The 111868-nt window shown below is 61.6% G+C and carries 120 protein-coding genes, 2 pseudogenes and 1 riboswitch (2 of these 123 running past the window's edge); of the genes and pseudogenes, 46 read left to right on the forward strand and 76 right to left on the reverse strand.

Going from position 1 to position 111868, the window contains the following annotated elements; all coding sequences use genetic code 11:
- Positions 1–1172 (forward strand): annotated as a pseudogene (locus INT29_RS02920) (helicase HerA-like domain-containing protein); it begins 413 nt to the left of the window's first position.
- Here INT29_RS02920 and INT29_RS02925 read toward each other — a convergent pair.
- The 6 genes from INT29_RS02925 to INT29_RS02950 all read right to left on the reverse strand — a co-directional run bounded on the left by INT29_RS02925 (position 1169) and on the right by INT29_RS02950 (position 6226).
- A complete protein-coding gene (locus tag INT29_RS02925) occupies positions 1169–2152 on the reverse strand; it encodes a diacylglycerol/lipid kinase family protein (protein WP_193070678.1) in 984 nt (327 codons plus the stop codon). The pseudogene INT29_RS02920 and the gene INT29_RS02925 overlap by 4 nt on opposite strands.
- 7 nt (positions 2153–2159) lie before the next feature.
- A complete protein-coding gene (locus tag INT29_RS02930) occupies positions 2160–3242 on the reverse strand; it encodes a winged helix DNA-binding domain-containing protein (RefSeq protein ID WP_193070679.1) in 1083 nt (360 codons plus the stop codon).
- Positions 3243–3296: 54 nt separating this feature from the next.
- Positions 3297–4604, reverse strand: a complete 1308-nt coding sequence (locus INT29_RS02935) for a carboxylesterase family protein (RefSeq protein ID WP_226841568.1) — start codon at positions 4602–4604, stop codon at positions 3297–3299.
- A gap of 10 nt (positions 4605–4614) precedes the next feature.
- Complete coding sequence (locus INT29_RS02940) at positions 4615–5124, reverse strand: phosphoribosyltransferase (protein ID WP_101572585.1); 510 nt, start codon at positions 5122–5124, stop codon at positions 4615–4617.
- Between the two features lie 59 nt (positions 5125–5183).
- Complete coding sequence (locus INT29_RS02945) at positions 5184–5657, reverse strand: DUF2087 domain-containing protein (protein ID WP_193070680.1); 474 nt, start codon at positions 5655–5657, stop codon at positions 5184–5186.
- A gap of 188 nt (positions 5658–5845) precedes the next feature.
- Positions 5846–6226, reverse strand: coding sequence for a YchJ family protein (locus INT29_RS02950; protein WP_193070681.1), 381 nt, complete (start codon positions 6224–6226; stop codon positions 5846–5848).
- Between the two features lie 55 nt (positions 6227–6281).
- Between INT29_RS02950 and INT29_RS02955 the strand changes: the two genes are divergently transcribed.
- From INT29_RS02955 to INT29_RS02965, 3 genes are all read left to right on the forward strand, one after another.
- The gene (locus INT29_RS02955) at positions 6282–6860 is read left to right on the forward strand and encodes an HhH-GPD-type base excision DNA repair protein (RefSeq protein ID WP_193070682.1); all 579 of its coding nucleotides are present in this window, start codon (positions 6282–6284) and stop codon (positions 6858–6860) included.
- A gap of 134 nt (positions 6861–6994) precedes the next feature.
- A complete protein-coding gene (locus INT29_RS02960) occupies positions 6995–7639 on the forward strand; it encodes a hypothetical protein (RefSeq protein ID WP_193070683.1) in 645 nt (214 codons plus the stop codon).
- Positions 7640–7884: 245 nt separating this feature from the next.
- A complete protein-coding gene (locus INT29_RS02965; protein WP_193070684.1) occupies positions 7885–8469 on the forward strand; it encodes a hypothetical protein in 585 nt (194 codons plus the stop codon).
- Positions 8470–8509: 40 nt separating this feature from the next.
- Here INT29_RS02965 and INT29_RS02970 read toward each other — a convergent pair whose 3' ends face one another.
- Positions 8510–10009: a DHA2 family efflux MFS transporter permease subunit gene (locus INT29_RS02970; RefSeq protein WP_319020824.1), complete on the reverse strand. Its 1500-nt coding sequence runs from the start codon at positions 10007–10009 to the stop codon at positions 8510–8512.
- A gap of 78 nt (positions 10010–10087) precedes the next feature.
- Here INT29_RS02970 and INT29_RS02975 point away from each other — a divergent pair, with 78 nt between their 5' ends.
- A complete protein-coding gene (locus INT29_RS02975; protein WP_193070686.1) occupies positions 10088–11326 on the forward strand; it encodes an NAD(P)-binding domain-containing protein in 1239 nt (412 codons plus the stop codon).
- On the opposite strand, the gene INT29_RS02980 is transcribed toward INT29_RS02975, so the two are convergent.
- Positions 11296–11787 (reverse strand): hypothetical protein, encoded by a 492-nt coding sequence (locus INT29_RS02980; RefSeq protein WP_226831073.1) that lies wholly within the window; start codon positions 11785–11787, stop codon positions 11296–11298. The genes INT29_RS02975 and INT29_RS02980 overlap by 31 nt on opposite strands.
- Positions 11788–12078: 291 nt before the next feature.
- Here INT29_RS02980 and INT29_RS02985 point away from each other — a divergent pair, with 291 nt between their 5' ends.
- Complete coding sequence (locus INT29_RS02985) at positions 12079–12795, forward strand: PIG-L deacetylase family protein (RefSeq protein ID WP_193070687.1); 717 nt, start codon at positions 12079–12081, stop codon at positions 12793–12795.
- A gap of 38 nt (positions 12796–12833) precedes the next feature.
- On the opposite strand, the gene tpx is transcribed toward INT29_RS02985, so the two are convergent.
- From tpx to INT29_RS03020, 7 genes are all read right to left on the reverse strand, one after another.
- A complete protein-coding gene (gene tpx, locus INT29_RS02990) occupies positions 12834–13334 on the reverse strand; it encodes a thiol peroxidase (RefSeq protein ID WP_193070688.1) in 501 nt (166 codons plus the stop codon).
- Positions 13335–13413: 79 nt separating this feature from the next.
- Entirely contained in the window at positions 13414–15567 is a 2154-nt protein-coding gene (locus tag INT29_RS02995) for a 5'-nucleotidase C-terminal domain-containing protein (protein WP_193070689.1), read from the reverse strand.
- A 100-nt stretch (positions 15568–15667) separates the two neighbouring features.
- On the reverse strand, positions 15668–16639 hold the full coding sequence (locus tag INT29_RS03000) for a DUF368 domain-containing protein (RefSeq protein ID WP_193070690.1): 972 nt from the start codon (positions 16637–16639) through the stop codon (positions 15668–15670).
- A gap of 70 nt (positions 16640–16709) precedes the next feature.
- Positions 16710–17246 (reverse strand): DinB family protein, encoded by a 537-nt coding sequence (locus INT29_RS03005; protein ID WP_193070691.1) that lies wholly within the window; start codon positions 17244–17246, stop codon positions 16710–16712.
- A complete protein-coding gene (locus tag INT29_RS03010) occupies positions 17243–17635 on the reverse strand; it encodes a VOC family protein (protein WP_101569878.1) in 393 nt (130 codons plus the stop codon). The genes INT29_RS03005 and INT29_RS03010 overlap by 4 nt, the downstream gene beginning before the upstream one ends.
- Positions 17636–17727: 92 nt before the next feature.
- The gene (locus INT29_RS03015; RefSeq protein ID WP_101569877.1) at positions 17728–18561 is read right to left on the reverse strand and encodes a thioesterase family protein; all 834 of its coding nucleotides are present in this window, start codon (positions 18559–18561) and stop codon (positions 17728–17730) included.
- Positions 18562–18597: 36 nt separating this feature from the next.
- Complete coding sequence (locus tag INT29_RS03020) at positions 18598–18825, reverse strand: hypothetical protein (protein WP_226830781.1); 228 nt, start codon at positions 18823–18825, stop codon at positions 18598–18600.
- A 36-nt stretch (positions 18826–18861) separates the two neighbouring features.
- Between INT29_RS03020 and INT29_RS20535 the strand changes: the two genes are divergently transcribed.
- Positions 18862–19842, forward strand: a complete 981-nt coding sequence (locus INT29_RS20535) for a GNAT family N-acetyltransferase (protein ID WP_319020825.1) — start codon at positions 18862–18864, stop codon at positions 19840–19842.
- Between the two features lie 100 nt (positions 19843–19942).
- On the opposite strand, the gene INT29_RS03035 is transcribed toward INT29_RS20535, so the two are convergent.
- Positions 19943–22210, reverse strand: coding sequence for an LPXTG cell wall anchor domain-containing protein (locus INT29_RS03035; protein ID WP_193070692.1), 2268 nt, complete (start codon positions 22208–22210; stop codon positions 19943–19945).
- 269 nt (positions 22211–22479) lie between these two features.
- Positions 22480–24393, reverse strand: coding sequence for an LPXTG cell wall anchor domain-containing protein (locus INT29_RS03040; RefSeq protein ID WP_193070693.1), 1914 nt, complete (start codon positions 24391–24393; stop codon positions 22480–22482).
- Positions 24394–24637: 244 nt separating this feature from the next.
- Here INT29_RS03040 and INT29_RS03045 point away from each other — a divergent pair, with 244 nt between their 5' ends.
- Genes INT29_RS03045 through INT29_RS03055 form a run of 3 tightly spaced genes read left to right on the forward strand, consistent with a single transcriptional unit; the run spans position 24638 to position 26529 of the window.
- Complete coding sequence (locus tag INT29_RS03045) at positions 24638–25102, forward strand: META domain-containing protein (protein WP_101569873.1); 465 nt, start codon at positions 24638–24640, stop codon at positions 25100–25102.
- Positions 25099–25419 (forward strand): META domain-containing protein, encoded by a 321-nt coding sequence (locus INT29_RS03050; protein WP_101569872.1) that lies wholly within the window; start codon positions 25099–25101, stop codon positions 25417–25419. The genes INT29_RS03045 and INT29_RS03050 overlap by 4 nt, the downstream gene beginning before the upstream one ends.
- Positions 25420–26529 (forward strand): DUF808 domain-containing protein, encoded by a 1110-nt coding sequence (locus tag INT29_RS03055; protein ID WP_101569871.1) that lies wholly within the window; start codon positions 25420–25422, stop codon positions 26527–26529.
- A gap of 44 nt (positions 26530–26573) precedes the next feature.
- On the opposite strand, the gene INT29_RS03060 is transcribed toward INT29_RS03055, so the two are convergent.
- The 8 genes from INT29_RS03060 to INT29_RS20370 all read right to left on the reverse strand — a co-directional run bounded on the left by INT29_RS03060 (position 26574) and on the right by INT29_RS20370 (position 32321).
- A complete protein-coding gene (locus INT29_RS03060) occupies positions 26574–27398 on the reverse strand; it encodes an ABC transporter ATP-binding protein (protein WP_193070694.1) in 825 nt (274 codons plus the stop codon).
- Positions 27399–27430: 32 nt separating this feature from the next.
- On the reverse strand, positions 27431–28537 hold the full coding sequence (locus tag INT29_RS03065) for a FecCD family ABC transporter permease (RefSeq protein WP_193070695.1): 1107 nt from the start codon (positions 28535–28537) through the stop codon (positions 27431–27433).
- Positions 28534–29601, reverse strand: a complete 1068-nt coding sequence (locus INT29_RS03070; RefSeq protein WP_193070696.1) for a FecCD family ABC transporter permease — start codon at positions 29599–29601, stop codon at positions 28534–28536. Before INT29_RS03070 ends, INT29_RS03065 begins: the two co-directional genes overlap by 4 nt.
- A gap of 85 nt (positions 29602–29686) precedes the next feature.
- Positions 29687–30175 (reverse strand): SufE family protein, encoded by a 489-nt coding sequence (locus INT29_RS03075; RefSeq protein ID WP_101569869.1) that lies wholly within the window; start codon positions 30173–30175, stop codon positions 29687–29689.
- Positions 30175–31083, reverse strand: a complete 909-nt coding sequence (locus tag INT29_RS03080) for a sulfurtransferase (RefSeq protein ID WP_193070697.1) — start codon at positions 31081–31083, stop codon at positions 30175–30177. The genes INT29_RS03075 and INT29_RS03080 overlap by 1 nt, the downstream gene beginning before the upstream one ends.
- A gap of 168 nt (positions 31084–31251) precedes the next feature.
- Positions 31252–32040: an alpha/beta fold hydrolase gene (locus INT29_RS03085; RefSeq protein WP_193070698.1), complete on the reverse strand. Its 789-nt coding sequence runs from the start codon at positions 32038–32040 to the stop codon at positions 31252–31254.
- Positions 32041–32071: 31 nt separating this feature from the next.
- Positions 32072–32206, reverse strand: a complete 135-nt coding sequence (locus INT29_RS20365) for a hypothetical protein (protein ID WP_264298550.1) — start codon at positions 32204–32206, stop codon at positions 32072–32074.
- Complete coding sequence (locus INT29_RS20370; protein ID WP_264298389.1) at positions 32190–32321, reverse strand: hypothetical protein; 132 nt, start codon at positions 32319–32321, stop codon at positions 32190–32192. Before INT29_RS20370 ends, INT29_RS20365 begins: the two co-directional genes overlap by 17 nt.
- A 61-nt stretch (positions 32322–32382) precedes the next feature.
- Here INT29_RS20370 and INT29_RS03095 point away from each other — a divergent pair, with 61 nt between their 5' ends.
- Positions 32383–32841, forward strand: a complete 459-nt coding sequence (locus INT29_RS03095) for an NUDIX hydrolase (protein WP_101569866.1) — start codon at positions 32383–32385, stop codon at positions 32839–32841.
- Between the two features lie 8 nt (positions 32842–32849).
- Here INT29_RS03095 and INT29_RS03100 read toward each other — a convergent pair whose 3' ends face one another.
- The 3 genes from INT29_RS03100 to INT29_RS03110 form a co-directional block, all read right to left on the reverse strand.
- Positions 32850–33809, reverse strand: coding sequence for an iron-siderophore ABC transporter substrate-binding protein (locus INT29_RS03100; protein ID WP_101569865.1), 960 nt, complete (start codon positions 33807–33809; stop codon positions 32850–32852).
- A gap of 63 nt (positions 33810–33872) precedes the next feature.
- Entirely contained in the window at positions 33873–35372 is a 1500-nt protein-coding gene (locus INT29_RS03105) for an amino acid permease (protein WP_193070699.1), read from the reverse strand.
- Between the two features lie 61 nt (positions 35373–35433).
- Positions 35434–36699: an alpha-hydroxy acid oxidase gene (locus tag INT29_RS03110; protein WP_193070700.1), complete on the reverse strand. Its 1266-nt coding sequence runs from the start codon at positions 36697–36699 to the stop codon at positions 35434–35436.
- Positions 36700–36916: 217 nt separating this feature from the next.
- Here INT29_RS03110 and INT29_RS03115 point away from each other — a divergent pair, with 217 nt between their 5' ends.
- Complete coding sequence (locus tag INT29_RS03115; RefSeq protein WP_193070701.1) at positions 36917–38113, forward strand: Fic family protein; 1197 nt, start codon at positions 36917–36919, stop codon at positions 38111–38113.
- On the opposite strand, the gene INT29_RS03120 is transcribed toward INT29_RS03115, so the two are convergent.
- Both INT29_RS03120 and INT29_RS03125 read right to left on the reverse strand, forming a co-directional pair.
- A complete protein-coding gene (locus tag INT29_RS03120) occupies positions 38114–38761 on the reverse strand; it encodes a response regulator transcription factor (RefSeq protein WP_101569918.1) in 648 nt (215 codons plus the stop codon).
- A gap of 46 nt (positions 38762–38807) precedes the next feature.
- A complete protein-coding gene (locus INT29_RS03125; RefSeq protein ID WP_193070702.1) occupies positions 38808–39956 on the reverse strand; it encodes a sensor histidine kinase in 1149 nt (382 codons plus the stop codon).
- A gap of 153 nt (positions 39957–40109) precedes the next feature.
- Between INT29_RS03125 and INT29_RS03130 the strand changes: the two genes are divergently transcribed.
- Together INT29_RS03130 and INT29_RS03135 are read left to right on the forward strand one after the other, a co-directional pair.
- Complete coding sequence (locus INT29_RS03130; protein ID WP_101569860.1) at positions 40110–40778, forward strand: DedA family protein; 669 nt, start codon at positions 40110–40112, stop codon at positions 40776–40778.
- A 5-nt stretch (positions 40779–40783) separates the two neighbouring features.
- Positions 40784–41362: a histone deacetylase gene (locus tag INT29_RS03135; RefSeq protein ID WP_193070703.1), complete on the forward strand. Its 579-nt coding sequence runs from the start codon at positions 40784–40786 to the stop codon at positions 41360–41362.
- On the opposite strand, the gene INT29_RS03140 is transcribed toward INT29_RS03135, so the two are convergent.
- Together INT29_RS03140 and thiE are read right to left on the reverse strand one after the other, a co-directional pair.
- The gene (locus INT29_RS03140) at positions 41316–42254 is read right to left on the reverse strand and encodes a ketopantoate reductase family protein (protein WP_193070704.1); all 939 of its coding nucleotides are present in this window, start codon (positions 42252–42254) and stop codon (positions 41316–41318) included. The genes INT29_RS03135 and INT29_RS03140 overlap by 47 nt on opposite strands.
- Positions 42255–42334: 80 nt before the next feature.
- On the reverse strand, positions 42335–43015 hold the full coding sequence (gene thiE, locus INT29_RS03145; RefSeq protein WP_193070794.1) for a thiamine phosphate synthase: 681 nt from the start codon (positions 43013–43015) through the stop codon (positions 42335–42337).
- A gap of 23 nt (positions 43016–43038) precedes the next feature.
- Positions 43039–43141, forward strand: a riboswitch (TPP riboswitch).
- Here thiE and thiO point away from each other — a divergent pair.
- From thiO to INT29_RS03165, 4 genes are all read left to right on the forward strand, one after another.
- Positions 43132–44280: a glycine oxidase ThiO gene (thiO, locus tag INT29_RS03150; RefSeq protein WP_193070705.1), complete on the forward strand. Its 1149-nt coding sequence runs from the start codon at positions 43132–43134 to the stop codon at positions 44278–44280. (Overlaps the previous riboswitch by 10 nt.)
- Positions 44277–44525: a sulfur carrier protein ThiS gene (gene thiS, locus INT29_RS03155; RefSeq protein WP_193070706.1), complete on the forward strand. Its 249-nt coding sequence runs from the start codon at positions 44277–44279 to the stop codon at positions 44523–44525. The genes thiO and thiS overlap by 4 nt, the downstream gene beginning before the upstream one ends.
- A 1-nt stretch (position 44526) precedes the next feature.
- Positions 44527–45294, forward strand: a complete 768-nt coding sequence (locus INT29_RS03160) for a thiazole synthase (protein ID WP_193070707.1) — start codon at positions 44527–44529, stop codon at positions 45292–45294.
- Positions 45291–46511, forward strand: a complete 1221-nt coding sequence (locus INT29_RS03165; RefSeq protein ID WP_193070708.1) for a ThiF family adenylyltransferase — start codon at positions 45291–45293, stop codon at positions 46509–46511. The genes INT29_RS03160 and INT29_RS03165 overlap by 4 nt, the downstream gene beginning before the upstream one ends.
- On the opposite strand, the gene INT29_RS03170 is transcribed toward INT29_RS03165, so the two are convergent.
- Positions 46443–46952, reverse strand: coding sequence for an SRPBCC family protein (locus INT29_RS03170; RefSeq protein ID WP_101569854.1), 510 nt, complete (start codon positions 46950–46952; stop codon positions 46443–46445). The two genes, INT29_RS03165 and INT29_RS03170, sit on opposite strands and share 69 nt — an antisense overlap.
- Positions 46953–47022: 70 nt before the next feature.
- Between INT29_RS03170 and INT29_RS03175 the strand changes: the two genes are divergently transcribed.
- A complete protein-coding gene (locus INT29_RS03175) occupies positions 47023–47667 on the forward strand; it encodes a mismatch-specific DNA-glycosylase (RefSeq protein WP_219618824.1) in 645 nt (214 codons plus the stop codon).
- 34 nt (positions 47668–47701) lie between these two features.
- Here INT29_RS03175 and INT29_RS03180 read toward each other — a convergent pair whose 3' ends face one another.
- The 4 genes from INT29_RS03180 to INT29_RS03195 all read right to left on the reverse strand — a co-directional run bounded on the left by INT29_RS03180 (position 47702) and on the right by INT29_RS03195 (position 50353).
- Positions 47702–48310 (reverse strand): thymidine kinase, encoded by a 609-nt coding sequence (locus INT29_RS03180; RefSeq protein ID WP_101569853.1) that lies wholly within the window; start codon positions 48308–48310, stop codon positions 47702–47704.
- Positions 48311–48390: 80 nt separating this feature from the next.
- Positions 48391–48852: a VOC family protein gene (locus INT29_RS03185; protein ID WP_101569852.1), complete on the reverse strand. Its 462-nt coding sequence runs from the start codon at positions 48850–48852 to the stop codon at positions 48391–48393.
- Between the two features lie 53 nt (positions 48853–48905).
- A complete protein-coding gene (locus INT29_RS03190) occupies positions 48906–49469 on the reverse strand; it encodes a DUF664 domain-containing protein (RefSeq protein ID WP_193070709.1) in 564 nt (187 codons plus the stop codon).
- Between the two features lie 95 nt (positions 49470–49564).
- Positions 49565–50353 carry a hypothetical protein gene (locus tag INT29_RS03195; RefSeq protein ID WP_193070710.1) on the reverse strand — a complete coding sequence of 263 codons (789 nt, stop codon included), beginning with the start codon at positions 50351–50353 and terminating at the stop codon, positions 49565–49567.
- 152 nt (positions 50354–50505) lie between these two features.
- On the opposite strand from INT29_RS03195, the gene INT29_RS03200 reads away from it, so the two are divergent.
- Positions 50506–50796 carry a YrhK family protein gene (locus INT29_RS03200; RefSeq protein ID WP_101569850.1) on the forward strand — a complete coding sequence of 97 codons (291 nt, stop codon included), beginning with the start codon at positions 50506–50508 and terminating at the stop codon, positions 50794–50796.
- 67 nt (positions 50797–50863) lie between these two features.
- Here INT29_RS03200 and INT29_RS03205 read toward each other — a convergent pair whose 3' ends face one another.
- From INT29_RS03205 to INT29_RS03225, 5 genes are read right to left on the reverse strand one after another with little or no spacing between them, the layout of a single operon-like run.
- Complete coding sequence (locus INT29_RS03205; RefSeq protein ID WP_193070711.1) at positions 50864–52330, reverse strand: ATP-binding cassette domain-containing protein; 1467 nt, start codon at positions 52328–52330, stop codon at positions 50864–50866.
- A gap of 4 nt (positions 52331–52334) precedes the next feature.
- Positions 52335–53150: an energy-coupling factor transporter transmembrane component T family protein gene (locus INT29_RS03210; RefSeq protein WP_193070712.1), complete on the reverse strand. Its 816-nt coding sequence runs from the start codon at positions 53148–53150 to the stop codon at positions 52335–52337.
- A complete protein-coding gene (locus INT29_RS03215; RefSeq protein WP_101569847.1) occupies positions 53151–54005 on the reverse strand; it encodes a histidine kinase in 855 nt (284 codons plus the stop codon).
- A complete protein-coding gene (locus tag INT29_RS03220) occupies positions 53995–55191 on the reverse strand; it encodes a nucleoside hydrolase (RefSeq protein WP_193070713.1) in 1197 nt (398 codons plus the stop codon). Before INT29_RS03220 ends, INT29_RS03215 begins: the two co-directional genes overlap by 11 nt.
- A 34-nt stretch (positions 55192–55225) precedes the next feature.
- Positions 55226–55684 (reverse strand): DUF2695 domain-containing protein, encoded by a 459-nt coding sequence (locus INT29_RS03225; RefSeq protein WP_193070714.1) that lies wholly within the window; start codon positions 55682–55684, stop codon positions 55226–55228.
- Positions 55685–55804: 120 nt separating this feature from the next.
- Here INT29_RS03225 and INT29_RS03230 point away from each other — a divergent pair, with 120 nt between their 5' ends.
- A complete protein-coding gene (locus INT29_RS03230) occupies positions 55805–56692 on the forward strand; it encodes a carbohydrate kinase family protein (protein ID WP_193070715.1) in 888 nt (295 codons plus the stop codon).
- On the opposite strand, the gene INT29_RS03235 is transcribed toward INT29_RS03230, so the two are convergent.
- The 3 genes from INT29_RS03235 to INT29_RS03245 all read right to left on the reverse strand — a co-directional run bounded on the left by INT29_RS03235 (position 56621) and on the right by INT29_RS03245 (position 57942).
- Positions 56621–57106, reverse strand: a complete 486-nt coding sequence (locus INT29_RS03235; protein WP_180958877.1) for an SRPBCC domain-containing protein — start codon at positions 57104–57106, stop codon at positions 56621–56623. The two genes, INT29_RS03230 and INT29_RS03235, sit on opposite strands and share 72 nt — an antisense overlap.
- 19 nt (positions 57107–57125) lie before the next feature.
- The gene (locus tag INT29_RS03240) at positions 57126–57458 is read right to left on the reverse strand and encodes a VOC family protein (protein WP_193070716.1); all 333 of its coding nucleotides are present in this window, start codon (positions 57456–57458) and stop codon (positions 57126–57128) included.
- Positions 57459–57558: 100 nt separating this feature from the next.
- Positions 57559–57942: a DoxX family protein gene (locus INT29_RS03245; RefSeq protein WP_101569841.1), complete on the reverse strand. Its 384-nt coding sequence runs from the start codon at positions 57940–57942 to the stop codon at positions 57559–57561.
- 82 nt (positions 57943–58024) lie between these two features.
- Between INT29_RS03245 and INT29_RS03250 the strand changes: the two genes are divergently transcribed.
- On the forward strand, positions 58025–58903 hold the full coding sequence (locus INT29_RS03250; RefSeq protein ID WP_319020832.1) for a sigma-70 family RNA polymerase sigma factor: 879 nt from the start codon (positions 58025–58027) through the stop codon (positions 58901–58903).
- Positions 58904–58924: 21 nt separating this feature from the next.
- Here the strand turns inward: INT29_RS03250 and INT29_RS03255 are convergent, their stop codons facing one another.
- Positions 58925–59428, reverse strand: a complete 504-nt coding sequence (locus INT29_RS03255; protein ID WP_193070718.1) for a winged helix-turn-helix transcriptional regulator — start codon at positions 59426–59428, stop codon at positions 58925–58927.
- An 84-nt stretch (positions 59429–59512) separates the two neighbouring features.
- On the opposite strand from INT29_RS03255, the gene INT29_RS03260 reads away from it, so the two are divergent.
- Positions 59513–60166 carry a dihydrofolate reductase family protein gene (locus tag INT29_RS03260; RefSeq protein WP_101569838.1) on the forward strand — a complete coding sequence of 218 codons (654 nt, stop codon included), beginning with the start codon at positions 59513–59515 and terminating at the stop codon, positions 60164–60166.
- A 33-nt stretch (positions 60167–60199) separates the two neighbouring features.
- On the opposite strand, the gene INT29_RS03265 is transcribed toward INT29_RS03260, so the two are convergent.
- Positions 60200–60886 (reverse strand): SDR family oxidoreductase, encoded by a 687-nt coding sequence (locus INT29_RS03265; RefSeq protein WP_101569913.1) that lies wholly within the window; start codon positions 60884–60886, stop codon positions 60200–60202.
- Between the two features lie 113 nt (positions 60887–60999).
- Here INT29_RS03265 and INT29_RS03270 point away from each other — a divergent pair, with 113 nt between their 5' ends.
- The 6 genes from INT29_RS03270 (at position 61000) to INT29_RS03295 (ending at position 65223) form a co-directional block, all read left to right on the forward strand.
- Positions 61000–61632, forward strand: a complete 633-nt coding sequence (locus INT29_RS03270; RefSeq protein ID WP_101569837.1) for a GNAT family N-acetyltransferase — start codon at positions 61000–61002, stop codon at positions 61630–61632.
- Between the two features lie 2 nt (positions 61633–61634).
- Positions 61635–62255 carry a M23 family metallopeptidase gene (locus INT29_RS03275; RefSeq protein WP_308298049.1) on the forward strand — a complete coding sequence of 207 codons (621 nt, stop codon included), beginning with the start codon at positions 61635–61637 and terminating at the stop codon, positions 62253–62255.
- Between the two features lie 99 nt (positions 62256–62354).
- Positions 62355–62930 carry a 1-acyl-sn-glycerol-3-phosphate acyltransferase gene (locus tag INT29_RS03280; RefSeq protein WP_193070719.1) on the forward strand — a complete coding sequence of 192 codons (576 nt, stop codon included), beginning with the start codon at positions 62355–62357 and terminating at the stop codon, positions 62928–62930.
- Between the two features lie 4 nt (positions 62931–62934).
- Positions 62935–63375 carry an alternative ribosome rescue aminoacyl-tRNA hydrolase ArfB gene (gene arfB, locus INT29_RS03285; RefSeq protein WP_101569834.1) on the forward strand — a complete coding sequence of 147 codons (441 nt, stop codon included), beginning with the start codon at positions 62935–62937 and terminating at the stop codon, positions 63373–63375.
- A gap of 48 nt (positions 63376–63423) precedes the next feature.
- The gene (locus tag INT29_RS03290; protein WP_193070720.1) at positions 63424–63924 is read left to right on the forward strand and encodes a mycothiol transferase; all 501 of its coding nucleotides are present in this window, start codon (positions 63424–63426) and stop codon (positions 63922–63924) included.
- Between the two features lie 78 nt (positions 63925–64002).
- A complete protein-coding gene (locus INT29_RS03295; protein WP_193070721.1) occupies positions 64003–65223 on the forward strand; it encodes a N(5)-(carboxyethyl)ornithine synthase in 1221 nt (406 codons plus the stop codon).
- Between the two features lie 15 nt (positions 65224–65238).
- Here the strand turns inward: INT29_RS03295 and INT29_RS03300 are convergent, their stop codons facing one another.
- From INT29_RS03300 to ychF, 10 genes and pseudogenes are all read right to left on the reverse strand, one after another.
- On the reverse strand, positions 65239–65901 hold the full coding sequence (locus INT29_RS03300; protein WP_319020826.1) for an alpha/beta hydrolase fold domain-containing protein: 663 nt from the start codon (positions 65899–65901) through the stop codon (positions 65239–65241).
- Between the two features lie 268 nt (positions 65902–66169).
- The gene (locus INT29_RS03305; RefSeq protein ID WP_193070723.1) at positions 66170–67009 is read right to left on the reverse strand and encodes an alpha/beta fold hydrolase; all 840 of its coding nucleotides are present in this window, start codon (positions 67007–67009) and stop codon (positions 66170–66172) included.
- Between the two features lie 21 nt (positions 67010–67030).
- Positions 67031–67666 (reverse strand): annotated as a pseudogene (locus INT29_RS03310) (helix-turn-helix transcriptional regulator).
- Positions 67617–67739, reverse strand: coding sequence for an HTH domain-containing protein (locus INT29_RS20540; protein ID WP_226841569.1), 123 nt, complete (start codon positions 67737–67739; stop codon positions 67617–67619). The pseudogene INT29_RS03310 and the gene INT29_RS20540 overlap by 50 nt, the downstream one beginning before the upstream one ends.
- Before the next feature lie 214 nt (positions 67740–67953).
- Positions 67954–69183: an alpha/beta hydrolase gene (locus INT29_RS03315; RefSeq protein ID WP_193070724.1), complete on the reverse strand. Its 1230-nt coding sequence runs from the start codon at positions 69181–69183 to the stop codon at positions 67954–67956.
- A gap of 738 nt (positions 69184–69921) precedes the next feature.
- Positions 69922–70101, reverse strand: coding sequence for a helix-turn-helix transcriptional regulator (locus INT29_RS03320; protein WP_193070795.1), 180 nt, complete (start codon positions 70099–70101; stop codon positions 69922–69924).
- A gap of 341 nt (positions 70102–70442) precedes the next feature.
- On the reverse strand, positions 70443–70988 hold the full coding sequence (locus INT29_RS03325; RefSeq protein ID WP_193070725.1) for a kinase: 546 nt from the start codon (positions 70986–70988) through the stop codon (positions 70443–70445).
- Positions 70985–71305, reverse strand: a complete 321-nt coding sequence (locus tag INT29_RS03330; protein WP_193070726.1) for a HigA family addiction module antitoxin — start codon at positions 71303–71305, stop codon at positions 70985–70987. The genes INT29_RS03325 and INT29_RS03330 overlap by 4 nt, the downstream gene beginning before the upstream one ends.
- Positions 71280–71561: a type II toxin-antitoxin system RelE/ParE family toxin gene (locus INT29_RS03335; protein ID WP_193070727.1), complete on the reverse strand. Its 282-nt coding sequence runs from the start codon at positions 71559–71561 to the stop codon at positions 71280–71282. Before INT29_RS03335 ends, INT29_RS03330 begins: the two co-directional genes overlap by 26 nt.
- Positions 71562–71594: 33 nt before the next feature.
- Positions 71595–72680: a redox-regulated ATPase YchF gene (gene ychF / locus INT29_RS03340; RefSeq protein ID WP_101569829.1), complete on the reverse strand. Its 1086-nt coding sequence runs from the start codon at positions 72678–72680 to the stop codon at positions 71595–71597.
- Positions 72681–72753: 73 nt separating this feature from the next.
- Here ychF and INT29_RS03345 point away from each other — a divergent pair, with 73 nt between their 5' ends.
- Positions 72754–73938, forward strand: a complete 1185-nt coding sequence (locus INT29_RS03345; protein WP_193070728.1) for a DNA recombination protein RmuC — start codon at positions 72754–72756, stop codon at positions 73936–73938.
- Between the two features lie 17 nt (positions 73939–73955).
- Here INT29_RS03345 and INT29_RS03350 read toward each other — a convergent pair whose 3' ends face one another.
- A complete protein-coding gene (locus tag INT29_RS03350) occupies positions 73956–75014 on the reverse strand; it encodes a 4-hydroxy-3-methylbut-2-enyl diphosphate reductase (protein WP_193070796.1) in 1059 nt (352 codons plus the stop codon).
- Between the two features lie 187 nt (positions 75015–75201).
- Here INT29_RS03350 and xseA point away from each other — a divergent pair, with 187 nt between their 5' ends.
- Complete coding sequence (gene xseA / locus INT29_RS03355; protein WP_101569826.1) at positions 75202–76512, forward strand: exodeoxyribonuclease VII large subunit; 1311 nt, start codon at positions 75202–75204, stop codon at positions 76510–76512.
- Positions 76513–76578: 66 nt separating this feature from the next.
- Entirely contained in the window at positions 76579–76818 is a 240-nt protein-coding gene (locus INT29_RS03360; protein ID WP_101569825.1) for an exodeoxyribonuclease VII small subunit, read from the forward strand.
- A gap of 3 nt (positions 76819–76821) precedes the next feature.
- On the opposite strand, the gene INT29_RS03365 is transcribed toward INT29_RS03360, so the two are convergent.
- Positions 76822–77526, reverse strand: a complete 705-nt coding sequence (locus INT29_RS03365) for a DUF4245 domain-containing protein (protein ID WP_226830638.1) — start codon at positions 77524–77526, stop codon at positions 76822–76824.
- Positions 77527–77600: 74 nt separating this feature from the next.
- On the opposite strand from INT29_RS03365, the gene glpX reads away from it, so the two are divergent.
- From glpX to INT29_RS03380, 3 genes are all read left to right on the forward strand, one after another.
- Positions 77601–78725 carry a class II fructose-bisphosphatase gene (glpX, locus tag INT29_RS03370; protein ID WP_193070729.1) on the forward strand — a complete coding sequence of 375 codons (1125 nt, stop codon included), beginning with the start codon at positions 77601–77603 and terminating at the stop codon, positions 78723–78725.
- A 106-nt stretch (positions 78726–78831) separates the two neighbouring features.
- On the forward strand, positions 78832–79458 hold the full coding sequence (locus tag INT29_RS03375) for a carbonic anhydrase (protein WP_101569823.1): 627 nt from the start codon (positions 78832–78834) through the stop codon (positions 79456–79458).
- A 71-nt stretch (positions 79459–79529) separates the two neighbouring features.
- On the forward strand, positions 79530–80933 hold the full coding sequence (locus INT29_RS03380) for a class II fumarate hydratase (protein ID WP_226830641.1): 1404 nt from the start codon (positions 79530–79532) through the stop codon (positions 80931–80933).
- A gap of 90 nt (positions 80934–81023) precedes the next feature.
- On the opposite strand, the gene INT29_RS03385 is transcribed toward INT29_RS03380, so the two are convergent.
- Both INT29_RS03385 and INT29_RS03390 read right to left on the reverse strand, forming a co-directional pair.
- On the reverse strand, positions 81024–82331 hold the full coding sequence (locus INT29_RS03385) for a PhoH family protein (RefSeq protein ID WP_193070730.1): 1308 nt from the start codon (positions 82329–82331) through the stop codon (positions 81024–81026).
- A 177-nt stretch (positions 82332–82508) separates the two neighbouring features.
- A complete protein-coding gene (locus INT29_RS03390) occupies positions 82509–83270 on the reverse strand; it encodes an isoprenyl transferase (RefSeq protein ID WP_101569820.1) in 762 nt (253 codons plus the stop codon).
- A 136-nt stretch (positions 83271–83406) separates the two neighbouring features.
- Between INT29_RS03390 and trhA the strand changes: the two genes are divergently transcribed.
- Complete coding sequence (trhA, locus tag INT29_RS03395) at positions 83407–84192, forward strand: PAQR family membrane homeostasis protein TrhA (RefSeq protein WP_193070731.1); 786 nt, start codon at positions 83407–83409, stop codon at positions 84190–84192.
- A 32-nt stretch (positions 84193–84224) separates the two neighbouring features.
- On the opposite strand, the gene INT29_RS03400 is transcribed toward trhA, so the two are convergent.
- Positions 84225–84593, reverse strand: coding sequence for a hypothetical protein (locus tag INT29_RS03400; RefSeq protein WP_101569818.1), 369 nt, complete (start codon positions 84591–84593; stop codon positions 84225–84227).
- Positions 84590–85588, reverse strand: a complete 999-nt coding sequence (mca, locus tag INT29_RS03405; RefSeq protein ID WP_193070732.1) for a mycothiol conjugate amidase Mca — start codon at positions 85586–85588, stop codon at positions 84590–84592. The genes INT29_RS03400 and mca overlap by 4 nt, the downstream gene beginning before the upstream one ends.
- A gap of 124 nt (positions 85589–85712) precedes the next feature.
- Between mca and INT29_RS03410 the strand changes: the two genes are divergently transcribed.
- Together INT29_RS03410 and greA are read left to right on the forward strand one after the other, a co-directional pair.
- On the forward strand, positions 85713–86138 hold the full coding sequence (locus INT29_RS03410) for a DUF4307 domain-containing protein (RefSeq protein WP_226830644.1): 426 nt from the start codon (positions 85713–85715) through the stop codon (positions 86136–86138).
- A gap of 192 nt (positions 86139–86330) precedes the next feature.
- Positions 86331–86825, forward strand: a complete 495-nt coding sequence (gene greA, locus INT29_RS03415; protein WP_101569816.1) for a transcription elongation factor GreA — start codon at positions 86331–86333, stop codon at positions 86823–86825.
- Positions 86826–86935: 110 nt separating this feature from the next.
- On the opposite strand, the gene INT29_RS03420 is transcribed toward greA, so the two are convergent.
- Positions 86936–88294 (reverse strand): AI-2E family transporter, encoded by a 1359-nt coding sequence (locus INT29_RS03420; RefSeq protein ID WP_193070733.1) that lies wholly within the window; start codon positions 88292–88294, stop codon positions 86936–86938.
- Positions 88295–88359: 65 nt separating this feature from the next.
- On the opposite strand from INT29_RS03420, the gene INT29_RS03425 reads away from it, so the two are divergent.
- The 3 genes from INT29_RS03425 (at position 88360) to INT29_RS03435 (ending at position 91937) form a co-directional block, all read left to right on the forward strand.
- On the forward strand, positions 88360–89340 hold the full coding sequence (locus INT29_RS03425) for an SGNH/GDSL hydrolase family protein (RefSeq protein ID WP_319020827.1): 981 nt from the start codon (positions 88360–88362) through the stop codon (positions 89338–89340).
- Positions 89337–90005, forward strand: coding sequence for a Maf family protein (locus INT29_RS03430; RefSeq protein WP_193070734.1), 669 nt, complete (start codon positions 89337–89339; stop codon positions 90003–90005). The genes INT29_RS03425 and INT29_RS03430 overlap by 4 nt, the downstream gene beginning before the upstream one ends.
- 123 nt (positions 90006–90128) lie before the next feature.
- Entirely contained in the window at positions 90129–91937 is a 1809-nt protein-coding gene (locus tag INT29_RS03435; protein WP_193070735.1) for an acetyl/propionyl/methylcrotonyl-CoA carboxylase subunit alpha, read from the forward strand.
- Here the strand turns inward: INT29_RS03435 and INT29_RS03440 are convergent.
- From INT29_RS03440 to INT29_RS03455, 4 genes are all read right to left on the reverse strand, one after another.
- Positions 91918–93234: an RNA polymerase sigma factor gene (locus INT29_RS03440; protein ID WP_193070736.1), complete on the reverse strand. Its 1317-nt coding sequence runs from the start codon at positions 93232–93234 to the stop codon at positions 91918–91920. The two genes, INT29_RS03435 and INT29_RS03440, sit on opposite strands and share 20 nt — an antisense overlap.
- Positions 93234–93575 carry a YciI family protein gene (locus INT29_RS03445; RefSeq protein ID WP_101569811.1) on the reverse strand — a complete coding sequence of 114 codons (342 nt, stop codon included), beginning with the start codon at positions 93573–93575 and terminating at the stop codon, positions 93234–93236. The genes INT29_RS03440 and INT29_RS03445 overlap by 1 nt, the downstream gene beginning before the upstream one ends.
- 119 nt (positions 93576–93694) lie before the next feature.
- The gene (locus INT29_RS03450; RefSeq protein ID WP_101569810.1) at positions 93695–95113 is read right to left on the reverse strand and encodes an NAD(P)H-quinone dehydrogenase; all 1419 of its coding nucleotides are present in this window, start codon (positions 95111–95113) and stop codon (positions 93695–93697) included.
- A 145-nt stretch (positions 95114–95258) separates the two neighbouring features.
- The gene (locus INT29_RS03455; RefSeq protein WP_101569809.1) at positions 95259–95813 is read right to left on the reverse strand and encodes a gamma carbonic anhydrase family protein; all 555 of its coding nucleotides are present in this window, start codon (positions 95811–95813) and stop codon (positions 95259–95261) included.
- 370 nt (positions 95814–96183) lie between these two features.
- Here INT29_RS03455 and INT29_RS03460 point away from each other — a divergent pair, with 370 nt between their 5' ends.
- Complete coding sequence (locus INT29_RS03460) at positions 96184–96432, forward strand: WhiB family transcriptional regulator (RefSeq protein WP_009884680.1); 249 nt, start codon at positions 96184–96186, stop codon at positions 96430–96432.
- Between the two features lie 323 nt (positions 96433–96755).
- Here INT29_RS03460 and INT29_RS03465 read toward each other — a convergent pair whose 3' ends face one another.
- Together INT29_RS03465 and INT29_RS03470 are read right to left on the reverse strand one after the other, a co-directional pair.
- Positions 96756–98270 (reverse strand): sensor histidine kinase, encoded by a 1515-nt coding sequence (locus INT29_RS03465; RefSeq protein WP_193070737.1) that lies wholly within the window; start codon positions 98268–98270, stop codon positions 96756–96758.
- A gap of 142 nt (positions 98271–98412) precedes the next feature.
- Entirely contained in the window at positions 98413–103302 is a 4890-nt protein-coding gene (locus INT29_RS03470; RefSeq protein ID WP_193070738.1) for an NAD-glutamate dehydrogenase, read from the reverse strand.
- A gap of 139 nt (positions 103303–103441) precedes the next feature.
- On the opposite strand from INT29_RS03470, the gene INT29_RS03475 reads away from it, so the two are divergent.
- The gene (locus INT29_RS03475; protein ID WP_193070739.1) at positions 103442–103906 is read left to right on the forward strand and encodes a DUF2505 domain-containing protein; all 465 of its coding nucleotides are present in this window, start codon (positions 103442–103444) and stop codon (positions 103904–103906) included.
- A gap of 6 nt (positions 103907–103912) precedes the next feature.
- On the opposite strand, the gene INT29_RS03480 is transcribed toward INT29_RS03475, so the two are convergent.
- Genes INT29_RS03480 through INT29_RS03490 form a run of 3 tightly spaced genes read right to left on the reverse strand, consistent with a single transcriptional unit; the run spans position 103913 to position 106242 of the window.
- Positions 103913–104365 carry a DUF6912 family protein gene (locus INT29_RS03480; protein ID WP_193070740.1) on the reverse strand — a complete coding sequence of 151 codons (453 nt, stop codon included), beginning with the start codon at positions 104363–104365 and terminating at the stop codon, positions 103913–103915.
- A gap of 9 nt (positions 104366–104374) precedes the next feature.
- Positions 104375–105595, reverse strand: coding sequence for a DNA-binding response regulator (locus INT29_RS03485; protein ID WP_193070741.1), 1221 nt, complete (start codon positions 105593–105595; stop codon positions 104375–104377).
- Positions 105592–106242, reverse strand: a complete 651-nt coding sequence (locus INT29_RS03490) for an SAF domain-containing protein (RefSeq protein ID WP_193070742.1) — start codon at positions 106240–106242, stop codon at positions 105592–105594. Before INT29_RS03490 ends, INT29_RS03485 begins: the two co-directional genes overlap by 4 nt.
- Before the next feature lie 140 nt (positions 106243–106382).
- On the opposite strand from INT29_RS03490, the gene INT29_RS03495 reads away from it, so the two are divergent.
- Entirely contained in the window at positions 106383–106604 is a 222-nt protein-coding gene (locus INT29_RS03495; protein ID WP_101569802.1) for a helix-turn-helix domain-containing protein, read from the forward strand.
- Positions 106605–106671: 67 nt separating this feature from the next.
- Here INT29_RS03495 and INT29_RS03500 read toward each other — a convergent pair whose 3' ends face one another.
- The gene (locus INT29_RS03500; protein ID WP_193070743.1) at positions 106672–107187 is read right to left on the reverse strand and encodes a hypothetical protein; all 516 of its coding nucleotides are present in this window, start codon (positions 107185–107187) and stop codon (positions 106672–106674) included.
- A gap of 148 nt (positions 107188–107335) precedes the next feature.
- On the opposite strand from INT29_RS03500, the gene INT29_RS03505 reads away from it, so the two are divergent.
- Together INT29_RS03505 and INT29_RS03510 are read left to right on the forward strand one after the other, a co-directional pair.
- Positions 107336–108232: a LysM peptidoglycan-binding domain-containing protein gene (locus tag INT29_RS03505; protein ID WP_193070744.1), complete on the forward strand. Its 897-nt coding sequence runs from the start codon at positions 107336–107338 to the stop codon at positions 108230–108232.
- Complete coding sequence (locus INT29_RS03510) at positions 108229–108696, forward strand: Rv3235 family protein (protein ID WP_193070745.1); 468 nt, start codon at positions 108229–108231, stop codon at positions 108694–108696. Before INT29_RS03505 ends, INT29_RS03510 begins: the two co-directional genes overlap by 4 nt.
- 23 nt (positions 108697–108719) lie before the next feature.
- Here the strand turns inward: INT29_RS03510 and secA are convergent, their stop codons facing one another.
- Positions 108720–111428: a preprotein translocase subunit SecA gene (gene secA, locus INT29_RS03515; RefSeq protein WP_193070746.1), complete on the reverse strand. Its 2709-nt coding sequence runs from the start codon at positions 111426–111428 to the stop codon at positions 108720–108722.
- A gap of 54 nt (positions 111429–111482) precedes the next feature.
- On the reverse strand, positions 111483–111868 hold the 3' portion of the coding sequence (locus INT29_RS03520) for a winged helix-turn-helix domain-containing protein (protein ID WP_193070747.1). Its footprint extends 856 nt past the window's final position; the window shows 386 of its 1242 coding nt (coding positions 857–1242); its start codon lies beyond the right edge, outside the window; it ends in the stop codon at positions 111483–111485.

The raw sequence follows: 111868 nt of genomic DNA on the forward strand, positions 1-111868 counted from the left end.
GACCGATTCTGCTCTCGAAGGTTCTCGAACTCAACGACACGCAGGAGTCGGTGCTGTCGCTGGTCTTCCACTATGCCGACACTGCTGGTCTCGCACTCCTCGATCTCTCCGATCTGCGCGCGGTCCTGAACTTCCTCACCTCAGATGAGGGCAAGGCGGATCTCGAAGACATCGGTGGGGCGTCGAAGGCCACCGTCGGGGTCATTCTGCGAAAGATCTCCGAGCTCTCTGCGCAGGGCGGCGATGTGTTCTTCGGCGAACCCGAGTTCGACACCGCAGATCTTCTGCGCCTTGACGACAATGGCGCCGGCATCATCTCGGTCCTCGAGCTGCAGAAACTCAATCAGTCTCCCGCTCTGTTCTCCACCTTTCTGATGTGGCTTCTGGCCGACTTGTTCCAGGATCTGCCGGAGGTCGGTGATGCCGACAAACCCTCACTCGTGTTCTTCTTCGACGAGGCCCACCTGCTCTTCGCCGACGGGTCGAAGGCCTTCCTGCAGTCCGTGACGCAGACCGTGCGCCTCATCCGTTCCAAGGGTGTTGGCATCTTCTTTGTCACGCAGACTCCGAAGGACGTGCCCGAAGATGTGCTCGCCCAACTGGGTTCGCGCATTCAGCACCAGTTGCGTGCGCATACTCCCAATGATGCCAAGGCGCTGAAATCGACAGTGCAGACGTTCCCCAAGTCTGACTACGATCTTGAAGAGCTGCTTACTTCGCTGGGTATCGGCGAGGCTGTCGTGACGGTCATGGACCCCGAGGGTGCGCCCACTCCTGTAGCCCCAACGAGGATGCGTGCGCCCGAGTCGCAGATGGGGCCGATGTCCGAGGACGAGATCAAGTCGGCAGTGGCGGCATCCCCGCAACAGGAGAAGTACGGCACTGCCATCGACAACGAGTCTGCTCGCGAGATCCTCACGAAGCGTCTGGAGTCAGGCTCCGAGGCTCATGAGCAGGAGCAGGCGGCAGCGGACAAGGTTGCGTTCCCGGAAGATGCGACGCAGAGTTCGCGTTCTGGTTCGGGCTCGCGGTCAGGTTCCGGTGCGAAGCAGAAGGACGACGACAGCATGTTCTCCAAGGTCGTGAAGTCTTCGGCGTTCAAGCAGTTCTCTCGCACCGCGGTCCGAGAGATCACACGCGGAATCTTCGGCACCTCGCGTCGCCGGCGCTAGTTCGGCGTCAGGACCGTCAGAGAGGTCGTTCCCGCCCGCAAGTCCAGCCGACGGCAGTCACCGATGAGGTCGCCGTCGAGCTGGACCGGGGCCGGAGCGTCAAGGTTGATGCTGACTTGGTCTCCCCGCCAGTAGTGCATCGCGGGATGATGTGCCGGACGGCGGTTCACACAGTCCCAAGCGATCTGCGCCCATTCTCCGAGGCGGCCGCCGGGTTTCGTCGTGGTCAGCTCCACTGCGAGGAATTCTAATTCTTCTGCTCCCAGGTTTGCGTGCTCGAACACTGGGATCGGACCTGCGGGTCGTGCCGTCTTCGACGCCATCACCGACCACACTTCTGATCCCACCGTGCCGGCGTTCGGATTGCCGACGATCCGCGGATCAGCAATCTCCGGGGCGCCGATCTGAGTGTCGGTGATGCGCGCATTGATGAGTGGAGCGAACAGTGCTCGACTGGCGCCATAGGCATAGCCGAGGACTCCCAATCTCAGCGCTCTCGGCACATGTGGACGCCCGGACACTGCTCTTGCGTCTCCCCCGATTCCTGCCAACGACACAAAGTGCTCGCGTCGCAGACCAGCCGTGGTGGTGAAACAGTCTGCTTCGTTCACTGGTACTTCGCAGCGGGTCACTGTCTGGGAGTCAATATGCTCTTCGGCCAGCTGCATGGCATGTTGCGCCGATCGAATCCCAAGATGCTTTGACAAGACATTTGCGGTTCCGGTGGGAATGATGAGCACCGGCACTTTCGCTGCTGCCAACACCGGAGCACTCACGCGCAGAGTGCCATCGCCGCCGAGCACGACGATGAGATCGGCGCCCCAGTCCAGCAGTTGCGAAGCCTGCTTGTTGCCCGGCCACTGCCGCGTCGTTGTTGCACTGCAGTACGTGGTGCGAGCTCGAACTAGGAAATCGACGAGATAAGCATAGGCACGCATGGTGCGTGGGTGCTTCGGATTGGCGAGGATCCCCACTTTCATCGCTGCCTCAGTCGAAAGCGGGGTGGGTAGAAGCAACAGCCTCGGCGCGGTCAGTGTCGACAGCTCCATCGTCGAAGGGGTCGATGATCAGTCGTGGACCGGTCTTGCGTGGTGAACGCTTCCACGTTGCTTGGGCCTTGGTTTCGTCGATGAGGGTATTTTTGAACATGCCGTTGCCGCCGGGAACAACAATTCTCTCGTGTTCCGGGTCCAAGGTGGCGCTGCGATCTTTGTAGCCGAGGATGATCTCATCGAATCCGGGCAGCAACAGGAGTTTGTTCGCTCCCGACCTGCTCTCGTGCAGGCGGTCTTCCAGCTCGGGAGCTTGGTAGTGTTCACGGCCCTCGATGGTGTCTTCGACGATCTCGCCATCGGCGACGGCCGCGGCAATGGCAGTGCGCACCGGTGTCTTGGGCAGGCCCGTCCACCGTGCGGCGTCGTCGATCGTCACTGGTCCATGGCTGAGAACATAGCGTCGCATCCATTCATGCAGGGCCGCCTCGGTGTCGAGATCGACCGGGTTCGGGATCCAGTCGGCGCTCAGGACGTATTTCATATCGTCCTTGCCGTCGACCATCGGCCCCTGCGTGATGATATTGCGCAGCGCGAGGGTGGTGATGAGGTAGCGCTCGTGCCCATATTCTTTGCCTGCCTGCAGCGGTTCGAAGGCGTTGAGCAGTTCTTGGCGGGTCAGAGGCCCACGATCACGGATTGCCTCTTCGGCCAGTAGTGCCGCGGCGTCGACCATTGCATCATCGATGCCGAAGAACTCACGCCGCTTCGCCACGGATTTCAAGGTCCGCTGCCCGGTCAGCTTGAGAATCCATCCGAGGTCCTCGGCCGCAGTCAGATGGATCGTGCCTCGCTGCGTCCATGTCCGAACGATGGCGCCGGAGTCCATCGCCGCACGGACAGCAGCAATCGAGGTACCTGTGCGCAACGCGATCGAGACCAGTGCACCTCCGAGCGCCTGAGCCTGGACGCACCCGAGGTGACGGACCACAGAGAGTGCCGTGACGGTTTCCGATCGCGGAGAATCGATGAGCCCTTGGGCGATTAGACGGGCGGCGGAGACTTGATGTGAGTCCATGAGTTCACGATAGTCCAACGCACTGACGCAACATGCAGCCTGGCCGTAGGTGGATCAGCCGAGTATATCGATGAGTCCGGGGACTGGGACTCGAGGCAGGGCGCCGGAGGTGGCGAAGCGTCCCCAGATAGTGCGCAGTTCTGGGCCGGCGATCTGTGCCGTCTCCCCGTAGTCGAGGAAGCTGTCGTGCCAGACTTTGCCGGGGAACAGCAGGGGAAGGTCACCGGAATGCGCGGCGTCGAAGAAGCTGCCATCACCGCGGGAGACGATGAGGAGGCGTGTGCCTTGGCCGCCCGACATACGGTGTCGGTCGTAGAATTCTTTGGCTGCACGAGTGTAGACCGCTGAGGTGATGCCTGAGATCAGTGATTCAAGCATGGGGGAAGTCAGGTGACGGTCGTGCAGCCGCCGGAAGGCTGGGACGAAACCGGCGAAGAAGGCGATCTCGCGTTCCGTGCGGGTCATGAGCACATCGTATTTGCGTGCGGCTTCCGACCAGGCGGCAGCGGTGTCGTATTTCGCCGGCAGTGGGTAGTCGCCGTAGTGGACCCCGAAACACATACCAGCGTGCAGGCCGCCGACCAAGGCCGACTTGTGCACTTCGTCCTGTGCGGCAAGTATCTGGTCGATGCTGGCATCGGGGTCGATCTTCGCTGCGACCTTCGCCATGGCCCAGTTCATCGCTTCGGTGCCACCGGCGAGTCCCAGTGGTGCCGATGCCAGGATCACGCGGTGGAAGAGGCCATCGGTCGCCTCGGCGATCATAAGGTGTGCGCAGGCGTCGGCACCGGCGCTCTGCCCTGCGATCGTCACATTGGTGGGGTCTCCCCCGAAGGCCGCGATGTTGTGTTGGACCCACCGCAGCGCAGAGATCTGATCAAGGAGGCCGAGATTGGAATGTTCGGGCTTACCCGTGCCCAAAAATCCCAGGACGCCGAGGCGATAGGTGACCGAGACGACGACGATGTTCTGTTCTTCGACGAGGGTGTGCGGATCGTAGATCTCCGCGTCGCCGGCGCCGGCGACGTAGGCACCGCCATGAATCCACACGAGCACAGGAAGAGCTGATTCGCCTTCGCCCGTGGTCGCCGGAGATGTCACGCTCACCCGCAGGCAGTCTTCGCTGGTGGGCAGGCCGCCGAGCTGGTCGAAGGTCATTCCAGCGTTCGGGTCCCGACGGTACTGCGGACTTCCGGGGCCGGGTTGCCTGCCGTCGATGTCGGCGACGGGCGGCTCATCGACGGGGTGAGCGAAACGCTGCGCGCGGGCATAGCGAATGCCCCGCGCGCGGATCACATCACCGTCGACATAGGCTCTGACCCGACCACACGGGGCATCAACATCCCGCCAGGCGTTCATCATCGACTCGTGCCTATTTGGAGGCGACGACCGGAGGCTCGGCCGACCATGGGAACACGATCCACTGATCCGTGCGCTTCCATACGAAGTCCGGGTCGATGATCGACGCTGACTTTGCGTAGATGACTGCGGACTGTGCTTCGGCACCGTGCTTCTTGAGCAGTTCAAGGACAAGCGCGAGCGTGCGGCCCGAGTCTGCGACGTCGTCGACGACGAGCAGCTTTTTGCCTTTGATGGCTTCGATGTCGAGCATCGGGGCCAGGAGAATCGGGTCGGGCAGAGTCTCATGCACATCGGTGTAGAACTCGACGTTGATGGCGTCCGAGAGTTTAAGGCCGAGTGCGTAGGCCAGTGCACCGGCCGGCAGCAGGCCGCCACGGGCGATCGCGATGACGATTTCGGGGTCATAGTCGGAGTCGGCGATGGTCTGTGCCATCTCTCTGGCCGACGTGCCGAATGTATCCCACGTGAGGATCTCTTTATCGTTGAGATCGGTCGAATCGGCGTGGTATGCCTGGCCCATAGATGCTCCTTGTGTTTGCCCGGTGTTGACCCGAGCTTCAAGGATACGCGGTCGCCGACTCAGTGCAGAAACGTCTCAAAGGCTGCCGTTTCCTGACCGAGGTTCCCGCTGCGTTTCGGCACCGGCGAGTTCACCCAGTACTGGCCGGTGTGCGCGTAGCGATCCAGGTACTTGTAATCGATGAGTTCCCGTCGCAGTCGTGCGAAATCCGGATGGAAAGCGCTGAGGAGAGTGTTGACGTCCTTCTCACAGTAGATCCGATCGGTCTCAAAAGCTGTGAGGACCTCCAACAGGACCACGACGAGGGCCTTACGCTTCGTAGGGATCGAGACCAGGTGCCCCTCGCGCATGAATGTCCTCAGCGTCTTGGCTCTGAAGGCTTCCGCTTGGGGATCTGCCAGGGAGGTTGTGCGGTGGTTATGGTCCGCGCTGGATCGGTCGTCCAGCAGTGCTGCGCGTGCCGTGGTGAAATTCTCTCCCGTTGTGCTCATGCGAGTGCGGACGAGGTGTTTGAAGTCTTTGTGCTTGGTCATGGCGTGTGATCCTCAGCGACCAAGTCTCCCCCAGCACGAAACCTGGTCAGGAGATCACCGTGACAGGTTCGTCCGAGGATTCTCTCCCCTTCGCCGAATAGTCAGTGAGCTGGGATCACGACCGTGGCTGGGCGATGGATGCGCCGCTGCCAACAGTATAGACATAGTTCGTCGTTTGAGAAGGGCAGTCAATCAAGGGCATCCAGGTAAACCCAGCGGCCGGCACGACGGACGAATGCGGAGTTCTCCTCAAGGGTGTGCTCGCCGAGGTTGTCCCTGCATGTTGCCCGAAAATGTACCGTTCCCGTTTCATCAGTTTCAAGACCGTCTGTCGTGTCCATGATTTCCAAACCCAGCCAGACGGTATCCGAATCCAATCCGATGTCGCGCGGTCGGGTCTTGGCATGCCAGGTACGGAAGAGGTGATTTTCGTTGCCGCGGGCGAATGCGGTGTAGCGGGAGCGCATGAGAGCCTCAGCGGTCGTTGGCCAGGTCTCTGCGTCCAAGGCAGGACGGCAGCAGTTGTCATAGTCGGCGCCGGGTGGTTGTCCGGAACAAGGGCAGATCATGACTCGATGGTATCTCTGAGGTGCTTGCGACCTGGTTACATGCCACTATGGATCCATGAGTTCAGTATTCCTCTCCGGCGATGCCGAAGCCGATGCCCTCCTTGCCGATGACCCCTTTGCCCTGCTGATGGGCATGCTGCTTGACCAGCAGGTCCCGATGGAAGTCGCGTTCGCTGGGCCAGCGAAGCTTGCGCAGCGTCTGGGCAGACTCCATGTGGTCGAAATTGCTGAGATGAATCCCGATGAGTTTCTGGAGAAGTTCTCTATCAAGCCCGCAGTCCACCGTTTCCCGAAGTCCATGGCGACCCGAGTGCAGAAGCTGGCTGAAGCGATCGTCGACGAATATGACGGCGACACTGCCGCAATCTGGACCTCAGGTGATCCGACGGGCCCCGAAGTCCTCAAACGTCTGAAGAAGCTGCCAGGGTTCGGGGATCAGAAGGCGAAGATCTTCCTGGCCCTCCTCGGCAAACAGTTTGATTTCAAAGCTGATGGATGGCGTGAGGCCGCAGGTGACTACGGTGATGAGGACAGCCGTCGCTCGATCGCCGATGTGGTCAATGAGGACACCTTGTTAGAGGTCCGCGCATTCAAGAAGCAGCAGAAGGCCGCCGCGAAAGCAGCCAAGAAGTAGGTTCGCGCACTCACGAGCAAGTTATCCACAGATTCAACTGCGCCTGTTCTCAAAGTCACGGTTCTCGCATAATGTAGAGATTCCGGGCGCTCTCCATTCTTCTGCGTCGGAGTTCTCGACCACAGAGGCGTGGAATGAAAACTGGACTTGGCGAACGTATCTGTTTGCGCACGACGACAGCTATGACATTGGCCGCATTGCTCTCGCTGCCCCTGGCGCTGTCAGGATGCGAAGACCATTCCCCCGTTGCTGCACCAACTTCGACGTTGCCTGCCGAAGATTCGTCGAAAGCCTCCCCTGCCGCTGATCCGCAGCCGACAGTCCCTGCGTACGAGACGGACCTTGATCTGAGTTCCGAAGAGAGGAAAGCCGTCGAGGGGGCGTTGGTTGCGTTTGATGGGTACATCGCAACTATCAATCGCGTGTTTTCTTCTGGTGGGAAGAACGACGAAAATGCTGAGACATTTGCAAGTGAAAATTCACTTGAGGCGCTTAGAAACAGCGCCGAAGAGCTTCAAGATAACGGCCAGTATATGGCTGGTGAGTACGACTATTACGACGTCAGAGTTCGTGAGATTGCCTTAGGCCCACAAGCAGATCGCGCCGACTCTGTCATTGTTCTATATTGTTCGCACGATTCGAATCATGCTGTTGTAGATCTTGACGACCCGTTACCTTCACAGAAGCCACAGAGCTTAACGATGAAGCACACAATAACCAAAAATGGTGATTCTTGGAAAGTCTCGAACCAAGAGCTCTGGAGCAAGAAGTGCGAATAGTCGCTCTTTTGTCTTCACTCGTCTTGGCGGCCACGACAGGTCTGATACTCGATCCTCGTTCGGCGGCTGCGTTAAACGGCCCCGGATGCGATTCGCTGCAAGAACGTAACTGCAGCGTGGTGCAACCTCCTGCGCCTCCGCCTCCACCAAATCCACGACCCCCAGAAGGTGGCGGTGGCAGCGACAGTGGAGGCTCCGGCAGTGGCAAAGGCGGCAGTTCCGGCGGTGGAGGTGGCGGAAGTGGCATGCCTGATTGCGTCCTCGAAGAAGTTGGTCATATCTGTGCCAGCCTGCCAGGCCCCGGCCCTACCCCTGGTCCCGGCGGTGGCGGTGCTCCCGCGAGGCCCGAGCCGCCCACTAATATTCCCGAGTCGCAGTTCCAGACCTTTGACATTCCCGCCCCCACGATTCATGCCTGGCCCAAGGACTGGGCCGTGATCGGCAAACCTGCTGCTTTCTGGACAGACGCGGACACCAGCTATATCGATATGACCCTGTTGACGTACGCAGTCACGGTGAAGGTCACTCCGGAGAAGTACTACTGGAATTTCGGCGACGACACTGGCGGGACCACCTCAAAGCCTGGATCGAAGCCACGCCCAGGCGACGAGCCACAGATCGGACATGACTACCAGAAGACGGGCGCGAAGACTGTCGGCATGACTGCGACCTTCAGCGGGGAGTTTTCCGTGGACGGCGGGCCGTGGTTGCCCATCGACGGTTTCGCACACGTAGCAAGCAACGAGATCTCGATGGATGTTTACCGCTTCCACCGCTACTTAGTCGATGAGGACTGCTATATGAATCCGCAAGGACCCGACTGTACTTAGACCTCAGCCGGCATCAACTACGAGTCTTGGAGCAAGAAGGTCAGCCGAGCACCCGGGCTTTCGGTCTTTCGAAGAACAGCACTGCGACGAAACCGATCAGGATGAGTCCTGCTGGCAACCACAGCGACTGGCCCATCGCATGCGCAAACCCGGTGGCAATTGATTCCGGCATCCCTGATCCCCCGCCTTCCGGCGCCATAGCGGCCACAGCCTCCGCACCGGAGCCGCCCGACGTCCCGCTGGCATCGCCGATGTTGGCCGCCAGACGAGACTCCATAGCCACAGCGATCGCAGCGCTGCCGAACACTGCACCAACCTGTCGCACGGTGTTGTACACACCCGAACCTGCACCGGCGTGATGAAGAGCAAGGTTACGAGTCGCCGTCGAACTGATCGGGGCCCACATGAAGCCGTTGGCCACACCTAGAAGCAGGATCGGCGGCATCAGCACCCAGGGCGAAGTGTCCGAGCCCAGAATCGAGCCGATCCAGAACAGTGCGATGGAGAAGGACCCCAGACCGATGCCGGCGAATACACGCGGGCTTCCCCGATCGACCATCTTGCCCACGAACGGTGCCAGCGCCCCGGAGAGAATCGCCATCGGGGACACCAGCAACGCTGACTGAGTTGGCGAATACCCCAGCACAGTCTGAGCCCACAGCATCAGGGGGAACATCAAAGCGGTGATGCCGAAGCCCACCGTCAACATTGCGATGCTCGCCAAGGTGAAGTTGCGATCTTTGAATAACGATAGGGGAACGAGCACCTCGGCGTGTGTGTACTTCTGCCACAGCACGAATGCGATGAGGAAGAGCACTCCCCCGCCGATGACGAAGGGAACGGTGACAGGTCCGATCAGCGGGCCCCACTTGACGTCATGCGCCTGCTGAATGCCGTAGACCAAGAGGAACAGTCCACAGGCGGAAAGTACGACTCCCAGCCAGTCGAAGCTGTGGGCGTGCGTTTCCAAACGCGGCACAAGCCTCCACGCCAGGACGAAAGCAATGATTCCGACGGGAACGTTGACGAAGAAGATCCACTCCCACCCGAATCCATCAACGAGCAGTCCTCCGGCGATGGGTCCGACCAGTGTCGCGATACCGGCAACCGCACCCCACATTCCCATGGCGGGACCACGACGGTCTGAAGGGAACATCCGAGTGATCACGGCCATGGTCTGCGGCGTCATCGCTGCCGCGCCGAGCCCCTGCACAACGCGAGCCACGATCAGTGCACCCACGGTAGTTGTCAGTCCGCACCACAAGGAGCTGGCGGTGAAGATGATGAGCCCGACCATGTACACACGCTTCGGTCCGAATCTGTCGCCCAGTCGGCCCGTGATCAGCAAGGGCACGACGTATGCGAGCAGATACGCCGAGGTGACCCATACGACCGCGTTGATGTCCGCATTTAATGAGTCCATGATGTCCGGCATCGCCACAGTCACAATGGTCGAGTCGACGAGAATCATGAAAAAGCCGATGCATAACGCCCACAGGGCACGCCACGGATTGGTCGAAGGATCTGCCTGATTGCTCACCGACCAATCTTTATCCCGATCCCCGCCGTCGTCAACTCCTTTGGCCCAAAGGCGCCGCGAACCTGAAACAATGGCATCATGGTGTGCCGAATTTCGGAGTTGCTGGTCGACTCTCATTGGCCGATCGTCATTATCGGCGCAGGTCAGGCCGGGCTCTCAGCCGCCCATTACCTTTGGCGCGACGGCCTGGTTCCAGGCAAAGACTTCATCGTCCTCGACGCTGGGGCCGGACCCGGTGGCGCCTGGCGTGAACGGTGGGATTCTCTGACGCTGGGGTCCACGAACCATGTGGCGGACCTGCCCGGGTTCCCGCTGGGCACACCCGATCCCTCAACACCTGCCTCGGCGGTGGTGTCCGACTATTACCACCGGTTCGAACGCGAGCTAGAACTCTGCGTCGTCCGCCCCGCCGAGGTAGTCACGGTGAAGTCGCCCACTCCTGGTGCCGGCCCTCTGCAGATCACAGCAGACATCGACGGTGAACGTGTTCAACTCTCTAGTCGATACCTGATCAATGCGACCGGAACCTGGACTCACCCTTATGTTCCTTTCGTACCCGGCATTGCCGAGTTCGAGGGCCGCCAACTGCACACCGCGAATTTTCGAGACGTCGAGGATTTCCGTGGTCTGAGGACATTGGTCGTCGGCGGCGGCATCTCCGCGACACAGTTCCTACTGGAGCTGTCGGAAGTCACCGAGACGTTGTGGGCCACACGCCGGCCTCCAAATTTCACCTCCCGGGCCTTCGACGGCAATTGGGGCATCGAAGTCGAACGTGCCGTGCGCTCGCGGACCTTGGCCGGCCTTGCTCCCGCCAGTGTTGTGCGCACCACGGGCCTGCCTGTTCGTCAGGATTTTCGAGACGGCGTCGAATCCGGTGTTCTCGTCTCACGTGGAATGATCGATTCGATTCTGCCCCATGGGGTCCATTTCCCAGGCAGACAAACCCAAGCACAGACGACTTCGGAGGGCCTCGGGCCCTCGGCGAGCGACCACTTGGCGCTACCTGAGTCCTGGCGGCCCTTCGAACATGAGCGAGTCGAAGACGTCGATGTCATTTTCTGGAACACCGGGTTCCGGGCAGCTCTCAACCATTTGGCGCCCTTACGTCTGCGCACACCCGAGGGCGGAATCTCCATGGACACCGAAGTCTCGGTCAAGGATGATCGACGGATCTTCCTTGTCGGGTACGGTTCGGCGAGTTCAACAGTCGGTGCGACACGAGCGGGCCGGATCGCGGCCAGAGAGCTGCTCAAAAGGCGCAAGACAGAACACCCCACGCCCACCTATGAAGGGGCTGGTGGCTCCAGGACCTGATCGGCGAAACTGACACTCGGCAACATCTGTGCGAAGAGGTCGGCCACGGACTGGTTGTGTGCCACGGTGACCATCTCGACGCTGACCTTGTAGAGTCGGCCGTTATCGGAGATCCCGGCGATAGCTCCGTAGAGCACGGACTCAGTCTGATCGATGGCGCGGACTTCCTGGCGGGCAAGCAACCCGTGGACAGTCCAATAGCCGCCACCGGAGACTGTTCCGGATGTCTCCTCCAGAATGCTCGATCGCGATTCTCCGAAGGTCTGTTCCTGTGCCGTGTCGATGATGCTCTGTGCCGTCTCACCTTCGGCTCTATAGCAGTTGACGGTGATGATGGAACCATCGTCGCGAGTGTAGAGCTGGTAACTGTCGTAGGCGAGATCATCGTTCCACCGTCCATCCATCGCCATCTGCACCTTGATCGGGCATTCTGGCCCCAGATCGACCGTCACCTCAGTCATGCCAGATGGGATCACTGAAGTGTCAGGCTCTTGGTGTGGTTCTTCTTTCGAACCGTCATTGATGCCGACGCTGACCGGCCGCGAATCACCTTCAGCTGTGCTCACCCGCAGGGCTGAGCACCCGGAGAGGGACAGACCCAGCACCATCACACTTGCCAGGAGGAGACTCCGGTACATGGGCCTGCTTTCAAATGGTGAAGTGGCACTGCGTCGACAGAGCCACTCACATAGTACCGAGTGCATCCGACGACTGCTCTGGCACATGTGTCGTGTGAGCCTTAGCCTGGGACTATGACTGAGCTTCCGATCTTCGACGACGATGAGGTCAATCGACTCCTGTGCATCGTCGCCCATCCCGATGACATGGAATACGGTGCCTCCGCTGCTGTGGCCAAATGGACAGACCAGGGAAAGCCTGTGTCCTATCTGCTTCTGACTCGTGGTGAAGCAGGAATTCGGGAGATGGCCCCCGAGAAAGTCGCTCCCCTACGCGCAGAAGAACAACGTCAGGCGTGCACGATCGTCGGAGTGGATGACCTTGAGATCCTCGATTTCCCTGACGGACTTCTTGAGCCGAGTCTTGAACTGCGGCATGCGATCGCGAGGAAGCTCCGCCAATTCAAACCTGATGCCGTGATGGTGACGAACTGGGAGCTCAACATGCCATGGGGACTTAACCATGTCGACCATCGTGCCGCCGGCATCGCGACAGTCGATGCGATCAGAGATGCCGACAATCCATGGGTCTTCACCGACCTCAAGGATGAGGGTCTCAACGCATGGAAGGCCGACAAACTGTTGGTCAACGGTGCCGACGCCACACATGCCGTGCCCCTCGACGATGATCATGTCGATAGAGCCGTGCGCTCGTTGCAGGCTCATACCGTCTATCTTGAGGCGCTGCCCGACCATCCTGCACCTGCGGACATGATCCCGGGAATCACCTCGGAAGGCGGAACACGGGCAGGCGTGAAGTACGCGCTGCCCGTGCAGGTATTCGACATGTAGGACCCGGCACGACTGAGCGGTGACCGGCTCCGAGGCGCTCAGGCGCCGAGTGCCGCAACCGCCGAGTCGTAATCCGGTTCGGTCCCGATCTCGTCGACCAACTGCTTGTGGATGACGGTGCCCTTTTCGTCAAGGACGACGACGGAGCGGGCCAACAGTCCGGCCAGGGGGCCGTCGACCATCGTCATACCGAATTCCTTGCCGAAGGCGCTGCGGAAACCTGATGCGGCCACAACGTTCTCGATGCCTTCCGCGCCGCAGAAGCGGGCCTGAGCAAAGGGCAGGTCGTTGGACACACAGAGGACTGTGGTGTTGTCCAGGCTCGCGGCGAGTTCGTTGAACTTGCGCACCGAGGCGGCACAGACTCCGGTGTCCACGCTGGGGAAGATGTTGAGCACAACTCGCTTACCAGCTGTGTCGGCCGAGCTCACTTCACCGAGGTCGTTGCCCACAAGGCTGAATGCTGGTGCCTGTGCACCCTTTACCGGGAGGTCACCTACGGTCTTGACCGGTGTGCCCTGGAATGCTGTCTTCGCCATGTTTCACTCTCACTTTCTGTCGTGATCACTGCTGTCAGTTACCACCCTACGTGAGAGGACGGACACGGGAATCGGTCGTTCAGATCCGACGTCGGCGGGCGATGAAGACCAATCCTGAACCGAGTGCGATGATGACTGCCGCGATCCCGAGCGTCGTGGCAAGTTCTGCACCGGTGCGTGGCAGGTCACCGCCGGCGTTCGCGTCCCCGCTGCCGTTGGAGGAGCTGCTGGTGGAGGAGTCCGAACCCTTGGCCGCAGCCGATGCGTTCGCAGCAGCCTCGTCGTTGGCATCGGAGTCATCCTTGGCACCAGCCGCGCCATCGTCGCCGTTGCCCTTGTCAGTGCCATCCACGGCGCCCGCGTTGCCACCGTCGGCCGTCCCGTCAGCTTCAGCCTCTGCCTGGGCGTTCGACGAATTCTCGTCATCGTCGCCGGGTTCCTGCGTGGTCGTGACGACCTTCCAGTTCTCGTCGTAGAAGGCCGTGGGGTCGACGACCTTGTTGTCTTTGACCCAGTCGATGAGGCTCTGGCGGACCTCGACCTGTTCGTTGTAGACCTCCTTCAGGTCACCGACCGGGTAGTCACCACCCCCGGACTGACGGTAGTTGTTGATCGCGAGGATGAATGTGTCATCATCACTGACAGTCTTCCCCTCTTTGTCGGTGAGGTTCTCGATTCGCTTGCCGACTGGTTTGGATACGTTGATGTCGTAGTCGATGCCTGAGAGCGCGTCGTAGTTGTAGTCGGGAATCGGGCGATCCAGGCCTTCGTCGATGGCGTTGGTTCCATTGACCGGGTCGAAGTCTGCCCCTTCTTCCGTCTGCTTGAAGTAACGAGCGGAGAACTCGAGGTAGTCCTTCAGCTGTGAACCGTTGATCTCGACGCCGCCGAGGGTGTTGTCGAAGACGTAGAGTCCTGCGACGTCGCGGATGGTGATGTCACCGGCGGGGAATTCGGCCGTGCGACTGAATGGTGAAGCTTGCGAGATGACGGGAACGTCCTTGTACTTCGTGTCAGCCAATGCGGTTTCCACCGTCTCGGACTGCACCTTTGAAATGAAGTCGAGGATCGGGGTGTCCTCATAGTACGAGTTCGAAGCGCTCATGGTCTCGGTCACGGAGCCGATCTTCGTGTTGACGTAGTCCACGGTCTTCTTGTGCTGAGAGTCGATGATGTCTTTGATCTCGGGATCCTCGGCGACGTCGCCCTGAGTGGCCAGAGGTGTGGCTTCGGGGTCGACAGTCCCCCAGTCGATGCCCATGTCCTCGAGGTCGATAGGCAGATCCACATCGGAGACCGACCGCGCCCAGTAGTTGGGCTGAGTGATGAGGGCCTTCGTCCCGTCTTCGCGGGACACGACCTGGCTGGGCTCGTTCAGATGGGTGTGCCCGGCGACGAGCACGTCGACCCCGGGGACCTTCGCGACCGAGGTGCTGACGTTCTCCTGCAGCTTCGTTGGGTCCCAGGACTGGCCTTCGGGATCCTTGCCTGAGTGGGAGAGGACGACGACGATATCTGCACCGGCGTCTTTCATCTTCGGGACGTATTCTTTCGCAGTCTCCACCGGGTCATCGAAGTGGACCTTACCGGAGAGGTTGTTCTTGTCCCAGATGCGACTGCCGGGGGTCGTCACGCCCAGCACGCCGATGGTGATCTCCTGCCCGGAGACGTTCTTCTTCACCAGGGTGTAGGGATCAAGGTGGGTCTGACCGTCATCGTCATTGATGATGTTCGCGCCGAGGAGGGGGAAGTCGACCTGTTCCTTGTATTTGGCGAGCAGGTCGAGACCATAGTTGAATTCGTGGTTGCCCACGACCTGCGCGTCGTAGCCGACGTGGTTGTACGTCTTGGCCATCGGGTGCATCTCACCGGTCTCGGTGATGCGTTCCTGTTGCGCGTAGTAATAGGTCAGCGGGGTGCCCTGGATCGTGTCGCCATTGTCGACAAGGAGCACAGAATCCTCACCTTTGGCCTCTTTGACTTCGTTGATCAGAGTGGAGGCTCGCGACATACCCAGCTCTTCCCCGTCAGGGTAGGGCGCATTGGCGAAGTAGTCCCAGTTGAGGACGTGTCCGTGGACGTCGGTTGTCGCCAACAGGGTGAGTACACCCGTGCCTGCCGCCTTGTCATCCTCTGGTGGCCCGCTGCCCAGTCCCTTCGCCGAGGCGGCCGCTGGTCCTGCAACGATGAGCGTCAGAGCCAGTGTGGACGAGGCAAGGGTACGCAAGCGCATAAGTCTCCAGATATCGTTGTGATACAGATCTCCTACTCTAATCCGAAATACAACAATTCTGAGCAAATCCTGAGCAAAATATGCACAAACTATGTTGGCTCTATTGCTCGCCGAGGCTGTCCTTCACAGTCTTCGATGCGAACGCGGACTCGATGATGATGAGAACAACGACGATTGCTGCGCCGATGACGCTGAGGAGGATCGGCAGCCACACCGGGTCGAAAGGAGCGAGCAGACCACCGGCGTCGCCAGCCGATTGCCACGGCCACAGGGCACGCAGAGACCCGAGCATCAGCCCTGCCATCGCCACCAGTGTCCACCACCGGTAGTTGTGAAGTAGGTAGCGCAGGATATTGACGAACACTGCCAGGCCGAGGAGCGCGCCGAGCCCGAACACGCCGATGTAGACGAGGTCACGGTCATTAACCGCTCTCAGCGTGGTGGCGTAGAGGCCGACTGCGAGGAGAAAGAACGATCCAGAGACTCCAGGAACGACAAGGGCACAGATGGCGATGGAGGCGACGAAGAAAACTGCGATGAGGGGCGGGTTCGAGACGTCGGATCCGCCAGCCAGGCTCGTCATCCAGAAGGCGAGTGCGGCGGCAGCGAGGAAGACTACGGCGCCGAGCAGCACTGGTTGACCGGTGCGCGCGGGCAGCATGCGCAGCGGGACAGCGATGCTGGCTGCGACGAGGCCGAAGAACAGTCCCCGGGCGAGTTCCGGGTTGGCGGTGACGAAGGCTTCCATCACCCCGGCGATGCTGAAGACCGCTGTCGCCATTCCCAGAAGCACCGGGATGACGAGGAACCAGTCAGTGCGGCGCAGTTCGGCAACGGCACCCTTCCACCGGTCGGGGCCGGTGATCACAGTCTTAGCAGCCTTGACGACATGCGCGGCGGAGTCGATGAGCTGGTCGTAGACGCCGGTCACGAGTGCGATCGTTCCACCGGAGACACCGGGGACGAGCTCGGCAGACCCGATTAGGAAGCCGCGCAGCAGGTCAAGGGGAATCAGAGTTTTGGAGCGGGAGGCTGCGCCATCGGCGGTCGCCTCTGAGTTGGAATTCGTCATAGTGTCTTCACCTTACGAGACACAGGTGCGGACATGAGCAGAAGGGTACCGCTGTCTCGGGGGTGGCCTCCTAGTCGCCGGTTGCTCCGTCGATGCTTTCGCGGATGAGGTCGGCGTGGCCGACGTGTCGGGCGTACTCCTCGATCATGTGGATGAGGACCCATCGCACGTTGAATCGATCGCCTGAGGAGGGTTCACGTGCGACAAGGGTGTCCAGGTCGTCGATGTCGGCAAGAATCTGTCTTGAGCGCTCACATGCCTTGGCGTGAAGGGTGATGAGATACTCGGGCGAGTCGTTTGCCGCACTCTCGAAATCCCAATCGCGATCGGTCTCCCAGTCGATGGCTGCCCAAGGATCTGATAGCTCCTGGCCCAAGATGTCCTCGACGAACCAAGACTCTTCGACCAGGCTGAGGTGTTTGATGATTCCGCCCAGGGTCAGCGTCGATGCAGCGACGCTTCGGCTCAGTGCAGCTTGGTCGAGTCCGCTGACTTTTCTGCGCATCACCTCGCGGTAGTAGTCAAGGAACTCCTCCAATCCCTGACGTTCGCCCGGTGCTTCGGTTGGCTCGGCCAGTTCGGCTGACTCGTCTGGTGGGAGGCTCATGTCAAACGCTCGCTTTCCTCTGTGGGTGTTTTCCGGCCGATGTCGAAGACATTGCCTTCGGGGTCCCTCAACGTCGTCCATTCGATGCCGAACTCGGTAAAGGATGCGACCTTCTCGGCCCCCAACGCCACCGCACGGTCGACATCGGCCGGATAGTTCGGGTCATCGAGATCGATGTGCAGTGGGTTCTTGCCTTCCCCACGTTCGTCGACCTGCAGGAAGAGCATGCCTGGGGTTGTTGATTCCCCGTTGTGGACTCCGCCGATGCTCGCGACGAATTCGTCCGCCCCATCGTCGAGATCTGCATTGAGGAGTTCAGCCCAGAAGACCGATTGGGTTTCAACATCGAGGCAGTCGAATGTGATGCTCAGCGAGGACAGGGACGCCATGGTTGGTGGTCCTTTCGTGATGAGGTCTGTTTGACCTCACACTCTAGACGCAGGCTATGACGCGGTGTGGGTTCCCTGACACAATTCGGGCTTCAGCTGCGTGGCTGCCTGGCCAGTTGCCGGGACTGAGCGACCAGCCGCCCGGCGGAGTCCCAGAGTTCGCAGTCTTCTTCGAACATGCCACCGGCGATATTGCGCGTGTACAGCTTTGCCTTGATCCAGCCTGGGGCTGGCACCGAGCGCAGGTGAGCTGTCAGCTCCATGGTCGGGGCCCAGTTGAAGCGGCCCAGGTCGAACATGACAGGTGGGAATGCGTCTAGAAATGCCAAGAGCGACAATGCATCCGGCTCCGTCCCGTCGGCCAGACGGATCCACCCCTGCAGCAGACCGCGTCCGCTGGGTCGACCAACTGCGAAGCCAGCGGTCTCGGGATCGAGCCTCATATCGTAGCGTTTGACCAAGGGAGCGGATTCGACGAAGTCTCCGGGCGCCTCGGCGATGCTGATGCACTGTTCCGGGTCCGGCAGCTCTGGTGGGACCGCAGTCGTTTCTACATCGTCGGGCAGACTGCCCAGACTGCCCATTGTCGCTAATGCGGTGATCTTAGGTGCATTGTTCTGCGCCATATCCACGGCGAAGGTGGCACTGGATCGGCCTTCGTGGATCAGGCGTGTGGTGATGTCGGCTCGGCCTCCCCGGCTGGGGCCCAGATAGTAGGTGGAGAGCACCAAAGGGTCGGGAGAGTTCGGACTGTTGCTGCGCAGAGCCTGAGCGGCAATGCTGAGGAGATATCCCCCGTTGACTGCTCCGGCTACACTCCACTCCCCGTCGAGTTCAGCGCTGAAGCTGGTCTCGGACTGACGTTCGACAGCGATAGCGGAGGCGAATTCGCTGAGTCGCGTTTCGTTCACATTCGTTTGGCTCATGTGACTCACATTACCAAGAACTGAACAAACGTCCGGTCAGTGATGTCGGTTGACGTGCCGTTCGTTGCCGCGGCGGTAGTTGCCGGTGGCCCGAGCAAGCAGCTGCTGGTCGGAATCATTGCTGACGCCGAGCTTTGGAATCAAAGCAGACGCCTTCTTGCCACCGAGCTCCATCACAGTTCGACCGCTGCGGGTAATGACGAGCATTCCGGATTTCGTGATGCGGTAGTCGAACGGATCGTCTTCGAGGCCCACTGCCAACACTCCCCTGCCCTCATCTATCCGGTTAGCCTGGTGACCATGAGCATATCCCTGTCACGCCTCGATCCCAACGGTGCCGATCGTTCCAGCCTCATCGAATTCTTCACCAGCAACGACTTCCCGTTCCACGTTCACGCCGAGCCTTGGACTGTTGCTAAGGCAGTGGAAGTCATCGGTTCTGGCGTTCTTCGCAATCAAGAGAATGAAGCATTCTGGCTTCGCCATGACACCTTGGGCGTCATTGGCTATGTCCGCCTGGAAGATCTTACCGATGACACACCCATGTTCGATCTGCGTTTGGGCAAGGAGTTTCGCGGACGAGGTCTTGGCATCGCGTGTCTGCGCGCTGTCACGGATCATGTATTCACGACCCTGAACGTCGATCGGTTCGAAGGTCATACTCGCGATGACAACATTGCTATGCGGTCCACCTTCGTTCGGGCGGGCTGGTCGAAGGAAGCACACTATCGACGAGCCTGGCCCGTACGAGGTCAGGCTCCCAGAGACTCGGTCGCCTACGCCATTCTGCGCGAGGAATGGGAGTCTGGGTCATCGGTCGATGTCCATTGGCACGATCTCCCAATGTTCACTCCCCATGTCGAGGAAGACGTCGAATTCACGTCGAACTCTGTATCTGAGGCCACAGAACTTGTCGATCTATATCGTTCGGTGGGCTGGACGGCATACACACAGAACCCGGTCACCCTGCGCTCGAGCGTGCTGTCCTCGGCTCATGTCGTTTCCGCTCGGCTTAATGGCGAGCTAATCGGCTTGGCGCGCGTCGTCAGTGATTTCGCTTCGATCGTCTACCTACAGGATGTGCTCGTCCACCCTAACCACCATCGCCGAGGTGTCGGTCGGCAACTCGTCACCCGTGTCCTCGCTCCGTTTGGGGCAGTCCGGCAGAAGGTCCTGCTCACGGATACCGATCCCGGACAGACGGCGTTCTACGATTCCCTGGGATTCGCCGAAGCATCCGCGGCCGGCAGGTCAGACGTCCGCGGATTTGTGAAGTTGTAACCTGAAGCTGTGGCTATAAGAAGAACACCCCTGGTCCGAAGACCAGGGGTGTTCTTGTGTGAACCCTCAAACGATCATTGGCTGATCGGGTGAGCTATGTTCAGTTCTTCTTGTTCCGACGCATGGTCAGGACTACTGCGGCTCCACCGACAACAAGGAGTCCAGCACCGGCAGCAAGGCCGGTCAGTTCAGCACCGGTGCGAGGCAGATCGGATCCACCGTCTCCACCGTCACCGTCGTCGCTTCCGCCGCCGTTGCCATCTTCATCGGCAACTACGGTGAACGAGCCGGCAAGTGCCTTTTCATCATCCGTGTCGTTGGCTCCGGTCACCTGCACGTCATACTTGCCCAGATAGGCCGAAGGATCAGTTGCGTTGGTTCCGTAGATCGAGAAAGCGGCGACGCCGTTTTCGTTCGCGGTCTCGTCGAGGGTGATGCCCTCAACATTTTCCGGACCGGCGACTACCTCGAGAGAGACGTTTTCGCCCTCTTCGAAGCCCTCGACCGTGATCTGCACGCCCTTGTCCTTCTTCACGAAGTCAGAAGCCGCAACTTCCTTAGGCTCGATGGAGATCTTGCGCTCGGCCGGAGCCTCGCCGTCCTTCGATCCGTCGGAATCAGAGTTGGATTCTGCATTCTTAGCGTCTGCAGCTGCACCAGCGTCCGAGTCGGCGCCTGCATCAGATTCTGCACCCGAATCCGCATCAGCGGTTGCACCGTCAGTATCGGCGTCTGCTTCTTCAGCGGCAGCTTCCACGGTCACGGTGAACTCAGTTGGGTCCGAAGTACCGGCATCAGTGGTCGCGGTAGCAGTGTATGCGTACTCGCCAGCTTCTGAAGGAGCTTCAGCGGTGAAGTTTCCGTCGGCGTCAGCCGTGACAGTCACAGTGCCTTCTGCTGCAGCCTGAGCCTGGTTCGACGACTGTTCGCCGTTGGCGGCGACAGGCTTCCAACCTAGCTTCACCTTGGCGTTGGCTTCGGTCTTGCCGGTGATCTGGCCGCCTTCGTCAACCTTCTGGTCGTCGACGACTGGCGCTTCAGGTGCTTCCGGAGCATCGGAGTCGGCGTCTGCGTCCTTGCCGTCGGCCCCAGCGTCAGCCTCTGCGTCCTTGGCGTCTGCGTCAGCTGCAGCTGATGCGTCAGCGTCTTTGCCGTCGGCACCAGCATCTGAGTCAGCGTCCTTCGCGTCGGCACCAGCATCTGAGTCAGCGTCCTTCGCGTCGGCACCAGCGTCAGCATTTGCATCGTCGTCGCCTGGAGGCTCTTCGTTCGGATCAGTCAGCTGGAAGTCGATTCCGGACTGCTCCAGCGAGTAGTCAAGGTCAGCAACCCAGCCCCACATGAAGGTCTCGCCACCGACGGTAACGGGGTCAGGGACGCCACCCGAAATGACTCCCACAGCCGTATTGCCCTGGAACACTCCACCCCCGGAGTCACCAGGCATAGAGAAGTCGTTTCCGACTGCTGAGGTCACACCAAAGCCATGAACCCAGCGGTCACCAACGGTCTGATAATCAAAAGGCCATAGCTCGTCAGCGGCAACTTCACCACTCGTCAGACCAGTGGTGCGTCCCGACTTTTGGACTGCTCCGGAAGTGTGAGCACCGACCTCTGTGATTTGAGTCGTTGACCCTGAAAGGTCATTGGTCGAAGCGGACTGCCAATCAGTAATCTCAGGCTTGACATTGTATTTATCACCGACGTTGATGACAGCAAAGTCGATGTCGTCTTCGTTCGCCTCGTCAGGGTTATCCGGGTCAGTCGCGACGCTCCCGAATTTGTTGAAGCCCCATTCGCCCAACGGTCCGATGTTCTGAAGATCGTATCCGCCCTCCTCGTAGTCCCCGGTGACTGCGGGGGCTGTTGAAGGCAGTTCAGAGTCCAGTGGGGTGACAAGATTGCCTGGAGCGTCGTCCTCTGCACAGTGTCCCGCAGTAAGGACGAGCTTCTTGCCGTCTGCGTCCCAACCGGCAAATCCAGTCGAGCATGCGCCCAGGAAGCCTGGCTGGCTGGGAATTTCAGACAGGTAGCCCATGCCGCCAACTGCGTCATTCTTCGCGTAAGGCTCGGCGGCTTTCATTCCGGAGACTACTTCGACGCTTTCAGCGCCGTACTTCTTCTTGAGATCCTTGATCTCCTTCGAATTAACGTCAGCCTCTCCCTCAACACCGAGGTGGAGAGTCTTAGTCTTCTCATCGAAGCCAAAGGCGTTGACGACGTCAACGTTCTTGGCAGCCTTCACAGCCTGCTGCTCAGTCAGGACTTGCTGAGGGCCGGCTGCAGCTGGGCCTGCGACGAACGCGCCGCCCAATCCGAGTGCCGCAGCGGCGGTCAGTGCCAGCGAACTCTGCACGAGTTTCTTCTGCATAAATTTCCGTTTCTCTTATCAGGAGCTTGCAACATCACAAGTTGATGACCTTGGTCACGGTAAGGTTACGGGCTGCATACAGCGACTACCAAGAAAGTACCCCTCAAGCTGTGAACTAAATGAACGAAACAACAGGCGTTGCCAAAATGATTTCCTCTCGCTTTCGACACACCCGTTGTACCCACACAAACACAGAGTGCCCCTGGTCCGAAGACCAGGGGCACTCGCGTGAGCTCTCAGACGATCATCTGCTGATCGTGTGAGTCAATTCAGTTCTTCTTGTTCCGACGCATGGTCAGAGCAACTGCGGCTCCACCGACAACGAGGAGTCCAGCACCGGCAGCAAGGCCGGTCAGTTCAGCACCGGTGCGAGGCAGATCGGATCCGCCATCTCCACCGTCACCGTCGTCACCGTCGTCCTTGTTGCCATTGTCGCCGTCATCGCTTCCGCCGCCGCCGTTGCCGTCTTCGTCTGCAACAACGTTGAACGAACCGGCAAGAGCCTTCTCATCATCCGTGTCGTTGGCACCGGTGACATCTACGTCGTACTTGCCGAGGTAGACCGAAGGATCGGTCTCGCTCGTGCCGTAGATCGAGAAGGCAGCAGCACCGTTCTCGTTCGCGGTCTCGTCGAGGGTGATGCCTTCGACATTCTCAGGACCGGAGGCGACCTTAAGAGTCACCTTCTCGCCCTCGTCGAAGCCCTTGACCGTCACGGTCACGCCCTTGTCTTCCTTCACAAAGTCAGAAGCGACGATCTCTTTGGGGTCAACGTTGATCTCGCGCTCGACTGGTGCAGGAGTCTCGGACTCGTCTTCCTCTACAGTCACCTCGAACTCGGTGGTCTTAGATTCCTGACCATCGACAGTCGCGGTAGCTGAGAAAGCGTATGTACCTTCAGCCGTGGGCCCTTCGATCTCGAAGTTTCCATCCTTGTCGGCCTTGACCTTCTCGGATCCGTCTTCAGCTGCCTGGGTACCCTTGGCTGCTTCCCACTTGACCTCAACTTCGGCGCCAGCCTTAGCCTTACCTGTCACATCACCCTTGGGCTCAATGGTCTGGTCTTCGGCCTTGGGAGCGGCAGGTGCCCCAGGGGTCTCTTCGCTCGGCTTTTCGACATGGAAGTCGGTGTCGGACTCCTCCAGGGAGTGATCGAGGTCAGCAACCCAAGTGAACGAGGTGGTGGGGTCAAGGTCTCCGCCACCGGAGATGACACCGACTGCGGTGTCGCCCTGGAACACTCCGCCACCGGAGTCGCCCGGCTGCGAGAAGGGCTTGTCGATCGGTGCGGTGACACCGAATCCGTGAACCCAACGTCCGCCGACGTTCTGGTAATCGAAGTCGTAGTCCTTGCGGGGCAGAACTTCGCCTTCCGTCAGGCCGGTCGTGCGGCCGGACTTCTCGATGGAGCCGTCTTTGTGAGCTCCGACCTTGGCGATGTCGGATGTGGACTTCGACAGGTCCTCGGAGTCAGCGCTCTTCCAGTCGGTGACACCGCTCTTGGCCTGGTACTTGTCCTTGTCGACATTGATGACAGCGAAGTCGATGTCGGATTCGCTAGGCTCTGGCCACTTCTTCTCGTCGTCACCTTTGAGGAGGTCACCGCCGAAGTTGGTGAAGCCCCACTTGCCGATGACTCCGTTGCCGGACTGCTTGAAGCCTTCGCCGTCGTTCGCAGGAGCGCTCGAAGGCTGCTCGGTCTCATTGACCGTGGTCTTGCCGTCGAACTCGTTGGTCTCTTCGTTGATGATCTGGGCGCAGTGACCAGCGGTGAGGACGATTGGGTTGCCATCGCCGTCCCAACCGGAGAAACCGGTCGAGCATGCTCCGCCGGCCTCGCCGGCCTTGAGCAGGTAGCCGGCTCCGCCGACGAGATCGTTCTTTGCGTAGGGTTCGAGTTCCTGAACGCCGGTCGTGACCTTGACGTTGTCGAACTTCTTTTCGAGATCTTTGATCTCGTCGGTCTTCTTCTCAACACCGAGGTTGAGCTTTCCGTCCTCAGAACCGTAGGCGTTGACGCCTTCGATGTCGGATAGTGCCTTCTGCACCTGTGCGTCGCTCTGCACATCCAGCTTCTGCGGGGCGTCGGACGCCATGGCAGGGGATGCGACGAACGCACTGCCGAGACCGAGCGCCGCTGCGGCGGTCAGTGCCAGCGAACTCTGAACGAGTTTCTTCTGCATACTCTTGGGTTCCCTTGATCGGATTCATGTTGTGTCTGCCTGTGCTCTCTTCGTCCCGCACCTGAAGAATCGTGAGGACGTTTCTGAGAACAGTCTTTCAACCACGTGAAAGGTTACGGTTTGGCAACGATGCGAAGCAACCACAATGCGTGTTGCTGGTGAACACAACTTACAAAAGCTGAATCTGTACCCTGTCTGCGGAGTTCTCCATGGACCTGTCAAGGCAGGCCGTTATGATCGGTGCATGCTCAACCTCACTGCAATCAGACCTCCAGCTGCGTTCGGTCGTGTCATGGGAATCGCGGTGCTCGGCCTCGTACTGCCCCTCGCCGCGTGCGGGACTGGCTCCGAACCCAGCGAACCGACCAGCTCTGCGTCCACGGAATCCAATTCGCCCACTGACTCGGCCGATGCCGATGCGCTCGACCCCACCGGGAAGTGGACGTCTCCAGAGACCGGAGATCCGTTCCTCGAGTTCACCGAGGACGGACAGGTGAAGGGATCCGATGGCTGCAACGCGATCAAGACGACGTGGGAAGTCGACGGGGACAAGGTCCTCATCACCTCCTTCACTTCGACCCAGAAAGCCTGTGCAGGCGTGGATCCATGGCTGTCCAAGGCCGCATCGGCAACCATCGAAGGAAACGTCATGAAGGTCGCCGATGCCAGCGGCAAGGTCGTCGGCGGACTGGAGAAGGAGAAGAAATGACGCAGCAGATCAACGGTAAGTGGGTCAGCACCAAGGAAGGATCCTCCGCGTTCCTCCAGTTCGACGAGGATGGAACGTTGACCGGCAGCGATGGTGGAAACCGAATCGCAACCACATGGGGTGCGGAAGACCCAGGAGCGGTCATCAAGCCCTTCGCCACCACCCAGCGCGCCGTCATGGGCATGGAGGCCTGGGTGGGGCGCGTTCACCGCGTTGAGGCCGAAGGCGACCTGCTCACCGTCTTCGATCATGGCGGCAACCACCTCGGCGAACTGGTCAGGGACACCGGTTCGATCGAACCCGACGAAGGACATTAAATGGCCGGCGGTCTGTTTGCTCTCCTCGACGATGTGGCGGCACTCGTCAAGCTCTCGGCGGCCAGCCTCGATGATGTTGCCGCGGGCGCATCCCGTGCAGGAGTCAAGGCCGCAGGCGTCGTCGTCGACGACGCGGCAGTGACACCGAAGTTCGTCGAAGGGGTCGATCCCAAACGGGAGCTGCCGATCATCCAGCGCATCGCCATCGGCTCGCTGATCAACAAGGTCGTCATCATCCTGCCGGTCATCCTGCTGCTCAGCGAATTCCTGCCGTGGCTGCTGACTCCGCTTCTGATGGTGGGCGGTACCTACCTGTGCTTTGAAGGTGCGGAGAAGATCTTTGAGAAGTTCGGGTGGATCCAACACCACGAAGAGCCGAAGAAGGAATCCAAACACGGCAAAAAGGACGATGCCAACGCCGAGAAGAAGATCGTCCGCTCAGCCATCACCACTGACTTCGTGCTCAGTTGCGAGATCATGGTCATCGCCCTCAACGAGGTGACAAGCGAAGCTCTGCTCCCCCGAGCCATCATCCTCCTGCTTGTTGCTCTGGCGATCACCGTCGGCGTCTACGGTGCTGTCGGCCTCATCGTGAAGATGGACGACATCGGTCTGAACATGGCCCAGAAGGACAAACCGGGCACACAGAAGACGGGCCGGTTCCTCGTCAAGGCGATGCCCAAGCTGCTGGGCGGGCTCTCAGTCATCGGCACCTTCGCCATGCTGTGGGTCGGCGGACATATCATCCTCGTCGGCACAGACGAACTCGGCCTCCACGTCTTCTACGACTTCGTCCACCACCTCGAAGAGCCCGTGGCCATGATCCCGGTCGTTGGCGGATTCCTCGGCTGGTTGGTCAACACCTTCTTCTCGCTCATCCTCGGTGCCGTTTGGGGAGCCATCGTGGCAGGAATCGCCGTCGGCATCACTGCACTGATGAAGTCCGGGCACAACGACGGCAAGGAGCCCTCCGTCCGGGACACGAAGACGAACGATGCGAAGACAAACGAAGCGAAGTCTATTGCGGACCCGGTCTCACTTGCCAATCACGGGGCAGGACCTAAGCCGAACTACGCGCCCGGCCAGGCCAAAGACGCCTCGGACAGCTGAGTCCTATTTCTCCAGCACGTCTTCGATACTGCTGGCATTGAGAGTCAGCGGTCGGCGAAGGTCTTCTTCGGCTTGCCGGGAACGATCATGGGTGCACCGGTGACGGGATCGTCGATGACGGTGCAGTCGATGCCGAAGACCTGGTGCACCAGTTCTGTCGTGATGATCTCCGCCGGTGCTCCCTGGGCGACGATCGCGCCTTTCTTCATCGCGATGATCTCATCGGCGTACCTACACGCCTGGTTGAGGTCGTGGAGGACTGCGACGAGGGTGTGTCCGTGTTCGTTGTTGAGCTGCGAGAACAGGTCGAGCAACTCGATCTGGAAGGCCAGGTCGAGGAACGTCGTGGGCTCGTCGAGGAGCATCAGCGGCGTCTCCTGCGCCAGGACCATCGCCACCCATACCCGTTGCCGCTGGCCTCCCGAGAGCTCGTCGACCTGGCGTGCGGAGAGCTCCTCGGTGTTTGTTGCACGCAGAGCCGAGAGCACAGCGACTTCGTCTTGATCGGTCCACTGTTTGAGGAACGACTGGTGCGGGTGACGTCCGCGTGCCACGAGTTCTCCGACGGTGATGCCGTCGGGGGCGATCGAGGTCTGCGGGAGCAGACCTAAGCGCTTAGCGATGTGCTTCGTCTTCAGCTTGGCGATATTTCCCCCGTCGAGGAGCACCGTCCCCTTCGCCGGAGTCATCAACCTCGCCAGTGCCCGCAGCAGGGTCGACTTGCCGCAGGCGTTGGGTCCGACGATGACGGTGAATTTGCCGGGTGCGATCTCGACGTCGAGGTCGGCGATGACTTGGCGATGGTCATAGGCGAGGTCGAGATTCTGGGCTGCCAGCGGCGCCTGGGTCGAGGTCGCCTTATCAGTCATAACAGCCTTATCAGTCGTGTCGGATGAGATGCTCATTGTGCCTTCCGAGCTTCTTGGATGAGGAGCCAGATCAGGTAGATGCCGCCGATGCACACGGTGACGACTCCGACGGGAAGTTGGGTCTCACCCAGGCCATGCTGGGCGATGAGGTCCGCGGCGACGAGAAGGAGCGCCCCGACCGCCGCAGCTGACAGGAGGCTGGTGCCCTGGGACTTCGCTATCCTGCGCCCGATCTGCGGGGCTGCCAGCGCCACGAAGGCGATCGGGCCTGCGGCGGCGGTGACGACGGCGACGAGGGCCACGGCCACCAGGATGAGACCGGCACGAACGGGTTCATTGCGTACGCCGAGTGCCTTGGCGGTGTCATCGCCGAGTTCCAAGGTCCCTAGGCCCCGGGAGAAGAGACCACACCCCAGCCCCAACAGCGCCGTGCCGATGGCTGCCGTCAGCAGAGTCGACCAGCCCATGCCGTTGAGCGTGCCAGCACCCCAGGTGGCTGCGGCCATTGCGAGGTCGAGGTCTGCCCGCATGATCAGCCAGGTGTTGAAGGCGTTGAGCATGGCGGTCAGTGCGATGCCGACGATGATGAGTCGGAATCCTTGGACGCCGCCCTTCCACGTCAGGAGGTAGACCACGAGGGCGGTGAGGAGACCGCCGATGATCGCACCGAAGGCGGTGGAGATGAAGCTGGAGCCGAAGACGATGATGGTGACGATGCCGCCGGTATAGGCACCGGTGGAGAAGCCGATGATATCGGGGCTGCCCAAAGGGTTGCGGGTCAGTGACTGGAAGACCGCGCCCGAGACGCCCAAGCCGGCACCGAGGACGATTCCGGCGATGATGCGTGGCGCCCGCCATTCGGCGACGACGGTGTTGACGATGCGCCTGTCGGCCTGACCGAACAGCCCCCGGAAGACTTCGCCGGGGGTCAGTGAGAATTCGCCGAGCAGCAGTCCCAGGAACCCACAGGCCAGAGCCAGAAGAGTGACGATGCCGGCTGTGACGACGACGCGCAGATCGATGCGGAAGCCGAAGGCTCGCAGCATGGGGCGGCCGAAGTCCACCCGCTCCCCCGGCAGCACCCGCTGGCCGGGAACGAACTCGGTAGAATCACCGATCGGTGAGTTCGACGATTTCACAGTCCACTCGCCTTCTTTCTGCGAACGAGGGCGATGAGCACCGGTGCACCGACGAAGGCGGTCACGACGCCGACCTGGAGTTCTCCCGGTTTCATCACCACTCGACCGAGCACATCGGAGACGAGCAGAAGGATCGGCGAGAGGATGACGGAGTAGCTGAGGATCCATCGTTGATCGGGGCCGACGATCCAGCGGGCGATATGGGGAATCATCAGGCCGATGAATCCGATCGGCCCGGCGGCAGCGGTGGCCCCACCCGCTAATAGGGTGACCGCGAGGATCGTGATGATGCGGGTGCGATTGACCGAGGTGCCGAGGCTGGCAGCCAGATCGTCACCGAGTGCCACCGCGTTGAGCGAGTGGGCCAAGAACAGTGCGAGGACGATGCCGCCGATGATGAATGGGGCGACCGCGTAGACCGTGTCGAATCCGCGGCCGGCGATGGCGCCGACGTCCCAGGCGCGGAAGGCGTCGAAGGCGCGTTCGTTCGTGAGCAGGATGCCTTTGGTCAGTCCGGTCAGCACAGCGGCGACTGCGACTCCGGCCAAGGTCAGGCGGATCGGGTCCACACTGTGGTTTCGGCCGGAGGAACCGATGATGTACACGCCTGTCGTGGCCAGGAGCGCGCCGAGGAAGGCGAACCAGATGTAGCCGTTGATCGAAGTGACTCCGAAGAATCCGATGCCGATGGCCACCGCGAAGGAGGCTCCGGCATTAACGCCGAGGATGCCCGGATCGGCCAGGGGGTTGCGAGTCAGTGCCTGAATGAGCCCGCCTGCCACCCCCAGACCCATGCCGACGAGGACTCCGAGCACGGTCCGCGGGAAACGCAGTTCGAGGACGACGAGCTGGTCGTCGCTGCCGCTGGGCTTGAAGAACGCCCCAAGGACCTCCGAGACCGGCATATCGCGGGTGCCGATGGCCAGTGAAGCCAGCACCACGACCACCAAAGCCAGAATCGCCACGACGAGGCCGAGAGTCCTCTTGACCTTGAGCGCTCGGCTCGCCTTCTGACCGGTGACCTCAGAGTGCTTCGCCGAGGCGGTGGTGGCGAGACCGGTCATCGGAGGGTTCCTTAGTATCGACTAATTAAGGGCAGGCTAACCACAATCTAGTCGAAAATGTCGGCTCATCCAAACGATTTGCCGGTCACTGATCTGTGATCTTGCCGATCCTTTCCGATGTCTGCCGCTGGATCCGGGAGAGCATACCGCTCATCCCGCGCAGCCGCAGCGGGCTCACCAGATCCGTCATCGACAGACGCAAGGGCAGGTCGGACGGGATGGACAGGACAACCTCGGCGGTCTGGTCATTGAGCCCTTCGTGAAGAATCCCGGCGAAGCCACGCGTCGTCGGCGCCTCGGGAGGTGCCGAGAAATGCAGCTTCACGATTGCCGAGTCACCCTGCTCGGGGTTCTCGACCTCGGTGACGAGGAAGATCGGTGACTGGCATTCGGGCACCGGTTCGAGCAGTTCGGGGTGATCGGTGTAGCGCGGTGGCAGCTCGGGCAGCTCAGAAGCGAACTCGAGCAGCAGCTGCAGCCGGTCGCCGGATTCGGTGTCTGCGAAGTCAGTGACGATTTCGGCCAGGCTCTCCGGCAGGTCCGAGGTATCTGGGGTGTCTGTGTCGGCAGCCATCAGCGGGTCGGCACCTCGCCGGCTTCTGAGCCGGTGACGATGGGAACGCCGACGACGTTGCCCCACTCGGTCCAGGAACCGTCGTAGTTGCGGACGTTGGTGTAGCCGAGCAGATGCTGGAGAACGAACCAGGTGTGGCTGGAGCGTTCGCCGATGCGGCAGTAGGCGATGACTTCGTCGGCGGTGCCGAGTCCGGCTTCATCGGTGTAGATGGCCTTGAGCTCCTCGGCCGATCTGAAGGTGCCGTCTTCGTTTGCGGCCTTCGCCCAGGGCACCGATGCTGCGGTGGGGATGTGTCCTCCGCGCAGTGCGCCCTCTTCGGGGTAGGCGGGCATGTGAGTGCGCTCTCCGCTGTATTCTTCGGGGCTGCGGACATCGATGAGGGGACGTTTGCCCAGGCTGTCCCTGACCTCGGGCAGGAAGGCACGCAGGGTGGCATCATCACGGTCGACGACCGGGTATTCGGTTGGCTCCGGGCGCGGCTTCACCGTGGTCAGTTCGCGCTCTTCGGCTTGCCACTTGGAGCGGCCGCCGTCCATGAGGCGGACATCTTCGTGTCCGAACAGCGAGAAGACCCACAGGGCGTAGGCGGCCCACCAGTTGGATTTGTCGCCGTAGAAGACGATCGTGTCCTCTCGTGAGATGCCCTTGGCGGACATGAGGGCGGCGAAGCCTTCACCGTCAACATAGTCCCGGGTCACCCTGTCGTTGAGTTCGGTGTGCCAGTCGACCTTCACCGCTCCGGGGATGTGTCCGGTCTCATAGAGGAGGACGTCCTCATCGCTTTCGACGATGACCAGTCCGGGTTCACCGGCATGTTCGGCCACCCATTCGGTGCTGACCAGGCGTGAACCGTCTGCGTATTCGGCGAATTTGGCCGTGGAATCGGCCGGGATCGCTGTGCTCACTCGTTCCTCCTCGTGAAGATTGTGATCTTGTGGTTCATGGTGCGTCTGTGTGGCTCAACGCCACTGTCCACCAGCATATTCCTCTTCAGCAGTGACCGATCTCGGGGTGTCGCAGGTGAGATCAAAGCCTCACAAGTCAGACGGGAGGCTGCTGGCGGGTTTCGTGAGTCAGCTGCGTGCGAAGAATGTCTGCAGGGACGAGATGAACGTCTGTGGCTTTTCGGAGTGGACCCAGTGGCCCGAGCCTTTGACGGTGAGCAGGGTTGTGCGCGGGAAGAGGGAGCGCATAAGCGGCAGGTCGTCACGGGAGACGTAGTCCGATCTCTCGCCGGCGATCCACAGCACGGGACCGTCGAAGGTGGCCTCCCCCATTTCGGGGAAGTCACCGATCTCAGGCAGGCTCTCATGCAGCAGGGTCAGATTGGGCTGCCAGGCATATCCGGCCGAGGTGCTGCGCAGGTTCTGCAGCAGAAATCCTCGGATCGTGTCCTCGGGGATCTTCTCCTGCAGAGCGTCGTTGGCGGCCGAGCGGGACTCGATCTGGTGAAGGTCGAGTTCGGCCAGGCTTGAGAGCAGGTGTTCGAACACTCCGAGCGACCCGCCTGCGGTGGGTGCGATGTCCACGACGACGAGGCGGTCGATGAGCTGCGGGTGACGCAGCGCCAGGACCATGGCGACCTTGCCGCCCAGGGAATGACCGACCAGGCGCACGGGCAGGTCATCGGGATCGGTCACCTCGGCGATCTTTGCGGCGATGGAGTCGGCCATGTCCACGTAGCTGAAGTCCTCGGTCCAGTCCGAATCACCGTGGTTGGGCAGGTCGACGAGCAGGCTCGAGTAGTCGGGCTCGAGGGCCTTGGCGTTCGAGGTGAAGTTCTTGCCGCGGCCGAAGAGACCGTGGAGGAACACGATGCGGGCACCGGTGGTGCCGATGAGTCTGGTGGCGATGTCTCTCACGCCATCAGCCTACCCGGGACGTCTCACCGGGTCATTTGCTGCTGGTGACCGTGTCTTCCAGGGCCTGCAATGACCGGTCGAGGTAGTCGGGGCTGACGACGGGGAAGCCGCCGAACTCGTCTCGTATCTTTCGTGTTGTGCGTGACCAGTCATAGGTCAGTGACACCTTTGTCCCGGTGTCGGGTCGGATCACGCAGCACTGCGAAGATCGAGTGGGCGGGGGCCTCGATGGTGCGTGTGCGGATGATGTGTTCGTTGGGGTATTTCGCGGCTTCAGGCATGTGATCAGCCTATTCACCGGGTTTCGGCTTGGGAAGAGATACTCGAAGGTAGGCTGAACCCATGCACTTCTCCGATTACGACACACGACTTGCCGGGTACGCGGTGATCGTCAACGACGATAAGGAAATCCTGCTCAGCTGGTTCAACGGCGGCAGTGAACCGGCCCATGCACTGTGGACTCTGCCCGGCGGTGGGATCGAGTTCCACGAAAGCATCGACACCGGAACGATCCGTGAGATCAAAGAGGAGACGGGCTTCGATGCCGAGCTCGTCCGCCCTCTCACGACCCACACCTTCACGGAGAATCGCAGCAATGCCTCCCGTCGCAGGTCGACTCCGCGTCCGTTCAAGGGAGTGCGGGTCGTCTACGAGGCTCGCATCACGGGCGGTACCCTGGGCACGCTCGAGATCGATGGCACGACGGATCGGGCGGAATGGCTGGCCATCGATTCGCTGGCCGACGTGCGCCACGCCCGCATCATCGACATCGGTCTTGATGCGTGGCGTGGCGCAGTGTGAGTGTAGGGCTATTTGAGGGTGTCGGCTACGAGGTCGGGCATCTTCTCCGCGGCATAAGTCGCCGAGAGCACCGAGTTGAGTGAGAATGCTTGGCGGACGTCGTTGAGGTCCTCCGTCAGCACCAGACTGTGCCCGTCTTCGACGGCTGGAATGCGTTTGAAGGCAGCGTCCTTGGTGACCTCGGTGTCGGGAATGTAAATCGGGAAGGCCACAAGCAGATCCGCGTCGAGAACTTCCAGCTCCTCCTCGGAGACGTCAGCGGTGAAGTTCTCCGATTTGAGGGCGGCGACCTTCTCGGACTGCTTGAAGCCGAGCTGTTCCATGAACTGGACGCGTTCAGAGCCTTCGACGTAGGCTCCCCAGCCTTCCGAGGTCTTGGCCGCCACGCTCACAGACTTACCGTCGAACTCCGGATGGGCCTCACGCACGGATTCGAACTTCTCATCGAGTTTGCCGAGCACCTTTTTGCCCTCGTCTTCTTTGCCCAGGGCTTGGGCAATGAGATCGACCTGCTGGTCCATCGTCGTCAGGTAGTTGTCGCCGCCTTCGGGTGCTCCCACAGTTGGTGCGATCTCCGAGAGACGGTCGTAGCGCTTCTGTTCACCGGAACTCTTCGTGTCGAGGATGAGGTCGGGCTCGAGTGCCGCGATCTTCTCGAAGTCGGGTTCCATTGTGTCGATGATCTCCGGAGCCTGGTCGTAGAGATCTTCGGCCCAGGGACCAACACCCTTGCCGCCGAATTCCACCCAATCGGAGGCACCGACGGGCTGCACGCCGAGGGCCAGTGCGGTCTCTGCATCGCCCCAGCCCAGGGCCACGATCTTCTTCGGGTCCTTGGGAACCTCGACGGAACCGAATTTTGTGTCGATGCTGGTACCGGAGCCGGCCTCTTCTCCCCCACCGCCGCTGCCACCACAGGCAGTGAGCAGGAGTACTGAGGCGAGCATGGGGGCGAGAATTCTGCGCATGAGATCCTTCTTTTTGAGTTAGGCGAGCCTAGCTTAACCCATCCGAGAGGGTCTCGGCGACGCTCAGATGCGTTTGCTCCGGGCGTGCTCAGGTGTGATCTCGAGACCTTCGACATCCATCTCCTCGAGGCCCACAATGCGTGAGCGGTGACCCGTGACCAGTCGGTGGATGAGCCACAGCAGCAGGAACGCAGGCAGTCCGATGTAGGCGGAGGCAACTTCGAGGACGCGTCCTTCGACGATCGCCTGCACGTTCTGGCCGATGATGACGATCACCAGCATGACCAGGGCGATGATCGGACCGATCGGGAACAAGGGCGCTCGATACGGCAGGTCCGCAAGGTTGCGTCCCTGCCTGATGTAGGCGCGACGGAAGCGGAAATGGCACCAGGCGATGCCGACCCAGACGATGAATCCGGAGAGGCCGGAGACGTTGATCAGCCAGGTGTAGGCCCCGCCGTCGCCCATCACCTCCGAGAGGAAGCCGAAGAGGCCGATGACCGCGGTGGCCAGCAGCGCCATGACGGGTACGCCACGTTCATTGAGTCGGGCGAACAGCCTCGGCGCGGTTCCCTCCTTGGCCATTGCATAGAGCATCCGGGTCGAGGCGTAGAGACCGGAGTTGCCGGCGGAGAGGATCGCGGTGAGGATGACGGCGTTCATCACAGAGGCGGCCACGGCGATTCCGGCGCGTTCGAAGACGAGGGTGAAGGGCGAGGCCGTGACATCCTCGCTGTTGGCCGACGCCAGCAGCGAAGGGTCGGTGTAGGGCAGGAGGAAGCCGATGATGACGATCGCACCGATGTAGAAGAGCATGATGCGCCAGAACACGGTGCGGATGGCTCGTGGCATGTCGCGGCGAGGGTTGGCGGACTCGCCTGCGGTGACACCGACGAGCTCCGTGCCCTGGAAGGAGAATCCGGCGATCATGAACACACTGATGATCGAGACCCAGCCGCCCACGAAGGGAGCTTCCCCGGTCGTCCAGTTGCTGATGCCCGGCGACTGTCCACCGATGATGCCCGTAATCATGAGCACCCCGAGGACGAGGAATGCCAGGACCGCGGTGACCTTGATGGCAGCGAACCAGAATTCGCCTTCGCCGAAGGCCTTGGCCGAGAGGAAGTTGAGTCCCGAGAGCAGGACGAGAAAGACCGCGGCCCAGACCCAGGAGGGAACATCGGGCAGCCAAAAGGACATGATGACCCCGGCCGCGACGAGTTCGGCCGCGAGTGTGATGGCCCAGTTGAACCAGTAGTTCCACCCCATGGCGAAGCCGAATGAGGGGCTGACGTATTTCGAGCCGTAGGTGTGGAAGGAACCGGCCACGGGCAGATGCGTCGACATCTCCCCCAGGGACTGCATGACGAAGAGGACCATGATGCCGATCGCGGCGTAGGCCAGGAGTGCACCGCCGGGTCCGGCCTGTGAGATCGTGCCACCCGATCCGAGGAAGAGGCCGGTGCCGATGGCACCGCCGATGGCGATCATCTGCAGGTGACGTGACTTCAGCCCCCGTTTGAGTTCGCGGTTCTCCCTCGCCGAGGTGGGTGCTGCGTTCATCGTGTCCCTTGACTGTCGTGCCGGCGGGATCCCGTTCGGGCCCCGGCCATTCTTACCACATTCAGGAGTCGACGCCGCGCAATTCGTCCGGTCTGGCCGGATTCCCAGTGGCAGGTGTCGGCAGGCCCCTGGCAAGGTCCGGCCCGAGGTCGGAGATGTTCCGGGCACCCATCAGCCCCATGGCGGTTAAGATCTCAGCCTTGATCAGCTCGATGGCCCTCTCTACTCCGCGCTGCCCTCCGGCCATGAGGCCATAGAGGTACGCCCGGCCGATGAGCACGAAGTCCGCTCCGGCACACAGTGCGGCCACGACATCGGTGCCGGACATGATGCCGGAGTCGAGGATGAGTTCCATATCCTCACCGACTGCAGCCCGGACTTCCGACAGTGCGGTCAGAGAATCGGGTGCCCGATCGAGCTGGCGTCCTCCGTGGTTGGACACGACCAGACCGTCGGCACCGATGGACCGAGCCCTGACGGCATCATCGGCGGTGAGGACGCCCTTGACGAAGAGCTTGCCTTTCCAGTGTTCGCGGATCCATTTCAGGTCATCAAGGTCAAGAGTCGGGTCGAACATGGTCTGCGTCATCTCGGCCAGGGACTGTGAGGTGTTCGACAGCGAGGCGTATTTCGGCGGTTCGGTGGTGAGGAAGTTGAACCACCAGCCGGGCCGGTAGGAGGCATCGAGAATGGTCTTCAGCGTCAGCTTCGGTGGAATCGAAAGCCCATTGCGGTTATCGCGCAGCCGCTGTCCGGTGATCGGGGTGTCGACGGTGACAAGCAGGGTCTCATACCCGCTGGCTTGGGCTCGCTGCAGCAGGTCGAGGCTGCGCTCGCGGTCCTTCCACAGGTAGAGCTGGAACCAGCGTGTGGACCCGGGTGCCGCCTGCGCAACTTCCTCGATGGACCGTGTGCCCATTGTCGATAGGGAGAAGGGAATTCCTGCCTTCGTTGCGGCCCGGACTCCTCCGACCTCTCCCTCGGAATGCATCATGCGTGTGTAGCCGGTCGGTGCGATGCCGAAGGGCAGGGCTGCGTGCTGTCCGGCGATCGTCGTCGACGTGTTCGGAGCGTCGACTCCATGCAGGATGCGTGGCAGGAGTTCGACATCGGCGAAGACCTGCCGGTTCTTGCGCAGCGTGTGCTCATCGAGTGCTCCTCCGTCGACGTAATCGAAGGGAGCGGTGGGTGTCACTCGCTTGGCGATGCGACGCAGGTCCCAGATATCGGCAGCGGAGTCGAGCCGTGCGGCCACCCGGTCGAGTCTGGGCAGTCCGAACTGTAGGAGAGGGGCGAGTTCCTTCATATCGGGCAGCTGGCGTTTCATCGTTCTCCTCGTCGTGAACACGCAATCTCGTGGCAAACACGCAAACTCGTGGTCAATACTGAATGTCGTCGGGCTCGAGGTCCCTGGGACAGCCATGGGCAGTCGGCACCTCTGAGCTGCGAGTCTAACGAGGCATCTGTGTTCGCCGGAACTGGGATCACCATGAGAGATATTCCCAGTTTCCTTCATATGTGGAATTATCTCTTAGACGAATCCCATGTCCGATTTCATCGTGCCCGTCCCCACGGAGCAGTCCGAGACCAGACCGTGGCGCCAGGAGTTTCGCGGCGGCACTGTCGATGACAGGACATTCGCCGAGGTGGCAGTCTCCATTCCCGCTCGGATCAGCTCGGTCGACCTGCGTCTGCCTGCCGAACTCGCGTCTCTGTCAGAGACCGCGATCCGGGCGATTTCCCGACTCGATGCCGAGCACGGTCGCACCCTGATTCCGTTGTCGTATCTGCTGCTGCGCAGCGAATCGATCGCCTCGTCGAAGATCGAGGCCGAAGAGGCACCCATCGATGACTTCGTCAGGGCCTTGCACGGAGCCAAGTCGAACTCCTCGGCCACAGCGATGGCCGTTGCGACAGGGGCACTGGATCTGCTGACATCAGGAGCGATCAGTGCAGATTCGATCTCTCGTGCCCATCGGCTGCTGCTCAAAGACGATACTGGGGAAGATCATCTGGCGGGGCGGCATCGGCCGATGCAGAACTGGATCGGCGGGTCGGATCATTCGCCCCGTGGAGCCCTCTACGTCCCGCCTCCCCCTGAGCTTGTGCCTGGGCTCATGGACGATCTGCTCACGTTTGCTCTGCGCGATGACATTCCCACGATTGCGCAGGCGGCTATTGCCCATTCGCAGTTCGAGGCGATCCATCCCTTCACGGATGGAAATGGGCGCATCGGACGGGCCCTGGCAGCCGGGATTCTCCACTCGAGAGGTGTCACCACGGGGATCACGGTTCCGCTGGCCGCTGCTCTGGTCGAGGTTCGCGACCGCTACTTCGGCGCCTTGAATTCCTATCACCTGGGCAATGCCGGACCTGTCATATCCCTGTGGTCCCGTTCTTCGATCATCGCTGCAGAGGAATCGCAGCTGACCGCGCATCGGCTGGCCGCGCTGCCGGGTGAGTGGGCGGACCTCCTCGGCCATCCGCATGCGAACAGTGCCGCAGCTCGCGTCCTGAGCTACCTCGCATCGGACCCAGTGTTCACGATCGATGACCACGAGAACTCTTTGAACCTGCCCAGCTCCTCGGCGAACCGGGCCGTTTCCGCACTGATGGAAGCTGGCATTCTGCGCGGCCTGACCAGTCGCAAACGCAATCAGATCTGGGGCGCTGGCGACGTCCTGGCAGAGCTCGAGGACCTCAACCTGCGCATCGGCGCCCGGACCCGGGCAGAACTCTGATCAGGATTGGTCGAGGTAGTGCAGGACCGCAGCGACTCGGCGGCTCGTGGTCTCCCCCGCCTGCAGCCCGAGCTTGTCGAAGATCGAGCTGATGGCCTTCTCCACTGAGCTGATGGATACGTAGAGGCGTTCGGCGATACCTCGATTCGACAGACCTTCGGCCATGGCCCGCAGGACCTCGTTCTCCCGGGGAGTGAGCGCGGACAGAGAATTCTGCTGTTCGGAGGAGCTCAGCAGCTGCCGGACGACTTCGGGGTCGATGACTGTACCTCCCTCCGCAATCCTGTTGACGGATTCGAGGAAGCGGTCGATGTCGGTGACCCGGTTCTTCAGCAGGTAGCCGACTCCCACCGTCTCTGTGCTCAGCAGTTCGGTCGCGTATTCGCGCAGAACGTATTGGCTGAGCACGAGAACTCCGATGTCCGGGAACCGCCGTTTGATCTCCAGCGCGGCTTCCAGTCCTTCGGTGGTGTGTGTCGGTGGCATCCTGACGTCGACGATCGCCAGGTTCGGACGTTGGGCTGCTACCGCGGTGAGCAGCTGCTGCCCATCGTCGACAGAGGCCACAACCGCGATGCCCTCGTCCTCGAGCAGGCTGCGCACACCTTCTCGCAGCAGCACAGAATCATCGGCCAAAGCGACTCTCATAGTATCACCATCCCTCGATTCATCAGCGGATTCAGGCATTTCGGCTTCAGGCATAGGGGATCTCCGCTTTCACAGTGGTTCCGACATTCTCGAGGCTTTCAATCGTCATCGTCCCGTCCAAGGCTCCGACTCGACGTGACAGGCCCTTCAGCCCGCCACCGGCAGGATCTGCTCCCCCGCATCCGTCATCGACCACCTCGGCGATCAACATCTGCCCGTCAACGATCACGCTGATGCGAATGTGCGAGGCATTTGCGTGTTTGACGACATTGGTCACAGCCTCACGGACGACGAAATACGCGGCCGATTCGCAGGCCTGGGGCGCCCGTTGGGACGGGACAGCGGTGAGGGTGACCGGGATCGGGCAATGATCGGCGACCCGGTTGAGAACGGTGCCCAGGCCGTGTTCGTCCAAGGCCGTGGGATAGACACGCCAAGCGACCTCGCGCATCTCATCGATGAGGTCCTGGGACTGGACGAGGGCATCATCGAGGAGAGCGCTGACCTTGTCCTGGTCTTTGGCTCGTTGGGCCCGGGCGATGAGCACGGATAGGGAGACAACGTTCTGCTGCACCCCGTCGTGGAGGTCACGTTCGATGCGTCGACGCTCCTCGTCTATGGCCATGACCACACCGTGGCGGGTCATGAGGAGCTGGGTGATGCGAGTGTGTGGTGCGTTGGGGCGGCTGACCGCCGAATATCGGGAGTCGATTGTCCCATGCAGCCAATTCGCGAGCTCGGCGAGGACGATGACCCCGATGAGATTCGCGGCTCCGTAGAGCACCCCGACGAACAATGTCGGCTGACTGATGGTCCAGAAGTCGAAGCCGATGGTGATGCTGCCACCGATGAACAGTCCCTGGATGAGGGAGCCGATCGTGACGAGCAGGAAACCGGTCAGCAGATTGAACACGGGCATGGCGATGAGGCCAGCAACCACACCATTGAAGACGAAGAAACCGCGCTTGCTCGGAGCCTCGCCCATGACGATGCCGAAGCACCTATCCTGTCGGCTTCTTTCCCAGCCGAGGACCCTGCGACTCAAACGCGACGTCGGTGCTGGGACGGCGGCGAGCAGAAGCGGAAGACACAGAACCACGCCCCATAGGATGCCGAAGACCGAGGCGACCCAACGGGTGGCGAACATGCGGGACTCTCGGGGAATTCGCGCAGTCAGCGATGTCGGCCAGGGCATAGGTTGATCGTAGCAACGCCAGACGGCCACTCCCATGGGACCGACCGCAATCTCCGCTTCCGGTTTTCCGCATATCCTCGTCCGGACACCTGCACAAGAGACTGCTCCTTGCCACGTTCCGATCTCACCTCCCCGTCCATAGCGTAAGTGGGTATGGACCTTGCTCTCGACATCCTCACCGCTACGCTCCAATCCCCATGGGTCTATCTCCTCATCTTCGTCACCGCCGGCCTCGACTCCCTGGTCCCCATCGTCCCCTCCGAGACGGTCCTCATCACCGCTGCAGCCTATGCCGCGGCCGGCACGCCGACCCCCGTGGGACTTCTCCTGGCAGCGGCCATCGGTGCCCTCATCGGCGACTTCGCCGCCCATCTTGTGGGGCGCGGAGGCGGCTCGCTGGTGCATCGGTGGACCCGCTCGCCGCGGGCCTCGCGAATGGTTGAGCACACCGAAGACATCTTCGCCCGCCGAGGCGGTGCCGCCCTCATCGCGGGACGCTTCGTTCCCGGCGGGCGCACAGCGACAACCCTCACCTCCGGGATCCTGAAGTATCCGCGCACCCGGTTCCTCGCCTTCGACGCCGTAGGGTGCCTGGCCTGGGCCCTGTATTCCACGGGCATCGGTCTCCTCGGTGGTGTGCTCTTCGAAGACCAGCCGCTGCTCGGAGTGGGATTGGGCGTCGGCATCGCTCTGACAATCACCGGTGTAGCCGAACTCACGCGCAGACTCCTGGCCAGGAGGAAAGCCCGAGCAGACGACGTTCGGACGGCACACCGAGGCGCGACAGATTGGACAGTCCCAGCCGTCGACGTGGCATCATGAAAGGGATGTCTCAAGCACTCGTGTGGTATGTCAGTTATGGGTCGAACATGCATCGTGACAGGCTCGCCTGTTACCTGCAGGGCGGCCGTCCCCCAGGTGCCTTCGTCACCTATCCCGGCGCGAGGAACACCGATCCGCCGTTGGCGGAGATGGGCATCGAACTTCCCGGATCCATCTACTTCGCCGGCAGCTCCACCGTGTGGGGCGGTGGAGGAATGGCCTTCTACGACCACCACGCACCGGGACCCACCCCGGCCAAGGCCTATCTCATCACCGCCGAACAGTTCGCCGATGTCGCCGATCAGGAGATGAATCGGATACCCTCGGCGGCCAATCCGCTGGAGACGCTGGCCTCCGAACTTCCCGTCGGCTCCGCCCGCTCGGTGGGGCCGGGCAAGTACGAGACACTTCTGGTCCTCGACCGCAGAGATGCGATCCCGATGGTGACGTTCACCGCCCCGCACGGATCTGATGCGGTCCCCCACACCATCCCCAATGACCCGTACGTGACGATGCTGCGCCTCGGCGCCGAAGAGGTCAGTGCTGTCGCAGAGATGCCCCAGCTCGCAACTGCACAAGTGTGAGGTCGAGCAGGGGCGTCGGGACACCGAGGCCAGCCGCCGTGCTCGCGAGGTGTCCGAGGATGTGCTCGGTTTCACTGGGCAGACCCGAGGTCACGTCACGGTAGAGCGATGAGGTGAACGCCGACCCTTCGGCGGTGAGCATAGACAGTGTCATGTCCCTCGCCTTGGCCGAAACAGGGTGTCCGCCCGCGGCCGCCACGGCCTCGAGTTCATCAACGATCCTCACGATGTGGGCCTGGCCACCAGCGGCCATGATCGCTCCGACCGGGGCTCGGAACAGGCAGGTGACGACTCCCGCTGCTGCGATGAAGATCCATTTCTCCCATAGCGCGGATGTTATGTCGTCCAGGATCTGCAGTTTGTAGCCGGGAACGTCAAGCGCCTGGGCAATGGTCTCCGGAACGACTCCCCCGTCGAGGTCGCCGATAGTCATGACGGCCAGATCTGTCATCTGGTGGATGGCTCCGTCCTTGATCGTCCCGACGATCTTGACCAGACCGCCCAGCACCTGTCCGGGGAACTCCTCGACCAGCCGGTCGATCTGAGCCATGCCGTTGAGGAACGGAATGATCATCGTGTGCTCGCCGACGGCGGGCCTGATGTCGTTGAGGATCGGTTCCAGGCCGTTGGCCTTGACTGCGACGATCACCAGGTCGAAGGGGGCCTGGTCGGTGCCGTCTGCGGCGAGTTCTGCCGCAGTGAGGACGGGAATGTGATTCGTCCGGTCTTCTCCGGGGGCGACGAAGCGCAGCCCATCGGCGCGTATCGTCTCTGCCCGCGCGGCGCGGACCAGGAGTGTCACGTCGCGGTCTGCTTCGAACAGGCGGGTGCCGAATGCTCCACCGGTCGCGCCGGCTCCGGCGATGAGTATCTTCACTGCGTGTTCTCCCATGTCAGTTGGATTCCTTCGTTTTCATACTGCTGGCCTTCTCCCTGCTGGCCCTCACAGTGCTGGCCTCAACCGGCTGGGTTTCACAGTGCCTGCTTGAGTTCCGCGGCTGCGGCCGCAGGGTCGTCTGCCGCGGTCACCGCACGCACGACGACGGCGCGCCGCGCACCTGCAGCTTTAACCTCGTCGAGGCGCTGGCCTGCCGAGATCCCGCCGATCGCGAACCAGGGTTTGGTGGCGATGGAGGCGAGCGCACGCAGGGGGTCAGTGCCGATGGCGGGTCTGCCGGGTTTGGTTGGGGTCTCCCATACGGGGCCCAGACAGAAATAGTCGATCTCGGGGTCCGCCTCGGCGGCCTCGGCATGCGTGATCGAATGGGTCGATCGCCCCAGGATCACATCCGGGCCGAGGACCGCGCGGGCCTGTTCGCTGGTGAGGTCCCCTTGCCCGACGTGGAAGACATCGGCTCCCACGAGGAGAGCCACATCCGCACGGTCATTGACGGAGAACAGTTTCCCGTGACGGTGGGCTGCCTCCCTGAGCACTTCGAGTGCTGCGATCTCGGCGCGTGCCTCGAGGCCTTTGTCGCGCAGTTGGATGATGTCGACACCACCGGCATAGGCGGTGTCGAGGAATTCGGGGAGGTCCCCCTGGGCGCTGCGGGAATCGGTGCAGACATAGAGGCTGGCTTCGCGAAGTCGCTCCAGTCGTGCGGCTCTGTCTGCGATCTTGTCTGTGTCTCGGACTGCGGCGTCCATTGTCATATCTGCGACCATGCTCCTAGAGTAGAGGAGTTCGCGGGAGCCTCATAAAGAGGCTGAGAGGGCTTTGTGCCGACCGTTCAACCTGATGCGGGTCATGCCGCCGGAGGGAGAAGCACGTGCACGTCGTCATTGTGGGAGCCGGAATCATCGGCTTGTCCACTGCCTGGAAGCTGCGTTGTCGCGGCGTTGGCGTGACCATCGTCGATCCGGATCCCGCCATGGGTGCCTCCCATGCTGCGGCCGGAATGTTGGCCCCGGCCGCCGAGGTGGTGTGGGGTCAGTCTCCCCTATATCCGCTCATGCGTGCCTCAGCAGACCTCTACCCAGGTTTCGCCGCCGATCTCGCTGCAGCCTCGGGTCATGAGCTGGGGTATTCGAGCGCCGAGACGTTCGTCTGTGCCGGTGACCGCGCCGATCTCGCCTCCCTGCGTGAACTCGTCGATCTGCAGACCACCGCCGGATTCGACGTCTCCCTCATCACCGGATCCCGGGCCCGCGAGCTGGAACCGTCCCTGGCACCGGGGGTATGTGGTGCGGTGATGATCCCCGGAGATCATTCGATCGATCCCCGACGCGTTACCGGTGCACTGCTCGCGGTGCTGCGTGACGATATCGTTCGTGTCCGCGTCGACGCCCTGATCACCGAAGCCGGCCAGACACTCGGAGTGGAACTCGAGGATGGGACGAGGCTGCGCGCCGATCAGGTCGTCGTGGCCGCGGGCAGCGCTTGCAATGACATCTCGGGCGTTCCCCCACTGCCGCTGCGCCAGGTGTGGGGTGAGGTGATCAGGCTCCGTGCGCCTCAGGCCCTGGCCCCGCTGCTGACTCGCACGATCCGTGGTCTGGTCAAGGCCCGCCCCGTCTACATCGTGCCTCGTCTCGACGGTGAACTCGTCCTCGGGGCCACGAGCCGTGAGGACGGGCGGTCAGGGACCAACGCCGGTGGCGTCCACCAGCTGCTCCGAGATGCCGAACGCCTCGCCCCGGCCATCCTCGAGGCCGAGATCACCGATATCACCACCCGCGCCCGGCCGGGCTCACCCGATGATGTGCCGATCATCGGACGCATCGACCCCGGCTGTGTCATCTCCACCGGGTTCTTCCGCCACGGGATCCTCCTCGCCCCACTGGGTGCCGAACTCAGCGCCGACCTCGTGTGTGAGCGCGCACCCCAGTCTGGGCCTCCCGGGGTACTGACCGCAGTGGGACCAGAACGCTTTCACTCATCAACCACCATCCGGCAACCAGCAGGGAGTCATCCATGACCGACACGATCACTATCACGCTCAACGGCGAGCGCCATGCACTCGCCGGACCTACCACCGCTAGAGACCTCGTCTCCAGCATCGTCGACAAGGAACTCACCGCCGAGGGCATTCCCGTCGACGGCAGCCGCCTGGGCATCGCCGTCGCCGTCGACGGTGAAGTCATCCGGCGCGGACAGTGGTCGGACTTCACTCTGCGCGAGGGCCATGGAGTCGACATCGTCACCGCGGTACAGGGAGGCTGACATGACCTGGAGCGTTGACGACGTGACTCTGAACTCCCGACTCGTCATGGGCACCGGTGGCGCCAGTTCGCTGAGCATCCTCGAACAGGCCCTGGACGCGTCGGGCACCGAGCTGACGACCGTGGCTCTGCGCCGCTATGACGGACAAGCCCGCGACTCGGTGTTCGCCTTGCTGCAGAGCCTGGGTATTCGCATCCTGCCCAACACTGCCGGATGCTATACCGCCCGGGATGCTGTGCTGACGGCCCAGTTGGCTCGGGAGGCGCTCGAGACGAACTGGGTGAAGCTTGAGGTCATCGCCGATGAGGAGACTCTGCTGCCCGATCCGGTGGAACTGTTCCGTGCCGCGGAGGAACTAGTTCTCGATGGCTTCACGGTCTTTGCCTATACGAACGACGATCCAGCCTTGGCCAAGCGGCTCGAGGATGCTGGGGTGGCCGTGGTCATGCCTGCTGGGGCTCCGATCGGCAGCGGGCTGGGTATCCTCAACCCCCACAACATCGAGACGATCGTCAGCCGTGCCCAGGTGCCCGTGATCCTCGACGCTGGGATCGGCACCGCCTCCGATGCTGCTTTGGCGATGGAGCTCGGCTGCACCGCCGTCCTCCTGGCCTCAGCCGTCACCCGGGCCCACGATGCCACCGCCATGGCGCGAGCGATGTCCCTGGCTGTGGAGTCCGGGCTCCTCGCCGCTCATGCCGGTCGCATCCCGAAACGACCATTGGCCTTCGCCTCGTCGACATTCGACGGGATGGTGACCCCGGCATGAGCGTGGCGAGCAATCCGGGCCCACTCGTCGAACCGGTCGATTGTCTGAGCCCACGGGAACTCGACCGCTACGCCAGGCATCTGAGCCTGCCGGGAATCAGTGTGCTGGGACAGCGGAGGCTTCGGGCCGCTTCGGCGCTGGTCATCGGTGCGGGTGGACTGGGGGCACCTATCCTGCATTACCTGGCCGCGGCCGGGATCGGGTCGATCACGGTCATCGATGACGATGTGGTCGAAGCCTCGAATCTGCAGCGTCAGGTCCTTCACCGCGATGCCGATATCGGGCGAGCCAAGGTCGCTTCCGCCCGTGATGCCCTGCTGCGTCTTGATCCGGAACTTGTGGTCCACACGATGTGTGAGCGGCTGCGTCCTGAGAATGCTCTCGAGCTCTTCTCCTCCCACGACCTGGTCCTCGACGGTGCAGACAATTTTGCGACCCGATACCTGTCCAATGATGCCGCCGAGCTCACCGGCACACCGCTGATATGGGGCACGATCTTTCGCTTCTCGGGGCAGGTCAGCACCTTCGTCCCCGGGCAGGGGCCGATGCTGCGTGACCTGTTTCCAGACATCCCCGAGGCCGACTCCGTGCCCAACTGTGCCGAGGGCGGTGTGCTCGGGGTCCTGTGCGGCACCGTCGGTTCGGCCATGGCCACGGAGGCCGTGAAACTCATCTGCGGAATCGGCACACCGCTGATCGGGCGCCTTCTGCGCTATGACGCTCTGGAGTCCGATTACTCCACACTTCGGTTCTCACCGGATCCTGATCGTCCGCCGGTCACCGACCTAGCCGAGGTGGCCGTTGCCTGCGCTGCTGCCCGTCCGGGACCCGATGGTCGGGATCCGGACCGGGCGGAGGAGATCAGCGTCGACGAATACCGGGCTCACTCCTCGGGTGTTCTTCTCATCGATGTGCGTGCTGACTGGGAGCGGCAGATCGCGGCCATCCCCGGCTCCGTTCACCTGCCGCTGGGCATGCTGCAGATCGAGGGGTGGAGTGCGGTGGAGACAATCGCTGGCCACCGGCCAGTCGACATCGTCATCCATTGCAAGTCAGGGGCTCGCTCCGGCCAAGCCGTGCAGCTCCTCCATGATTCGGCACCGGGTTCCGTGCGCCTGCGGTCTCTGGCTGGCGGCATCGATGCCTGGTCAGCCTCGGGGCAGGAGACGGTTCAGTCGACGGACCAGACCATGGCGCCCGGCGCTCATCACATGTGAGTGCATCCTCTTTGCCACGGGACGCAGCAGGCGAATGGGCATGCGCCGAGTCGTGACACACCACACGGAGCTGATCGTTGTGATCGGGCCCATCTGCTCCAACGTCCACTCCCCGATCCCTCTCAGGTCACCGCTGGCGAAGAACTTCACGAAGTTCGGCGGGTCGGTGTCCTTAAGTTCGATGCCGAAGCTCAATGTCACACCGATCGGACTGTTGACCTGGATGTCGGCACGGCTTCCGGATGCGGTCCCCTCATCGACGGGCACCGCCACTGGCAGGCCCGGCCACCATTGCGGCCACGACTCAATATCGGAGAGCACGGACCACACATCGGCCACAGAGGCATTGACCCTCCACTGGTTCTCAAAGTGGAAGGGCGCTGACTCTCCGGCATACGATTGCACGTGCCGATGAGTATGTTGCTCGTGTGCATGGGTCATGGGTCTCCCGATTATTGTGAGTCGGCGGGCGCCGACTCAACCGTTCTGACTCGACGGTAGTGTGGAATGCGTGAATGAGGAAAGTTTCATCAGCTCCCGTCGGCCCTCGCCCTTAGGTGGACGAAAGCCGACGAAGGACGACCTCGCTGAGTTCGCCAATGACAGTCCCGACGCCATCGATGATGTTCTGCCCAAACATCCGGGTGAACTGTCGATGCTCATCGTCGGAATCAATCCTGGTCTGTGGACGGCCGCAGTCAATGCGCCCTTCGCTCGACCGGGCAACCGCTTCTGGCCGTCTCTGCATCAGGCAGGTCTGACTGATCACCTCGTCGATGCTTCCCTGGGACTCGCTGTAGAAGACGAGGCTCAGCTGCTGGCCCGCGGCATCGGCATCACCAACCTCGTCGGACGGGCCACTGCCCGGGCGGATGAGCTGGACAGGCAGGAACTGCGAGACGGTGCGGCCAGGCTTGTTCACCGCCTCGATGAAATCCGCCCCCGAGCCGTTGCGGTCGCTGGGATCACCTCATTCCGGATCGGATATTCACAGCCCACGGCCCACCTGGGGCCACAGGACACGTCCCTCATCGAGGGGTGGCCTGAAGACATCGCGCTGCATGTCGTGCCCCAGCCCAGCGGACTCAATGCCCACTACCAGGTTCCGGACTTGGCGCGGATCTGGCGTGGAGTGTGGGAGAGCATCGAGGACTGAGCTCCTGACCTGATGCGGCCGTGAGCGTGCGTTTCTAGCGCGGTGGCGCGAAATGTTCCCGACAGCGTGCGACATAGGATTCGAGACCGCCGATGTGGCTGGCGTCGATATCCGTGGCACGGGGTTCTGAATCTTCGGCGATGAAGCCAGGCGTACCCACACGTTGGTGGAACACGGCATCCCTGCCGCAGATCGTGCACACGGCCGTCAGTTTGAGAACATCCTCGGCCACCGCCATGAAAGTCGGCATCGGTTCAAAGGGTCCACCGTCGAATGTCACGCACAGGCCTTCGACGATGACTGTGGCACCACGTTCCACCAGTTCGAACACGGTCGGCACCAGGTCAGGGCCGAAGAACTGAGCCTCATCGATGGCCACCAGATCAAAGTCATCGGCACGGGCGACCTCGGCAAGGGACTCGACATCACCAACAGGCACGGCGGGAATATTGATCCCATCGTGTGAGGTGATCGCCGAGAGATCGGAACGGGTATCGAGAGAGTGGCTGAGGACAAGCACCTTGACCCCAGCGATCTTCGCCCGCCGGACCCGGCGCATGAGCTCCTCGGACTTGCCTGAGAACATGGGGCCGGCAATGACGTCGAGGCGTCCTGCCGACCGCGGCGAAGCAACGGGAATCATGGGCATGTCGACAGCCTACGCCGCGATGCTGTCGACCGAAATGGTTCACTGAACCGAAATGAGCCATAGGACCGATTTGGTCAGTCCAGGCAGAACTCGTTGCCCTCAGGATCGGCCATGACGATGAATCCAGACTCCATCGGCGGGCTGGGATCAACCCTCTCCAGACGCTGTGCCCCTAGGCTTTGCAGGCGCTGACTCTCCGATTCCAGCGCATCCATCCGCTCGGGGTTCTGCAGACCGGGAGCCGCACGCACATCGAGATGGACTCTGTTCTTGACGGTTTTGCCCTCGGGAACGATCTGGAAGAACACCCGTGGCCCGCGTCCCTGCGGGTCCTCGATCGCGGCGCGGTAGTCCTCCGGCTTCATCTCGATGCCGCGTTCCTCGATGAAGTTCTGCCATGCGGCAAAAGGATCGTCACCGGCATCAAGCCTGACTCCCGGCGGACCGGGTATGACATACCCGAGGACATCTGCCCAGAATGTGGCCTGCTTGACCGGGTCGCGACAATCGAATGTGATCTGAACTGCTCGGCTCATCGTGTCTCCTCATTGAGATAGTTCAACCAAGGCTACCTGCTCTTGCAGTGGTGTCACTGCCCGGTTCGACCGTCGATGCATTCACACAGCAGGTCCGCATGCCCGCAGTGTCTGGCGTACTCCTCGAATCGGTGGATCTGGAGCTCCCTCACCGCTATCTGCGACTGTCCGATGCGGGCGCCCAGATCCTTATGCTTGGCCATCTCAGCATCGGTGAATGCCTGTCCGGCTTCGAGATCTGCCGCCCAGTTCTTCGCCAGCATGTCGGCATCGGCCCTTGATGTTTCGAATGCCGCATCGAGTCCACCATAAAGTGAGGGCCTCTGGCCGTCGTCTGTGATCCAGTTGCACCAGTCTCGTTCAACCTCGGCCATGTGTCTGAGCAGGCCCAAAAGCAACATCGTCGAGGGTGGGACCGACCACGTGGCCAGCTGCTCAGCCTCGACTCCCTCGCATTTCATGCGCAGGGTGAAGCGGTAGTCGTGGATGAACTCGAGCTGAGTCTCGGCCTCGCCGTCGGGACTCGTGCCGTCTGTATTGCGTGGATCATCGTCGGGGTCAACCCACATATCGGGGTAGACGGTGGCCTGGGTCCGTCTGTTCGGGGTTGTGGACATATAGGCATTCTGCTCGCCCAGCGCCCCGGTGACCAGGGTTCTGCAGAAATTTGTCTCCGGGTTGCCGCGAAGAGTTCGTAACCGCACGACGTCGGCTATGACGAGTGCGACCACTGTTTTGTCAGCGGAAACAAACTTGGCACATCCTCGCGGACTGTCTGACCGAAATTCAGTGCACCACCGAAGAGCTTCTCAATGGCATTGACCACATGGAGAACGCGGTCTCTGGACAGTGGGGGCAGCAGTTCGCCGTGTTTGAGATAGCCCTTCAATGAGCCCGTTGCCGCCGTTTTCAGACCGAGTCGTCCGGCGATCAGCCAGGTGACGCATTCGGCTTCGAAGCGTGCCTGTCGTCCGTCGATATCGGTGTTGCTTGCTGTGATTCCCAGCTTGGGGAATGCTCCGCGGTGTCCGGCGTAGACCCGAGCCAGCTCATCGAGCACATGCGCCAACATCACGGTCGGGCTCTGAGTCTTCGGCAGACGCGCGAGAGCCAGGCCCTTTCGGTGAAGGACATCCATGACGAGACGGTGCCCGTCCCACGTCGGTGCCCCCACTGCTTTGAACGGGTTGACCGCGGAGTCAGGGACGGGAGGCCCGTGTGTGTCTTCGACGTCATAGACGAAGCGCACCGGCGCGAAAGGGTGAAGGACGATCAGCGCCACAGCTTCGTCTTTCAGCAGCCGGCCGTATTTCTGCTGCCAGGCGTGCTCTGTTTCGACGAAGATCGCTCCGGCATTCTGTTGTGCGATGAGGGCCGCATTGAACGCCGCGATATGCGGAAATCTGCGGACGAAACCCAGCAGCTCGTCCCATGGCATCACGGACCTGTGGCTGCCGACTTCGGCGTACAGTGCATCAAACGAATTCACGTTCTTATCCATGACCTCACGCTACGACGCGGCACTGACATGGCCGAGATAGTCGGCGTCAGATATGGTCGTTGAGCATTCTCGGGGCTAGCATCGAGTCGGGGACGAGCCGCGATCTCTCAGCAACACCGTGGTCCCACACACGTTCAACCCAGGAGGACTATATGACCGATGGCGACCGCAATCTGACGATTCACATCGGCCATGACGAACTCGTCATCCGCCAGCGGTATCAGGTGCTGAGCATCGTCAACGATGTCCTCATCGGCATTTGGTTCCTCATCGGCAGTTTCATGTTCTTCTCCGACAGATGGGTATTCACAGGAACCTGCCTCTTCGTCCTCGGCAGCCTTGAGATGCTCATCCGACCGGTCATCCGCCTGATCAGACATGTGCACCTGCAGAAGATCCGCGGACCTGAAACCCCGACTACGGACGCCACTTACGACTTCTGAGTCGCCCGGCCCACGCACCCCGGCCGTCGAGTGGGGCAGGTGCCAGGTGCGGACGGAACCGGTCCGCTCATCCTGCCGATGGGACTACCCCGCCACCTCGGCCCTCACAGAGACGACCATCGTCCAGAATCAGGACGCGATCCGCTGTCTCTGACGCCCATCGCCCATCGTGGGTCGTGGCCAGGACGGACCCGCCTCGGCGAAGGAAGTCCGTGATGAACATGTTCAGCCTGTCGATTCCCCTACGGTCTCTGCCCAAGGTCGGTTCGTCGAGGAGGAGGATCCGCGGGCTCATGATCAGTGCCGATGTCATCACCAGGTCCTTGCGGAGGTCGATGCTCAGATCATAGGGATGGATCTCGCTCACCGTGCCCAGCTGAGTCTTCACCATCGCTGAGGTGACCGCTTCCTGGCGTTGGGCGCGGATCGCAACCCGGTCGCGGCGTCGGTGCGCGGGCAAGGGGACAGCGTACATGAGCTCGGCGCACACGGTCGCGGCCGAGAGCTGACTGCCGGGGTCTTGCCCGACCCAAGCAAGATGCCGTGTCCGTTCGTGCGCCTGCGTTTCACCGAGGCTGACCGGAGATCCGTTGTCATCGACGGTGATGATGCCCGATGTTCGGGAGCCGGGCCCGAGTAGGCCCGCGAGACTGCGCAGGAGGGTGGACTTCCCTGCCCCGTTGGATCCCATGATTGTGACGTTCTCGCCGGCTGCGACGTCGAGGTCGATGTCGTTGACAACGGTGGCACCGTCGCGAATGACGCTCAGCCCGCGCGCGGAGAGTGTGAGTGGTGCCGAAGCCGGTGGTCGAGCACTTTCCGAGAGTCCCTGCCCATGTTGCTCAGGGCACCGGGTGTCCCAGATTCCGCAGCGTTCAAGTTCCTGGGCCGACAGACTGGTATCGGTAGTGATCAGCCGACCTGAATCCAGAATGCTCAGCCGATCGCAGGCTTCAGCCACCTCGTCGAACTGATGGGCTGTGATGAGAACCGTACCTCCGGCGGAGCAGAAGTCCTGCAGCACTGTGGCGAGGCGCTGCCGAGTATCCGGGTCCAGGGACAAGGAGGGCTGGTCGAGGACCAGCAGAGAGGGGTTGAGACTCAGCAGCCCGGCCAAGGCCACGAGCTGCCGTTGACCACCGGACAGAGTGTCGAGGCGTCGCCCCCACAGATCGCCGATGTCAAGCGAGTTCAAGGTGTTGCGTGCATGCCGTTCGACCGTTGTGACTTCGTCCCCATGCAAGCGCCCGGACAGTTGGACCTCATCGCCGACGAGGCTCGTCATTCCGCTCAGTTGGGCCTCGGGGTCATCGCCGAGCATGACGGCAGTCCCCTCGAGGTGGATGCGGCCGACGCTGGTTCCACAGTCGCCCAACAAGCCGGTGATCAGGCGCCCCAGGGTGGAGGTGCCCGAGCCCACCGCGCCTAGGATCGCATGCATCTGCCCTCGTGCCAGACGGAGGTCGATGTCTGTCAATGCCGCGAAGGCGTCGCGGCGGTAGGTGAAACCGGCTCCGATCAGTTCGAGCGGCATAGACTCAATCACCCCCGATCAGTTGGTCGGCTGTGGGCAGTGGCAGAACACCTGCCACGGAGCACACGACGAGGACACAGGTCAGGATAGGTGCACCACGGCGCAGGACCCGTTGTCCGGGCCCGTCGTGGTGGTCCTGCAGTGACCTCACCGACATTGATTCTCCAAGGCCGCGCTGTACGAGCACATCGTGGCGCTGCTCGACCCCGATGAGGACGGAGGTGAACAGGCCGGTGACGATGCTCGGGAGCAATCGTGTGCGGACCATCCAGCTGCTGACGTTCCACCCGCGACTGGCCCGAGCCTCAATGATCTGCTGAGTGCGCGTTCGGATGAGTGGAATGAGGCCGATCGCCGAGGCGCAGATATAGGCCACCGAGGAGGGCAGCCGCAGAAATCGCAGACCGTCGAACAGGCGGGCAGAGTCAGCGCCGAGGCCGAAGTATGCGCACAGGGACACGAGGGCGGTGACACGCAGCCAGATCTGAACGGCGATTGCCAGTCCTTCGACGGTGAGCCGAGCAGGACCGTACTCCCACAGCACGGTCACCTCGGCACCTGGATAGAACAGCCCTTGGACGACGCTGAGGACGAGCAGCGTCGGCAGGCTCAATACACAGACCCCGAGCGTCCATGAGTGCAGCCTCACAGCGGGTGAGGCTGCCGCGGCGATGAACGCGGCACCGATGATGGTGATGGGCACGACCGGGGATGGGATGCCGAAGACGAGCAGCAGAGAGCATGCGAGGACGATGATCTCAGTGGCTGGGTGCCAACGACGTGTGGTCTGCCGTTCACGGTCGGAAACAGTCGCTGTCACTCAGCCGACCCGCGCCGGCTCACGGAAACTGCGCGAAAGACTATGGTCAGTGAACGGGTATCGGTTGAGGATACGCCGCGGCAGGGTGCGCACGATGACGTAGGCCAGAGCGAAGATGAGTGCCTTGTCGATGATGTCGGAGAACAGGCTCTGGGCCATGGTCGCGTTGAGCATCTCCAGGCCTGCTGCCTGCAGGATGGCCACAACACCACCGGTGCCCGAGCCCAGGCCGCCCCCGAAGACGTAAGCGGCCACGGGTGCCCCGAGTAATCCGGCCGGGATTCCTGCCAGTGCCCCGGTGATGACGGCGAACCAGGGGGTGCGGAAGGCTCCGAGTCGTGCCGCCCATCCTGCGGCTGCGCCGATGAAGGCCGCTCCAGAGCTGAATGCGATGACGCTGGGGCTCAGGGTGACTCCCCAGATGAGGTTGGAGATGATGCCGGTGAATGCTCCGGCGGCAGGACCGGCGAGAACACCGATCATCACGGTCCCGATGGAGTCGAGGTAGAGCGGAATCGGGGTTACGTTGCCCACAACTTGCCCGATGACGATGTTGGCCGCGATGGCGACGGGGATGAGGGCGAGAATGCTGCGCGGGATGAGCGGCAGGGTGCCGGCTGCGAGGAGAACTCCCCCGGCCAGGTAGCCGAGCATGACCCACAATGTTGTGTGTCCCAGATCAGTGCCGAGGTTAGCCGGTTGGGTCAGGAGGACCGCGATATAGGTGCCGAGGATGATGAGGGTGCCGAGGAAGGTCAGTGTGAAGGGAATTGTGTGACCCTTGGTGCTTTGGTTTTGTGCGGGACCGACGGTGTGCGTCGGCCCCTGCCCAGACTGTCTGGATTCAGTGGTCATGATGGGGTCCTTTGCTCAGTGTCTCGCCGAGGTGGTCGAGGAAGGTCTGTGCGTCGATCGTGCGGATGATCTCAGCGTTGACGCCCTTCCCCCACCGTCCCAGCCAATCGGCGACGGTTTCGCCACGTGTGAGTTTACCGGTGAGTTCGACGTCGACGGGTGCACAGATCGTCGTGGCCCAGGGCAGTGTGCCTCGAGTTCCGTTCGCTAACGGTTCGCTGCTGCCCGCCGAGGTGGCTGTGGCCTCGGTGCTGCGTGCCCATTCGAGGGCGCAGGCGAGGACGAATGGGTCATGGATGTGAGCGATGTAGCCCAGGCCGTCCCATTCGTGGAATTCGAAGTAGAAGCGCAGAGCTTCGGCCATCTGAGCCAGCCAGTCCCTCCATTTCTCTCCTGTGACAAGCACCTCGCTGGTCTCGTCACGGGGCCCCAGCCTCTCGTCACGAGGCGGCGTTGCCTCATCATGGGCCGCCCGCGCTCCGTCGAGGATTGCCTGCAACCGCGCGGGAGTCATCTCAAGAGCCTCGGTGGCTTCGATGGGGGCGATCACCGGCAGTGCCTGCAGAGCACGCTGGCGGTGAGCCTGGTCGAAGGAGGCGATGACGGCCGCCGTCGCCTCGGGGTCGAAGGTGACGTTCCATTCGGTGGTCGGGAGCGTGTTTCCGCGATAGTTGAAGGCACCGCCCATGATGAAGAGTCGCCTCATCAGGCTGGGCAGTTCAGGCTCGAGAGCAAGGGCCAAGGCAAGGTTCGTGGCAGGTCCGATGATGACTCCGATGAGCTCTCCGGGATGGGACCGTGCCGTGTCGACCCAGGCCTGAGCAGCGTCGATGGGGCTCAGCGGTGTGCTCGGCAGTGGAAGCTGAGCGTATCCGGACCCGGTGGGTCCGTGGGTGAGGTCGGCGTACTCGGGTTCAGCACGAGGCGAAGCCGCAGACCGTCGGTCGGCATCGGCGGGTGGCCAGGCAGAGGGGAACCTGCTGCCCGGATGGATGGGGATGTCCCTCCGTCCGGCGAGTTCAAGCCAGCTCTGAACATTGGCACTCACCTGTGCGGTGGACACGTTGCCGCCTGAAGCTGCGATTCCGATGATGTCGACATCGACTTGGCACAGCAGATAGCCGAGGGCGATGGCGTCATCGATTCCGGGGTCACAGTCGAGGAACAGCGGCAGGCGTGCAGGCATGTGCCCTATTCTGCCGGAGACTCGCCTCTGTCTCTCACCAGCGACTCATTCGCACCCAGTTCGGGCACGGTTGTGTCGAGCCCCGTCGCACGAACTGGCAGCACAAGTAGAAGATCCTCGCGGGCGGCTCATTGATGCCGAACTCCTCACGTAGGTCGACGGGTTCTGCGGATTCGAACCCGGTGCCGATATCCGCACCGAACGCGGCACCGGTGATCCACGGGCGTGATGCGAACGTGTAGGCGTTGTTGAATACTTCGCAGTCACAGCAGCAGGCGCCCATACTTCCCAGGCGTTCCATCAGCGCGGTGGCCCTGGGTGCGGTGCGGTCCCGAAATGTCTGGGCGAAGCGATGTGTTCCGTCGCAACCGAATTCACCGAGCTGGCGGAAGACGTAGCAGACCAGGCACTCCCCCTCTCGCGGTGTGAGGATGCGAGCTGAGGCTGCATCGACGATGGTTCTGACTTCTGATTCCATGGTGTCTTTGTCCATGCGGCAACGATTCCAGACGGCACTGACACAAACTGACGCCAAAGCCTACTTCTGAACTAAATCTGTCCTATTCGTGCTGATGAGGCACGTGGTCGATGCGGTGCGCATAGAATCGAGGCCATGAACATTCTTGTCATCGGTGAGGCTCTCATCGACATCGTCAGCTCGGCGGGGGCACCGGATCGCTATGCCCCCGGCGGAGCGCCGGCGAATGTGGCCCTCGGCTTGGGGCGCCTGGGTGCCGATGTGGAGCTGCTCACTGATGTCGGAGATGACTTTCACGGCGGCTTCCTGCTTGCACATCTGCGGGAGTCGAACGTGCAGGTGCACACGCGCCCTACCGGTTCGACCTCGACGGCAAGGGCGCTGCTGTCACCGGATGGTTCTGCCGAATATGATTTCGCGCTGCGCTGGGCGCCGGATCCCTCTGTGGTCGACGACGGCAGGTGGTCGGCGATCCATGTCGGTTCGATTGCGGCTTTCCTCTCCCCCGGTGCCGCGGTCGTCGACGCTCTCCTGGAGCGGGGGCGCCAGTCCTCGGCGCTCCTGTGCTTCGATCCCAACATCCGACCCACCATCATCGGAGACCAGGAGCAGGCGCTGGCTCGGTTCGAGTCAATTGCCTCACGGGTGGATGTCGTCAAGCTCAGTGACGTCGACGCGGATTGGCTCTATCCCGAGCTGAGCCCCGATTCTCAGATTGAGCGGATTCTTCACCTCGGGGCTTCACTGGTGGCACTGACCTGCGGGTCGGAGGGATCCTTCATCACCACCGCCTCGGCGAGGGTGAGCGTTCCCGCGCGCACAGCCAAGGTGGCGGACACGATAGGTGCGGGAGATTGCTTCATGTCCTCGCTGGTGCACGACCTGCAGGACTCTGGTTCACGGCTTGATGCGATGAGCGAGAGCGAACTCAGACAACTCGGTGAGAATGCCTCACGGCGCGCCGCTGTCACCGTCTCTCGGCCCGGAGCCGATCTGCCCTGGGCCAGCGAGGAAGGCACCTAGCTGCTCGAGCACGATTCGGTGCCCATTTCGGCTGCCCTCGATCATGCCCTGACCGACGAACGACACGACCTGGTCGACGATCGAGACACACGTCCCCACCGGGACGTCGGAGAAGGTCCACGTGATCATGGCCGTGCCGAGAACCTCTTCGCCGGACCACACGGTATCCGTGTGGACCACATACGATTCCGCCTCAACACGGATATAGGACATCGCGGCGGAGAACTCCAGTCGCTCCGGGGATCCACACCTGTAGCGCGCACTTCCACCCGTTCTGAAATCATCGTGATCGTAGACGAGACCATCGCCTGCGGGAACTCCCCATTGCTGCCGTGTCTCGGTGTCGGCGAAGGCCGCCCAGACGTCCCTGCGGGGACGTACGATCTCAGTGCTCAGATACAGAGTCTCGGTCATCGGATGCATCGTGGGCACCTCATTCTCCGGAGAGGACGATGCGATTGCTGCCAGGGTCTCCCACCTGCAGGATCCGCTGACCTCCGCCTGACTGCGGGCCACCGTGATCGATGCCGGCTGCGCTGAGTCGATCGGCCAGAGCATCGAGGCTGGTCTCCTGGATGACGATGCTCGAGCGTCCGGCTCGATCGGGCTCGGCCCAGATCTGGACGCCGGCTCCGGGTGCCGGGTGCCATTCGAGCAACCCACTCATCGGTGCGGCGTCGAGTTCTCGGGCGAACAGCTTTGTGTACCAATCCTGTGCGCGCTTCGGATCCTTCACGGTGGCGTTGGCCATGACTCCGGTGAACATGATCGCTCCTTCGAGATCGCATAACGCAGGCAATTGCGTTTTGCAATCACTTCTACCATGCAAACACAGATGCCCGGTTTCTACAAGCATTTGAGGCCATTCAGCCGAACGGCGCCAACGAGAAGCGGCCCCAAGCGAGAAAGGCGAACGCCAGCAGATACGTAACGTCGCCGGCCATCAGCGCCCATTCGCTGCGACGGAAACGAGTCGTTGCCGCTCCCGTCATCACCAACATGAGACCGCAGGCAGCAAGTGGAGACAGAAGGGGAAGAAGCCCAATCAGAGGTGGAACCACCAGACCGATCACACCGATGATCTTGATCGTACCGATGGCTTTGACGTGAGCGGCACCGAAATCATCGACCCAGTGCTGGCTGTTCGCCAGGGACCGGTAGCGCTCCTTGGTGAGGATCAGCTGGGTGGCCCCACCGACCCCGAACGCGATGGCCAGCAGGCCGGTGAGAATCCACAGTACGATATTCATCAGCAAGTTCCCTCTCTCTGGTTTGGAGGTCCGTTCGGGCCTTCACCTTCATGACGAAGCGCGGCACGAAAAGGTAACAGCCATCAGAAAACTTCTTCCGAGCTCGGAATTCGAAGAGCAGCGACCCCACCTCACCGCAGTGGCGACGCAGATCCTCGGCACGCGCACCGACGCCGAGGATGTCGTACAGGAGGCATGGATCCGACTGGACAGGCGGGGCGCAGAAGACATCGAAAACCTCGGCGGTTGGCTGACTCGGGTGGTCGGGCGCATCTGCCTCGACGTTCTGCGCAGACGGACATCACGCGGAGAGACGGCGCTTGATATCTGGGAGGCTGATGTCGTCCTCACCGACGACCACCCTGGCCCAGAAGAGGCCGCCACCCAGTCGGATTCCCTTGGACTGGCCCTGCTGATCGTGCTCGATTCCCTGCGGCCCGAGGAACGATTCGCGTTCGTCCTCCACGACCTCTTCGCCGTGCCCTTTTCTGAGATCGCCACGATCATCGGCCGCTCGAGCGAGGCAGCGAAGATGGCTGCCAGTCGGGCCCGGCGCAAAGTACGCGACGTCCCGGTACCTACGGGCGATCTCACCGAGAGACGCGAGGTCGTCGACGCATTCCTCAGTGCCGCGCGGGATGGTGACTTTGATGCCTTGTTGCATGTGCTCGATCCGAACGTCACTTGGCACCGTTGCTCAATGCGCGGACACACCGTGGAACTCGGGGCAAACGAGGTTCTTGCTGCAGTCAGGCGCGGCGATCCTGGCAAGATCGAGGCCCGACGCATCAGTGTCAACGGCGAGCCGGGAATCTTCGTTTCAACGACGGGCGGTCAGCCTCTGGGCTTGATGTCGTGCACGGTTGCCGAGGGCAAAATGGTCGATATCGTCTCGATCATCGACCCCAGGCGACTGGGGCACATGGAGATACCCTTCCTGCGCGGCCCTTCGGACCGCTGAGGATCCGAGGCTCACGGCATGTCATGAACAGCTATGAGTCCTAGCAAGCGTCGCGTCGTACTCGGCCTGCAGCTGCTCCGAAGCCTTCGGTCGGTCTGGATTCGTTCGCGGCACTCCGAGGTGGATTTCCCTCAGTTCTCCCATGAGGTCGTCGACCAGCTCGGGTGAGTCCGCGAGAATGCGAGCCCGTACCGTCAATTCCGGTGTTGTGGCGCGATGATTCATTCCCCAGCTCCCGAGGGCGACCATCACTGGCACAACCTGGATGCCGGCCTCGGTGAGGGAATAGGCCACCCGCTGCCCCCTGGCGGCATCAGCACGGGTGAGCAGGCCTTCATCGACGAGCTTGCGCAGACGGTCGGCCAACATGTTCGAGGCGATGCCTTCATCGTTGAGAGTCAGCAGTTCACGGAAATACCGTCGACCGCCGAAGACGATGTCCCGGAGCACGATCAGACTCCACGAATCACCCAGGACCTCGACCGCAGCATTGATCGCACAGCCAGATCGCGGTTCGCTTCGCAATTCATTCTCCCAACTGGTTGCGTTCTACAATCACAGCATTCTACGCTGGGAGCAATTCTCGCTGACAATCACACCGGAGTGATCATGTTTCGTGCTCGAGTACACAGCCAATTCGTTTCACTCGACGGCTATTCCGCCGGTGACTACGTTACGTTCGACAAACCCATCGGGGATGCGCAAAGGCTCTTCGGCTGGTTCGACGGTCAAGGAATCGAGGGCATCGGCGACATCGATGCACCTGTGACCTTGGACCGCGCGCTCTTCGCGATGTGGGGGCAGGGCATCGGCGCCGAGATCATGGGACGCCAGAAGTTCGGGCCCCAGGAAGGGCCGTGGCCCTACGACGGATGGCGCGGCTGGTGGGGCGAGGAACCGCCGTTCAAGACTCCGTGCTTCGTGCTCACTCACCATCCCCATGAGGCAATGCACTTTCCCAATGGAACGAGCTTTCACTTCATCGATGCCACCGCGGAACAGGCTCTGAAACAGGCAAAGGAAGCAGCCAATGGTCTCGACGTGCGCATCGGCGGTGGTCCCTCGACCATCCGCCAGTTCCTCGCCGCAGACCTCGTGGACTTCATGAGTGTGGCAATCGTTCCGATCACACTGGGCCACGGAACCTCGCTGTGGGAAGGGCTGGGCGGAGTCGAAGACCGTTTCACCATCGAAACGATCGGTTCCTTAAGCGGCCTGACTCATCAGTTGTGGAACAGAAAAGACCGGGCGGGTTCGTCCTGAACCCGCCCGGTCTCTGCTCGATGAAGCCCGCTGCTACTTCACAGCCTCGGCGATCGGAGTGTCACCGTCATAGAAGTTCACGGTCTCACGGACCGCTGCTTTCTGGGAGATGACGTGCGTGATGACGTCGGCGACGAGCTCGCGTGAGGTGACCCGCGTGTCATCGCTGGGCGTCTGCCCCTCGACGTCTCCGGACGCGTCGGCCAACGTCAGGGCGCCCTTGGACGGTTCCAGGGTGAGTCCGCCGGGGCCGAGGACGGTGTAGTCAAGCGAACTTGCCCGCAGGTGTTCGTCCGCTCCGTGCTTCGCCTCCACGTAGGGGTAGAACGAGTTGTCCGGGTCAACGCGGTCGAGGTCGATTCCGGCGGTCGCATAGGACACGATGACGTAGCGGTCGACTCCAGCCTTCGCGCTTGCGTCAATCGATCTCTTGGCTGCTTCGAAGTCGACCGCTCGGGTCCGCTCGGGGTTACCACCACCGGCACCGGCGGAGAACACAACCGCCTTTGCCCCGGTGAAGAGTTCGGCGAGTTTGTCCGTATCTGCCGACTCGATGTCGAGGACGACGGCATTCGCGCCCGCGGCCTCCACATCGGCGGTCTGATCCGGGTTGCGGATGACGGAATCCACCGAGTATCCGGCTTCTTTGAGCTTCGGTGCGGCCATGAGGGCGATCTTGCCGTGTCCTCCGAGAATCACTACGCGGTCTGCATCAGACATGTATCTCTCCTTCGTCGGTGTGCTGGTGGTTCCTGCTCTCAGGACAGCCACAAATGCCAGCAGATTATTCCCACAGACGTCGCCGATCAGCGACATCCCTGTACCGTTGGGATATGAATTCGGTGGCGAATCGACTCATCAATGGCGAGGTTGAGGTTGTGCCGGCAACGCCCGATCTCTGGCCCCGGGTGGGCCGTGTCTACGGTCCTCGCGAAAAGAATCCCGACTCGTGCTGGTGCCAACGGTTCCAGCGGCACGCCGCTGTAGACAACCGGACTGCACTGCGGCGTGAGATCGAAGATTCGACTCTGCCGATCGGCCTGCTGGCCTTCATCGATGACGAGGCCGTGGGATGGACGCGGATCGTCCCCCGCTCATCTCTTCCCGGAATTATGGAGAATCGGGCACTTGCGCGGCTGTTGGACGATTCAGCTGATGCCTGGTGGGTCTCGTGTTTCGTCATCAGACGTGAACATCGGGGCAAAGGAATCGGCACGGCTCTTCTGCGCCGAGCTGCTGACTGGGCCTTTGACCACGGTGCAACGTGTGTCGACGGTCATCCGGTTGATATCTCAGCCCTCAGCGGCGCCCCCGCACCCTCAGCTGTATTCACCGGAACGGTGTCGATGTTCCAGGCGGCGGGATTCGCCGAGGTCGGTCGGACCTATCGAAGCCGTCCCGTCATGCGGCTACTCCGATCTGACGACGCGACGCGGTCGTGGACGACGCGGCGCAGGTGTGGATGATCATGGACCCGAAGGCACCTTCGATCGATCTCAGTTATCCGTTCACGGGCCGTTGGCTGGTACAGAACAGTCCCGCTGATCGGGTGCCCAGCCACGGGACGACGATGTTCGCCTCTGCATTCGCCATTGACTTCGTTCCCGTCGACGAGACCGGAAAGTCTGCACCCTACACTGTGGCGTCATTCTTCCGTTCGGAAGCTCCTGAGACTTTCCCCGGATTCGGAAGACCTGTTCTGGCACCGCTCGACGGAACGGTCGTGTCCACTGTTCACTCCGAAATCGATCATCTGGCACACCGGGGCCTGCCGTCCATCGGGTACGCGGCGAGTCAGCGTGGACGCGTCGCCGGCGGATGGATGTCAGCCGCGGGAAATCATGTGCTGCTCGAGTCCGGCGGGATCGTCGTGGCGGTGTGTCACCTGCAACAGGGCAGCATCAGCGTCCGGGCAGGGCAACGAGTCGGAGCAGGGGAGGTGCTGGGTCGGTGCGGGAATTCAGGCAACAGCACCGAACCCCATGTTCATCTGCAAGCCATGGACGGCAGGGACCCGCAGCGAGCTCACCCCGTCCCGATAGCCTTCGACGGAGTCCTGCCGCGTAACGGCACAGTCCTGAAGATGTGAATGACGAGCACTGCCACGCACGGTGCTCAGTTGCCCTGATGGCTACGGCAAAGCGAGTCCTGAGAGTCGAGAAGGAGCAGGTGCTCTAACCTGGTGACCATGCTTCGACGCCTTGCCGCCCGCGCGTTCTGGTTCCTAGGCCCTTGGAAACTGGTCACCGAGCCCGCCCCGAACCAACCCACCGTCCTCATCGGCGCCCCTCACACCTCCAACTGGGACTTCCCCGTCATGCTCGCCATCGCCTGGCGCCTGGGCATCGATGTGCACTGGATGGGCAAAACGAGCCTGTTCACAAGCTGGCGTGGACCGATCATGCGCGGACTTGGCGGCATTCCTGTCGATCGATCCGATCCCAAACGCGTCGTCGCCGAGGTGATCGACCGTGTCCATTCCGGAGAGGTCTTCGGGCTGGTCGTCACCCCCGACGGCACCCGCAAAGGGCACACCCACTGGAAATCAGGCTTCTATCGGATAGCCATGAAGACCGGGATGCCTGTGACGCTCGGCTTCGTCGACCGGACGACGATGACCACCGGGCTGGGGCCGACGATCGAACTGACCGGGGACGTGGCTGCAGACATGGACCGGATCCGTGAGTTCTACGCCGACAAGGCAGGCATTCGTCCCAAACATCGCGTCGAACCACGACTGCGCGAGGAATTCGAAACAGACTGAGCACATGGATGATCTGCGCGTGCCCGCCGGACCCGGGATACCTCACGGCCTCATGGTGCCCGGATCCGAGCTGAGCGAACAGTTTTCGCGGTCGTCCGGTCCTGGCGGACAACACGTGAACACTTCAGACACACGCGTGCAACTGAGCCTCGACCTCGGATCGACCACGGTGCTGACGGACGAGCAACGCGAGCGTGTCCTGCATATTCTCTCGCCCAAGCTCTCCGGAACAGTCCTCACCGTCAATTCCGAACACCAGCGCTCGCAGCTGCGCAATCGCACTGCAGCACGGGATCGACTGACCGAGCTCTTGAGAGAAGCGCTCGCTCCACCCGTTGAACGTCGGGCCACGAAACCGTCGCGGAACTCGCGCCGACGGCGGGCGCGAGCAGAGGGTCGACGCTCGGAGATCAAACGCAATCGCAGACGGCCCAGGCTCGACTGACCTTCCCACCGAATGACATGAGTGGCGACGAAGAGCACAATGGACCATATGAACAGCATCGAGATTCTCACCGACTTGGCCCAACGACCTGTCGATGCAGCCAAGCGTCTGCCGACGCTCACCGCCGAGCAGCTCAACGCCCACCCCGGCGAGCATCCCAATTCGATTGCCTGGCTGCTGTGGCACACCGGACGCGAAGTTGATGTCCAACTCTCCGACCTGACCGGTGACGAGCAGGTGTGGGAGAAGTTCCGGGATCGTTTCGCACTGGGAGAACTCGGTGACTCCGTCGGCCTCGGACACACCGCTGAGCAGGCCGCGGCGATTCGGGTCGAGGACCAGCAGCTGCTTGTCGACCATCTGGGGGCCACGCTGACAGCGCTGGGCCGCTACATCAGCGAACTGTCCGAAGCAGACCTGGACGACGTCATTGACGAGAGCTGGACTCCCCCGGTCACACGCGGAGTGCGCCTAGCTTCGATCATCGATGACGCCGCCGTGCATGTCGGCCAAGCCGCCTACGCCGCAGGTTCCCTGACCGCAAAGTAGCACGATGCTGGAGGTAGGTGAGCTCAGCGTATAGTCGAAGGTGGAGCTGACTCTGGTTCCCCGACGATGGGAGGCCGGATGACCGGCACCGCACAACCGACCACTGCCGCCACCACCGCCTCGGCGTCCGATGGGACACCTGGTACCGACCTACTCACCCTTGGCCTGCTCGCTGGCTCCTCGATGGAGAACGAACGGCGCCTCCCGCTCCACCCTCACCACCTCGACCGCATCGACCCCGATATCCGGGCACGGATGATCGTCGAACGAGGCTATGCCGAAGACTTCCAGCTCTCGCCTGGCTACATCGAGTCTCGTGTCGGACGCGTGGCCGAACGCTCCGAAGTGATCGAATCAGCCGATGTGCTGCTTCTGCCGAAGCCCCAGGCCGCAGACGTGGAGGCGATTCCCGAAAACCGCGTGCTGTGGGGCTGGCCGCACTGCGTGCAGGATGTGGCGATGGCGCAGACTGCGATAGATCGTCGGCTGACTCTCATCGCCTTCGAAGCGATGAACCATTGGACCCCGAAGGGAGATTTCAGCCTGCACGTGTTCCACCAGAACAACGAACTGGCCGGCTACTGCTCTGTCCAGCACGCGTTGAGCCTGACCGGCTCCACCGGTGACTATGGTCCGCGACTCAGTGCCGTCGTCATCGGGTTCGGAGCAACAGCGCGAGGTGCTGTGACCGCGCTGAAGGCCCAGGGGATCCACGACATCCAGGTACTCACGCAGCGAGGGGTCGCAGCCGTCGGGTCGCCGATCCACAGCGCACACATCACCCAGCTCAACACCGGCGATGGACCTGTCCACCTCAGCACGGTGGTCACCGACGCTGGCGATGTCCTGCTCCCGACATTCCTCGCATCGCACAACATCGTGCTCAACTGCACGCTCCAGGATGTCTCCTCGCCGATTACCTATCTGCGCACGGAAGATCTGAAGGAGTTCGCCCCGGGCAGTCTGATCATCGACGTTTCCTGCGATGAGGGAATGGGCTTCGAGTGGGCGAAGCCCACCGGCTTCGACAATCCGATGTTCACCGTCGGGCAAGGAGTCAACTACTACGCCGTCGACCACACTCCGTCGTACCTGTGGAACTCCGCGACGTGGGAGATCAGCGAAGCGATCATGCCCTATCTCCGCACAGTCATGGAAGGACCAGATGCGTGGTCACAGGTTCCCACGATCTCCCGAGCGATCGAAATCGACAATGGAGAGATCAAGAACCCGAGTATCTTGAGCTTTCAGGAGCGAGGACCTGAGTACCCGTACCCCAGAACCGTCGATATGAGCTGAGTTCGCAGCAGGACGTCACATGGTCGGTCGCAGGCTCTCCACGAGGATGCTCGCCCCCTGTTCCCCTGCCTTCGTCGGCAGGAGGGCATAGACGTGCAGTTGGCCTTCGCCTTCGTGCCACGTCACTGAGACTCCTGCTCCTCGTGCCTTAGTGCCGAACAGATTGGCGTCCGGGTTGAGCACGTCCCGAGTCCCGGTGAGGATGGTCAGCGGTCCAAGCCCGCTCATGTCACCGAATAGGGGGCTGACTATCGGATCCTCAATTTCATCGTCACCGCGCCATCTCTGGGCCAGGAGGCGACCTCCGGAACGGCCCAGCCACGGGTCGAAGGGCTGTACCGCGTCGATCTGCGGGTTCTTCCACGTCAGATCCAGCGCCGGCGACAGCAGAGTTGTGCCCGGCAGCTGTGTACCTTGGTCGCGCAGGTGCAGTGCTGCAGACAGAGCGATCTGACCGCCGGCGGAATCCCCGGCAAGACGTACCTGATGATCGGAGTCGAGCTCGGCGCGAATCAGGTCGACGACGCCATCGCGGGCTTCACGTGCCGTGCCGAAGGGCAGCAACGGATAGATCGGCACGATGACGCGCTGGTTCGTCTTTCGAGCGATGCGGGCAATGAGCCTCCAATGCTGAGGAACGATTTCGTTGACCCAGCCGCCACCGTGAACGTAGACCACGACAGCCTTAGGCCGAGCCCAGCTGGAAATAGGTGTCGATGGTTCAACGTCATAGACCGGCCATGCGCTCGGACCCGACAGTCGGCGGTTCACACTCACGCCTTCTAATCGTGAGGGCGGAGCGTAGGAGGCGGGTCGGACAAAACGCTCATCGATGCGTCGGTGCGCTCCTTCCTCGGTTACGAACGGCCGATTTGCCCGTGTCGCTTTGAGATAGATAGGGACGATCGATTCGGGAAGCAGGAGGCGCAACGGATTCCTTTCGCGCTCAGAGACGAAGCATGGCAGTCGCGATGTCTTCGGTCGCCCACTCAGGTATCTGTGTTCCCATATCCTCGAAGATCAGCGGCTGTGCTTCAGTGATCTCTGCGGCAAGTACTTCAGCATTGCCGACGGGAAAGAAGGGGTCGACTCGACCGTGGACGATCAGGCTCGGTATTCGCAGGTTGCGAAGGCGTTCTCGCCAGCGTGGTGAGCAGTCAAGTCTGGAGAAGACCATGCCCAGCTGATTCGCCTGGTGGACTGACGTATCCGATGTCGGGGTTCGGTCCCAGATTCGAGCGGCAGCTGCCCGGGCCTGCTCCGCGTCATTACCCAACAGTGCGGCGCCTTCGGCTGCGAATTCGGCCACGGCTCGACGGTCGGTCCAATCGGGTTCAGGACGAGAGAACACCGCCGACATCACGGTCTGATCATGATCGGGCAGGTCGTCATCGACAGGGCCCGGAGCAACCGGGCGAGTGCTCACCAGTGTCAGTGCCGAAATGTTCTCCGGGTGATCAAGTGCCGCAACCTGGGCGACCATGCCTCCGACACCGATGCCAGCTAGGTGGGCGGACTTCGCACCGAGGGCTGTGACGAGGTCCGCGGCATCATCGGCAAGATCACGCAGGTCGTACGTCGGGTTTTCCGGGTCCAACGTGGATGAAGCACCCGAGTCTCGGAGGTCGTAGCGAACGACTCTGCGCCCGGCTTCGGCCAGACGTTGGCACAGAGAATCGGGCCACGACAACATCGTAGTTCCACCGACGAGCAGCACGAGGGGATCGTCATCGCGGCCGAAACTCTCAACACCGAGATCGACGCCGTTCACTCTTATGGTGGCCATATGTGCACGGTAGCACTGCAGTCAGTCCAGCCCGGCCGCATGAAGCATCTTCTGCGCCACCTCCTGCACAAGAAGGCGGAGCTCCTCAGGATGTTCGATCTCCACCTTGCACCTCAGCGCCGCAATGGCCGGCAGGAGCCAATCAAGGTTTTCAACATGGAGCTCCGCCCGATACATCGGCGACTCATCTACGGAGTTCAGCTCCCCTCTTGGAATCATTCGCTCCAGTCGGGCAACACTGGCCGCCAATCGTGCTCGGATATGCTCCTCGGTTGCAAAGATGTGCAGGATGACATGCCACCGATAGTCTGCCTCGGCGAATCGTTCGAGGAGTCGGGACTTCACGTCAAGACGCTCTGCGGCTGTGAATGTTGCCGATGTCGTTCACACCGTGCGGATGCAGTCGACTCGGAACGTGCGTTCCTCATGCTTTTCCGTATCAAATGCGAGCAAATACCACTGATCCGAATGTGCGACCAAGCCATATGGGTGGATCAGACGTCGTGATGCGATTGCAGCGCTGTTCAGATATCGCAGTTCAAGAGCCTGCTGGTAATTGACGGGCTCAGCCAGCGTCAGCATGACGGCAGGATCAGGAGCGTCTCCCCTAGCCCAGATCGTTGAGTCGCGCCACGTCTCTGCGAATCGTACGATCATCGACGCCGAGGCGGTCAGCCAATTCGGAGACGGTTCGCAGTTGAGCGGACTGGAGCAGTTCGAGAATCTGCAAAGTTCGTCGATGCTGTCTGTTCTGGCCTCCGGGAATTCGTCGAGGCCTTCGTCAATGAACCCACCGACACGCCATGGGGTAACTGATCACTGCTGGTCAGAGACCTGGACGGTAGTCTGATCAGCTTCTTCACCCCGCTCATCGAGGAGGCGACTCACGACTGATTCGCGGATCGAGCTGATGATCTGTTGCCTGCAGAACCTCCACCTCGTGGCTATTGAAGTCGTTCGGATAGGTAGTTTTCTGCGATGCTGAGATGTCCATGGCTGCCGAGGGAGTTCTTCGCTTTCTGCGTGTAGGCGTGATTCGCGAGTGGAACCTGCACCGCCTGGACGTCGACTCCACGGTCTCGAGCTGTGTCGACCCATGCGAGCTGGTCAGCGGGTGCGATGACATCATCACGCATCGCGGTCATCACGAGCGTCTGCGGGGTGGTCTCAGTGATGTGCGCGGCGGAATTCACCGTGGCGTAACGTTTCGGGAATTTCTCGGGCGTACCGCCGGTGTAACTGGACGCGAAAATGCGCGAGCCCGTGCCCGCACCTGGGCCCGCAGGGGCGTTTGCGTAAAGGCCGGTCACGTCGAACGCAGGGTAGTCGGCGACGACTGCTGCCGGAACGGGAACCTCCCCACCGCACGTGGATTCAGCGTTGCCTTGAGCCGCGGCGCCGGCGGTGTTGGCGACCAAGTTGCCGCCGGAGCTCTCACCCCAGAACGCGAGACGATCCATATCTGCACTAAGCGTGTCGGCGTGGGTCTGAATCCAGGACGCAGCACACGCAACCTGCGAGGGCGCACTCTGCCAGGTCGGATTGTTCTTGTTCGCAAGTTCGTACTCGACCGACACAACCAAGTAGCCGTGGTCAGCAAGGGTGCGCAGCTCTGAACTCACTGCGTCAGGCTCTCCCGCGATCCAGCCGCCACCATGGACTACCATGATCGTCGGCGCCGGGCCTTTCGCACCCTCCGGCTCGTAGATCGATAAGGAGAGGTCGTCCCCCGAGCTGGACTTGTCGTACACCTCGTGTCGGTCTGGCGATGCTGCGTCCATTGCGGACAACCCGAACGCGGCGGTAAATAGGTTGACCGAGCCTCCGGCTGACGTGATGGCGCCGACGAGAACAATGACCACCGCGATATTCGTGACCGCGCCGACCCCGCCGAGCACTGTCACGACTGCACCTGAGCGCCGACGCCCCCTGCGCACAGCAACGATTCCGACGAGGAGCACGATCAGTCCGGCAAGAGCCACTATCGGTGCCACGGTCGGCGCCCACCGAGCCGCAAACGAACTTAGTGGCCCAATCCCGGAAATGAGTGATGCGAGTCCGAAGATTGCAACAATCATGCCCAGCAAGAGCGCGATGGCGATCACCACTGCCCTGAAAAGCTTCGCGAAGCCCCCTCGTTCCGAGTGCGGCAACGAGTTCGTGCTCTCGGCCATCTTCAGTCCTCAACTTTCGATCTTCCAGGTTGACACTCCACCTACATGAGATCTCATCGTTGCGATCATATGCTGACGCCAGCGGTCACTATAGCGCATGGGACTAGACCACATACGTGGGCGGGCACCCTTGCGCATGAGAATCTTCACAGCATCGTCAGACTAGGAATTGATCAAAAAGTGATCGACGACGCCAGAATCCATTTTCGAGTTCGAAAACGCTCATCCTGACGCTCGGGACCGACAGATTCAGACTCGCTGACACATGTATCGGACGTCGCCCGAGTACGGGCCATCCGGCCGTTCTCGCACCTGTTGGTGCGTCGCCGGCGTCCACTGGTAAAAAGTGAGCTCGATCCGTCTTAGACGGTTGAACCGGAATTCGACTTCGTGTTGAAACGAAAACTCCCCACGTTTCAACACGTGCGACCATCGGCTGCACGAACCAACATCACGAGTCGTCCGTGACGGCCCCAATGTCGCAGTTACGCGCGATGTGAGACGTTGATTGGCCCCACTCTCTGGCTCGAACGCGCGCTTGTCGCGCATCGAACGCTTTCTGATCCACGAATCTCTCCGAGATGTCCCACACGAGCGGATCGTTCGTCGGCTCGACGTTGAACCGAAGACACCCCGCTTCAGCGTTTATGACTTCGATATGTCGAGGAAAGTGATGGAGGACAACAGCAACCTCATCGCTGTCTGCACAGAGGAGAAGCCCATCGACTCCTACGGGGCTCACGCGACTTCCAGCGGTGTGATCTGGGCGAGCTGCTCTGCCACACGATCTTCGGTGAGCTCCAGCTCGTAGTGCGTCTGCTGGTTCAGCCAGAACTGCGGATCAATACCGAAATTGCCTCCCAGGCGAAGCGCAGTGCCAGCCGTTATCGCACGCTTGCCGTGAACGATCTCACTGATGCGGCTTCATCGAGTAACGTAACCGAATAACCTATCAACACGCTACTCCGGCCGGGCTGTGCCCGAGCCGCCGGTATACAGACCATTGGCTAGTGACTTTCACGTGGAGCCGGACTCCATAGGCTCGTTGTTCCAGCACGAGACTGCGCAGTCAGTCTTCGCGTTCGCTCGGGGTAGGAAAGGCCTCCCACCCGCCAGCCACGTCACCAACCTAACGGGTCAATACAGCGGAACTATCTTCAGACATTGAAACGGAACTCCACCGCATTCCGGTACAGAGCAACCTATGATGGAGTTCGGCTCGAACGCACCATGTCGGCGAACGGCATCACAAGTGTCAGTCATGAACCGATGTCGAGCGCCTTGCTCCACCCCACGTCCGCGAGGACCTGCTGCAGAGCGTCGGCGGCGCTCACCGTGGCATCGAATACTGACTCATCCAGGGCAGCGACCCGGTCTGCACTGCGATACCAGGACGCGACATCGGCGTCCGCCACCTCCGCGGCCAATGCCTTCGTTCGATGCCGTTCGAGCGTCTCGTCTAGGTCGAGTTCATAGCAGTAGCAGCGAGTCAGACCAGCATGATCTTTTCGCAGCTGAGCGAGCATCTCGCCATAGCTCTCGGAATGCAGGATGCCTTCGATCACGACGTCGAGACCGTTGTCGAGCGCGAACCGCGCCGACAGATCGATGTACGGCACGCTCAACGCACCCGGATGGTCACGAACATGGAGGACCTCTCGCCGAAGCACGTCATGGCCGATGATCGCCACGCCGCGCGGTCGCGCAGCTCGGATCGCCTGCGCCAAATGCGACTTCCCACTGCCCGAGTTCCCGCGGATGATGATCAGACGAGAACTCTCCGAGCCGGTCACCCCAGAGGTCATGCGACCTTCAGCGGCGTGATCGCAGCGACTTTGTCGCGCAGCGCTCGGCGCTCGAGCCGCAGTTCATAGTTCGACTGCAGGTTCATCCAGAGCTCCTCGGAGGTTCCGAAATACCGCGCCAGCCGGATCGCCGTGTCAGCCGTGATGCCTCGCTTGCCGTGCACGATCTCGTTGATCCGGCGCGGCGGTACTCCGATGGACACGGCCAGCTTGTTCTGCGTGATCCCGAGGCCCTCGATGAAGTCCTCCATCAGGATCTCTCCCGGGTGGATCGGCTCGATCAGGTCAGCCTCAGTGGTAGTCGACGAGTTCGACATTGTCCGCACCTCCATCTCTCCAGACGAAGCAGAGACGCCATTGCGCGTTCACGCGGATGATGTGCTGCCCGCGTAGATTGCCCACCAGCCGCTCCAGGCGGTTGCCCGGCGGGATCCGGAGGTCCTCGACATCCTTCGCCGCATGGATCAACTCGAGCTTCCGCAGAGTCGACCGTTGTACAGCCCGGTCGACACGCTTGACGTACTGCTCATGCCAGATGTGCTCGGTGTCCTTGTTGCCGAACGATCTGATCACGAGACCAGTCTATAACGGGCTCCGTCAATAACGCTAGACGTTAAACCGAAATTCGACCACGTCCCCATCGACCATCACATACTCCTTGCCTTCCATCCGGACCTTGCCGGCGGATTTGGCAGCGGCCATGGAGCCGTTGGAGTCGAGGTCGTCGAAGGAAACGACTTCGGCCTTGATGAAGCCCTTCTGGAAGTCGGTGTGAATGACACCAGCTGCTTCAGGCGCTGTCGCGCCCTTCGGAATCGTCCAGGCACGGGATTCTTTGGGGCCGGCAGTCAGGTAGGTCTGCAGACCCAGTGTGTCGAAACCGACGCGCGCCAGTTTGTCGAGTCCGGCCTCTTCCTGGCCTGTGGATTCCAACATCTCGAGGGCTTCCGCCTCGTCGAGCTCAGCGAGCTCAGATTCGAACTTGGCATCGAGGAAGATCGCTTCGACGGGCGCCACCAGCGCACGCATCTCGGCCTTCTTCTCTTCGTCGGCCAACACATCGTCGTCGACGTTGAAGACATAGAGGAACGGCTTAACGGTCATCAGCTGAAGTTCACGCAGCTCTGTGACGTCGAAGTTATCGGCCTGCATGGCCTGGTACAGGGTCTTTCCGCTCTCAAGGATCTCGACGGCGGAGTCGATCACGGTCAGCTGCTGTGCCGGCGCCCGCTTGCCCTTCACCTCTTTCTCGATTCGAGGTCGCGCCTTCTCCAAGGTCTGCAGGTCGGCCAGGATGAGTTCAGTGTTGATGGTGTCGATGTCATCTGCGGGACTGATTTTGCCCTCGACGTGGATGACGTCGTCATCGACGAACCCGCGGATGACCTGGCAGATCGCTTCCGCTTCGCGGATGTTGGCCAGGAACTGGTTGCCCAGCCCTTCACCTTCGGAGGCACCACGGACGATTCCGGCAATATCGACGAAGTCGACCGTTGCGTTGAGAATTCGTTCTGAACTGAAGATCTCTGCCAACCGGGTCAGCCGCGCGTCAGGCAACGGCACCACGCCGACGTTCGGTTCGATCGTCGCGAAGGGGTAGTTCGCCGCGAGAACTTGGTTCTTGGTCAATGCATTAAACATGGTCGACTTGCCGACATTGGGCAGTCCCACGATTCCGATAGTTAGAGCCACGGTAGCTAAGTCTATCCCGCCGCCGAGGTGCGGGTCTAAATCTCGCGTCAGTGCCGTCTGTCACGCTGAAGTCATGAATGCTTTCCCCACCACAGGACTCGTCATCGTCTTCATCCTGGCGATCATCATCAGTGCCGCCCTCGGCTTCCTTCTTGGTCGCGCACACACGCGTTCTCGCTATATCGAGCGACTCACGAGAGCGGAGACCACGTCCCGGATCCTCACCAATCGGACCGAGGATCTGGAGGCCGATGCGCAGATGGCCGGTGAGATCACCGCTGCCATCGGACCGCTGGCCGCAAGCGTCAACCATCTGCAGGAGAATCTGCAGGCTCAGGATCGAACTCAGCTTGAGCAGATCACTCGCCTCAACACTCAGATCGGCCATCTCAGTCAGCAGAATCTCCGGTTGCAGGAGTCGACGGGTTCACTGGCCACTGCGCTGAATTCGACGACTCAGCGCGGTGACTGGGGTGAGGTCCAGCTCCGACGCATCGTCGAATACGCAGGTCTCCTCCCCCATGTGGACTTCGAGACTCAGGTCAGCAGTGAGCGTGATGGCAAACGCCACCGCCCCGATATGACCGTCAACCTGCCCGGCGGCGGAACAATCATCATCGATGCCAAGACGCCGCTGTCAGCACGCATGGAGGACGTTGAGGCCAACGATGAAGATCATGCTCGAGCGCTGCTGCGTCATATCGATTCCCTGGCGTCCAAGGAGTATTGGAAGTCCTTCGACACCGCACCGGACTTCGTCGTCTGCTTTGTTCCCACGGATGGGCTGTTGTCTGCGGCAGCATCGACCTATCCGAAGATGATCGACCATGCTCTCGGCAAAAACGTTGTGCTCGCATCCCCAGCCACGTTGCTCGTCCTCCTCAAGACGGTCGCACTAAATTGGCGACAAGCGGATATGAGCACTTCGGCGGCCGAGGTGCTCAAGCTCGGCACCGAACTCTACGAACGCATCGGTACCCTGGTCACCCACGTGACGCGAATGGGGACGAGTCTCGATCGCTCGGTTCACGACTACAACCGCTTCGTCTCATCACTGGAATCGAGGTTCCTCGTCACGGCCCGGAAGTTTCCGTCAACGGGTATCGTCGCGACCGAACTCGATACAGTTGCTGAACTCGACTCACGCACCCGGGGAGTCAGCGCTGAAGAACTCACACGGCCACGCGTCTCGGGACATGATCCGTTTGCGACACAAGATCCCACCGAACTGAGACGCAGGCATACCGGTACCGACTAGACCTGGCACCGATCAGATCAGATCAGATCGTGGTCCCGGTCGGCTCCGTCGCGCTTATTCGATGTCTTCATCCCGGCGGCTTTGAGATCCTTGCGCAGTTCGCGCGGCAACGAGAACATTATGTCTTCCTCTGCCGTTACGATCTCCTCGACCGAGCCGAAACCGTACTCGGCCAACAATTTGAGAAGGTCCTGGACCAGCCCTTCCGGCACGCTCGCTCCTGAGGTCACGCCGACAGTCGCGACATCATGGAACCATGTTTCGTCGACCTCACGAGCGAAGTCGACGCGATGCGCGTCCTTGGCCCCATGTTCCAGAGCAACTTCAACCAGGCGTACGGAGTTCGACGAATTGGCTGAGCCGACAACCAGAACCAGATCGGATTGCGGGGCGATCTTCTTCACGGCCACCTGTCGGTTCGACGTGGCATAGCAGATGTCGTCGCTCGGCGGGGCCTGCAGGTGGGGGAACCGTTCACGCAGGATATCGACAGTCGCCATCGTTTCGTCGACACTCAACGTCGTCTGTGACAGCCAGACTAGTTTCTCGGTGTCTGCGATCTCGACGGTCTTGGCTTCTTCAGGATTCTGGATCAGAGTGATGTCATCGGGAGCCTCGCCCATCGTACCCTCGACCTCTTCGTGACCGGCGTGGCCGACAAGCAGAATGTGGTAGCCATCGCGGGCGAAGCGCACGGCCTCGCGGTGGACCTTCGTCACCAGTGGACAGGTCGCGTCGATCGTGGACAGTTCACGTGCGGCTGCCTCGGCGTGCACCGCAGGAGAGACACCGTGTGCTGAGAATACGAGGCGCGCACCTTCCGGAACCTCATCGGTTTCGTTGACGAAGACGGCGCCGCGTTCGGAGAGAGTGTCGACCACATGGCGGTTGTGCACAATCTCCTTTCGCACGTACACGGGAGCACCATAGTGCTCGAGTGCGCGCTCGACGGCGATCACTGCACGGTCAACGCCGGCGCAGTATCCGCGTGGGGCGGCCAGAAGCACCTTCTGGTCAGCACCTTCAGGCGCCCGGATGTCCTCCGGAGCAAGACGCTTGCGCGGAATGGTGGGCATGGGTACAGATATGGCAGTCACAAGCTCAGTTTAGGCCGGGGACATGAACAACGGCTACAAAGGTGAAGCAATCCACATCACACACCTACCAACCGGATCCCGACCCCAACCGCTGGAGCTCCTGCGCGGCGATGATTCGTCATGTCACCACCGTTCGTTAGGGTGGTGGATTGGAAGGGGAGACAATATGGCGCAACGAATTTCCGGTACTCCCGGGACCCTCGGCGAAACGGTCGACGCTCAGGAGTTGGCGGCGACAGCAGGCGAGACGACGGCAGAGAACCCGTGGCCCCTGAGTCTGCTCTCGAGCAAAATGAAGTCCTATATCGATCGCATGTCGAGCGTGTGGATCGAGGGACAGGTTGTCGAACTCAATCACCGCGGCAAGGCCAGCTATCTGACTCTGCGCGACACCGATGTCGAAATGTCGCTGCCGGTCCAGATCTGGAAGAACGTACTCGACCGCACTGGGGCTCCGCTGTCTGAGGGCAGCCATGTCGTCGCCAACCTCAAAGCAGACTTCTGGACCAAGACCGGTCGCCTGACCATGCGGGCCAATGACATCCGGGCCGTCGGCCTCGGCGAGCTCCTGGCCAGGCTCGAGCGACTGAAGAAGCAACTCGGCGCAGAGGGCCTGTTCGACCCGAATCGGAAGAAGCGTCTGCCGTTCCTACCCAATCGGATCGGCCTCATCACCGGCAGAGACTCCGATGCGCAGAAGGACGTCGTTCGCAACGTCACCCTGCGCTGGCCGGCCGCCGAATTCGAAATCCGCAACTGCGCTGTCCAGGGACCCGACGCCGTTCCCGGTGTGATGAAGAACCTCGCCGAACTCGATGCCGACCCGCAGATCGACATCATCGTCATCGCTCGCGGGGGCGGCAGCATGGAGGACCTGTTGCCATTCTCCAATGAGGCACTCGTTCGCGCCGTGTCTGAGGCGAACACTCCCGTTGTGTCGGCAATCGGCCACGAAGCCGACCGTCCGATCCTCGATGAGGTCGCAGATATGCGAGCATCGACGCCCACCGATGCGGCCAAACGCATCGTTCCCGATGTGGCCGAGGAAGCGATGAATCTGCTGCGCGCTCGGGCTGAACTCGATGCCGCCGTCAACCGGATCATCGACCGGGAGCAGGAGATGCTCACCGCAGTCCGATCACGCCCTGTCCTTGCTGAGCCTCAGACCATGGTGGCCGCGCACGAAGAGCAGCTGCGGCTGGTGCGTCGACGCAGCCTCCAAGCGACCACGACACGCATCGTGCAGGCACAGACGGAGATCAGCCATCTTCGTTCACAGGCACGGTCACTCTCACCACTGCGGACTCTCGAACGCGGGTACGCCGTCGTCCAAAACGACGAGGGTCAGGCCATCCGAGACTCGGCCGAGGTGGACACCGGCGCCGGTGTCCACGTCCGTGTCGCTCGCGGACGCTTCGACGCCGAGGTGACAGCTGTGCAGGAAAATACCGAAGACAACCACGCCTCAAAGCAATAGCAGCACCTGGCCCAACCACACCGCAACACTCACAACTCACCCGATCAAGCCACGGAGGACGTAATCATGACAGAACCAACAACCGGGCAGAACCAGGCCGACATCAATTCCCTCAGCTACGAACAGGCTCGTGAAGAATTGGTCGGAATCGTCAAACGACTCGAGGCTGGAAATCTTCCCTTGGAGGACTCGCTGAGTCTGTGGGAGCGTGGCGAGGCTCTGGCCGATCGTTGCCAGGGGTGGCTTGATGGTGCTCGTGAACGTCTCGACAAAGCGCGTGAGGAATCTTCAGACGAGGAAGGCTGAGCCTCACTTGAGCTGTTTGGAAACCTGTTTGGCGAAGAAGTCGATGGAATCGGGAGTCGCGATTGCGGTGATGACGACGAAGTTGTCGCCCTTTCCGGTCACCCAGTATTCCTTGGCGTCTGCGGTCCTATAGATCTGGTAATCCAAGCCGCCGGCGGTCACTGTCTCAGCTGCAACTGCATCGCCGACTTTGCTTTTGGCCCATTTCTCCGTGGCTTTGGCTTGCTCGATGCTCACCCATTGCCGCTCGGTACCGACGAAGGACATGTACCAGGATGTGCGGTCCGAATCGCCCACACGATCAAGGCTCGCCTCGTTCGATGTCCATCCGCTCGGAATTTTCGGCACGATGAGGTCGAACTCGGCGCTGTCCTCCGACTGCTCGGCAATCGTCTGGTAGTCGACCACACGCTGCGGGTCGACCTCTGGTTGCGGTGCGATCAGCAGCACCACGGCAACGACTGCGAGGCAGGCCAGGATCGCAATGATCATGTTGACCCAGTTCGAGTTCTTCCGTAGGAAGCGCATCTCTTCCCTGGACCCCGGGAGCATCACTCCGGACTCGTCAGCCATTGGCACTCCCTCGGACCCGGCATCCGCGTGTGTCACGGGCGCCTGCGATCCCACAGCGTAGGTATTGGATTGGGCATTCACATCGCCATTGTCCTCGGGGTTGGTCCCCAGGGCCAATCCTGGACGGGCATTCATGACAGAGACCACAACGACGGCGCGAAATCGTACCGATGTCGGCACCGAACGTGCGGGGTGGCACAATTGGACTTATGAGTGACTCCAATGAACCTGCTGCCGTGAAATCTCATCATGACCGAGGCCGAGTGGATGCCGAGGCTCCTCCCGTCACCGTGACGGATGCCTGGTCCCAGAAAGCACAGGTCGGAGCCGACGCTCCCGACCGCAACCTCGCTCTCGAACTCGTCAGAGTCACCGAAGCCGCTGCCATCGCAGCTGCCCCTTGGGTGGGTCGCGGCGATAAGAACGCCGCCGATGGTGCCGCTGTTGCCGCTATGCGCAACGTCATCTCAACCGTGCGCATGGCCGGACGCGTCGTCATCGGCGAAGGTGAGAAGGACGAAGCACCGATGCTCTTCAACGGCGAACAGGTCGGCGACGGCGAAGGCGCTCACTGCGATGTGGCTGTCGACCCGATCGACGGCACGCGTCTGACCGCCCTGGGCATGCCCAACGCGATTTCGGTCATGGCCGTCACCGAAGATGGCGCCATGTACGATCCTTCAGCTGTCTTCTACATGGAGAAGCTCGTCACAGGTCCTGCCGCCGCCGACGCGGTCGACCTGCGCCTGCCGGTGGCAGAGAACATCCGTCGCGTCGCCAAGGGCAAAGGAACGAACGATCCTGCCTCGGTGACCGTGATGATCCTCGATCGTCCGCGCCACCAGAAGATGATCGATGAGATCCGTGCGGCTGGAGCACGCATCCAGCTCATCACCGACGGCGATGTCGCCGGCGCTATTGCCGCCTGCCGCCCGGGAACCGGTGTCGACATGCTGATGGGCATCGGCGGCACCCCTGAAGGCATCATCACCGCCTGCGCGATCAAGGCACTGGGCGGAGTCATCCAGGGTCGCCTGTGGCCACAGGACGATTCGGAGCGTGAGGCCGCGGCCGCAGCCGGGCTCGACGTCGACCAGGTACTCAACACCGATGATCTCGTCACCGGTGACAACAGCTACTTCGTCGCCACCGGCATCACCAACGGTGATCTGCTTGACGGTGTGAAGTTCGACGGCGGACATGTCACCACCCACTCTCTGGTCATGCGCTCCAAATCGGGCACCGTGCGTTCGGTCTTCGCCGAGCATCAGGCTGCGAAGACCCATTCCTATGTCGAAGCTGCCGAAGAGGCTGCTCGACGCGGACTCATCTGAGCCTTCGCTTCTGATCTCCATCGTCCGTCACCATCCATCACTGTCGACACCGGACCCCACCGACTCGACCCTCTGATCTCACCCACCGGAAGTAGGTTCTTGACCGATGCCGAACGAAGCATGGAAACGTCTGCTCGAAGGAAATCATCGCTTCGTCGACGACGTCCCGAAACATCCCAATCAGGACACCGCACGACGTGAGGCACTGTCGAACAATCAGATGCCCTTCGTCACGCTCTTCGGCTGCTCGGACTCGCGAGTTGCCGCTGAGATGATCTTCGATGTCGGTCTCGGCGACATGTTCGTCGTGCGCAACGCCGGACAGGTCGTCGATCCAGTGACGCTCGGCTCTCTTGAGTACGGGGTCGAAATCCTCGGCACTCCCCTGCTCGTCGTGCTCGGCCACGACAGCTGCGGTGCGGTCACAGCTGCGTATGACTCCTACGATTCCGGAGAGACTCCCCCAGGGTTCATCTCCGATGTCGTGGCACGGATCCTGCCGACTGTGGCCAGGGCCCGTAAGAACAACCGCAAGACTGTCAATGAGACGGTCACGCAGAACACCATGGACACGGTGGAGAAGATCATGCAGCTCTCTGCAATCATCTCCCGGGCAGTCGACGAAGGTCGCCTCATCATCGTCGGCCTGACCTATCAGCTGCACGACGGTCGCACCACGGTCGTCGCACAGCACGGAGGCGACGAGGACGCGACTTCGACCTTCGCGTCCTGATCCTGGCTGCACCCGCGGCCTCAGCAGACACAATGACCAACAGCCCAGACATCATGTCGGAAAGGACAACTATGAGCGAAGAATTTCGCATCGAGCACGACACCATGGGAGAAGTGAAGGTTCCCAAAGATGCCCTGTACAGCGCACAGACACAGCGCGCCGTGCAGAACTTCCCGATCTCGGGCAAGACCCTGGAGTCGGCTCATATCGCCGCTTTGGCCCAGGTGAAGAAGGCGGCTGCGAAGGCCAACCTCGAACTCGGAGTCCTTGACGCTGACAGGGCTGGAGCCATCCAGAAGGCCGCCGAGGCGGTCATCGCCGGCGAATACGACGCCCACTTCCCCATCGACGTGTTCCAGACCGGTTCGGGAACATCTTCGAACATGAACACCAACGAGGTCCTGGCTTCCCTGGCGACGAAGGCCCTCGAATCCCAGGGCATCGACGTTCACCCCAATGATCACGTCAATGCTTCCCAGTCCTCGAACGACGTGTTCCCCACCTCGGTGCACGTCGCCGTAACCCAGGCCTTGGTCAACTCGCTGATTCCAGCGATGGAGACGCTCGCTGTCTCGCTGGAGAAGAAGGCGAAGGAATTCGCTTCGATCGTCAAATCGGGCCGCACCCACCTCATGGATGCCACCCCGGTGACGCTGGGACAGGAATTCGGCGGCTATGCTGCCCAGGTTCGATACGGCATCGAGCGCATCGAGGCTTCGCTGCCTCGCGTCGCTGAGGTTCCGCAGGGCGGCACCGCAGTGGGCACCGGAATCAACACACCGGACGGTTTCTCCGCTCGAGTCGTCGAGATCCTCGCTGAGGAGACCGGTCTTCCGATCACGGAGGCACGCAACCACTTCGAGGCTCAGGCCAACCGCGACGGACTCATTGAGGCTTCGGGCCAGCTGCGCACCATCGCCTACGGCTATATGAAGATCTGCAACGATCTGCGGTGGATGGGATCGGGCCCGAACACCGGCCTCGGCGAAATCGCCATTCCTGACCTGCAGCCGGGTTCCTCGATCATGCCCGGCAAGGTCAACCCGGTCATCTGCGAAGCCACCATTCAGGTCGCCGCGCAGGTCATCGGCAACGACACCACCGTGGCACTGTCCTCGACCAACGGAGCCTTCGAACTCAACGTCGGCATCCCTGTGATGGCGTCGAATCTGCTCGAATCCATCCGTCTGCTCGCGAACTCTTCGACTGTGATGGCCGAGAAGATGATCGACGGACTCCAGGCCAACGAGGAGCGTGCCCGCTTCCTCGCCGAGGCAAGCCCGTCCATCGTGACTCCTCTGAACAAGGTCATCGGCTACGAATCGGCGGCGAAGATCGCCAAGCACGCTGTGGCGAACAAGATGACCGTGAAGGAAGCCACCATCGACCTCGGCTTCGTCTCCGACGGCTCCATCACCGAGGCCGACCTCGACAAGGCACTCGATGTCACCACGATGATCGGAAACTACAAGTAAATCACACGGCTTCACCTCAGCTACACGGCCAAGGGACCCGGCGGCGGAACATCACGTTCGGCCACCGGGCCCCTTCGCGTTCACCGCGTGCTAGGAGCGGAAGGGATCGAACTCTTCGAGCACATCGGTGACCAGAGCCGCGATCTCGGAGCGTTCCGATCTCGTCAGCGTCACATGGGCGAAGAGATCGTGGCCCTTGAGCTTCTCGATCACCGCCGCCACACCGTCATGTCGGCCCACCCGCAGATTGTCCCGCTGAGCGACGTCGTGGGTGAGCACCACCTTCGAGTTCATGCCGATGCGTGAGAGCACGGTCAACAGCACGTTGCGCTCCAACGATTGGGCCTCGTCGACGATGACGAACGCATCATGCAAGGATCGGCCCCGAATGTGGGTCAGAGGCAGAACCTCGAGCAGGTCGCGGTTCATCACCTCTTCGATCACGTTCTTGCTCACCAGCGCACCAAGCGTGTCAAAGACCGCCTCGGCCCACGGGTTCATCTTCTCGCCCTCACTGCCGGGTAAGAAACCGAGGCTCTGGCCGCCGACGGCATAGATCGGGCGGAAGACCATGACCTTCGAATGCTTGCCCTCTTCGAGTACCTTCTGCAGTCCCGCCATGAGTGCGAGTGCGGACTTCCCCGTTCCGGCTCGACCTCCCAAGGACACGATTCCCAGTGCATCGTCTAGGAGCATGTCGATGGCCACTCGCTGCTCGGCGGACCGTCCATGGACTCCGAAGATGTCACGGTCACCGCGCACCAACGACACCCGGTTGCCTGGTCGCACCCGGCCGAGTGCGGAACCACGAGGTGAGGTGATGACCACGCCGGTGTTGACGACCTCATCTGTGACCGCCTCGGTGGTTGCCCACCCCTGCTCATAGAACTGCGACATCTCGTCTTCGTCCAGAGACAGCTCGCTCATCCCCGTGAACCCGGAGTCGGTGGCCAGTTCCGCCAGATATTCTTCGGCCTGCAGCCCGAGCGCCGAGGCCTTCACACGCATCGGCACGTCTTTCGTGACCACGATGACGTCCTGGCCTTCAGCTGCCAGGTTCCGGGCGACGGCGAGGATGCGAGTGTCATTCTCCGACCGGTCGAAGCCGATCGGCATCGTCGAGGCGTCGACGTGATTGAGCTCAACACGCAATGTGCCGCCGGCATCACCGACCGGGATCGGCTCATCGAGTCGGTCGAATTTGGACCGGAAGTCATCGAGGATGTGCAGTGCTTTGCGAGCGGTGAAACCAAGTTCCGGATGATTGCGTTTGGCTTCCAACTCGGAGACGACGACCAGCGGAATGACGAGATGGTGTTCTGCGAATCTCAACAGGGCACCCGGATCGGAAAGCAGCACCGAGGTGTCGAGAACGTAAGTGTGGACGTGTGCGGTCATGAGGACCCCTGTGGCGTGAGTACCGCCGAGATCCGAGTCCTGACATCCCCCGATCTCGGGTTGGTGTCGACCAACTACTGCCAACCTAACCCCGATTCGGGGCTAGGCAGGCAACGGCACGCGTGTTCGGGAAAGTCGTGGTCGTGAACTTCGCATGAACCGGTGACGGCCCGAAGCCTATTTTCCGAAGCGGCGTTGGCGCAGTCCGTAGTCACGGACGGCGCGCAGGAAGTCGGTGCGGCGGAAATCGGGCCAGTACGCTTCGCAGAAATAGAACTCCGAGTAGGCGCTCTGCCACATCAGGAACCCGGACAGGCGCTGCTCGCCGGAGGAGCGGATGATGAGATCGGGGTCTGGCTGCCCCTTGGTGTAGAGGTGTTCGCTGATCTGCTGTGGGGACAGTTCGGAGATGATCGTCTCCAGGTCAGTGCCCTCGTCCGTGCGCAGGCGCAGCAGGGACTTCACCGCGTTGACGATCTCCTGCCGTCCGCCGTAGCCGACAGCGACGTTCACGCGCATCTGGCAGTCCCCCGCCGAAGTGGCCGCTTCCAAACGGGCCCGCAGGCCCGGTGGCAGGATCTCCAGGTCCCCGACCAACTGCACCCTCACGCCGTTCAGGGCTGCGATCTTCTCGACCAGGTCGGAGATGATCTCGATGAGAACTTCGACTTCCTCGGCGGATCTGGCGAGGTTCTCCTTGGACAGGACGTAGAGCGTGACGATATCGACGTCGATCTCATCGCACCAGCCGAGGAACTCGACGATCTTCTCGGCTCCAGCACGGTGACCGTCAGCGGTGGTGGCACCGAATTCCTTCGCCCAACGGCGGTTGCCGTCGGTGATGACACCGACATGCCTCGGTACAGGTACAGATTTGTCCAGCTCGCGCAGGAGCCGCCGCTCGTAGAGACGGTAGAGCAGGCTCACCGGTCGCGCCACACTGTCCTCTTTCACACTCGAATTGCGGTCGGTTCGACCACCTTACACAGTACTATCCCGAACGGCTTCGCGTTCTCAGCGGTTACCTGTGGGTACCGTTGAACGATCCCACAGCTGAGGTCGATATCCTGGAGTCATGAATGATCCAGTCACTGAACCATCCTCGGCCGGCTCCGAAGGTCAGAGGTCAGTCGACTCCACACCCTCGGAGGAGTCGCGCTCAGGCTACCCTGTGCACATAGCCCGCAGACGCTCCGCCCTGCGGCGTGAGTTGGACAAACTGGCTGGTCAGGTCAAACCCAAACTGCGCGGCTGGTTCCACGCAGGAGCGTTTCCCCTGGCGATGTTCGGCGGCTTGGCTCTGGTCATCATCTCCCCAACCATCGAGTCTCGGATCGCGGCTTCCATCTTCGCCATCACCGGGATGCTGCTCTTCGGGACCTCTGCCGTCTACCACCGGGGACGATGGCGGACTCGAGCCCGGCTGATCCTCCGTCGACTCGACCACGCGAACATCTTCCTCATCACCGCCGGCACCTACACGCCTCTGGCGGTGCTGATGCTGCGGACAGACCAGACTATCCTGCTGCTGTCCGTCCTCTGGGGCGCAGCGATCCTGGGAGTTGCCTTCCGGACCATCTTCACAACCGCGCCGAGGTGGCTCTTCGTACCCATCTATGTGGGCTTCGGTGTCGCCGGAGTCGGCTACATTCCACAGATGTGGGTGAGCAACCCTGCGGTGGGCATCCTCGTCGTAGCGGGTGGCGTCTGCTATATCGTCGGTGCCGTGATCTATGGGATCAAGAAGCCCAACCCCTCACCGAAGTGGCTGGGCTTCCACGAGATCTTCCACATTCTCACGATCGCCGGCTACGGCTGCCATCTCGCGGCGCTTCTCGTCGCAGCGGTGGCAGCTTACTGATCAGCGATGGCCGCTTACTGAGCGTCTGCCGGTCAGTCCTGCGACCGGGCAGGATCACTCTGCTCTGAGTCACTCGACTCAGGGTCGCTCGGCTCAAGGTCGTTCTGCTCTGATTTCCGGTCCTCGTCCTCGACCGCCGTCTCATCTTCTGCAGCCGGTGCAGACTCTCCGGAGAGCTTTGACTGGTTGGGCACAGCATGCTTGCGCATCGGGATCGGATACGCGTCATCGGCATGGGCTCGTGCGCGCACTCGCCGCACTCGTTTGAGCGCATCACGAATGAGGAAGATCACGACGATGACGATCACCAACGTCGACACGAAGCCGATCGTGCCGGGGGTGACCAGATCGGGGTCCGGGCCGCTGCTGGGGGTCGCGCCCTGCGTTGCTGCCAGAATCATGCGCTCTCACCTGTCGCTTCGTCATAATCGTCTTCGTACTGATCTGGCGATGCAGGCAGCATGCCCTCTGCCGGTACCTTGCGGCCATCATCCATGGTCACCGAGGCGAAGAGATCGGTCTCTTGAAAATCAACGCCGGGGGTCAGACGCGTCCGACCGGTATTGTCGATGGCCAGTTCGAACTCTTCGGTCGGCCAATACGTCCGCGCGGCTTTGCGTGAGGCGGAGAAGAACCCGCCCTCAGGGTCGATCTGTGTGGCGTGGGACAGCAGAGCCCGGTCACGGGACGGGAAGAACTCTGCACAGTCGATCGTCGTGCTCAACCAGTTGACCCGCTGGGCATCGCGTTTCTTGAAGTCCTCGATGTGGTCGGCGAAAGGAGACTCGAGACCCGCCTCGGTCATCTTCTCGTGGATGGTGACCCACTTCTTCGCGGACAGATCCTGGTTGTAGTAGACCTTCTCAACCTGCCAGGGCTCGCCGAGTTCCGGGTTCTTCTCAGGGTCTGCTGCGGCCGCTACTGCCGCCATCGTCACGGCGTGGTTCTTGATGTGATCCGGGTGAGGGTATCCGCCCAGTTCGTCGTAGGTCGTCACAACCTGTGGGCGGAAGCTGCGGATGATGTGCACCAGCGGCAGCATGGCCACTTCGTCGGGAACACGATAGAAGCATCCGGGAGGTGTCTGATTGTCGAAATCACCATCGGGCAGACCCGAGTCGACGTGTCCGACCCATACATGTTCGGCACCCAGAGCCGCTGCGGCCGTGGCCATCTCTTCGCGACGAAGGCCGGCAATGTCGCGGCTGGCCTTCGGGCTCTGCAGCAAGGCGGGATTGAGGATGTCTCCGGCTTCACCACCGGTCATGCTGGCGATGAGGACCCTGGCTCCGAGCGAGGCGTACTTCGCGCTCGTCGCCGCGCCCTTCGAGGATTCGTCGTCAGGATGAGCATGAACCGTCAGCAGACGCAGTCCATGGTAAGGAAGCGAAGTCATGTTTGGTGTGTCCCTTTCGATTCAGCCTGGTGACGTTCCGTTTCCTGCGCAATGGCTGAAATGATCGCAGGAGACGGATCGACTACTCTAGGTTAGTGCGCAATGTTCGTAGATGAGGAATTCAATGACTGAGGTAACAGTGGAAAAACCACTGCATGATGATCGATACGGCCGTGTCCGCGAGCCCAAACGGCATCTCGGAAAAGCTGCCAAGATCATCGCCGTCGTCATCGTCTCTGCCCTGATCATCGCGATTGCGTTTGTGGCCTTTCGTCCACAGACCAACCCCACGACTCCCAAGACATTGAACTATTCAGTTGTCGACTCTTCTTCAACACAGGTCACAGTGGCAATATTTCCTGATCAGGATCGGGATGTGCACTGTATCGTGCAGGCCACGAACGAGTACGAGGCCATTGTCGGCTTCACCGAGATCATTCTCCCCGCAGATCCCGCCGCCGATCCGAATTCGCCCCGGCAGATGGACATCGATCTGGCCACGACGCAGCTCGCTTCCTCTGGCCACGCCGACTCCTGCTGGTTCGAATAACGAAGCCCGGACTCCGCACCTCCGGCCCGGCCGCACCGTCCACAACAGGTGTAGGTGCGCGTGACGGAGATCATCGTTTTCGCGTGCAGATGCGTTAGACTGTAGTTTCATTCAACATCCGGGCGTACCCAACGCCCGGTTTTTCGTTGCCTGACGCGCCTGACAGCGCACCGAACCGAAGAAGGAGAACCCATGACCGAGGATGTCACCCAGGAAGAAACATGGTTGACTCAGGAAGCCTTCGACCGCCTGTCGCAGGAACTTGAACACCTCTCCGGACCGGGACGTGCAGAGATTGCTGAGAAGATCGAAGCCGCCCGCGACGAGGGTGACTTGAAGGAGAACGGCGGCTACCACGCGGCGCGCGAGGAGCAGGGCAAACAAGAGGCACGCATTCGCCAGCTCGAGGTGCTCCTGCAGTCTGCGAAGGTCGGATCCAGCAGCAGCGATGGGAAGACCGTGTCCCCCGGTTCCGTCGTCACCGCGAAGGTGGCCGGAAACGACATGCGGTTCCTGCTGGGCAGCCGTGAGATCGCCGGCGATTCGGATATCGACGTGTTTTCGGAGAAGTCCCCACTGGGCGCCGCTGTACTCGGTATCACCGTCGGCGGAAAGACCAGTTACGAAGCGCCTAACGGCAAGGAGATCAAGGTCGAGGTCAAGAGCATCGAACCTTTCTCCGGCTGATCGAAACTCCCCATTCGGGGACAGCCATAAAGCAACATAGAGCAGTGGGCGGGTGATGATCACCCGCCCACTTCTCTATTCATCGTGCGGCTCAAGCCGCACAGTCCGGATCACTCGGTCTCGTCATTGCCTTTCGGCGATTCACCCTCAGATGTCTCCACCGCAGCCTCGCGGACGGCGGTGTCGAGTTTGTTCTTCGCCCGCTCCAGCACGACCGTCGCCTCGTCGTCTTCACCGTCGGAGGGATTGTTCGGATTCTTGGCTCGGACGATGTAGGTCACGACTGTGTTGAGGACGGCGACCATGGGAACAGCGAACAGTGCTCCGACGATGCCGAACAGGAAACCACCGCCGGTCACCGCGAGTATGACTGCCAAGGGGTGAACGGACACGGCCTTGCCCATGAGGAACGGCTGCAGGACCTGACTCTCGATCTGCTGCACTGCGATGACCACGGCCAGCATGATGACGGCACTGACCGGCCCGCTTGAGACCAGCGCGACAAGCACCGCCACAACACCGGAGGCAATCGCACCGACGACTGGGACGAACGAAGCCAGGAACACCAGCACTGTCATCGGAATGACCAGCGGAATTCCGAGGAACGCCGCACCGATGCCGATGCCGATGGCGTCGACGCCGGCCACGAGGACCTGCACACGCACGTACTGGACGAGGGTGGTCCAGCCACGCTCCGAAGCTCCGGTGGCAATGGGCTGAGCCGGCAGAGGCAGCAGGCGCATCGCCCAGCGGAAGATCTTCTCTCCGTCGTAGAGGAAGAAGAAGGTGGCGAACAGGCACACGGCGGCACCCGTGAGGAAGGTGCCGACCGACGACGTCGCCTGCAGGGCGCCGCCGAGCAGCTGGGAACTGTTGTTCTGGAAGAAGTTCGTGGCCGCATCGAGTGAATCGTTGATATAACGGGTGATCGTCGACGCGTCCAGACCGAATGGTCTGGTGGACAGCCAGTCGCTGATTCCGGCGAACCCGGTGATGACCTGGTCGACGAGGTCCGGCATTCCGGAGTAGATCTGCTGGCCGACCAAGGTGAAGAGCCCCGAGACGACGATGATGAAACCGAGGAACGCGATGAGAGCGGCGGCGACTCGAGGCAGCCCCTTCTTCACCATCCAGGTGGTGAACGGCGCCAAGAGGGCCGTGAGCAGGAGGGCGATGAGGACCGGCAGAACGACGCTCGAGATCTTCGCCAACAGCCAGAACGCAACGCCGATGGCAACGAGCACGACAAGCGACCGCCACGACCATGCGGCTGCGAGCTTGAGGCCCGGTGCCACATAGGGAACAGCTTCGGCTTCGATACGGCTGTGCGCGATCTCCTCGGCGCTGACGTCCTGCACACAAGAGGCGGGTTCAGAAGGTGTGGATCGGCCATCGTTTCGGCCTTTGCGGAACGCGTCCCAGGCCCCACGGAACCGGTTCGAGGATTGCTTCTTCTCATTGTCAGACATAACTCAACAATAGTTGTTGACAGGCTCTGGGAAGTGCAATGATGACGGTTAAAGGAGGGAAATTCGTGGGAAAACGCATGTTGTACACCTTGGCCACCATGACGGGGACCGCTGTAGGTGTCGGCGCGTCGGCCGTTGGTCTCCTCCGCCACCAGGCTGGCGCACTCCGCAAGGCGTTCGACGACGACGCACAGCGCACGTATTCCACCGTCGCCGAGGCTGTCGCTCCACCACGCAATTACGATGATGAGGATTCCGCTGCGCTGGCGATCATCGGCGATTCCTGGCTCTGCGGAATTGACGTCGACGACCCCCTGACGGCTCCCCCGAATCTCATCGCTCGTGGCCTTGGCCGCATCCTCGGCACCACCGTTCGGGTCCAGTCCACTGCGCTCCCCTCAGCCCTGTCCGAAGATCTGCCACGCCAAGTCGATGAGATCCTGCGCTCCGCTTGGCTCTCGCGTCAGCTCTCCGATTCCTGGACCGAGCAGCGTCGATTCGCGATCATCTCCATCGGCACAGGCGACATCATCCACCCGATTCACGGCACCATCGGCATCCCCGTCCTCACCCAAGCGATCAATCGACTCCAGCGCGAGGGCAGGTACACGGTGTTCGTCTTGGTCTGCCCCAACCTCGGCGGCCTTCCGGGGCTGCGTGACCCGCTCAAGACTTCGCTGCGCCGAACCTCGCGCGTGCTCGCCGGTTCGCAGTGGCTGGCCGCACTGGCCGCTCGCGCCACTCCGCTGCGGGCCACAGGTTCTCTGAGTGGGACCACACGCAAATCGCTGCTCAATGAGTCCGGGCGTTTTCCCAGCACCCTGGGCTATGCCCAGTTGTCCTCGACCGTCCTAGCCGCGATTGCCGATCGGATCGAGGCTCCCATCGAAGTCGACCGCAGCCTCGATATCCCGGAAAAGGGCGAGGCCGCGCGCAGGCCCGCTCCTCAACCACAGGCAGAGGCACAGACAGAAACAAAGACACAGCCCCAGCCGGAACCTGAGCAAGGCGTCGATCCTGTGCTCGGGACCGAGGCCTTCTCATGATCCCCGTCGTCCTCGCCTCACAGTCCCCGGCCCGTCGGCAGGTTCTCACCGCATCGGGAATCGACCCGATCATCATCGTCTCCGAGGTCGACGAGCCCGCAATCGAGGCCACCTTCGAAGGCAGCATTGCCGATCTCACCACTGCACTGTCCCAGGCGAAAGCCCGTGCCGTCATCGACCGTGTGCTCGCCTCTCCCCCTGCACAGCTGGATTCAGCGGACACCGCGGTGATCATCGCCGGGGACTCGCTGCTCGAATATGAAGGACAGGCGATCGGGAAACCCGGAACGGCTGAGCGCACACGCCAGGTGTGGGCAGACATTGCAGGAGAGTGGACCGCTCTGCACTCGGGGCACACGCTGGCCGTACTCAAACGCGCGGACCCGGCGACAGCGAACTTCGAACTCGTCGACATCCGGTCGCAGCGATCGACGACCTCGGTGCTCATCGGCGAACCCACACCCGATGAGCTCGAGGCCTACATCGCGACCGAGGAGCCCTTCCACGTGGCCGGTGCACTGACCATCGACGGGTACGGCGGTGCATTCGTCCAACGGCTTGCAGGTGACCATCTCACAGTCCTCGGTCTCAGTCTTCCCGTGGTCCGTGAATTGGTCCGCGACGCGGGCCTGTTCTGGCCCGATCTGTGGTCCCTACGCGAGTAGAATCGCTGACAGCGGTCGAACACGCCCGAAGCCATTGAAGTTTTCGGCCTATGTTTTTATCTCTGACCTACAAACGCTTGGTGCCGATCTCTAAATTGTTCTGTGATCATACAAAGGAGCGCCATGACCACAGTTCTCCCCGAACAGTCGCCTGCACCGTTGCACACTCGCGTCCCCACAGCTGCTGTGCGTCGCGTCCTCATCGCCAACCGCGGTGAGATTGCACTGCGCATCATCCGGGCGGCACGCGACCTCGGTGTCAAAGCCATCGCCGTCTACACCCGCGCGGACTCGGACGCCGATTTCGTGCACCTGGCCGACGATGCCTGGCTCCTCGACGGATCCGGCCCCGGGGAGACTTACCTCGACATCGACAAGATCCTCGCCCTGGCCAAGCGCTCAGGCGCCGATGCGATCCACCCTGGCTACGGCTATCTGGCGGAGAATGCACTGTTCGCCCAGGCCGTGATCGATGCCGGCCTGACCTGGATCGGTCCTCCCCCGTCGGCGATCGAGCTCCTGGGCGACAAGTCCGGAGCTCGCGAAGTCGCCGAGGCGGTTTCCGCTCCGGTAGCTCCCGGCTCCGACGGTGCCGTCGCGGATCTCGCAGAGGCCGCCGAGGTGGCCCAGCGGATCGGCTATCCCGTCGTCATCAAGGCCGTGCACGGCGGCGGCGGGCGCGGCTTTCGCGCCTGTGCTGCAGCCGAGGATCTCGAGACCGCCTACACCGCGGCTACCCGTGAAGCGCTCAGCGCCTTCGGACGCGGCGAATGTCTCATCGAGAAGCAGATCGTGCGCCCGCGCCATATCGAGACGCAGTGCCTTGCCGACGCCCATGGCAACGTGCATGTGCTGTCGACCCGCGACTGCACTCTGCAGCGCCGGAACCAGAAGATCGTCGAGGAAGCGCCAGCGCCGTTCCTCAGCTCCGACCAGGAACGCCTCGTCACCGAAGCCTCCATCCGAGTCCTCGCCCATGTCGGCTATGTAGGCGCTGCCACATGCGAGTTCCTATTGGGTGCAGACGGCACCATTATCTTCATGGAAGCCAATGCGCGCATCCAGGTAGAGCACACCGTGACAGAAGAGGTCACAGGAGTCGACCTCGTCGGGTGGCAGCTGCGCATCGCCTCGGGAGAACACCTGCCGGAGGTATTCCCACAGGTCCGTGGTCACTCAATCCAGTTCCGGATCAACGCCGAAGACCCCACAACGTATTTCCCTGCCACAGGAACAGTGAAGAACCACCGGGCTCCAGCCGGGCCGGGCGTGCGCCTGGACTCCGGCATCGGCGAAGGCAGCGTCGTCGGCACGGACTTCGACCCGATGCTGGCCAAACTCATCATCACCGGAACCGACAGGAACCAGGCGCTGGCGCGGGCCCGACGCGCCTTGGACGAATACCGCATCGAGGGCGTATCGACTCTGCTGCCCCTCCACCGTGTTCTCGTCTCAGAGAAGGCCTTCGCTCAGGACTTCGAGGTCTGGACGAATTGGCTCGAAACCACGTTCGTGAATCCACTCGCCGACCCGCAAACAGGAGATCAGATGAGCACAGCAACCGATAGTTTCAGTGTTGTGGTCGAGGTCGATGGCCGTCGGATGACCGTTTCGGTCCCCAAGGACGTCATCTCGGACCTCGGGCATGTCCCCAGCCCCACTGTGCCGCGCCGCAAGCGCAGCCTCAGCCGCAAGGGAGCTCAGCTGGCCGACGATTCGAACTCGCTCAACGCCCCCATGCAGGGAACGATCGTGTCGGTGGCTGTCGCTGCCGGTGACACGGTCGAGGCCGGCGACACTCTGGCCGTGATCGAGGCGATGAAGATGGAGCAGCCACTCAAGGCCGGTCATTCCGGAACCGTCTCCGAGGTGCTTGTCGACTCCGGTGTCGCAGTGAGGTCGGGCGAGCCGATCATCCGCTTCGCCGCCTGAGATCTTTTCCGGACAGCAGATCCCTGATCTGAGTCTCGATGTAGTCTGATTCGGCGTCATTTCCCAGACAGCCCAGTGCCTTCCTGAAGGCTCTCTCTGCCTGTTCGGGCATCCCCAATTCATTGAGTGTGAGGGCATGCGCAATATGGAAGGGGCGATAGTCTTCCAACCCTGGATGCGCGGCCAGTTCCTCGAGTGCGTTGAGTCCGGCCTCTGGCCCCTTTGCTTTCCCCATGGCCACGGCTCGGTTCAGCGACACAACAGGCCCAGGCTCCAGTCTTGAGAGAATGCCGTAGAGAACGAGTATCTGTTCCCAGTCGGTCTCCGAATAGGTGGCGGCTTCGGCGTGAAGCGCCGCGATCGTTGCCTGCACTGTGTAGGGGCCGGCTTCAGTCTCTCCTGCGGCCGTCAGCGCCAAGCTCAGCCCTTCGGCAATGAGCTGCGAATCCCACGATCTGCGATCTTGCTCTGCCAGGGGAACCGGCACACCGGCTGAGTCAGTTCGTGCCTGCGCTCGGGACGCCGTGAGCAACAGCAGTGAGAGCAGGCCTCTGGCCTCGGTCTCGTGCGGCACCAGCGTCACCAGCAGTCGTGCCAGTGCTATCGCTTCCTCCTGCAGATCGGTTCGACTGTGTGCGCTGCCGGTCGTTGGTGTGTACCCCTGAGTGAAGATGAGGTAGACGACGCGCAGCACACCGGGAAGGCGCTCGCGCAATTGTTCCGTGCTGGGTCTGCCGAAGGGAATGCCCGTCGTGGTGATACGCTTCTTGGCTCTGACGATCCGCTGCTGCATCGTCCTTGTATCCACGAGGAACGCTGCCGCAACCTCGACTGTGCTCAGACCCGCGAGGAAGCGCATGATCAGAGCAATCTTCTCCCGTTCCTTCAACGTCGAGTGTGAGCAGGTGAAGAACAGGCCAAGTCGTTCGTCGGGAATGTTCACAGAACTCAATTCGTCGCCGAGGCGGACTGCATGGTCCAGGTGATCACCACCGGTATCCTGGTGTTCGATTGGAACACTCGCAAGTCGGCGTGCCTTCACCGCGTCAGAGCGTATGATGTCGAGTGCTCGATTCTTCGCGACCGTGAGCAGCCATGCCCGCGGATTCTGCGGCACGCCCCGGCTGGCCCACGTTTCCAATGCGCGCACCATGGCCTCTTGGAGGACGTCCTCGGCTAGGTCGAGATCACGAAACTGTGTTGCCAGAGCTGCAAGCAGTCGCCCACGATCCTCGGCATCGATGGTGCGAAGGATCTGGGCGACTGCCAGCTGCTCGGCTGTGCCTGCGGAGACCATCAGTAATCGGCAAGAGGCCGTATCTCGATGTGACCGAGCGTGGAGCCCGGACTCTTCTTAGCCCATGCGATCGCCTCGTCGATGTCGGCGACTTCGATAACGTAGCTTCCGCCGACGAATTCCCCGCCTTCGGCGAAAGGCCCCGACGTGACGATTGTTTCAGTGGCCCGGGTACTGACCCGCACACCGGTCTCGGGACCTTCGAGGGCAAATCCGCCGACGACGATGCCTGCGGCGTTGATCTCCTCGTCGAAGGCCATGAACTCACTGGGATCAGGTCCCTCATCAGCACCGCATTCGGCGTCGCCAGCATTTCCCATGAGCAGAAGTACGTACTTCATGTCTCTCTCCTTGCGTCAAATGTGCGCCAGCCTTGAGCTGAGCACGTCAGGCGAAGGTGCCTAACACCATACTGACGGGTGAAGGACCTCGATATCGACACTTCAGAGAAAGAATTCTCCTACAGATGGCGGTGCAGCTGCCGTGAAGCCTCGGTCAGGGATCCGCTCACCGACGGGTACACGGCAAACGATGCGGAGAGCTGATCGACTGTCAGGCGGTTCTCCACGGCCATGGTGATGGGCAGGATGAGCTCACTGGCACGGGGACCAACGACGACACCGCCCAGAATCGAACCCGAACCTCGGCGGGCGAAGAGCTTGACGAATCCGTCCTTGATGCCCAGCATCTTGGCGCGAGGGTTCGTGTCCAGTGGCAGCATCGCCGTATCGATGTCAGTCGAGTTCTCGCGATAGTCGGACTGGGTGAAGCCGACGGTCGCAATCTCAGGGGCTGTGAACACGTTTGATGCCACGTGACGAATCTTCAGTGGCTGCACGGCATCGCCGAGCGCATGGAACATCGCAATCCGACCCTGCATTGCCGCCACGGAGGCCAGGGGCAGCACTCCGGTGCAGTCACCGGCAGCGTATACGCCTGCGCGGGAGGTGCGCGAAACTCCGTCGACCTTGATATGACCGGAGTCGCTGACCTTGATCTTCGCGGTCTTCAGCCCCAAATCATCGGTGTTGGGGATGGAACCGACCGCCATCAGACAGTGTGAGCCTTCGACTCGACGTCCATCGGACAGAACCACCTCGACTCCGTCTTCGGTCCGCGTGACCGAGTCGGCACGTGAGCGGGAGAGGACGTTCATGCCCTTATTGCGGAACACGAACTCCAACACGTCGGCTGCGTCCTCGTCCTGACCGGGCAGAACCTTCTCACGGGAGGAGACGAGAGTGACCTTCGTTCCCAGTGCACGGTAGGCAGATGCGAACTCCGCACCGGTGACACCGGAACCGACGACGATGAGGTGCTCGGGCAGCTCATCGAGCCCGTAGAGCTGAGTCCAGGTGAGGATTCGCTCTCCATCCGGCTTGGCGGAGTCGAGCTCACGAGGGTGGGAGCCCACAGACAGCAGGATAGTCGACGCTTCGAGCGTGTACTCCGTGCCGCCTTCTTCGACGACATCGACATGGTCACGGTCGGCCAGTGTCGCGGTTCCTTGGATCACCTTCACACCGGCGCGGGTGAGACCTTCGTAGATGTCGTTGGCCTGAGCGTCGGCCAGGGACAGGATGCGCTTGTTGACTGCCTTGAGGTCGGCGATGACCGTATCGCCATCGTCGCCCTCACTGTCGTAGATGCGGATGCCCAGGCTGTCCGAGCGGCCGATCTCTTCCATCATCTCGGCCGTGGCGATGAGCGACTTGGACGGTACAACGTCTGTGAGGACGGCGGCCCCACCACAACGGTTGCGCTCGATGAGCATCACGTCCGCACCCAGCTGGGCGGCAACCAGTGCGGCTTCGTATCCGCCTGGGCCACCACCAATGATGACGACTCGATCTGCAGTGGATTCAAATTCAGTGTTCACAGAGCAATCCTCTCAAATAGCGGACGAGAGGGCGAATGGACGCTTCGGTTCCGACAACCACCGATGCGCTGGTTCGCAGGGGCCATCGAATGCATCTGAGACCGAAGCATCTCAGACTTCAAGGCGATGCAGAACCCGGAGTGGCTCAGAGTCCGTCGACGACTTCAGCTGTATCACGGTGGAGTGCGGACAGGCGCAGATAAGACTGCGCGTTCTGGCGCACCTTCTCAACACCGTCATCTGTCATCTCTCTGCGCACCTTCGCCGGGACTCCTGCCACGAGCGACCGTGGCGGAATATCGGTGCCTTCGAGGACGATCGCCCCTGCGGCAACGAGCGATTCGGAACCCACATGGGCATCGTTGAGGACGGTGGCGTGCATGCCGATGAGGACGTCATCGTCGACCACAGCCCCATGGACAAGAGCCTGATGTCCGATGGAGACTCGTGCACCGATCACCACGGGCTTGCCTTCATCCGTGTGCATGACCGTGTTGTCCTGCACGTTCGAGTCCTCGCCGATGGTGATCGGGGCGGCCTCTGCGCGGAGCACGCAGCCGTAGAAGACGCTGGCACCCTTCTTCACCCTCACATCGCCGACCAGCGTGGCACCGGCGGCGATGAACGCACCCGGATCGACCTGCGGGGTGTGCCCACCGACCGAGATGATGCGGGCATGGGTCAGATTGTCTGTTGTCATGAGTCCTCCATTGGTTCACGGTTGCTTCACAGTGCGATTCGATTCTCGGTGTCGACTGACACCGCGGCAACTTCGGACCGCCGCCGAGGTGACCAGTCGTTTCATCGCCAGTCTAGCCGTGAAATTGCACGACTTCAGAGAAGCGGTGGCATCATGATGCCGCCGTTCCCTAGTGCTGCAAGGGGACGCATAGTGGACGAATTTGCGTCAAGGCCCCCATAGCAGGACAATGAGAAAAATATTTGTCAGAAATTTCACACTGCATTACCCTTGTGTGCCCAAAACGGTTATGTGAACCTTGGGTAAGAGAGTTGCGCGCCTGGAATTGGGTGTCGTACACCGCGTTCACTTAATTCGTCGAAAGGTCACCATGGATTGGCGACATCGTGCAGCATGCCTCAACGAGGATCCGGAACTGTTCTTCCCGATCGGAAACACCGGCCCCGCCCTGCTTCAGATCGAAGAGGCCAAGACTGTATGCCGCCGCTGTGAAGTAGTCGAGACCTGCCTGCAGTGGGCTCTGGAATCCGGACAGGATGCTGGAGTCTGGGGCGGACTCAGCGAGGATGAGCGCCGTGCGCTCAAACGTCGCGCCGCACGTGCCCGTCGCGCCGGCTGAGTCTTTCAGCGGCTAGCGACTGTCGGTCGCAATTTGAGTCCCTTTTTCGGAATACGAGATCTTCGCATTCCGAAAAAGGGACTCAATCGTGTACGCACATATCCGAGCGCTTCAGGCCACGGCGCATTCCCCGCGAGCTTCGAACACGAGACGTTCTTATAGCGCAATTTGCAATTCATGCCGCAGGGTCCTATTCACCCCCGCGGTGACAAATCAGCTTGTCGCCGACTCACCCCGCACCATCAGTGCCGAATCGGCGGTCTGCAACAAGCTGATTTACGAGCACCCGTAGGCGATACGCGATTCAGAGCGTCGGCGCACCATCAGTCGTAGGAGTCGGGGCGCAGCGGCACGTCGAGAAGGGCCATAGTTCCGCCGCCCTCGCGTTCCTTCCATTCGATCGAACCCGCCAAGTCTGCCGACACCAGGGTCTTCACGATCTGCGTGCCCAACCCGTTGCCCGGACTGTGGTTCTCTCCCAGTCCTACGCCGTCATCGGCGATCGTCACATGCAGGTGATCGCCATCGCGTTCCGGAGTCACCCACACATGACCGGTGAGGGTCTCACCCGGGGCGAGATTCTCCTGCTCCGAAACGGGGAACCCGTGTTCGATCGCATTGGTGATGAGTTCGGTGATCGCCAAGGCCATCGAGGTGGCATCAGCCGAAGAGATCGTGCCGAAGCTGCCGCAGCGTTTGAGGCTGATCTGCACCAGCGGGCTCGTCAGTTCGGGAGTCAGACGCAGCCCCTTGTCGACGACCTCATCGAAATCGACCTCCGACTCGACGCCCTGGCTGAGCACATCATGGACGACGGCGATGATGGAGACTCGGCGCATCGCCTCCGTCAGAGCGCTCTTCGCCTCGGGGCTGTCGATCCGACGTGTCTGCAGGCGGAGCAGTGCTGAAACGGTCTGCAGGTTGTTCTTGACCCGGTGGTGCATCTCTTTGATCATCGCATCGCGGGAGAGCAGTTCACGCTTGCGTCGTCTGATCTCTGAAACATCCCTGGCCAGGACGATCGCGCCGGTCCGCGTACCGTCATCGGTCAGCGGAATCGCCCGCAGCGACACACTCGTGCGGCCGACTTCGAGCTCGGTCCGCCACGGGGCACGGCCGGTGAGTACGAGCGGCAGAGTCTCATCGACCTGACGCAGCTCCGTGCTCAGACTTGAGACCACCTCGGCGAGGTAGTCCCCTTCGATCTCGCCCCGGTGCCCAAGACGGTGCATGAGCGAGACTGCGTTCGGTGACGCGTACTCGACATGGGAATCGCGGTCAAGGATGAAGATTCCGTCGCCAACGCGTGGTTCACCATGCCGGGCACCGCTGGGAGCCTCGCGGTCGGGGAAAGCACCCTGCGCGATCATTGTCAGCAACGACATCGCAGACTGGCGGTAGAACTTCTCAAGACGTGAAGAACCGCGCCGACGGATCTCTTCGGAGTACCGGACCATGATGGCGATGGTCTCTCCCCCACGGACAAGGGGCACAGCCTCGGCAGAGACGTCCGTGTCCTCGGTGCCGGCATTGACGCCCAGCGATTTCGCCTGCGCCACCTTCGTCACCAGCTCACGGGAGTCCACGGTCGCGTCCAGGAGTTCGCGCTCGAGTCCGGTGGCCCGAGCTCCGATGAGGTCACGGTTGAACAGAGTCGCGCCGGTGGTCGGGCGCGAGTGCGCGACCACTGTATAGGCACCGCTGGCCGACGGCACCCACAGCACGAGGTCGGCGAAGGACAGGTCGGAGATGAGCTGCCAGTCCCCCACCAGCAGGTGGATGTGTTCGACGTCATTCTCGTCGGTGATGCCTTCGGCGGCCAGGAGTTCGTTGAGCACTGTGTTCTTCTTCCGGATGGGCAACGGCGCAGGCCGATGATGGTGGCCCAGACCTCGGCAGACTCGCCAGGCACTCAGCCTGGCGAGTCTGCCTACGTCAGCTTTGCACTGACGCTATCACTGATCTCTTGGGATCATCGGCTCAGGCGCCGTGCTCCGATTCCCATGCCGAGGACCGGACCACGCCGCGCATCATGCGCAGCAGCACAGAAAGCGGAGCCTGGGTCACGGTATCGAGCCCGAGGATCGTTTCGGTCGTGTCGAGCACGCGGGCAGCCACGGTCTCGTTGCGTTCGAGCCACTCGGCCAGGCGCTGCTTGGCACGCTCATCCGGAGTTCCCGAGATCGGCGAGTCCGTTGCGGCGAGGACTGTTCCGGCCACCGAGAGGATGGCCGAGTAGAAGTCATCGCGCAAGGAGCCGCGGGCCAGTGCCGACCAGCGATCGCTGCGGTCGAGGCCTCCGATGAGAGTGAGCACCTGTGAACCGGAGAACGTGTCGTTGACGGCGTAGTACACCTCAGCGACGTCCTCGGCGGATTCGTTCGACCGGTTGGCCAATTGAGCGACATCGAGGAGGACGAACTCGTCGAGCAGGGCGGCCGCACGCCACGCGAGTTCGCTCGGCACGCCTTCGTCGATGTACCCCTGAGCCGTGGCCCGCATGCTTTCGGCATCGAAGCCGTCGACGAGGTCGGGGACCCTGTCCCGCAGTGCCGCGCCGACCTTGCCATACATCTCGATGCCAGAGTCGACGTCGAGCGTGTCGGGTGCCTGCTGGACCAACCAGCGAGAGGACCGGTCGAGCAGACGCACATAGGCGTGCTGCAGCTGGACCTGCACTGCGGTAGGCACCTTGTTATCGAGTGCGCACACCGCTTCGAAGAAATCATCGAGTCCGAAGATCTCGGAGACGACGACGAAGACACGGGCGATCTGCGGCACCGAGGCGGGTGTCTCTTCCAACATCCGGTAGACGTAGGTGAGTCCACCTCGGTCGATCATCCGGTTGACGAGCTTGGCCGTTGCGATCTCCCGATGCAGGGGGTGCTCCGGGATGAGCTCTCCGTATTTCTCGACGAGAGAGTCGGGGAAGTAGGAGGTCAGCTCCCGCTTCATCCATTCCTCATCGGGAACCACGCTGCCCAGAATCTCATCGGCGGCGTGCATCTTGGCGTACGCCAGCAGGACTGCCAGTTCCGGGGAGACATAGGCGCTGAACTCACGCTTGGTCAGTTCCTGCGCATCCGGCAGGAACTCAACTTGGCGATCGAGGTCGGCGTTCTTCTCCAGGTAGTTGAGCATCCGGCCGTAGGTGCCCGACATGGATTCGGTCTGTGCCCGTGCCTCGCCGAGGACGACGTTCTGGGCATAGTTGTTGGCCAGCACTCGATCGGCGACATCGTCGGTGAAGGACAGCAGCACTCGTTCGCGATCCTCAGCGGCGAAGGCACCCTTGTGGAGCAGAGTGCGCAGGAGCAGCTTGATGTTGACCTCATGGTCGGAGCTGTCCACGCCTGCCGAGTTGTCGACTGCGTCGGTGTTGATGGCCACGCCGCCCAGTGCCGCTTCGACGCGACCCAGCTGAGTCACACCGAGGTTTCCGCCTTCTCCGACGACCCGGCTGCGCACATCACGTCCATCGATGCGGATGCTGTCATTGGCTTTGTCACCGACATCGGCGTGACTCTCGTCAGAGGACTTGATGTAGGTGCCGATGCCGCCGTTGTAGACGAGGTCGACCGGGGCCTTGAGGATCTGTGACATCAGCTCGGCGGGGCTGCGTTTGCCGGGTTCGAGGCCGAGGACCGCTGCAGCTTCGGGGCTGAGATCCACGGACTTCGCCGATCGAGGGAAGACTCCGCCGCCGGTGGAGATGAGCTCCCGATCGTAGTCCTGCCAGCTTGATCGCGGCAGGTCGAAGAGGCGTTGACGTTCGACGAAGCTGCGTGCGGCATCCGGGTTCGGATCGAGGAAGATATCCCGGTGGTCGAAGGCCGCCACGAGCCGGATGTGCTCGCTGCGCAGCATGCCGTTGCCGAAGACGTCGCCGCTCATGTCACCGATGCCCACAACGGTGAAGTCATCGGCTGCGGTGTTGACGCCGAGTTCGCGGAAGTGTCGCTCCACGGACTTCCATGCACCGCGGGAGGTGATGGCCATCTTCTTGTGGTCATAGCCGACAGAACCACCCGAGGCGAAGGCATCACCGAGCCAGAAGTCGTGCCTTTCGGCGATGGCGTTGGCCACATCCGAGAAGCGTGCGGTGCCCTTGTCTGCAGCGACGACGAGATAATAGTCATCGCCGTCGTGGCGGACAACACGGTCCGGGTGGACGACCTCCTGGGTGCCGTCGGCACCGTAGACCAGGTTGTCAGCGATCTCGAGGAGGCTTTCGATGAAGACTTCGTAGGCGGCTTGACCAGCGGCCATCCACGCATCTCTGTCGCTCATCGGAGGCAGCTGCTTGGGGAAGAATCCGCCCTTGGCCCCGGTCGGGACGATGAGCGCGTTCTTGACCATCTGAGCCTTGACCAGACCCAGAACCTCGGTGCGGAAGTCGTCACGACGATCGGACCACCGCAGGCCACCACGGGCCACGGTACCGAAACGCAGATGCACGCCTTCGACCTGAGGCGAGTACACCCACATCTCCAGTGCCGGTTTGGGCTTGGGAACGAAGCTGAGCTCATTGGCACGGATCTTGAGCACAAGTGCCGTCGGCAGCTCGCCGGACTCGTCGAGGAAGTAGTTGGTCCTCAGGGTGGCGCGCAGCAGCTCGAGGGACGAACGTAGGACACGGTCCGCATCGAGGCTGGCGACATCACTGAGAGCTGCCTCGACCGACTCGTTGAGTTTGCTCATCCTGTCTTCGCGTCCGGCGGAGTCAGCAGAGGGATCGAACTTCGCGAAGAAGTAGTCCACCAGCAGTCGTGAGATCTCCGGATTGTCGCTGTAGACCTCGCCGACGTAAGCGTCGGAGTAGGTGAAACCGGCTTGGCGCAGGTACTTGCCCAAGGCGCGGATGATCGTCACGTGCTTCCAGTGCATCCCGCAGACGACGAGACGGTCGAAGACTCCAGCTTCCTTCTTGCCCTCCCATCCGGCGATGAAGGCATCGGAGATCCGTTCGCAGTCGGCATCGTCGAGACCGTCGGGGAAGGTGAGTCCGAAGTCGTAGATGTAGCGGTGCGACCCGTCGAGGAGGTCCAGCTCATGAGGACGTTCGTCGAGGACTGTTGCTCCGAAGGCGGTGAGGAACGGCAGCACTTCAGACAGGCCCACACGTTCTTGGCGGTAGAGTGCCAGGCGCACGGGAGCGTCCGAGGAGTCCTCCGGGCGGTAGAGGCGCACGGCTGGACCGTGTCCGGCCTCCAGTGCTTCGAACCGTGCCACGTCTGCGATGGCGTCACTTGGCGAGTGATGCTCTTCGTAGCTGGGTGGGAATGCCTTCGACCAGCGGTTGGCGCGAGCGACCGAGCTGTCGTTGTCGCCGCGTTCCGTGGGAGCGAGGAAGGCGTGGACGTCTTCGGACCACGAGCGCACGGCTCCGACGATACGCTTCTGCACTGTCTCGGGATCGATCTGCGGCAGCTCGACGTCACGAGCGACGCGAGCTACGAAGTGAATGCGGGCCAAAGCGGATTCGGTCAGCAGCACATCGAAGTCCACGCTCTCAGCCTGGTAGAACTTCCGCAGGACCTCCTGGACCCGCATGCGAGCCGCCGTGTCATAGAGGTCGCGGGGCAGGTAGAGGATGACGGAGACGAAACGCTGGTAGGGGTCACGGCGGACAAAGACACGTGATTGGCGGCGCTCCTGCATGTCGACGATCTGCATGACGACCTCGAAGATCGTCGCAGTCTCATCGTGCAGGAGGTCATCACGTGGGTAGGTCTCGAGGACGCCCAGGAGTTCATTCGCCGAATGGGAACCGGCGGGGAATCCGCTGGCGGAGAGGATCTTGCGCACCTTACGGTCGATGACCGGGATGTTGAGCACGCTGTCGTTGTAGAACTCGGGCTTGAATACGCCGACGAAGCGACGCTCGCCGACGATCTCACCGGCCGAATCGAAGGTCTTGACACCGATGTAGTCCATAAAAGATCTGCGGATGACGCGTGAACGTGAGTTCGCCTTCGTCAGCACGAGCACATGAGGCTCCGACGCTTTGTCTGCCACGGCCCGGCTCAGCGGGGACTTCACCAGCGGGCGCAGAGCGGAGATGCCCAATGAGGTGTGTTCGATGGGTTCGAGGCTGCTCTGGCTCTCATCGTGAGTGTAGTCGTACTCGCGGTATCCGAGGAAGGTGAAGTGGCCGTCAAGCCAGTTGAGCAACTCTGCGGCTGCCTCAGCTTCCGAGGCGAGTTCCGGACGCGGAGGCTGTGCCTGCAGTTCCTTCGCGATGTCCTTGGCTCGGATCGCCATGGCGCTGGCGTCGGTGGCCGCGGCAGAAACATAGTCTAGGACGCTGCGCAGCTGGTCCTCGAGCTCGGCGAGGTCCTCTTCGGGAAGTCGGTCGATCTCGAGCCGGATCCAGGACTGTTGCTGTGGAAGATCGGACCCGCTCGCCTCGGCGGGCTGGGAGATGAGGGGGATGCCGGCGGTATCGGCGGAGACCGCTGGGGCCTCAGCCCGAGACATCACGGACAGGTCGGAACCCTGTCCTTCGACGGCGATGATCGGGTGGTGGACAAGGCGGATGGCGCGGCGACTGTTCGCCAGATCGCTGACGATCGAGGAGACGAGGTGGGGCATGTCGGCCAAGACCATCGCGATGACCGTATGGTTATCACGGAACTCGGGAGAGTCGACGTCGGGATTGTAGATGGAGATCGCCGGTGATCTTCCGTCGTACTCAAGTCCCAATGCGTAGTGCGAGGCGGCCGCCGCGGCCAGTGCCTCTGTTCCTGCTTCGGAATTGCCGGGCTCGAAACGCGGATAGTACGCCTCGAGGAAATTCTCCGGGGCACCTTGTCCCCGCTGCTTCCTCCACTCTTCTGCAATGTCCGAATATGAGACCTGAGACACCATGTCACCTCTATGATCAGCGCGCAAAATTTACTGCGATTCGACACCGAACCGCCACCACCCACACTATGCTCAAATGCTGAGAAAGGCACGCCGACATCCATGCCGTGCCGCGACGTCGATGTACTGGCAAACTGGAGCTATGCGAACTCTGACACTCAACCATGAATACTCGGACTCCCTGTCGGATTTCCTCCTCCGGCTGGCCGATGTTTCGACCTGGCAGTCGCTGGGATCCGAAGCCCATGCGAAGCGGATCGATCCCGATACCGAGATGACGGTGACGACTCCGATGCCGAAGGGTGAAATGCCCTCGGCTCTGGCCACTCATCTGCCGGCGGATGCCGAGCTCGTCGAGGTCTACATGATTCCCGGCGATGTCATCGGTGACAGCGCGGAGATCCGCATGACCGCGCATGCGGCGGGAGTGCCTGTAGAGATCGATGCACTCATCACGCTCACGCAGAAGGGTTCGGGAACCTCACTGTCGGTACGTGCCGAGGTCAGTTCCTCGATACCCCTCTTCGGGTCGATGATCGAACAGGCAGTTGTGCCCATTCTGGAGAAGCGGCTGGACGACCGCCTGGTCAAGCTCGACCGCTCCTGACGCTGCTCAGCCGCGTTCGCGCAGCAGCTCCGGCAGCTCGGTGACGTCGTACCAGAGGAGATCGGAGTCGCCGAGGTGGTCCTCCGCTGCTTCGCGGCCCGTGTCGGCTGCAATGTCGGCGGCTTCCTCCCAGATCTCCACCTCGTCGAGGTGGATGCTGGCGACCGATGTCATGTCGACCTCGGAGAGGGTCAGCAGGTCGAAGCCTTCGACCAGTCCTTCACCAGCACTTGAGTCGGGTGCGTCGTAAGACACGACTGCGCGAGGTGAGGCAACGTCGGCTTCGAACGACTGGGTGGCAGCCAGTGCGGCCGCGATGCACAGCGCGTCGAACTCCCGTGCCTCGAGCTCCTCCCCGCCCGCCGCTCGACTGTGGGCGTCGGGGGTGACCGCGTGTACGGAGTCGAGTCCTGCGCGAAGTGCGGTCAGTGTGGTCGGGATATAGCAGCGAATGGACATGGTCCAATCCTAAAGGGATTTCGCCGTCCGCCCCGCACCCGACTTCCGTGAGCGCTTCCGGGCCGGAAGCAGTTCGGTCACCGCGGCTGCGATCTGCTGGCTGAGCACCGATTTCGGATTCTCCTCGTGGAGAGTGTGCCCGGACAGCATGGCGGCGTCGACCGTCACCCGGTCATCATTGAAGATGAAATCGGGGTCCCGACGGACGAATCTGGCGAGCACCTCGCGAATCCGCACCTCGGCGGGATGGCCGACAGCTCCTGAGCGCACCTTCGTGATCCCGATGCGCATCTTGGACCCCATCGACTCCGCCCTTTCGGTTCCCAGCAGCTTAACGAGCCTCTGCAGCCCGATCGGGTCGCCTGCGGCCAGGACCAGCACAGTGTCTGCGGCCTCGAGTGCGGACCGAGTTGCGCAGTGTCGATCGTAGAACGGATCGGCGAAGTCATCGTCCGGATCCACCCGATCGGAGACGTCGACGACAACGAGGTCGAACATCTTGGCCAAGCGGGCAAGCACGGCGGAGAGCACCGAGGCTCGGACCTCCGGCCATCTGTCTGCCCTGGTCAGTCCGGTGACAGCATGGAAATCATCGCGTATCGCAGCATGCGGGACGGCGGAGACGTCCAGGGGCGGAGTCTTCTCTGTCTCGAGTCGGCAGAGGCTGGCCAGATGCGCCGATTCCTCAGTCAGCCCCAGGGTCGTGGCCACCATCGCAGATACGGTATCGGCGTCGACGACGATGCTGCGGTGCCCTTGCCTGGCACCATGATCGCCCAGGTTGACCGCTGTCAGAGTGCGCCCCGGAGACGAACCGGTACCCCAGACTGTGACGATGCGCCCCTGTCCGCTCAGCGATCCGGGCGGAGTGATGGGTCGGGGAGGAACGACAGTGGAATCACGGGTGTCGGCAAGTGCTTGGGCCACAGCCGCCGCATCTGCGGTGGAGGCGACACTGCTGCCGATACCGAGTGCCGCCAAGGCTGCTGCGTCGTTGCCGAAGCCCAACACCGCAGTTCCTGCTGCGAGGATCGCAGCGACGACCTGGGCGTCCAGTCCTGGGAAGTACTGACCGACGATGACCACGTCGGCGCTGCCGGTGCGGCACAGTGCCAGAAGCTCGACGTCGTCGGCAGGTCGGGCGACGATGGTGACATCGTCGACCTCGCTGAGAAGTTCGAACAGGATCAGGTCGAACTCGAAGTCCACGGCCAGCAGGACCTGCGTCATGACTGACCGCCCTCGGCCCTGACCTCCGCCGGGGCTCCGACGACCGAGAGAACGCTGTTTCCGTCGAGGGCGCCGAGGACATCGGCGAGTTCCGTGCTGGCGACGAAGACTTCGATTCTGGCACCATCGCCGACACCGAAGCTGCCCACCTCACGACTGATGTCGGAGACCGGAGCCGAGGTGACGATCTGCTCCGGATCAATACCTTCGTCATCGAGCCCCTTGGATTCCGGTTGAGCCCAGACATCGACCAGACTGCCGGTGTCGACGACCGTCGGGACAGAACCGGCGACATCGATCGCTACGACCCGTCCTTCAAGCTCTGCAACTGGTGCCAGCGCCGAGGCCGGCAGAAGCTCACCGGCCGCGATCACGGCTCGCACACTCGATTGGTCAGGGAAGCCGGCATCGGCAGCCAGGTACTTGTCTCCGATATTCGCCAGGTTCACCTCAGCAACGGTCAGATCCTCGGCGCTGACCACCTGACCTGGGACAAGAGGAACCGCGCTGACCCACACTCGGGTCGTTGCGTTTGCAGCACTGATGAGCAGATAGGTCGCGACTATGGCCACGACGACGAGGACTGCTCCGACCAGCAGCCTGGCATCGGTCCACTTCGGCCGACGGATTCGTTTCGAGAGCTCCATTGCATCTCCACCTTTGGAAAATTTCCCATGACAGGAACTGTTTCTGAGTGATAGTATTGAACACCAAACGAGGTCAAAGCAATGGTTTTGACAAAAATAGTCAACAAGCAATCAGTCATTTGGAATGAGAAGGGGCCCTCATGGTCGTCGAAAATCGCTTCCTGCCGCTCACCGACGTGGCCGATCTGCTCAATGTTTCGATCGCTCAAGCCCGTGCTTTGGTTCGCACCGGAGATCTGCGCGCCATCAAGGTCGGCGGTCGCGGACAGTGGCGCGTGGAGAAGACCGAGATCGAGGCGTACATCCAGAGAATGTACGAACGCACCGAGCACGAGATCAAGACAGGTTCGTTCGAGGACTGACTCGGGGACAGTCTCCTCCACTCCCCCGGTCATCGAACCACTCAGATGCTGCAACCAAGTGCTGCATCTAAGCGAATGGATTGACTCGGGACTGCACCAGCGCAATCGAACGGTGTGGGATGATGCGCCCCGAAATCTCAACATAGTCGGAGGCGACCATATCGCAGCGCCCCCGAACAGTCCCGCCGTCGCCCGCCAACTCCAGGGAGATCTCCTCATGGCTGGCGGCTAATCGCCTCAGTGCCGACGCCATCCCCAACCGCTCCAAGGGACCGGATTCATATCTATGTCTTCTTGACCGAATGCGAATCTCCCGTATCGAGTCGATCGCCACTACGCTCGTTTCGATACCGGCGATCACGAAGATCCCATCGCCTAAAAAGACAGCCGTCCCTGCGACCTCACGAGCGGAGAGAGCCACCTGCACAGGCTGGCCGATCGCGCCGCGCAGGCGCTCGAGTAAAGTGCGCTGTGCCGCGTGAGCGGCGACCTCATCGCTGAACTCGCCCCTCCTGGCATGGGCCTCCCTTGACGTGTGCATCGCTTCAACATCCGAGAGGAGAGCGTCGATCCGATCGTCCATGATGTGAAGCCTGCCGCAGCGAAGACCCACAAGCAAGAGCTTTCACACCTATCGACAGAACTACAAGCCCGTAGTTTTATTTATCTATTGACATCAAATGGCATCTAAACGCATTATTGAGATACGTTTCCAATGAAGGATAACTCTCATGTATCTGCTGACAGCTTGCACGGCCTCGTGGCTCTGTCTGATCGGTGCGTTCTTCACCACGTGGATTTACCTCCCGACACCGCGCAGCACCACCGATCTCGTTGTCATCATCGTCGTCGGCACGGCCACGGTGTTGTCCTCCCGGCTCGGAGTCGTCTCGCTGCTGACGCTTCTGATCAGACTGCTTCCCACCGGCCGCGTGAGAACAATCGTCACCAAGTCCGTGCTGCGCATCGTGCCCACGATGCTGCGCTCAAGCGTGCTTGCCGCAGCGTCGGCAAGCCTGGCCGTCCACTCCGCACAGGCCTCCCCTCTTCCGGTGAATACACTCGTGCTGGTCGATCCGAACACATCCGCTCATCCGGCGAGTGCCCCGCTCGATCCTGGCTGGCCGACCACTGTTCCAGACGATCTTCCGCCGGATCCCGGGTGGCCCACCGCTCCGCCGACAGCTGAACCGGTGTCCCCTGATGCTCAGCCCGAGTCCCCACCTGGTGACTCCGAATCCCCGCCTGCTGGCTCCGAGTCCCCTGATGCGTTGCCTGACCCTGCCCCGTCCCGAAGCCAACCGCCCGAAGACGCCGGTTCGCCTGGCAGCGCCGCAGACGCAGACCGGCCTGGCGAATATCCCGCAAACGCGGGCGAGCCCGGCGCCCCATCGACAGACACAGTCGAACCCAGCGACCAGTACGGCGACGAACCCGAAGAAGAAGACGACTCGGCCGTTCATATTGTGGGTGTCGGCGAGAGCCTGTGGTCGATCGCCGTGAACCAGCCCTCCTCCGGCGGCACTGTCCAGGACATCGTCGACAACATCTACTCATCCAACCGAGAAGTCATCGGTGCGGACCCGAACCTCATCATGCCCGGACAACGATTGGAGATTCAGCCATGACCACCCCACTGGTGCTTTCACGTCCCCGAGTGGCAGCGACGCCACTGAGCAGAAGAGTGCAGAAGCCGGTGGCCACCGGTCCTGGAGCCAGGCCGAATACGGTCGCAGACGACAGCGATGACGGTCGCATAGCCGCTACCGCGACATCCTTGGCGGTGGCGTGCTTGGAGATCTTCGCCGGCATACGGCGCAGCGATTCAATCTCCCGCTGGGTCGACCGAGCACTGCTGGAGAAGATCGATCACCGCGCCCAGCTGCGCGCGGAGGTCGCACCGACAAAAGCGACCGGAGACCTCGGTGCGGCCCGCACCCTACAGGCAGGCAACGCGAGAGTCTGCAGAGTCACCGGCGCAATCGCTGAGGTCACCGTCATCGTCCGTACGCAGAACCGATTCCGGGCGGTGGCAATCCGCTTGGAACTGCTCACCACCCGGTGGACGATGACTGCACTGCAGACTATGTGAGAGACACAGTCAGAGACTGCGAGTCAGTTTTTGGCCTTCTTCTTCGCGCGACGCTCTGCACGATTGGCAGGCTGATCGGCTCCGGCTCCGGGTCCAGACTCGTCGTCTTCAGATTCGGACATTGAGGTCGAACCTGCCTCCGCCGGAGCAGACAGCTGCATCTTGGGCGTGGTGTGACGCAGTTCAGCCGCGTCCACCTCAACTTCGGAATCATCATCGGATGAGTCCTCAGCCCGGTTCACGGTCACCTGCAGGGTATTGGTGAGGCGGACGACGTCCTCCTTGATCCCATCCTGCATAGTCTTGAACATGTCGAAGCCTTCGCGCTGGTACTCCACCAGCGGATCCTTCTGCGCCATGGCCCGCAGACCGATGCCGTTCTTCAGGTAGTCCATCTCGTAGAGGTGTTCGCGCCACCGCTTATCGATGACCGAGAGCACGACTCGTCGTTCGAGTTCACGGGTTGCTTCTTCACCCAGAGCCTCTTCACGCTGCTGGTAGAACACCTCGATGTCCGACTGAATCTCCTGGTTGAGGCGGTTCTTCGTCAGGTTACCGAGCCCGCCGACCTCTTCGGCCAGATCTTCTTCAGTGATGGAGGGCTCATAGATCTTGCCCAGTGCGTCGAAGAGTTCGCCGACCTTCCAGTCCTCGACCGGCCCGGCCGTAGCCTCGGCAACATAGGTGTCGATGATGTCTTCACGGAACTTCGCGACCTGTTCTTCCAGGTCTGCGCCATGAAGAACGCTGCGACGCTCGTCGTAGATCACTGTGCGCTGACGGTTGAGCACGTCATCGTATTTGAGGACGTTCTTGCGCTGTTCGGCGTTGCGCTGTTCGATCTGCGATTGCGCAGAGAGAATTGCCCTGGACACCATCTTGGATTCCAGTGGAACGTCGTCAGGGACATTGGCGGTGGCCATGATCCGCTCGGCGGCACCGGAGCCGAAGAGTCGCATCAGGTCATCGGTCAGAGACAGGTAGAAGCGGCTCTCACCGGGGTCGCCCTGGCGTCCCGAACGTCCACGCAGCTGGTTGTCGATGCGCCGTGATTCGTGACGCTCGGTGCCGAGGACGTACAGGCCGCCGGACTCGACGACCTCCTTGGCTTCTGTCTTGACTCGCGTCTCTGCAGCTTTGAGGACGTCCTGCCATTCGGCTTCGTACTGCTCTTCGTCGTCCTGCGGGTCCAGGCCCCGCTCCTCCATCTCGCTCACCGCAAGGAATTCGGCGTTGCCGCCGAGCATGATGTCGGTACCGCGACCGGCCATGTTCGTGGCCACTGTCACGGCACTCTTCCGCCCGGCCATGGCGATGATGGATGCTTCACCTGCGTGGTTCTTCGCGTTGAGCACCTCGTGGCGGATGCCGCGCTTCTTCAGGTGCTTGGAGAGGTACTCACTCTTCTCCACGCTGGTGGTTCCGACGAGGACCGGCTGTCCGGTCTCGTGGCGCTCAGCGATGTCATCGACGACAGCATCGAACTTCGCCACCTCGTTCTTGTACACGAGATCCGACTGGTCGACGCGCTGCATCGGCTTATTCGTCGGGATCGCAACCACACCGAGCTTGTAGGTCGACATGAATTCCGCGGCCTCGGTCTCTGCGGTACCGGTCATGCCGGAAAGCTTCTCGTAGAGACGGAAGAAGTTCTGCAGGGTGATCGTCGCCAGGGTCTGGTTCTCGGCCTGGACCTTGACGCCTTCCTTGGCTTCGATGGCCTGGTGGAGTCCCTCGTTGTAGCGGCGGCCCTTGAGCACACGGCCAGTGTGTTCGTCGACGATGAGGACTTCACCGTCGAGGATCACATAGTCCTTGTCCCGTTTGAAGAGTTCCTTCGCGCGGATCGCATTGTTGAGGAAGCTGATCAGCGGAGTGTTCTCGGCATCGTAGAGATTTCCGATGCCTAGGTAATCCTCCACGCGTTCGATGCCGGGTTCGAGCACACCCACAGTGCGCTTCTTCTCGTCGACTTCGTAGTCACGGTCGGTCTTGAGTCGTTTCACGACCTTGGCGAATTCTTCGTACCAGCGGTCGCCATCGCCTTCGGCCGGGCCGGAGATGATGAGCGGGGTACGGGCCTCGTCAATGAGGATCGAGTCAACCTCGTCGACAATCGCGAAGGCGTGTCCGCGCTGCACGAGCTCTTCCGCCGACCAGGCCATGTTGTCGCGCAGATAGTCGAAGCCGAATTCGTTGTTCGTACCGTAGGTGATGTCCGCGGCATACTGCTTGCGACGGTTCTCCGAGGACATGTTCGCCTGGATGCAGCCGGTCTCCATTCCCAGGAACCGGAACACGCGTCCCATGAGCTCGGACTGGTAGGTGGCCAGGTAGTCATTGACCGTGATGATGTGCACGGACCCGCCGGTGAGCGCGTTGAGGTAAGCCGGAGCCGTGGCGACCAGCGTCTTACCTTCACCGGTCTTCATCTCAGCGATGTTGCCCAGGTGCAGTGCGGCCCCGCCCATGAGCTGGACGTCGAAGTGGCGCATGCCCAGGGTGCGGCCCGATGCCTCACGGACGGCGGCGAAGGCCTCCGGGAGCAGCGAATCGAGGGTCTCCCCATCCTGATAACGCTTTTTGAAGCGATCAGTTTCCTCCCGCAGCTCAGCGTCTGACATTTCGCTGAACTCCTCGGACAGCGCATTGATCGCATCCGCGTACTGGCGGAGCTTCTTCAGCGTACGTCCATCACCGGTGCGCAGAAGCTTCTCGAGGAAATTAGCCACTTTTCTCCTAATCGGCATGAATGCCTGACAACAACTCGAACGACTCTATATTCCCTAGCTTAATGGCAGGTGAGTACCACTCATATCCACCGCACCCAATCCGAGCCACTTCGCCATCTCACATAACTCCGACGCAAGTTCCTCCTCGTGGGATTCGCCGGGTTCCCACGTCACCTTCAGCGCTCGAAGCGTGTTCGCCTCCCGGTCCCGGTGCAGGTCGACGCGGCCGACCAGTCGTTCGCCGAGGAGGAACGGCATCACGTAGTACCCGTGCACTCGGTCTTTGGCCGGAGTGTAGATCTCGATCCGGTAGTGGAAGTCGAAGAGCCATTCGATCCGCGGCCGGTAGAAGACCAGGGGGTCGAACGGGGCGAGGAGGGCTCTGGCCGAGACAGAACGAGGGGTTCTCGCCTCATGCCATTTCAGTGTCCGCGTCCCCT

Origin of the sequence: Brevibacterium sp. FME37, from assembly GCF_014897485.1 — a bacterium.
Taxonomy (GTDB): Bacteria; Actinomycetota; Actinomycetes; order Actinomycetales; family Brevibacteriaceae; genus Brevibacterium.

Coding starts and splice junctions, on each gene's coding strand:
- INT29_RS02925 (WP_193070678.1), bottom strand. CDS start 2,152: ATGAAAGTGGGGATCCTCGCCAATCCGAAGCACCCACGCACCATGCGT.
- INT29_RS02930 (WP_193070679.1), bottom strand. CDS start 3,242: ATGGACTCACATCAAGTCTCCGCCGCCCGTCTAATCGCCCAAGGGCTC.
- INT29_RS02935 (WP_226841568.1), bottom strand. CDS start 4,604: ATGATGAACGCCTGGCGGGATGTTGATGCCCCGTGTGGTCGGGTCAGA.
- INT29_RS02940 (WP_101572585.1), bottom strand. CDS start 5,124: ATGGGCCAGGCATACCACGCCGATTCGACCGATCTCAACGATAAAGAG.
- INT29_RS02945 (WP_193070680.1), bottom strand. CDS start 5,657: ATGACCAAGCACAAAGACTTCAAACACCTCGTCCGCACTCGCATGAGC.
- INT29_RS02950 (WP_193070681.1), bottom strand. CDS start 6,226: ATGATCTGCCCTTGTTCCGGACAACCACCCGGCGCCGACTATGACAAC.
- INT29_RS02955 (WP_193070682.1), top strand. CDS start 6,282: ATGAGTTCAGTATTCCTCTCCGGCGATGCCGAAGCCGATGCCCTCCTT.
- INT29_RS02960 (WP_193070683.1), top strand. CDS start 6,995: ATGAAAACTGGACTTGGCGAACGTATCTGTTTGCGCACGACGACAGCT.
- INT29_RS02965 (WP_193070684.1), top strand. CDS start 7,885: ATGCCTGATTGCGTCCTCGAAGAAGTTGGTCATATCTGTGCCAGCCTG.
- INT29_RS02975 (WP_193070686.1), top strand. CDS start 10,088: ATGGTGTGCCGAATTTCGGAGTTGCTGGTCGACTCTCATTGGCCGATC.
- INT29_RS02980 (WP_226831073.1), bottom strand. CDS start 11,787: ATGACTGAGGTGACGGTCGATCTGGGGCCAGAATGCCCGATCAAGGTG.
- INT29_RS02985 (WP_193070687.1), top strand. CDS start 12,079: ATGACTGAGCTTCCGATCTTCGACGACGATGAGGTCAATCGACTCCTG.
- tpx (WP_193070688.1), bottom strand. CDS start 13,334: ATGGCGAAGACAGCATTCCAGGGCACACCGGTCAAGACCGTAGGTGAC.
- INT29_RS02995 (WP_193070689.1), bottom strand. CDS start 15,567: ATGCGCTTGCGTACCCTTGCCTCGTCCACACTGGCTCTGACGCTCATC.
- INT29_RS03000 (WP_193070690.1), bottom strand. CDS start 16,639: ATGACGAATTCCAACTCAGAGGCGACCGCCGATGGCGCAGCCTCCCGC.
- INT29_RS03005 (WP_193070691.1), bottom strand. CDS start 17,246: ATGAGCCTCCCACCAGACGAGTCAGCCGAACTGGCCGAGCCAACCGAA.
- INT29_RS03010 (WP_101569878.1), bottom strand. CDS start 17,635: ATGGCGTCCCTGTCCTCGCTGAGCATCACATTCGACTGCCTCGATGTT.
- INT29_RS03015 (WP_101569877.1), bottom strand. CDS start 18,561: ATGAGCCAAACGAATGTGAACGAAACGCGACTCAGCGAATTCGCCTCC.
- INT29_RS20535 (WP_319020825.1), top strand. CDS start 18,862: ATGAGCATATCCCTGTCACGCCTCGATCCCAACGGTGCCGATCGTTCC.
- INT29_RS03035 (WP_193070692.1), bottom strand. CDS start 22,210: ATGCAGAAGAAACTCGTGCAGAGTTCGCTGGCACTGACCGCCGCTGCG.
- INT29_RS03040 (WP_193070693.1), bottom strand. CDS start 24,393: ATGCAGAAGAAACTCGTTCAGAGTTCGCTGGCACTGACCGCCGCAGCG.
- INT29_RS03045 (WP_101569873.1), top strand. CDS start 24,638: ATGCTCAACCTCACTGCAATCAGACCTCCAGCTGCGTTCGGTCGTGTC.
- INT29_RS03050 (WP_101569872.1), top strand. CDS start 25,099: ATGACGCAGCAGATCAACGGTAAGTGGGTCAGCACCAAGGAAGGATCC.
- INT29_RS03055 (WP_101569871.1), top strand. CDS start 25,420: ATGGCCGGCGGTCTGTTTGCTCTCCTCGACGATGTGGCGGCACTCGTC.
- INT29_RS03060 (WP_193070694.1), bottom strand. CDS start 27,398: ATGACTGATAAGGCGACCTCGACCCAGGCGCCGCTGGCAGCCCAGAAT.
- INT29_RS03070 (WP_193070696.1), bottom strand. CDS start 29,601: ATGACCGGTCTCGCCACCACCGCCTCGGCGAAGCACTCTGAGGTCACC.
- INT29_RS03075 (WP_101569869.1), bottom strand. CDS start 30,175: ATGGCTGCCGACACAGACACCCCAGATACCTCGGACCTGCCGGAGAGC.
- INT29_RS20370 (WP_264298389.1), bottom strand. CDS start 32,321: ATGCCTGAAGCCGCGAAATACCCCAACGAACACATCATCCGCACACGC.
- INT29_RS03095 (WP_101569866.1), top strand. CDS start 32,383: ATGCACTTCTCCGATTACGACACACGACTTGCCGGGTACGCGGTGATC.
- INT29_RS03100 (WP_101569865.1), bottom strand. CDS start 33,809: ATGCGCAGAATTCTCGCCCCCATGCTCGCCTCAGTACTCCTGCTCACT.
- INT29_RS03105 (WP_193070699.1), bottom strand. CDS start 35,372: ATGAACGCAGCACCCACCTCGGCGAGGGAGAACCGCGAACTCAAACGG.
- INT29_RS03110 (WP_193070700.1), bottom strand. CDS start 36,699: ATGAAACGCCAGCTGCCCGATATGAAGGAACTCGCCCCTCTCCTACAG.
- INT29_RS03115 (WP_193070701.1), top strand. CDS start 36,917: ATGTCCGATTTCATCGTGCCCGTCCCCACGGAGCAGTCCGAGACCAGA.
- INT29_RS03120 (WP_101569918.1), bottom strand. CDS start 38,761: ATGAGAGTCGCTTTGGCCGATGATTCTGTGCTGCTGCGAGAAGGTGTG.
- INT29_RS03125 (WP_193070702.1), bottom strand. CDS start 39,956: ATGCCCTGGCCGACATCGCTGACTGCGCGAATTCCCCGAGAGTCCCGC.
- INT29_RS03130 (WP_101569860.1), top strand. CDS start 40,110: ATGGACCTTGCTCTCGACATCCTCACCGCTACGCTCCAATCCCCATGG.
- INT29_RS03135 (WP_193070703.1), top strand. CDS start 40,784: ATGTCTCAAGCACTCGTGTGGTATGTCAGTTATGGGTCGAACATGCAT.
- INT29_RS03140 (WP_193070704.1), bottom strand. CDS start 42,254: ATGGGAGAACACGCAGTGAAGATACTCATCGCCGGAGCCGGCGCGACC.
- thiE (WP_193070794.1), bottom strand. CDS start 43,015: ATGACAATGGACGCCGCAGTCCGAGACACAGACAAGATCGCAGACAGA.
- thiS (WP_193070706.1), top strand. CDS start 44,277: ATGACCGACACGATCACTATCACGCTCAACGGCGAGCGCCATGCACTC.
- INT29_RS03160 (WP_193070707.1), top strand. CDS start 44,527: ATGACCTGGAGCGTTGACGACGTGACTCTGAACTCCCGACTCGTCATG.
- INT29_RS03165 (WP_193070708.1), top strand. CDS start 45,291: ATGAGCGTGGCGAGCAATCCGGGCCCACTCGTCGAACCGGTCGATTGT.
- INT29_RS03170 (WP_101569854.1), bottom strand. CDS start 46,952: ATGACCCATGCACACGAGCAACATACTCATCGGCACGTGCAATCGTAT.
- INT29_RS03180 (WP_101569853.1), bottom strand. CDS start 48,310: ATGATTCCCGTTGCTTCGCCGCGGTCGGCAGGACGCCTCGACGTCATT.
- INT29_RS03185 (WP_101569852.1), bottom strand. CDS start 48,852: ATGAGCCGAGCAGTTCAGATCACATTCGATTGTCGCGACCCGGTCAAG.
- INT29_RS03190 (WP_193070709.1), bottom strand. CDS start 49,469: ATGTCCACAACCCCGAACAGACGGACCCAGGCCACCGTCTACCCCGAT.
- INT29_RS03195 (WP_193070710.1), bottom strand. CDS start 50,353: ATGGATAAGAACGTGAATTCGTTTGATGCACTGTACGCCGAAGTCGGC.
- INT29_RS03200 (WP_101569850.1), top strand. CDS start 50,506: ATGACCGATGGCGACCGCAATCTGACGATTCACATCGGCCATGACGAA.
- INT29_RS03205 (WP_193070711.1), bottom strand. CDS start 52,330: ATGCCGCTCGAACTGATCGGAGCCGGTTTCACCTACCGCCGCGACGCC.
- INT29_RS03215 (WP_101569847.1), bottom strand. CDS start 54,005: ATGACCACTGAATCCAGACAGTCTGGGCAGGGGCCGACGCACACCGTC.
- INT29_RS03220 (WP_193070713.1), bottom strand. CDS start 55,191: ATGCCTGCACGCCTGCCGCTGTTCCTCGACTGTGACCCCGGAATCGAT.
- INT29_RS03225 (WP_193070714.1), bottom strand. CDS start 55,684: ATGGACAAAGACACCATGGAATCAGAAGTCAGAACCATCGTCGATGCA.
- INT29_RS03230 (WP_193070715.1), top strand. CDS start 55,805: ATGAACATTCTTGTCATCGGTGAGGCTCTCATCGACATCGTCAGCTCG.
- INT29_RS03235 (WP_180958877.1), bottom strand. CDS start 57,106: ATGACCGAGACTCTGTATCTGAGCACTGAGATCGTACGTCCCCGCAGG.
- INT29_RS03240 (WP_193070716.1), bottom strand. CDS start 57,458: ATGTTCACCGGAGTCATGGCCAACGCCACCGTGAAGGATCCGAAGCGC.
- INT29_RS03245 (WP_101569841.1), bottom strand. CDS start 57,942: ATGAATATCGTACTGTGGATTCTCACCGGCCTGCTGGCCATCGCGTTC.
- INT29_RS03260 (WP_101569838.1), top strand. CDS start 59,513: ATGTTTCGTGCTCGAGTACACAGCCAATTCGTTTCACTCGACGGCTAT.
- INT29_RS03265 (WP_101569913.1), bottom strand. CDS start 60,886: ATGTCTGATGCAGACCGCGTAGTGATTCTCGGAGGACACGGCAAGATC.
- INT29_RS03270 (WP_101569837.1), top strand. CDS start 61,000: ATGAATTCGGTGGCGAATCGACTCATCAATGGCGAGGTTGAGGTTGTG.
- INT29_RS03275 (WP_308298049.1), top strand. CDS start 61,635: ATGGACCCGAAGGCACCTTCGATCGATCTCAGTTATCCGTTCACGGGC.
- INT29_RS03280 (WP_193070719.1), top strand. CDS start 62,355: ATGCTTCGACGCCTTGCCGCCCGCGCGTTCTGGTTCCTAGGCCCTTGG.
- arfB (WP_101569834.1), top strand. CDS start 62,935: ATGGATGATCTGCGCGTGCCCGCCGGACCCGGGATACCTCACGGCCTC.
- INT29_RS03290 (WP_193070720.1), top strand. CDS start 63,424: ATGAACAGCATCGAGATTCTCACCGACTTGGCCCAACGACCTGTCGAT.
- INT29_RS03295 (WP_193070721.1), top strand. CDS start 64,003: ATGACCGGCACCGCACAACCGACCACTGCCGCCACCACCGCCTCGGCG.
- INT29_RS03305 (WP_193070723.1), bottom strand. CDS start 67,009: ATGGCCACCATAAGAGTGAACGGCGTCGATCTCGGTGTTGAGAGTTTC.
- INT29_RS03315 (WP_193070724.1), bottom strand. CDS start 69,183: ATGGCCGAGAGCACGAACTCGTTGCCGCACTCGGAACGAGGGGGCTTC.
- INT29_RS03325 (WP_193070725.1), bottom strand. CDS start 70,988: ATGACCTCTGGGGTGACCGGCTCGGAGAGTTCTCGTCTGATCATCATC.
- INT29_RS03330 (WP_193070726.1), bottom strand. CDS start 71,305: ATGTCGAACTCGTCGACTACCACTGAGGCTGACCTGATCGAGCCGATC.
- INT29_RS03345 (WP_193070728.1), top strand. CDS start 72,754: ATGAATGCTTTCCCCACCACAGGACTCGTCATCGTCTTCATCCTGGCG.
- INT29_RS03350 (WP_193070796.1), bottom strand. CDS start 75,014: ATGCCCACCATTCCGCGCAAGCGTCTTGCTCCGGAGGACATCCGGGCG.
- xseA (WP_101569826.1), top strand. CDS start 75,202: ATGGCGCAACGAATTTCCGGTACTCCCGGGACCCTCGGCGAAACGGTC.
- INT29_RS03360 (WP_101569825.1), top strand. CDS start 76,579: ATGACAGAACCAACAACCGGGCAGAACCAGGCCGACATCAATTCCCTC.
- INT29_RS03365 (WP_226830638.1), bottom strand. CDS start 77,526: ATGAATGCCCGTCCAGGATTGGCCCTGGGGACCAACCCCGAGGACAAT.
- glpX (WP_193070729.1), top strand. CDS start 77,601: ATGAGTGACTCCAATGAACCTGCTGCCGTGAAATCTCATCATGACCGA.
- INT29_RS03375 (WP_101569823.1), top strand. CDS start 78,832: ATGCCGAACGAAGCATGGAAACGTCTGCTCGAAGGAAATCATCGCTTC.
- INT29_RS03380 (WP_226830641.1), top strand. CDS start 79,530: ATGAGCGAAGAATTTCGCATCGAGCACGACACCATGGGAGAAGTGAAG.
- INT29_RS03385 (WP_193070730.1), bottom strand. CDS start 82,331: ATGACCGCACACGTCCACACTTACGTTCTCGACACCTCGGTGCTGCTT.
- trhA (WP_193070731.1), top strand. CDS start 83,407: ATGAATGATCCAGTCACTGAACCATCCTCGGCCGGCTCCGAAGGTCAG.
- INT29_RS03400 (WP_101569818.1), bottom strand. CDS start 84,593: ATGATTCTGGCAGCAACGCAGGGCGCGACCCCCAGCAGCGGCCCGGAC.
- mca (WP_193070732.1), bottom strand. CDS start 85,588: ATGACTTCGCTTCCTTACCATGGACTGCGTCTGCTGACGGTTCATGCT.
- INT29_RS03410 (WP_226830644.1), top strand. CDS start 85,713: ATGACTGAGGTAACAGTGGAAAAACCACTGCATGATGATCGATACGGC.
- greA (WP_101569816.1), top strand. CDS start 86,331: ATGACCGAGGATGTCACCCAGGAAGAAACATGGTTGACTCAGGAAGCC.
- INT29_RS03420 (WP_193070733.1), bottom strand. CDS start 88,294: ATGTCTGACAATGAGAAGAAGCAATCCTCGAACCGGTTCCGTGGGGCC.
- INT29_RS03430 (WP_193070734.1), top strand. CDS start 89,337: ATGATCCCCGTCGTCCTCGCCTCACAGTCCCCGGCCCGTCGGCAGGTT.
- INT29_RS03435 (WP_193070735.1), top strand. CDS start 90,129: ATGACCACAGTTCTCCCCGAACAGTCGCCTGCACCGTTGCACACTCGC.
- INT29_RS03440 (WP_193070736.1), bottom strand. CDS start 93,234: ATGGTCTCCGCAGGCACAGCCGAGCAGCTGGCAGTCGCCCAGATCCTT.
- INT29_RS03445 (WP_101569811.1), bottom strand. CDS start 93,575: ATGAAGTACGTACTTCTGCTCATGGGAAATGCTGGCGACGCCGAATGC.
- INT29_RS03455 (WP_101569809.1), bottom strand. CDS start 95,813: ATGACAACAGACAATCTGACCCATGCCCGCATCATCTCGGTCGGTGGG.
- INT29_RS03460 (WP_009884680.1), top strand. CDS start 96,184: ATGGATTGGCGACATCGTGCAGCATGCCTCAACGAGGATCCGGAACTG.
- INT29_RS03470 (WP_193070738.1), bottom strand. CDS start 103,302: ATGGTGTCTCAGGTCTCATATTCGGACATTGCAGAAGAGTGGAGGAAG.
- INT29_RS03475 (WP_193070739.1), top strand. CDS start 103,442: ATGCGAACTCTGACACTCAACCATGAATACTCGGACTCCCTGTCGGAT.
- INT29_RS03480 (WP_193070740.1), bottom strand. CDS start 104,365: ATGTCCATTCGCTGCTATATCCCGACCACACTGACCGCACTTCGCGCA.
- INT29_RS03485 (WP_193070741.1), bottom strand. CDS start 105,595: ATGACGCAGGTCCTGCTGGCCGTGGACTTCGAGTTCGACCTGATCCTG.
- INT29_RS03490 (WP_193070742.1), bottom strand. CDS start 106,242: ATGGAGCTCTCGAAACGAATCCGTCGGCCGAAGTGGACCGATGCCAGG.
- INT29_RS03495 (WP_101569802.1), top strand. CDS start 106,383: ATGGTCGTCGAAAATCGCTTCCTGCCGCTCACCGACGTGGCCGATCTG.
- INT29_RS03500 (WP_193070743.1), bottom strand. CDS start 107,187: ATGGACGATCGGATCGACGCTCTCCTCTCGGATGTTGAAGCGATGCAC.
- INT29_RS03505 (WP_193070744.1), top strand. CDS start 107,336: ATGTATCTGCTGACAGCTTGCACGGCCTCGTGGCTCTGTCTGATCGGT.
- INT29_RS03510 (WP_193070745.1), top strand. CDS start 108,229: ATGACCACCCCACTGGTGCTTTCACGTCCCCGAGTGGCAGCGACGCCA.